Origin of the sequence: Knoellia flava TL1, from assembly GCF_000768675.1 — a bacterium.
Classification (GTDB): Bacteria; Actinomycetota; Actinomycetes; order Actinomycetales; family Dermatophilaceae; genus Knoellia; species Knoellia flava.
In genome coordinates, this window is record NZ_AVPI01000007.1 from 1 (window position 1) to 104,463 (window position 104,463).

The following is a 104,463-nucleotide window of genomic DNA, read 5'->3' on the forward strand; positions in this document are numbered from 1 at the left end:
CGCTGCCGCGGGCGCCGCTGCGGCTGGGTCCGGTGGGGCCGCGCGCTCCGTCCCGCCACCGCGCCGCCCCGACCCGAGGTATGCGGCACCGGAGGCCGAGGGCCTCGGTGAGACCGCGGCATACCCACCGGCGAAGCCGCCGACCAAGCCGCGCCGGACCAACCCGGCGGACCGGCCGTGGCTCGACGTCGACGGAGAGCGCTACCCGCTCATGGGCGCGATCACCGTCCTCGGCCGCGACGACAGCGCCGACATCATCCTCGACGACCCGGGAATCTCGCGTCGGCACAGCGAGATCCGCGTGACCCAGGACGGCCCGCACACCGTGGCGACGATCCGCGACCTCGGGTCGACCAACGGCACCTTCGTCAACGGCGAGCCCGTGACGAGCGAGCACCTCGAGTCCGGCGACCGCATCACGGTGGGTCGCACGTCAGTCACCTACCGGGCCGGGCGCAAGTGAGCGCCGGAAGCCATGAGTGAGCTCACCATCACCGTCATGCGCCTCGGGCTGCTCGTCGCGCTCTGGGCGTTCGTCATCGCCGTCGTCGGCGTCCTGCGCGGCGACCTCTACGGCACCCAGGTGACGCCCCGTCGCGCCGCTGCGCCTCGCGGCAACACCCCCCGGCCGGCCGCTCGGGGGAGCGCCGCGTCCGTGCCCGCCGAGCAGCGCCCGGTCGGCCGCCGCATCAACGCGCGGTCGGCGAGCCGCGACCCCAACCACCTGCGCGTCATGAGCGGCCCGCTCGCCGGCACGAGCCTGCCCCTGCGCGAGGCCGGGATCCTCATCGGCCGCAGCCCCGAGTCGGCGCTCGTCCTCGAGGACGACTTCGCCTCCGGGCGCCACGCCCGCATCTTCAAGGGTCCCGACGGCTGGGTCGTCGAGGACCTCGGCTCGACCAACGGCACCTTCATCGGTCCCCAGCGCCTCACGACCGCCACACCGGTGACGGCCGGCACCGAGATCCGGTTCGGGACGACCGTCGTCGAGCTGCGGAGGTAGCCGTGGCCATCGCGTTCCACTTCGCCGCCCGCTCCGACGTCGGGATGGTGCGGACCAACAACGAGGACAGCGGGTATGCCGGCCCGCACCTCCTCGCGATGGCCGACGGCATGGGCGGCCACGCCGGTGGCGACGTCGCCTCGTCCACCGTCCTCGGCGCCCTCGTCCCGCTGGACGGCGAGTCGTTCTCCGGCGCCGACGCGACCCAGGCCCTGCTGCGCCGGATCACCGCCGCCAACGCCGAGCTCGGTCAGATGGCGCAGGACGACCCCGACCTCGAGGGCATGGGCACGACGCTCATCGCGATCCTGCGGGCGCGTGACAAGCTCGTCCTCGCCCACATCGGCGACTCGCGCGCCTTCGTCGTCCGCGACGGCCAGGTCAGCCAGATCACCAAGGACCACAGCTTCGTCCAGTCGCTCGTCGACGAGGGCAGGATCACCGCCGAGGAGGCGTCGACCCACCCGCAGCGCTCGCTCGTGACGAGGGTCCTCACCGGCGCCGAGGGCGAGGAGCCCGACGTCGTCGTGCGCCGGGCGGTCGTCGGCGAGCGCTACCTCATCTGCTCCGACGGCCTGTCCGACTACGTCGCACGCGACACCATCGACGAGGTCCTCACCACCGAGCGCCGCCCCGGCGAGTGCGCCGAGCGGCTCGTCCAGCTCGCGCTGCGCGCCGGCGCCCCCGACAACGTCACCGTCGTCGTCGGCGACGTCGTCGACCTCACCAAGGGTCCCGTGCCGAGCGACTCGCCCCAGGTCGTCGGTGCCGCCGCGGCCATCCGGCGCCACACCCGGCCGATCCCGGTGACCCCGGCCGAGAAGGCCGCCGCGCTGTCGCAGGAGGCCAGGGGTGCGACCGACGACGACCTCCACCTCGCCGACGAGGGACCCCGCAGCCGCACGGCCACGCTGCTGCGCGGGGTCGGCGCGGCCGTCCTCGCCGTCGTCCTCCTCGTCGGTGGTGGCTATGCCGCCTACGCGTGGACGCAGGCGCAGTTCTACGTCGGCGTCCGCGAGGGCCGCGTCACCGTCTTCAAGGGCGTCGACCAGACGATCGGGCCGATCAGCCTGTCTAGCCCCGAGACGATGAGCGGCATCGTCGTCGAGGACCTGCCCGACTTCTACCGCGGCCAGCTTGCGCGCGGCATCACGATGAACACCCGCTCCGACGCCGCCGCCCTCGTCCGCAACCTCGAGGTGCAGGCCGGGGCGTGCCGCTACGCGAAGTCGCAGGGCCGCGACTGCGCGACCGTCCCGTCGAACTGGACGACCCCGACCCCCACCCCCACCCCGACGCCGACCCTCTCGGGCCCCTCGGCGAGCGTGCCCGGAGCGACCCCGTCGCCCAGCGCCCCCGTCACCGGGTCGCCGGGACCGAGCGTCAGCCCCAACGCATGACCACCGTCTCCGCTCTCTCCTCCCGCAAGGGCCGCAACGTCGAGCTCGGGCTCCTCGTCTTCGCGGTCGCCATCGTCGCGCTCGCCTACATCAACGTCGGGGTCGCCGTCGAGGGCGCCGTGCCGCCGAGCCTCGTCGCCGTCGGCACCGGGTTCCTCGTCATCACCGCCGCGTTCCACATCACGATGCGGCTGCGGGCGCCCTACGCCGACCCGCTCATCCTGCCGATCGCCACGCTCCTCAACGGGCTCGGCCTCGTCATGATCAACCGGCTCGACCTCGCCAACGACCGCAGCCTCGCCGAGGGCATGGCGCTGCGTCAGCTCATGTGGAGCGCCCTCGCCGCCGGACTCGCGATCGCGGCGCTCATCATCCTGCGCGACCACCGCATCCTGCGCCGCTACACCTACCTCGCCGGCGCCATCGGCTTCGGGCTGCTGCTCCTGCCGCTCGTGCCCGGGCTCGGCGTCGAGAACTACGGCTCGCGCATCTGGATCGCCGTCGGGCCGTTCTCGTTCCAGCCCGGTGAGATCGCCAAGATCGTCCTCGCGGTCTTCTTCGCCGGCTACCTCGTGCAGACGCGCGACGCCCTCTCCGTCGCCGGCCGGCGGATCCTCGGGCTCACCCTGCCACGGGCGCGCGACCTCGGCCCGATCCTCGTGGCGTGGATGCTCTCGGTCGGCGTCCTCGTCCTCGAGAAGGACCTCGGCTCCTCGCTGCTCTTCTTCGGGCTCTTCGTGGCGATGCTCTACATCGCCACGGAGCGCACCTCGTGGGTGGCCATCGGCCTGCTGCTCTTCGGCGTCGGCTGCTGGGTCGCCAACCTCCTCTTCAGCCACGTCCAGCGCCGCGTCCTGCTCTGGCTCGACACCTTCAGCCGCGAGGCCCTCGACACCTCCGACCAGCTCGCCCGCGGCCTCATGGGCATGGCCTCCGGCGGCATGCTCGGCACCGGCCTCGGCCGGGGCCGCCCGGAGCTCACCTACTTCGCCGAGAGCGACTTCATCATCCCCAGCTTCGGCGAGGAGATCGGGCTCATCGGCCTCTTCGCGCTGCTCCTGCTCTACGTCCTGCTCGTCGAACGCGGCCTGCGCACCGCGATCGGCGCCCGCGACGGCTTCGGCAAGCTGCTCGCCGCCGGCCTGGCCTTCTCGGTCGCCCTCCAGTGCTTCGTCGTCGTCGGCGGCGTCACGCGGGTCATCCCGCTCACCGGCCTCACGATGCCGTTCCTCTCCCAGGGTGGGTCCTCGCTCCTCGCCAACTGGACCCTCGTCGCGCTGCTCCTGCGCATCAGCGACCACGCCCGCCGCCCCGTCCCCGACCCTGCCGCGCCCAACCCCGTGGCCAGCGAGGAGACGCAGGTGGTGAAGGTGCGATGAACCAGCCGATCCGCCGCCTCTCCTTCGTCGTCGCCCTGCTCTTCGCCTCGCTGCTCGTCTCGACGACCCTCATCCAGTTCGTCTGGGCCAAGGACCTCAACGCCCGGCCCGACAACCGGCGCACGCTGCTCAGCACCTACGCCCGCGAGCGCGGCCAGATCCTCGTCGGCGACACGGCCATCGCGAAGTCGGTCCCGGTCGACGACGAGTACAAGTGGCTGCGCACCTACCCGGGCAAGACGGCATACGCGCACGTCACCGGCTACTACTCCTTCTACGGCGCGGGCGGCGGCCTCGAGCAGGCCGAGAACGGGCTGCTCTCCGGCAGCAGCGACAAGCTCGCGTTCCGCCGGGTCTCGGACTTCTTCACCGGTCGCAAGACCGCCGGCGCGAGCCTCGAGCTCACCATCGACGCCGCGGTGCAGCAGGCGGCGATCAAGGCCCTCGACGGGCGCAAGGGCGCCGCGGTCGCGGTCAACCCGTCGACCGGCGAGATCCTCGCGATGGTGAGCAATCCGACCTACGACCCGTCGCCGCTGTCGTCGCACAACCTCGCGCAGGTCGACGCGGCCTACAAGAAGCTCAACGGCGACCCGGCCAAGCCGCTCGTGAACCGCACCATCGGCGGCGACCTCTACCCGCCGGGGTCGACGTTCAAGATCGTCACGGCCGCCGCAGCGCTCTCGAGCGGCCGCTTCGCGCCCGACACCGTCCTCCCCGGGCCGGCCGAGCTCGACCTGCCGCAGACGACCGTCGGCCTGCCCAACTTCGGCGACCGCTCCTGCGGGCCGGACGACAAGACGACCTTCCTGCACGCCATGGAGATCTCGTGCAACAGCGCGTTCGGCTACCTCGGGCTCGAGCTCGGCGCCGACGCGCTGCGTGACCAGGCGGCGAAGTTCGGTGTGGGCGACCAGCTCTCGGTCCCGATGCGGGTCACGCCGAGCTCGGTCCCGGCCGAGCTCAACCCGCCGCAGCTCGCGCAGTCGGCCGTCGGCCAGTACGACGTGCGCGTCACCCCGCTCCAGGTCGCGATGTTCAGCGCCGGCGTCGCCAACCGCGGCATCGTCATGAAGCCGCACCTCGTGCGGTCGGTGCTCTCGAGCGACCTCAGCGTCATCGAGCGCGCCGAGCCCGAGGAGCTCTCGCAGGCCGTGAGCCCCGAGGTCGCCGCCCAGCTCACCGAGATGATGGAGGCCGTCGTCGAGAGCGGCAGCGGCGAGCCCGCGCAGGTCGACGGCGTCCGCGTCGCCGGCAAGACCGGCACCGCCGAGACCGACCGCGTCTCCCGCGCCCACGCGTGGTTCACCGGCTTCGCACCGGCCAACGACCCCCAGATCGCCGTCGCGGTCGTCGTCGAGAACGGCGGCGACCCCGACAGCGAGGCCCGCGGAGGTGGCGCCGTCGGTGGCCCCATCGCCAAGGCGATGATCGAGGCGGGGCTGAAGAAGTGACGGACGTGACGCGCGAGGAGCCCGTCCTGCTGGGGGGACGTTACGAGGTCGGCGAGCTGATCGGGCGCGGCGGCATGGCCGAGGTCCACCTCGGCCACGACACCCGTCTCGGACGACCCGTCGCGATCAAGATGCTCCGCAGCGACCTCGCCCGCGACCAGTCCTTCATCAAGCGGTTCCGCCGCGAGGCGCAGTCGTCGGCCGGGCTCAACCACTCCTCGATCGTCGCGGTCTACGACTCCGGCGAGGACCACACCATCGAGTCGGGTGGCGCCAGCGTCGCCGTCCCCTACATGGTCATGGAGTACGTCGAGGGCCGCACCCTCCGCGAGGTCCTCAGCTCCGAGGGCAAGCTCAAGACCGAGGAGGCGCTGCGCGTCACCGAGGGGGTCCTCGACGCGCTCGGCTACAGCCACCGCATGGGTATCGTCCACCGCGACATCAAGCCGGCCAACGTCATGATCAGCGACGACGGCTCGGTCAAGGTCATGGACTTCGGCATCGCCCGCGCGATCGCCGACACCGCCGCGACGATGACCCAGACGCAGGCCGTCATCGGCACGGCGCAGTACCTCTCGCCCGAGCAGGCCCAGGGCCAGACCGTCGACGCGCGCTCGGACCTCTACTCCGCCGGCTGCATGCTCTACGAGCTGCTCACCGGCCGACCACCGTTCATCGGCGACAGCCCGGTCGCCATCGCCTACCAGCACGTCGGCGAGCAGCCGATCCCGCCGTCGGCCCTCGAGGACTCCGTGCCCGACGAGCTCGACGCCGTCGTCCTCCACTCGCTCGCCAAGCCGCGCGAGGACCGCTACCAGGACGCCGCCTCGTTCCGCAGCGACCTCCAGCGCGTCCGCCTCGGCCGACCGGTGAGCCGCGAGGCGACCGCGTCGCTCGCCGCCCTCGCCGCCGGTGCCGCGCCGACGCTCGCGAGCGCCGAACCGACCCAGGTGTATGCCGTCCAGACCCGCCCCCCGGAGGCCGCGGCTGCCGCTGCGCCCCCGGTCGGTCCGGTCACCTCGACCTTCCCGGCCGCGGTTTCGCGCGACGAGCGCCCGCGCCACCGCGGGCGCCGGGCGGCGTTCATCACGGTCGCGCTGCTCACGGCCGCAGCGCTGCTCGCGTTCGGGCTCATGCAGTACCGAGCCATGCAGGCCGAGGCCGCCAAGGTCTCCGTGCCACCGGTCGAGGGCAAGCCGGTGCCGACCGCGCTCGCCGACCTGCGCAAGGTCGGGCTCGACGACGTCGTCCAGAGCACCGCGCGCAGCGACAGCGTGCCCGAGGGCTCCGTCGTCTCGCAGACCCCCGAGCCCGGTGTGCGCGTCGACCCGTCGGAGACGACCGTGGCCCTCGTCGTCTCGACCGGGCCGAGCTCGGTGCCCGTCCCCCAGCTGGCGGGCATGACCGTCGCCGAGGCGACCGCGGCGCTCGCGAAGCTCAAGCTCACGGTCGGCAAGACCGAGAAGGTCAACACCTCCGAGCAGCCCAAGGACCGCGTCGTCGGGTCGACACCCAAGGCCAACGAGTCGGTGGAGCCGGGCACCGTCGTCGACCTCAGCGTCGCGACCGGTCTGGTCGCCGTGCCCAAGCTGACGACGATGACCCAGGACGAGGCCTCGGCGGCGCTGCTCGCCATCGGGCTCAAGCCCAGGACGACCTACCGCCAGACGTCGCAGGCGGCCGAGGGCACGGTCATCGCACAGGAGCCCGACGAGGGCGAGCTCATCGCGCTCGGGTCCGAGGTGACGATCCGCGTCGCGCAGAAGCTGCCGCCTCCGCCGCCCACGCCCACCGCCACGCCGACTCCGAGCCCGACGCCGTCGGCGAGCGCCACCCCGACCGGCACGCCGACCCCGTCGATCACCCTCCCCGGCCCCTGACGGGGGCACACGGCATACGGAGGCGTTGGCCACGCCCCCAGCGGAGGGAAGGTTGAGGGTCCGGAGGGAACATTTCCCTCCGGACCTTCAACGTTCCCGCACGGGGAGGAAATGCTGGGACGAACGGGCGGGAGCGTCAACCGGTGACCTGGGCGGCGATGTCGGCGACGTCCGCGCCGTGCACGAGCGGGCTCAGCCCGTGCGACCGCTCGACGGCGCCGTCGTCGCCGCACACCTCGAGCCAGTTGGCGAGGAGTCGGTGCCCACCCTGGGTGAGGACCGACTCGGGGTGGAACTGCACCCCGTGCAGCGGCAGGTCGCGGTGCTGGACCGCCATGATGATGCCGCTGCCCGTCTGGCCCGTGCTCACGAGCGCGTCGGGCAGAGTCGGCGGGTCGATCGTCAGCGAGTGGTAGCGCGTCGCCGTGAACGGCGAGGGCAGCCCGGCGAGCACGCCCTCGCCGGAGTGCTCGACGAGCGAGGTCTTGCCGTGGAGCAGCTCGGGCGCCCGGCCCACCGTGCCGCCGAAGACGACGCCGAGCGCCTGGTGCCCGAGGCACACCCCGAGCATCGGCTGCGAGCGCTCGGCGCACGCCTCGATCATCGCCATCGAGACGCCGGCCTCCTCGGGCGTCCCCGGGCCGGGTGAGACGAGCACCCCGTCGTAGTCGGCGGCGTCGCCCGGTGCGACCGCGTCGTTGCGCACGACGGTGCACTCGGCGCCGAGCTGCTCGAGGTAGCCGACGATCGTGAAGACGAACGAGTCGTAGTTGTCGACGACGAGGATGCGGCGGGCGGTGGTGGTCACGAGGGCTCCGGGGTCGGGAAGGATGGGTATGCCGTGGCACCAGTATCCGCACCGACGGTCGTCTCGTCGTAGGGCAGCCACGATGCGACGAGCGGGAAGAGCCACTCGAAGCACACGAAGACCACGAGCGCGAGGAGCAGGAGGAGCAACAGGACGCGCACGACGACGGGACCCGGCAGCGCGCGCCAGAGTGCGGCATACATCAGGACGCCCCTCTCACGACGGCTCGCTGGACGGCGCGGTCCCGGGCGCGGGCAGGTCGTCGACGAGCGAGATCTGCTCGCGGGTGCGGGTCCGCGTCAGCTCGGCGTGCACGACGTAGCGCTGCTTCGCGCTGAACCTCGGGTGGCAGGAGGTGAGCGTGAGCATCGCCCTGGTCGGCTTCGCGGCACGGTCGCCGGGGACGGGGGCGATGACCTCGGACTCCCAGGGGCGGACGATCGTGTGGCTGCGCACGGCATACACGCTCTCGCCGGCAACGGTCTCGACGATGATCTCGTCACCCGGGCGCAGGCTCGCGATCTCGGCGAGCGGCTTGCCGTAGGTCGTGCGGTGACCGGCGATGGCGAAGTTGCCGACCTCGCCGGGCCCGGCGGTGCCGACGTAGTGGCCGAGGCCGCGGGCGAGCTCCGCGGCCGACGTGCCCTCGACGAGCGGGCGCTCGTAGTCGCTCCCGAAGCGGGGGATGCGCACGACGGCGAACGCGTCACCACCGATCCGGGTGGCGGTCGCGCTGCCCGGGTCGCGCGAGGCGTCGACGAAGTCCTGCTCGAGGCTCGTCACGGTGCGGGCCTGCGCCCGGTCCGAGACGACGTCTGTCCAGAAGAGCTGCCACACGACGAAGAGCAGGACGAGCCCGCCCAGGGTGAGGAGCAGCTCGCCGAGGACCCCGACGGCACGCCTCACCGGTCGTCGTCCACCGTCGCGTAGTCGGGTGTGATCGAGCCGGCGTAGGCGGGGAACTCGAACCGGTCGGAGGAGCGCACCTCGTAGCCGAGGCCGACGGCGCGGACGTACTCCTGGTAGATGAGGACCTCGGGCGACTGCGTGAGCATCTCGCGCATCGACGCCGGGTCGCCGATGGCCCGGATGCGGTAGGGCGGGGAGTAGACCCGGCCCTGGAGGATCAGGGTGTTGCCGACGCAGCGGACCGCGCTCGTCGAGATGATGCGCTGGTCCTGGATCATCATCGCCTCGGCCCCGCCGGCCCAGAGGGCGTTGACGACAGCCTGTACGTCCTGCTGGTGCACGACGATGTCGTCGACCGAGAACCCCTCGGGGAGCTTGTCGACGGGGAGCTTGGAGTCGGTGAGCTGGACCTCGACGCCCGGGCCCTCGACGTCGGTGCGCCCGGCGGCGAAGCCGAGGGCGTCGCCCTCCTTCGTGAGCTGCTCGACCTCGGCGTTGCCTGGGGCGCCACCGAGGGTGAGCTCGTCGACCTCGGCACTGAGCCCTTCGAGCTCCTCGGTCATCCGGGTGTTGTCCTGGGTCTGCTCGCGGATGATGTCGGGCAGGCCGGCGGCGTCCGAGCGCAGGCTGCGTCCCTGCGCCACCGAGCCGCTCGTCGCGAAGAGGATCCCGGCGAGGATCGCGACGACCGGCACGAGCACCGACCACACGGTCAGCTGCCTCGTGCGGAACCTGCGCTCCACCACGCGGTCACCACCTCTCCGATCTGCAGGCCCTACGCTAGGCCACGACACCGCTAGCCAAGGAGAGAGTCCGTGCCAGAGTCCAAGGGCCGCGCCAAGCCCGCCTACACCCCGCCCCGCACGGCGCAGGACAGGAACATCAAGCCGAACCCGCGCTGGTTCGTGCCGGTCATGCTCGGCCTCATGGTCATCGGGCTCATCTGGGTCGTGACCTACTACATCTCCGGCGCCAAGGAGTACCCCGTGCCGCAGATCGGCCGCTGGAACCTCGGCGCGGGCTTCGCGTTCATGATGGCCGGCTTCCTCATGACGACGCGCTGGCGCTGAGCCCCCCCCCCAGCTCCTGCCGAACGGCCCCCGACCCTGTGGTCGGGGGCCGTTCCGTTGCTCCCGTATGCCGTCCCCTCGCCTCGCGCGCGCCGTTCGCCACCGTGTGGACGACCTGTGGACTAACGCCGAGTTGTCCACAGGGGTTATCCCCACTGTGGAGAATGACAGCCGTGTAACTTCCACAGGACTTGTCCCCAGTGTGGAAAATGACACCCGTGTCATCCACAACGCCCACAGGCTGTGGACGAGCGGCGTGCGCCCGACGCAGACGGGACGCAGGCGTCAGAGGAGTGAGCTGGTGACGGCGTACTTGACGACGGTGAGCACGAGCAGCAGCAGGGCGATGGCCCCGAGACCCACCCAGTGGACGCCGAAGCTCGCGGGCCGGGTGCCCGGGCCGTCGGGTCGGCGACCGAGGTAGGCGAACACCGCCGCGCAGGCCGCGCCGACGACGAGCCCGCCGAGGTGGGCCTGCCAGGCGATGCCGGGGACGACGAACCCGAGGACGGCGTTGATGCCGATCGTCGCGACCATCGGGCCCGCGGACCGGCCGAGCCGGCGCTGGAGGACGAGGAAGGCACCGAAGAGCCCGAACACCGCACCCGAGGCGCCCACCGCGGCGGTCTCCCACGAGCCGTAGTCGCCGTTGCGCATGTCGTCGAAGGTCGCGGGGAAGGACAGCAGGAGATACATCACCGAGCCGCCGAACGCGCTGAGCAGGTAGAGCGCGGCGAACCGGGCCCGGCCGAGCATCGGCTCGAGGTACTGGCCCATAACCCAGAGCGCATACATGTTGAAGGCGATGTGCAGGAAGTTCCGCGGCGAGTGCGCGAAGGCGGACGTGAGGAAGCGCCACGGCTCCGTGTCGCCGAGGTAGGGCACGAAGGCGACCTCGTTGGTGAGCCGCGGGTTGGCCATCTGCCCGAGGAAGACGAGGACACAGATGCCGATGATCGTCGTCGTCACGAGCGGCCGCTCGCCGACGCCGGCCATGTCACCGCCGAAGACCGTGCGGCCCTGGCGGACCGACTTCTGCCCCTCGCGCACGCAGTCGACGCACTGGACGCCGACGGCCGCCGGGCGCTGGCACTCGGGGCACACGGGTCGGCCGCACCGCTGGCAGCGCACGTAGGAGACCCGGTCGGGGTGACGCGGGCAGACCGGCACCTCGTCGGGAGTGCCGGTCTGTCCGTATGCCGTCGGCTCGCTCATCGCGGGAATCCTATCGACGCCACCTGAACCCGGGCTGAATGCGGCGAGGAGCGCCGACCGTCGTGGTCGGCGCTCCTCGCGCCTCTTGCCGACTTCTTGCCCCGTTGCGACACGCGTCGGCGGCCGAAGGCCTCTGCCACGTGGCGCAACGGGGCAAGAAGTCGATGTCGAGGGGTCAGCCCTCGACGGTGAAGCTCTCGATGACGACGTCGTCCTTGGGGCGGTCCTGGGCGCCGGTCTGGACGGCGGCGATCTTGTCGACGACGTCGCGGCTCTCCTGGTCGGCGACCTCGCCGAAGATCGTGTGCTTGCCGTTGAGCCACGGGGTGGCGCCGACGGTGATGAAGAACTGGCTGCCGTTGGTGCCCTTGCCCATCCGCTTGCCGGCGTTGGCCATGGCGAGGAGGTAGGGACGGTCGAACGAGAGTTCCGGGTGGATCTCGTCGTCGAAGGCGAAGCCGGGTCCACCGAAGCCCTGGCCGAGCGGGTCGCCGCCCTGGATCATGAAGCCCGGGATGATGCGGTGGAAGATGAGGCCGTCGTAGAACTTGTCGGGGTTGGTGCGACCCGCGTCGTCCTTGTACTCGAGCTCGCCGGTGGCGAGACCGGTGATCGTCTTGACGGTCTTGGGGGCCTGGTCGGCGAAGAGCGTGAGGTTGATCGTGCCGTGGTTCGTCTTGAGGGTTGCCTTCATGCCCCCACTGTATGGGGACCGCGGCGGTGCCCCGAGGGCGCGGTCGGGACGGGGCCGGCATACCGAGGTGCGGTTGGGGGCGACCCCTAGGTGCCGTGACGTGGGTAAACAGTGTTTGATGGAAGGAACCCGATCGTCCACCGATAGGAGAATCTCGTGTTCCGCACGAAGAGCAAGACCGAGCAGGCACGCGACGCCGTCGCGGCCCGGGTCGAGAGCGCTGCCTCCACCGCCTCGGACGCCGGCTCGAGCGCCCAGTCGCACGCGGCCGACCTGCGCGCCCGCGCCGTCGACCTCAAGGACAAGGCGGCGCCTCACGTCGAGCTCGCCCGCGAGACCGCGCGTGACTACGCCGACCAGGCGGGGCCCAAGGTGGCCGACGCCAAGGACACCTTCGTCGAGGAGGTCGTGCCCAAGCTCGCCTCGGCCCTCGCGACCGTCGTCGCCGGCGCCGTCGCGGCCAAGGGTGCAGCGGCCGAGGCCGCCGACCGGGCGCCTGACGCCTACCACGTGCTCAAGGGCGACGCGGTCGTCAAGAAGCAGCGCAAGGGCGGCAAGGGCGCGCTGCTGCTGCTCCTCGCCGCTGGTGCGGCCGCGTTCGCGTGGAAGAAGTCGACCGAGAAGAAGGACCCGTGGGCCAGCGCGGGGGCCTACACCCCGCCGTCGCACGGACGCGACTCGTCCGTGGGTGACAAGGTGACCGACCTCGCCTCCGCCGCCAAGGAGAAGGCCGCCGCGGCCGGCTCGGCCGCGAAGGACAAGGCCGCTGCCGCGGGTGCTGCCGCCAAGGACAAGGTCGACGAGGCCCGCGACAAGGCGTCCGACAAGGCCTCTGACAAGGCCGACGAGGCCAACGCGTCGGACTTCGGTGGCGAGCCGACGACCGAGCAGGCCTCGGAGGGCAACGCGTGGACCGACGCCGGCGACTTCGCCGATGGCTCCGTCCCGTCGACGACCGGCACCTCCGAGGGCGCCGACCTGTCGACCCCCAACCTCGACGAGGGTCGCAACACGAGCAACACCTGACCTTCGGGTCACGAACGCGAGGCGGTATGCCGGGTGCCCACCCGGCATACCGCCTCCGTCTTTGTCGGTACTCGCGGGGTGGATACGGTGAGCGGCATGTCATCGTCGACGTCGCCCCGGCCCGAGCCCCTCGTCGACACCGGCCTGCGGACCGAGCCGGACCGCGCGTGGGTGCGCGAGGCGATCCGCAAGCTGCGTGCCGACGCGACGAGGACCTCGGACACGCACCTCGTCAAGGTGCACCTGCCGGGGTGCGGACGCGTCGACCTCTATCTCAAGGACGAGTCGACCCACCCGACCGGGTCGCTCAAGCACCGGCTCGCCCGCTCGCTCTTCCTCTACGGGCTGTGCAACGGTGTCATCGGCCCACGGACGACGGTCGTCGAGGCCTCCTCGGGGTCGACGGCAGTGAGCGAGGCGCACTTCGCGCGGATGCTCGGCGTGCCCTTCGTCGCGGTCATGGCGTCCTCGACGTCACCGGCGAAGATCGCCCTCATAGAGCGCGAGGGCGGCCGGTGCCACCTCGTCGACGACCCGACGGCGGTCTACGACGAGGCTCGGCGGCTGGCCGACGAGGCCGGCGGGGTCTACCTCGACCAGTTCAGCAACGCCGAGCGAGCGACCGACTGGCGCGGCAACAACAACATCGCCGAGTCGATCTTCGAGCAGATGTCGATGGAGGAGCACCCGGTGCCGACGTGGATCGTCGTCGGCGCGGGGACCGGTGGCACGTCGGCGACGATCGGCCGCTTCGTCCGCTACCAGGCGCTCGACAGCAAGGTCTGCGTCGTCGACCCCGAGCACTCGGCGTTCCTGCCGGCGTGGCAGGGCGACGGCGAGGCGCGGCTCGAGTCGTCGCGGATCGAGGGCATCGGGCGGGCGCGACTCGAGCCGTCGTTCCTCCCGCTCGTCGTCGACCGGATGCTCGGCGTGCCCGACTGCGCCTCGATCGCGGCGATGCGATTCCTGCGCGAGCGCACCGGGATCTCGGCGGGCCCCTCGACCGGCACCAACATCTACGGCGCCCTCCGGCTCGCCGCCGAGATGCAGGCCGCGGGCGAGCGGGGCTCGATCGTCTCGCTCGTCTGCGACCGCGGCGACCGCTACGACGAGACCTACAACTCGGACGCCTGGGTGGCCGAGAAGGGGCACGACCTGCAGCGGTATGCCGGTGTCCTGGCGTCCGCGTGGGACGACGGCGTCTGGCTCGGGTGAGGCGCGAGGACTAGTCGATGTGGGTCGAAGGGACTACACGAAGTTGACCAGTTCGATTTGACCAATCCTCGGTCCGTTCGTGCTGGTCAGCCCTAGGTTTCCGGCAGGGGGCCGCCCCTCCGAGATGACCTTCCTGCCAGGAGCCCAGCCATGAACAGATCCCTACTTCGTCGTGCCTCCGTCGCCGCCGTCGCCGCGCTGACGCTCGCCGCCGGCGCCGCCACCGCGAGCGCCGATGACATCGTCAACAACATCGACGCCACCATCGACCCCGAGGCCGAGGTCATGCCGCTCACCGTCGGCGGCGCCGATGGGACCACCACCCTCCGTGTCGTCACGACGGGCGGCGACGGCAAGCCTGGGTGCAACCTCACCGGGCAGACCGTCCTGACGGTGGCGGTCACCTCGTCCGACCCGACGAAGGCGACGGTCTCGCCGAACAGCGTGAGCTTCGACAGTTGTTCGGCGACGAGGACGATCACCGTGCACCCGGTGGCCGCTGGCAGCAGCACCGTCACGCTGTCGCAGACGGGCAACAACACCGGCGGGACATTCACGTTCGCGCCCGCGACCTTCAGCGTGAATGTCAGCCCGGCCACGCCCACGAACACCGCTCCAAGCGTGGACGTCACCGGCGTGACGAGTGGGACGGCATACGAGTTCGGTTCGGTGCCCACCGCGATGTGCCAGGTGACGGACGCGGAGGACGGCCCGTCCAGCTTCGTGGCCACGCTCAGCGCGGTCACCGGCGGCCCGGCCGCCCGGCTCGGGCAGCAGACGGCCAGCTGCACCTACAAGGACAGGGGCGGCCTCACCGCCGTCTCCTCCGTGACCTACTCGGTCGTCGACACGACGGCCCCGGTCATCTCGCTCGTCAGCCGCCTCCCCAAAGCCAACGACGCCGGGTGGAACAACAGCGACGTCACGGTGACGTGGTCCTGCTCGGACGCCTTCCTCGACGAGACCGCTTCGGTGAGCCAGGCGGTGCGCGCCGAGGGCGAGGGCCAGTCGGCGACGGGCACCTGCACTGACCCGAGCGGCAACAGCGTGAGCAACACCGTCTCCGGGATCAACATCGACAAGACCGCGCCGACGATCGAAGCCACGCTCAGCCCCGACGCCGACTCCTCCACCGGCTGGTGGAACATCGGCTCCGGTGCGCCGACAGTGACCTACGCCTGTGGTGACGCGCTGGCGGGCGTCGCCTCCTGCACCGGCGGCCACACATTCGGTGAGGGTGCCGACCAGGCCCACGAGGGAACGGCGATCGACAAGGCCGGCAACAGTGCGAGGGCCGAAGTCAGCGGCGTGGACGTCGACCTCACTGCTCCGACCATCTCGGCCGCTCTCGGCTCCGCCTCCAGCTTCAACCCGGCTCCGAGCGGCTGGTGGAACAAGACGACTGGCGCGCCCACCGTCACGTACAGCTGCGACGACATCGGGTCCGGCCTGGCCGCCGGCGCCTGCCCCGCGGCGCACACTTTCGCCGACGGCGAGGACCAGAGCCAGAGCGGCACGGTCCATGACAGGGCGGGCAACAGCGCGACTGCCGAGGTGACCAACGTGGACGTCGACGTCACCGCTCCCACGATCTCGGCTGCTCTGGACTCCCCGTCCAGCTCCAGCCCAGGTGCGAGCGGCTGGTGGAACACGACGACCGGCGCCCCGACCGTCACCTACACCTGTAATGACGACACCTCAGGCGTGGTCGACTGCCCCGCGTCACACACCTTCGCCGAGGGAGAGAACCAGGATCACAGCGCCACGGTGTACGACGAGGCCGGCAACAGCGCGAGCAACGGCGTCGCCAACGTGGACGTCGACCTGACCGCGCCGGGTGTCACCTGGGTCGGTGGGCCGGCCGACGGCGCGAGTTACTACTTCGGCTCTGTCCCTGCTGCGGGCACCTGCACGGCCACGGACGCCCTGTCCGGGCCCGTGAACGACTGCTCCATCGCGGGATACCAGACGAGCACCGGGACGAAGGAACTCGTCGCCACCGCCCACGACGTCGCAGGCAACACCACGACGGCACAGCGCAACTACACGGTCCTCGCGTGGACGCTCAAGGGCTTCTACCAGCCGGTCGACATGAACGGCGTCCTCAACACGGTCAAGAACGGTTCGACCGTGCCGCTCAAGTTCGAGGTCTTCTCCGGGTCGACCGAGCTGACCGACACGTCGGTCGTCCAGAGCTTCAAGGTCACGAACATGAGCTGCTCGACCAACGTCGCCACGGATGACATCGAGCTCACCACCTCCGGAAGCACGGTTCTCCGCTACGACGCCACGGGTGGTCAGTTCATCCAGAACTGGCAGACGCCGAAGTCGCCGGGCTCCTGCTACCTCGTGACCATGACCACGCAGGACGGGTCGAAGATCTCGGCGAACTTCAAGCTGAAGTGACCTGACCCGACTCGACGAGGCCCGGAGGAGCGTGCTCCCTCGGGCCTCGTCGTCTGTCCGGCCGATTCCGCGATTTCGTGGGGTCCGGAGGGTCCCCGCCGGCGGCTACGCTTCCCGCGGGGTCACGGGGGGTGACGACGGAGGTCGTCGGGGTCCATGGCGCCACCTTCCGTCCGCACGTCCCCAGGAGTCGTCCGTGTCCTCGACCGTCCTCGTCGCACCGCCACTGTCACGAGGAGGTGGGATGCGCCGGCTCGTGGTTGTGACGCTCACCGCCGTCCTCGGCATCGTGCTGGGCCTCGCCGCAGCCACGCCCGCGCAGGCCGCGTCGGGCTACACCATCACCGGTGTCGTCACCGGTCGCGACGCCAGCGGCGCGCTCGTGCCGCTCGACGACGTCTACCTCTACGCCCAGCCGGTCGACTGGCAGGACGACCGCGACCACTACGGCACGGCCGACGCCTCGGGCCGCTTCACCATCGACGTCACCAAGCCGGGCGACTACACCCTCTATGCCAACTGCCACACGGGCACGGCCTGCGCCGACACCTACGCGGCGCAGTACTACGACCAGTCCCCGGGGTGGGGTGACGCCAAGACCATCGTCGTGAGCACGACGAGCCCCACCGCCACCGCCAACGTCCGGCTGCCGCGCTTCGCCACCGTCAAGGGTCGTGTCACGAGCACCTCCGGCGCGGCCATCCCGGGCATCCGGGTCGAGAGCGTGCCCACGAGCGGTGGCTCCGTGGTCGGCACCACGACCGACGCGACCGGCGCCTACACCCTCACCAAGGTCGTCCCCGGCGAGGTGAGCATCACCGCCCGCGATGCCGACTGGAACATGCACGCCTGGGACGCCGAGTACTGGGACGGCACATCCGTGAGCACGCCCGACTACCCCTCCCCGGACCCGGTCCTGCCCGAGGGACCCACGGTGACGACCGCCAACTTCGAGCTCGCGCCGACGACGGGCTTCTACGGTGAGGCCGTCGACGCGGCCGGCGCTCCGATCCAGGGGGTCCGCTGGGTGACCTACACCCACAACGCCGAGACGGGCCAGTGGGAGACCCCGCAGTACGGCCCGCTCATGACCGACGAGAACGGCAGGTTCTTCTGGCGGACCGATGTCGGTGGCCGCTACAAGCTCTGCTTCGTCGACGACCACTACGGCCCCGAGGCACCCAACCGCGAGACCCGATACGCCTCGCGCTGCTGGGACAACGCCGCGACGAGCGACACCGCGACGATCCTCACGCAGCCGACCTCTCCGGCCCAGCGCACCCTGCGCGTCGTCCTGCCCGTGGCCGGCAAGTCGCTCACCGCGAGCGAGCCGTGGGTCGACGGTGCGTCCCGGGTCGGCTCCACCCTCACCGCCCACGCCAACGCCTGGGGTCCGTCCGGGGTCCAGCTGACCTACCAATGGGGCTGGTACGACACGACGAACCGCTGGGCCTTCGTCCCGGTGGCCGGCGCTACCGGCACGACGTTCGTCCCCACCTCCGACCTCGCCGGCAAGCCGGTCGCCGTCCGCGTGACCGGTTCGCTGTCGGGCTACGTCACGACGACGATGTCGAGCATCGGCTACGAGGTGGGCAAGGGCGTCGCCCTCACCTCGCCCCTTCAGATCTCCGGTAGCGCCGTCGTCGGGCAGACCCTCACCGCGAACCACGGCACTCCCGTCGGTGGCACAGCGATCGACTACGACGGCTACGAGTGGCGTGCCGACGGTGCGTATGCCGGTCAGCAGAAGACGCTGACCCTCACCAACGACATGGTCGGCAAGAAGATCAGCGTCCGCTACTACGTCCGCACCGTCACCGGCAACGACGACACGACCTACGTCGCGAGCGCGGGTCCGGTCACGGCGCAGCTCGGCACGTTGACGGCGCCGACGCCCACGATCACGGGAACCGCCAAGGCGGGCTCGGTGCTCACCGCCGTCCCCGGGGCCTGGGGCCCTGCGCCGGTCACGCTCACCTACCAGTGGAAGCGGGCGGGCGTCGCCATCACCGGCGCCACCGCGAGCACCTACACGCTCACCGGGTCCGACACCGGCAAGACGATCACCGTCACCGTCACTGGCACGAAGTCGGGCTACGCGACGGCCGCGAAGACCTCGGCCGCGACCGCCGCCGTCGCGGCCGGCATGCTCACCGCCCCGACCCCGACGATCAGCGGCACGCGGACGGTCGGCTACACCCTCACCGCCGTCCCCGGCACGTGGGGCCCGGCACCGGTCACCCTCGCCTACCAGTGGTTCCGCTCCGGCGTCGCCATCACCGGCGCGACGGCCAGCACCTACGCGCTGACGTCGACCGACATGGGCAAGACGCTGACCGTGCGCGTCACCGGCAGCAAGACCGGCTACACGAGCGCCGCGAAGACGTCGGCCGCCACGACGACCGTGCTCGGCGCCCTCACCGCCCCGACCCCGACGATCTCGGGGACCCGGACCGTCGGCTACACCCTCACCGCGGTCCCCGGCACGTGGGGTCCGGCACCGGTCACCCTCGCCTACCAGTGGTTCCGCTATGGCGCCGCCATCACCGGCGCGACGGCCAGCACCTACAGGCTGACGTCGACCGACATGGGCAAGACGATGACGGTCCGGGTCACGGGCAGCAAGAGTGGCTACATGAGCGTCGCCAAGACCTCGGGCGCGACCGCGACCGTGCTCGGCGCCCTCACGGCGCCGACCCCGACGGTGAGCGGCACGGTCAAGGCCGGCTACCGGCTCACGGCCACGCCGGGGACGTGGGGACCCTCCCCGGTCACGCTGACGTACCAGTGGAAGCGGGCCGGCGTCGCCATCACCGGTGCCACCGCGAGCTCCTACGTGCTCACCGGGTCCGACACCGGGAAGGCGATCACCGTGACCGTCACCGGGACGAAGACCGGCTACATGACCGTGGCCAGGACGTCGGCCGCGACCGCGGCCGTCGCCGCGGGGACGCTCACCACCGCGACCCCGACGATCAGCGGCACGCGGACCGTCGGCTCGAGGCTCACCGCCGTGCCCGGGACCTGGGGCCCGGCACCGGTCACCCTGAGGTACCAGTGGTACCGATCGGGCGTCGCGATCTCCGGTGCGACGGCCAGCACCTACGTCCTCACGACGACCGACCGCACCAGGACGATGACGGTCCGGGTCACGGGGAGCAAGACCGGCTACACCAGCGTCACGAAGACGTCGGCCGCCACGGCGACGATCACGTGACCGGATCCGGGTGAGGCACCCGGCAACGAGGGAGAGGGCCCGACCGCATGGTCGGGCCCTCTCCGGCTCTCCCGAGAGATGGCGTCCCCGGGATGGCCGCGCCTCGGAGGTGAGGGGACGTCAGCGGCGCGGCGCATGGGCACGCACGGTTTCGGTGAGCCGGTCGACGAGCGGTGAGCGCAGCCGCCACGCCTGCCAGTGCAGCGGCACGTCGACGTGCTCGCGAGCGCCGAGCCGGACCAGGACGCCCGACTCGAGGTCCGCCCGGCACTGGGCCTCCGGCAACGCACCCCACCCGAGCCCGGCGCGCACCGCCTCGGCGAAGCCCTCGGACGACGGCACCCGGGAGGTGGGTGGCTGCGCGTCGGCTCCGATCCCGTGGCGGCGCAGCACTCCTCGCTGCACGTCGTCGTGCTCGTTGAACTGCAGGGCCGGCATCCGTGCCCAGTCGACGCCCCGACCGTGCGAGAACCGCTCCCGCAGGGCCGGTGTCGCGACCGGCAGGTAGCGCATCACCCCGATCCGCTCGACCGAGCAGCCCTGCACCGCAGTGGGACTCGAGGTCACCGCGCCGAGGACGGTGCCCGCCCGGAGCAGCTCGTGGCTGTGCCCCTCGTCCTCGACGTGGAGGTGCAGGACGACGCCCTCCCAGCCGGCCACCTCGCGCAGGACGTCGACGAACCACGTCGCGAGCGAGTCGGCGTTGACGACGACCGAGAGCTCGCGCGTCGTCGCTGCGTCGTCGAGGGCGGCGCGGGCCTCGCGCTCGAGCAAGTCCTGCTGCCGGGCCAGGCGGACGAGCACCTCACCGGCCTCGGTCGCCTCGCAGGGCAGGCCGCGCCGGACCACGACCCGGCCGAGGGAGTGCTCGAGCGCCTTGATCCGCTGGCTCACCGCCGAGGGTGTGACGTGCAGCCGGCGGGCAGCCGCCTCGAACGTCCCCTCGTCGACGACGGCGAGGAGGGCCCGGAGCTGGTCGGTCTGCACCTCTCCAACCTAGATGAAGCCAGACTAAGGAACCCCGTGAATCCTTCGCTGGCCTTCACGGGCGATCACGCCTAGCGTCGGAGGCGATGAACACCACGATCCTCACCGCCGTCCTCAGCGGCCTCGTCTCGGGCCTCTCGCTCATCATCGCCATCGGCGCCCAGAACGCCTTCGTCCTGCGACAGGGAATCGCGCGCGACCGCGTCGGCGTCGTCGTCGCGATCTGCGCGGTCAGCGACCTCCTGCTCATCGTCGCGGGAGTCGCGGGCGTCGGCGCGCTCGTCGACAACCACCCCGGCCTGCTGCGCGTCATCACCGGCGCCGGTGCGGCCTACCTCGTCTGGTTCGGCATCCGCTCCCTGCTGTCCGCGCGCCACCCGCAGGCGCTCACCACCGGGTCGGCGGCCGGCGGGTCCGCGGCACTCACTGCGGTCGCGCTCACGTGGCTCAACCCGCACGTCTACCTCGACACCGTCCTCATGCTCGGCAACCTCAGCGCCTCCCACGGGACGACGGGGCGGTGGTGGTTCGGCGTGGGCGCCGGGGTCGCCAGCCTCCTGTGGTTCCCGACCCTTGGGTATGCCGCGCACCTTGCGTCCCGCTGGCTCGCCCGCCCCCGGGTCTGGCAGGTGATCGAGGTGCTCATCGGGTTCGTCATGTTCGCCCTGGCCGCGATGCTGCTTCGCTCGACCTTCTGACGCAGCCGCCCCGTCTCTGGGAGCGTTGGGGACATGGACTTCGAGGCCAGGGTGTCGACGACCGGTGACACGTCGGTGGGGGAGGCCGCGCCGGTCGTCGTCGAGTTCCGCAACCGCCACACGGGGCAGCACCACGAGCTCGGCCTCGAGGAGATCACCGGCGGGCACGTTCTCCACCTCGCCATCGCCGCCTGCGTCTCGAACGACCTCTTCCGGGAGGGCAAGGCGCGCGGCATCAGGCTGACGACGGTCCGCGTCACCGCGGGTGGCGGGTTCGAAGGGCACCCGTGCCGTTCGACCGGGGTCCACTACGCCGTCGAGCTCGAGGGCGAGGCGACCGAGGCCGACCTCCGGGAGCTCCTCGCGCACGTCGAGGACGTCGCCGAGATCCCGTCCGTCCTGCGCCACGGCGCCACCGTCCGGCTCTCCTCCGCGGTGGTCAGGTCCACCGGGACCACGTCCACCTGACCCACCCGGTCGCACGAGCGGAGCCCGTTCGAGGGGGTTCGGGGCGAACGGCATACGGCGGAGGTTGCGGTTCGGGCCAAAGCGATGACGGGACCGGCGATGGCGGCGCATCATGGAAGGCGTGGGGCCTCGCGCCCGCCGACGGCTCCGCGCTGGAGGTTGTCATGGGACCCACACGAAGGCTCGCGGCCGGAGTGACCACGGCGCTCGCGGCGCTGGCGATCGGCATCATGGCGCCGACACCGGCACAGGCCGATCCGGCCACGCCTGCTGCCTACCCGAGCGCCTCGTCGGCGACGCGCATCTCGGGCTCCTTCTTCGACACGTGCACGGCGCCGTCGCTGACGGCTCTCGCCGCTTGGCGGGGGCGGTCGCCCTACACCGGCGTCAACATCTACTTCGGTGGTCGCAACCGTGGGTGCGCACAGCCGAACCTCACGGCGCCATGGGTGCGCAGCGCTACGGCCGCCGGATGGTCGCTGGTGCCGACCTACTTCGGCGACCAGCCCTTCTGCGTCTTCGGTTCCAAGCCCTACCGCTACGCGGCGAGCGGCGCGGCCGCACGAGGGGCGGCGGACGGCGCGGACGCCGTGGCGAAGGCTCGGTCCCTCGGCCTCCTGCCCGGCAGTGCGCTCTATGCCGACGTCGAGCACTACGACCGGGCGGCCGCGGGGTGCACGACGGCGGTGCGGACCTATGTGTCCGAGTGGACGCGCGCCCTGCACAGGGCGGGGTTCCTCGCGGGGATCTACGCCCACCAGGACTCCGGTGTGCGCGACCTCGCCGCGTCCTACCTCTCGACGACCCTCGCGCGCCCCGACGCGATCTGGATGGCGCGGTGGGACAACGTCGCGACGACGACGAACTGGCCCACGGCCGGCAACACGCTCTGGGCCGAGTGGCAGCGCGCGAAGCAGTACCGCGGTGACCACCTTGAGACGTGGGGCGGCGTGACGATGAACGTCGACAGCGACATCATCCGCGGCCCCGTTGCGACGGTGCTCCGTCCCTATCGGGTCACGAGCTCGGGCGTCCTCAACGTGAGAAGCGGACCGTCGAGCGCCTATCCGGTCATCGGGACGCTGGCGCCCGGATCCGTCGTCTCGCTCATCTGCCAGGCGCGGGGGCAGACGGTGGGCACGACGTCGGTGTGGGACCGGATCAGCAACGGCGGCTTCGTGTCGGACCGCTATGTGTCCACACCCTCGAGCACGACGTTCAGCGCGCCCCTTCAGCGCTGCTCGTCCCCGGGCCAGGTCACCATCTCGACCCCGGTCAACACCCGCTCCGGACCCGGGACCTCGTATGCCGTCAGCGGCTCGCTCCAGGGAGGTGCGCTCGCCTGGGTCGCCTGCCAGAAGGCAGGCACCCTCGTGGGGTCGACCCGTGTGTGGAACCAGCTCGTCGACGGGAGGTGGATGAGCGACTACTACGTGTCGAACGCATCGAACACGACCTACAGCTCGCCGGTGCCGCGGTGTCCATGACGGTGGAGAGGGCCGGGGTGGCATCCTCGCTCCATGGCCATCGACCCGAGCGCGCTGTCCGACGAGGCCTTCGACTTCCTCACGGAGCGGCACCTCGCGACGCTCACGACGCTGCGCCGTGACGGTTCACCGCACGTCGTCCCCGTGGGGTTCACGTGGGACGCGGTCGCCGGCGTCGTCCGGGTCATCACGAGCGGCCCGTCGCAGAAGGCCCGCAACGCCGCCCGCGGTGGCCGGGCCGTGGTCTGCCAGGTGGAGGGCCGTCGCTGGCTCGCCCTCGAGGGACCCTCGCGCGTGCTCACCGACGCGGCCGCCGTCGCCGATGCCGTGGAGAGGTATGCCGTCCGCTACCGGCAGCCGCGCGTCAACCCCGAGCGCGTCGTCGTCGAGATCGCGGTCGACCGGGTCCTCGGCAACGTCTGACCGGCCCCGGTCGGGCAGCGCGACATGGCCCGGTCGGAGGGGTTTGGGCCACGCGGCACCGGGAAGGAGGTGCGCGAGGAGATGCCCATGAACCACAGCACATCGCACCTGCAGCCCGACGGCACGACGTTTCCCCCGGTGACACCGGACCCGCCCCCGCCCCCGGGCTGGGTCGACCCGCTCGCGCCCCTCGAGGGCGAGGCCGAGGTAGCGGTGGACACCGCCGAGGACGACACGTCCACGTCCGGTGGTGAGCATCGAGCGGGACCGGGGGCGTGACCCGTGCGCATCGCGATCCTCTCGACCTACCCGCCCCGCCACTGCGGACTCGCCACCTTCACGACCGACCTGCGCCGCGCCATGCTCGAGGCCGACTCCTCGGCGGAGGTGCTCGTCGTGCCGGTCCTCGACGACGACGCGTCGCCCTCCACCGGTGGTGAGGTCCTCTTCACCCTGCGCCAGCACGCACGGGGCGACTACGCCGCGGCCGCCCGCCGCCTCGACGAGAGCGCGGTCGACGTGGTCCTCGTCGAGCACGAGTTCGGCATCTTCGGCGGCGAGAGTGGCAGCCACCTCGTGGACCTCCTCGACCACCTCGCCGTTCCCCATGTCGTCACCCTCCACACGCTCCTCCTCGACCCGAGCCCGAGCCAGCGCGAGGTCCTCCAGCGGGTCGTCGCCCGCGCTTCACAGGTCACCGTCTTCACGGCGCTCGCCCGCGACCAGCTCGTGCGCAGCGGGCTGGTCGAGTGGAACCGGGTGGCGGTGCTGACCCACGGCGCCCCCGAGCCGCTCCGGCCCTCGCCGGCCGGTCGCCGCGACACCCCCGGCCCGGGACCCGGACTGCCCGAGCTGGCACCCCACAGCGGTCGTCGGGTCCTCTCGACGTTCGGCCTGCTGTCGCCGAGCAAGGGGCTCGACGTCGCCGTCCGCGGCCTCCGGACCGTCGTCGACGCCCACCCCGACGTGCTCTACGTCATCGCCGGCCGGACCCACCCGGAGGTCGTCCGGCGCGAGGGGGAGCGGCACCGCGAGGACCTGCGACACCTCGTCTCGGAGCTCCGCCTCGAGGACCACGTGCTCTTCGTCGACCGCTACCTCGCCGACGACGAGATCCGCTCCCTCCTTGACCGCACCGAGGTCTTCATCACGCCCTACCGCCACGAGGAGCAGGTGGTGTCGGGGGTGCTCACCTTCGCCCTCGTCGCGGGCTGCCCCGTGGTGTCGACGCCCTACTTCTATGCCACCGAGCTGCTCTCCGACGGTGCCGGGAGGCTCGTCGGCTTCGACGACCACGAGGCCATGGGACAGGCCGTGGCCGACCTGCTCGCGGACCGGAACGCGCTCGCGGAGGCCGAGCGGACGGCATACCGGACCGGCAGCCAGCTCACGTGGCCTGAGGTCGGCCGCGAGACGCTCAAGGTGCTCGCGGCAGCCACCTCGCCTGCGCGCGAGCCGGTTCCGGCGCCACCACTCACGCACCTCGAGCGCCTCGTCGACGAGGGCGGCATCGTGCAGCACGCCGTCGGCACCGAGCCGGACCGCTCGACCGGCTACTGCGTCGACGACGTGGCGCGTCTCGCGATCGTCGCCGACGGTCTCGTCCGACGTGGACACGATGACGCCGACACGCTGTCGCGAACCGTGGCGCGCAGCCTCGGCTTCCTCGCTGACGCCCGGGACGCGACGCCGGGCAGCCTGCACAACTTCGCCGACGCCGACGGCCGGTGGCTGGACGAGCCGCACACGGGCGACCACGTCGGGCGTGCCGTGTGGGCGCTCGGGTCGGTCGGGTCCGGCCGCGGCGAGACCGCCGCGCGGAGCAGGGAGCTGCTGGGCGAGCTCGTCGCCTCCGGACTCGAGCCCCTGCATCCGCGAACCGCCGCGTATGCCGTCCTCGGGCTCAGCGCGCTGCCTCGCCACCACCTCGGCGACAGTGCTCGTCGCCTGCTCCGACGGCTCTCGGACGACCTCGCGGACCTCCTGCGCACCACCGCCACCGAGGACTGGACGTGGTTCGAGGACACGCTGACCTATGACAACGCCAGGCTGCCCCAGGCGCTGGTGTGTGCCGGGTCGGCGCAGCGCGACGCGGAGCAGCTGAGGCTCGGACTCGCCGCGCTGGAGTGGTATGCCGGCCAGTGCGCGGTGGACTCCGGAGTCGTCGTCACCGTCGGGAACCGTTGGCGCAGGCGTGGATCCGCACCGGCGGACCTCCCGACCCTCGCTCGCAGCAAGGCGTGGGACGAGGGAGACGAGCAGCCGCTGGAGGCCGCGGCCCTCGTCGAGGCCTGCGTCGCCGCCTACCGGGCGACCGGCTCGCCGGTCCACGCCCGCCAAGCCCGCCGTGCCTTCGCGTGGTTCCACGGCCGCAACCGCTGGGGGCAGGTGCTCGTCGACGCGGTCGACGGCGGCTGCCATGACGGTGTCGGACCCCACGGTCTCAACCCCAACATGGGAGCGGAGTCGACGCTCGCGCACCTCCAGGCCTGGCTCGCGCTCGACTCCGTGGACCTCCTGCCGACCGGCTCGGGATGAGGGTCGCGCTCCTCGGCCCGGTCGCCTGGCGCACACCGCCAGAGCACTACGGCCCCTGGGAGCAGGTGGTCGGTGTGCTCGCCGACGGGCTGGTCGAGGCCGGCGACGACGTCACGCTCTTCGCCACAGGGGACTCGCTCACCCGAGCGGTCCTCGACGCCGTCGTCCCCCACGGCTACGCCGAGGACCCGGACCTCGACGGGCGGGTCTGGGAGGCCCTGCACGTCGCCCACGTCCTCGAGCGCTCGGGCGAGTTCGACGTCGTGCACAACCACCTCGACTGGCTGCCGCTCGCCTTCTCGCACGCCTTCGCCGCGCCAATGGTGACGACGATCCACGGGTTCTCGGCGTCCGGCATCCTGCCCGCCTACCGACGCGCGCGGTCCGCCTACGTCTCGATCTCCGATGCCGACAGGGCTCCCGGGCTCGACTACCTCGCCACCGTCCACCACGGCGTCGACGTCGCCCTGCTGCCTGCCGGACCCGGGGGTGACGGCCTCGTCTCCTTCGGCCGGATCCATCCCGACAAGGGGACCGCCGAGGCCATCGCGATCGCCCGGCGCACCGGCCGCCGGCTCGTGATCTGCGGGATCGTCCACGACCGGGACTACTTCGAGACCGAGGTCGCTCCACACGTCGACGACGAGCAGGTCGTCTTCCTCGGACCGGTCGGCCCGGCCGAGAGGGCGCGGGTGCTCGGCGAGGCAGCGGTGCTGCTGCACCCGGTCGCCTTCGACGAGCCGTTCGGCCTGTCGGTCGTCGAGTCCATGGTCTGCGGCACACCGGTCGTCGCGTTCCGCCGGGGCTCGATGCCGGAGGTCGTCGACGAGGGGGTGACGGGGTGCCTCGTCTCGACGGTGGACGAAGCCGTCAGGGCCGTGGACCGTGCTGCCCGCCTGGACCGCAGCGGGTGCCGCGAGCGCGCGGTCGCCCGATTCGGTGCGGCGCGGATGGTGCGGGACTACCGTGAGGTCTATGCCCGCGTCGTGGCATCCGGGTGAGCAGAGGATCTTCCGCAGGGCAGTGGGCAACCCGCTGCTCACGGCAGCGGACTGGCCCTATCCGGTCAACGCGGTGTTCAACCCGGCCGCCGCCTTCGTCGACGGCCAGACGGTCCTCGTATGCCGGGTCGAGGACTTCGAGGGTCACAGCCACCTCAGCGTGGCCCGCTCCGACGACGGGCTCAGCGGCTGGGTCATCGACCCCGAGCCGCTGGTCCACCCCTCGCACGAGCACCCGGCCGAGGCGTGGGGGGTCGAGGACCCGCGGGTGACCCGGGTCGACGAGCTCGGCTGCTGGGTGCTGGCCTACACGGCATACGGGCCGACGGGGCCGGCGGTGGCGCTGGCGACGACGGAGGACTTCCGCACGGTCGAGCGAATCGGCGTCGTCTGCCCGCCCGAGGACAAGAATGCCGCCCTCCTGCCACGACGCGTCGGCGACCACTTCGTGCTGTTCCACCGGCCGCGCACGGTGCTCGGCAACCACGCCGACGTGTGGATGTCGCGGTCGACCGACCTGCACGGGTGGCTCGCGCCGGAGCCGGTCTTCCAGGCGCGGGCAGGCATGTGGGACAGCGCTCGCATCGGCATGGGGCCGCCGCCGATCGAGACCCCGCACGGGTGGCTCGTCGCCTACCACGGGGTGCGCGACACCGTCGCCGGGCAGCTCTACCGGGTCGGGCTGGCGCTGCTCGACCTCGAGGACCCGCGGCACGTGCTGCGACGTGCGCCGGAGTGGTTCCTCGGGCCGGTCGCACCCTACGAGCTGCAGGGCGACGTGCCCGGGGTCGTCTTCCCGTGCGGGTGGCTGCACGACGTGCACACCGACACGCTGCGGCTCTACTACGGCGGCGCCGACTCCGTCGTCGCCATGGCGGAGTCGACGCTCGCCGAGGTCCTGGACGTGCTCTCCCGCTGCGAGTGAGCAGAGCCCGGCCCCCGATGGTCGAGGCGCCAGGTGACCCGGTCCGTGGAGGTGGGCGGACGGCATACCCCGCTTGTGCGGGGAGCAGTCAGACCGACGCCGGTGCGGTCGAGGTGAACCAGCCCGACGGGCCGAGCTCGGCGCCCATGCGCGGGACGTACTGGTCGAAGTAGATGCGAGCGATGAGCTCGCGGCGGCTGCGGACGTCGGCCTTGTCGAAGACCGACTTGAGGTGGTCCTGCACGGTGTAGGTCGACACGTGCATCGTCGAGGCGATCTCCTTGGTGTCGACACCCTGGAGGACGAGCTGGGTGACGTCGCGCTCGCGCTGGGTGAGGTCGAAGGCGGCGACGACGAGCGGGACGATCTCGGGCGGGCGAGCCTCCTCGACGGTGACGACGACGTCGCCGCTCGAGCCGTCGGCGCTGAGCAGCGGGGTGGCGTGCAGGACGAGCCACATGCCGCTGCGGGCACGGACCCGGCTGCGCGGCGGGACCGTCGTCTCGCCTCGTGCGTAGCGCCGGGCGGCGGCGACGAGTGAGCTGATGATCGCGGTCCAGCGGGCGTTGTGGGTGGGGCTCTCGAGCTCGCGCAGCCGTTCCTCGGCGCCCATGCTCGTCTGCCGGATCTCGTCGTCGGCGCCGATGATGAGCACGGTCGGCCCGGTGGACGGGCCCGGTGGCGCCGTGGCGGTGCGGGCGAGCAGCCCGGTGCGCATCCCGGCGGCGAAGACCGCGGAGAGCGACCCGGCGAAGGCGACCTCGTCGAGCTCGAAGGGCCGGCTGTCGGGCTCGCGGAAGAGCGCCGCTCCACCCCAGACCTGTCCGCCGTCGCGGAAGAGGACGCGCAGCTCGTCGCCATAGCCGAAGTGCGGCTTCATGAAGCTGCTCATCCGGTGCGAGCGCTCGGGGTCGCCGTGGGTCGCGTGGACACCGGCGGCGGCGAGGCCGGTGCGCGACATCTCGAGGAAGGCGGTCTCCTCGACATTGCCGTACTCGATCGAGCCCCACTCGTGGTCGTGCTCGTCGCGGCCCTGGAGGTCGCCGAACTTGCGCGTGCTCGTGAGCAGCTCGGTGCTCGGGTCGACGGTCGCGAGGCAGGCGCCCACGTGCGGGACGGCGCGCTGCAGCGACTGCACCGCCTCGGCGAGGAAGGTGTCGATGTCGAGGCCGGCGCGCGCGACGACCTCGACGTCCCTGCGCACCCGCTCAGCAGTCAGGGCGCGGGTCATGTTCACAGGGTGACGAGCGCGGCGCCGGCGCACCATCCCACAAAAGTGGGATGCCGGCACCCCCACGACAGGGGGGCGCGAAGTCCCCGGTCGTGAGGGATGGCGGGTGATGGAGGGTCGGCGGGACCTTTGACGGCATGACGAGCACCGAGGTCCGCCCCACCACCACCCCTTCATCGGGTCGGACACCTATAGGTGTCCGAGGCGGCGCCGGTGGTGTGGTCGGGGACGCCCCCGGGCACGACGTCACGGTCGGCGTCGGCGCCGCCCGGGTGCACGTGGCGCCCACGACTGTCCTGCCGCTCGGCGCGCACGGCCCCCTCGACGACCGGGGCCGGCTCGTGCATGCCGAGGACCCGGCGGCCCAGCTCGCCCTGGCCCTCGCCGGAGTGGAGGCGACGGTCACCGCGGCCGGTCTGCACCCGCACGACCTCGCCCAGCTGCGGGTCAGCGCCACCGACCTGCCCGCGGTGCTCTCGGTGCTCGACACGCTCACCGACCGGCTGGCCGAGGTCGGGGCGACCCCTGCCCTCAGCGTCGTCGGCGTCACGGCGCTGCCGGTCGACGGGATGCTCATCGCCCTCGACGGCCTCGCCCTCGGCACGCCCTCCGGCTCCACGTCCCCGGCCCGAGGTATCTGAGCGGCGTCTTCGCGCTCCTCAGTCCCGGCGCCACCACCACACCCCCACACCGTCACGCGCCCCACCCGGAACGCGTGTGCCCCCACCAGAGAAGGACACCACCATGACCGTCGAGACCACCCTCGACCCCCGGCCCGCCTCGCCCGCCGAGTCGCTGCGCGACCTCTGCGGTGGAGCGGTCCACCTCGCCGGCGACCCCGGCTACGACACCGCCCGTATGCCGTGGAACGTCGCCGTCGACCAGCGGCCCGCCGCCGTGGCCTTCCCCCGCAACGCGCAGGACGTCGTCGACCTCGTGCGAGCCGCCGCAGCCGCGGGGCTGCGCGTCGCCGCGCAGGCGACCGGCCACGGTGCCGGCCCGCTCGCCGACCAGCCGCTGCACGACGTCGTCCTCATCCGCACGAACGGCATGTCCGCCGTGTCGGTCGACCCCGACGCACGCACCGCCCGGGTCGAGGGCGGCGCGCTGTGGCAGGACGTCGTCGAGGCAGCGGCACCTCACGGGCTCGCCGCGATGCACGGCTCCTCGCCCGACGTCGCCGTGAGCGGCTACACCCTCGGCGGCGGCCTCAGCTGGTATGCCCGCAAGCTCGGCCTCGCCACCAACCAGGTGACCGCCGTCGAGATCGTCACCGCCGACGGCTCGCTCGTCCGGGCCACCGAGCACTCGCACCGCTCGCTCTTCTGGGCGCTGCGCGGCGGCGGCGGCAACTTTGGGGTCGTCACGGCGATCGAGTTCCGCCTCCACCCGATCCCCGACGTCTACGCCGGGATGCTGCTCTGGGACCGCGAGCGCGCGCCCGAGGTCGTGCGGGCCTGGGCGGAGTGGACGCGCACCGCGCCGGACGAGGTGACGACGTCGCTGCGGGTCCTCAGCTTCCCGCCGCTGCCGGAGCTGCCGCCCTTCCTCAGCGGTCGCCAGCTCGTCGTCATCGACGGTGCCGTGCTCAGCGAGGACGCCTCTGCCGAGGCGTTGCTCGCGCCCTTGCGCGCGCTGGCTCCGGAGATGGACACGTTCGCGCGGGTCCCGTCGGCGTCGCTCACCCGGCTGCACATGGACCCCGAGGGCCCGACCCCCGGTGTCGCTGCGACGACGGTGCTCGAGGCCCTGCCGGAGGAGGCGATCGAGACGTTCCTCGGCGAGGTCGGGCCGGGGTCGACGACGTCGCTCCTCGCGGCCGAGCTGCGCCAGCTCGGTGGTGCCCTGGCCCGACGCGACCCCGACGGCGGTGCGTTGTCGCACCTCGAGGGCGCGTTCGCCGGGTTCTTTGTCGCCATCGCGGCGACCCCCGAGATGGCCGAGCAGGGTCGGGCGGACGGTCAGGCGCTCGTCGAGGCCCTGCGGCCCTGGGCCAACGGACGGTCCGTCCTCAACTTCGCCGAGAACGAGACCGACGCGAGCACGGCATACGACAGGGGTTCGTGGGAGCGGCTGCGCGCGGTGCGCGCGGCCGTCGACCCGGACGGGCTCTTCGCCGCGAACCACCCCGTGCCGCAGGAGCGCCGCCCGGCCTGAGCCCCGGTGCGGAAGGGGCCGGTCCTCACGAAGGCGCTCAGGGGTCGCCTTCGTGAGGGCCGTGCCGTCCAGGTCGTTCGGTGACGCCGGGCTCAGACGCGACCGCGCAGGATGCGCCTGAAGTAGACCTGCGGCAGCGCGTAGCGGTCGACCGCCCAGGTCAGCCGTCGCGGTCGCACCAGGTCGGGCACGGGAATGGTCGGCGCGGGCCGGCCCTCGCGGTCGACCTCCACGAGCAGCAGCTGGTGGCGGGCGACCGTGATCGGCATGACGGTGTAGCCGTCGTAGTGCTGGAGCCGGTCGCCGTCCGTCGCGAGGATGTTGGGTGAGAGCACCGCGACCTGCTTGCGCAGGGCACCACCCGAGGGCTTGATCCCGAGGTCGGCGACGTCGCCCAAGGACCACACCGCGCCGTGCCGCCGGTGACGCAGGGTCTGCGGGTCGACGTCGACAAGGCCGGCCTCGGTGCTGCCGGCCAGGTCACTCTCCGCGACCCACTGCGGGGCGCGATAGCTGGGGATGACGTGGGCGTAGGCGAGGTCGTCGAGCACCACCGTGCTGCTGCCGGACCTCACGGTCACCTGGCGCTCGCCGACCGCCGTGACGCGCGCGTCGCGCAGCACCCGCACGCCGTATGCCGTGAGCGCATCCTCGAGGACCGCGTCCCCCTCCGCGACACCGATCGGGGTGGGCCCGGGCAGGACGAGGTGCACGTCGAGGTCCTGGAGCACGCCGGCCCGCTGCCAGTGGTCGCAGGCCATGAAGAGCGGCTTGAGCGCCGTCGCGGCACACGGCGCCGGCTCAGGAGGCATCGAGAACACGACCCGCCCGCTCGTGAGGTCCCGCAGCGCGGGCCACACCTTCGGGGCGCTCTCGACGAGGAAGGTCGACCCGGCCCAGCCCGCGGCATACGCCTCCCGCAGACCGGGGGTGGCTGCCCAGTCCTCCTCGAGGCCGGTGGCGACGACGAGCGTGGTGCACGTGATCGTGCGGCCACCACGGGTGATGACGCTCGGGGCCGCGGGATCGCAGGAGACGACCCGGTCCCTGATCCAGGTCGCGTCCTTCGGCATCACCGTGGCGGCGGGCCGCTCGAGGTCGGCCATCGTGGCCTCACCGCCGCCGACGTAGTTGAGCATCGGGCGGTAGCGGTGCACCGACTCCGACTCGACGATCGCGACGTCGTCCGCGCCGTCGCGCAGCAAGCGTGCGGCCAGCGAGATCCCCGCGTTGCCGCCACCGACGATCAACACCTTGTGATGGTCCATCCGGTCCTCCGTCGGTTGCGGGCTCGACTCCGACCGTAGTTGGCGAAGGGCAGGCCCGACGCGGCGGCGCTGGTCGAGTCGCGGTCGGGACGGCACGGTCCTCACGAAGGCGGGACAGGAGTCGCCTTCGTGAGGACCGTGCCGTCCCGGGACATCGTCGGGACATCTCGACGATGTGTCCGGGACGGCCGGCGCACGAGGTTGGAGCCATGACAACGACCCAGCTCCTCAGCACCTCGTCCGCCGAGACCGCCGCCGTGCAGGTCTCCCGTCCGGGCCGCGGCCGCCGTGCCGCCGTCGGCCTCACCGCGCTGCTCGCCTGCGCACTCCCCACCTCCTTCGCCGTCTCGATCACCGGCATGCTCGTCACCGGTGCCGAGGCCGACCACCGCTTCCACCAGCTCACCGGGCAGGGGCTGCTCCTCGCGGCCCTCTGGTTCGGCGGTCTCGTGCCGCTCATCCGGGCCGGGTGGCGCGGAGTGCGGCCGACGGCGACGGCGGGCTACCTGCACCTCGCGTTCGTCGGGTCCGGCCTCGTCGCGGCCGCGGTCTCGGCCGGTGGCGGGGCGCGCTCGCTCCTGGCCATCGTCGCCGGGACGGGTGCCCTGCTGTGGGCGGCGCTGCCCCTTCGGCCCCGGCTGCGGGCGCGGGTCTCGCTCGACCCGGTCCTCACGCCGCTCGCCCTCGCGGTGGCCGCCCTCCTCGTCCCGTTTGCCGTGGACCAGCTCCAGCTGCAGCTCGCCACGACGACCGGCTACCACGCGGAGAACCCGCACCTCTTCGACATGGCCTGGGTGGCCGTCGTGCTCACGGTGCTCGCCCTGGCTGGTGCGGTCGTGCCGACGGTTCGCGGCCTGTTCGTCTGGGTGGGCGGTGGGTGCGCCCTCATCGGCGGCGCCGGGCTCTTGCTCGGGGAGTCCTGGGTCTTCTCGTCCGCGGCTCTGGTCCTCGGCCTCGCGGCGCTCGTCGCTCCCCGACTCGGACTCTCCCGAAACCGGGCCTGAGCAGGGACGACGGTGCCTACACTTCGGCGCATGACAGCGCCTGTCGCCACCCCGCGACCGCTCTGGCGGCGCGGGGTGGATGGCGTCCCGGCGGCGGCCCTCTCGTGGTCCGTGGTCGTGCCGGCGCTCGCCGTAGTCGCGTCTGTGGCGTCGGCGGTCATCGTGCTCTCCGGGGACGTGTGGTCCTTGTCGCCCGCTCCTCAGGTGTTGGTGGATGCCGCGGTGGGAGTGGGGTTCTCGGTGCTCGCGGCGGTGATTACGCTGGCCGAGGTGCCTCCCGGCGTGCGGGTGCTCGCGCGCGTCATGCTCGTCAGCGGTGTGGCGGCGGGGTTGGCGGGGCTGTCCACCGCGCTGGCGCTCGTCCTGCCAGCGTCGGTGTGGGCGACGCCGGTTCTCGTGCAGCTGCAGGGGTGGCTCTGGGTGCCGGGGTTCTTCCCGCTGCTCACCCTCGTGCCGCTGCTCTATCCGGACGGCCTGCTCGCCGGTCGGTTCTGGAGGGTCTCGGCGTGGGCAGCGGTCGTGGGAATCGTCCTGCTCACGGTGGGCGTCGGGCTCTATCCAGAGCCGTTCGCCGGCCGGGTGCCGGTCGACAAGCCGGTGACCTCGGAGACGGTGGCTCGGGTGCTCACCGTGCCGGGGGCGGCTCTGGTCGCTCCTTCGCTGGTTGCCGGGCTGGTGGCGCTGGGGCTGCGGCTGGTCCGCTCTCGCGGCGTCGCGCGGCAGCAAGTGGGGGTTCTGCTCGTGCCGGCTGGTCTGTTGCTGCTCGTGACGCTGGCGCAGGGGGCGATCCCCGCGCCGTGGAACGTGCTCGCCCAGATGGTCGCCGTCTTGTTGCTGCCCCTCGCCATCGGGGTGGCGGTGACGCGGCACGGCCTCTACGACACCGACCTCGCGGTGCGCCGCGGGCTGCTCGGGGCGAGCCTCGCGGTCTGCCTCGCCGGTCTTTTCGTGACGGTGCTCGCGGTGCTGCGCGGGCTGCTGGGGTCCGACTCGGCGGTGAGCGCGGCGGTCGCCGCGGGAGCGGCCGGGCTCGTGCTCCAGCCCCTGGCGAAGCGGCTCTCGGCCGGCATCGACCGCCTCTACTACGGCGACCGCGCCGACCCGTATGCCGTCCTCTCCCGTCTCGGTGAGGACCTCGCGGCCGCCGGTCTCGACGTGGCCGAGATCCCCTCCGTCGTATGCCGTTCCGTCGTCTCCTCGCTCCGGCTCGGCGGGGCGTCGGTGGTGCTGGATGTCGAGGGCGACTCGCGCGAGGTCGCGCACGCGGGCGGGGTGGTGGGCGGGGACTCTGCGCGGGTGGCGACGTTCGACCTGCGGCACCGGGGAGAGGTGGTGGGTCGTCTGTCGGTCGCGCCGCGGTCGGGTGAGCGGGTCGTCGGGACGCGCGATGCGGAGATCCTGCGTCGGGTGGCCGACCAGGTGGCGCCGGCGCTCGCCGCGCTCCAGCTGCACCAGGAGCTCCAGCGCAGCCGCGAGTCGCTCGTCAACGCGCGCGAGGAGGAGCGGCGGCGGCTGCGCCGCGAGCTCCACGACGGGTTGGGGGCGACGCTGGCGGGCGTCCGGCTACAGGTGGAGTCGGCACACCGGCTCGTCGAACAGCCCACTGCTGCGGGGCTGCTCGACACCACCGAGGCCGGGTTGGCGCAGGCCGTGGCGGAGGTGCGCCACATCTGCGAAGGACTGCGGCCTCCGGGTGTCGACGACCTCGGGCTGGGTCGCGCGATCGAGCTGGCGGCGGACCGGGTGCGTGCGCCGAGACTCGAGGTGTCGGTGGTGACCGTCGACCTCCCGGAGGTCGGTCCGGCAGCCGAGGCTGCGGCATACCGGATCGTCACGGAAGCCTTGGCGAATGTCGTGCGGCACAGCGGTGCCCGGCACGTGACGGTGCGTCTGTCAGGTGGGGGTCGTATGGAAGGTGCGGGGCGCGGACTGGAGGTGACCGTGGAGGACGACGGCGACGGCATACGGGATGGAGCGGTGGCCGGGGTCGGGCTGGCATCGATGCGTCGGCGGGCGGAGGAGCTCGGTGGGACGTTCGCCGTGGGAGTCGGTGCTGTCGGGCGCGGGACGTGCGTGCGCGCGGTGCTGCCGGTGACGGGGGTGGGGTCGTGACGACGTTGCTGCTCGTGGACGACCACCCGCTCTTCCTCGACGGGGTGCGGGCGGCACTGGCCGGGGAGGACGACATCGAGGTGGTCGGGGAGGCGCACGACGTGGCGTCCGCGGTGGCCCTGGCGGGTTCGTTGCGACCCGACGTCGTGCTCATGGACCTCAACCTGCCGGACGGGTCCGGGGTCGACGCGACGCGCGAAGTCGTGGCGACGTCACCGGGGACGCGGGTGCTCGTCATCACCATGTCGGCCGACGACGAGGCTGTCGTCGCGGCGATGCGGTCGGGTGCGCGCGGGTTCTTCGTCAAGGGCGGTGGGCGCGACGACCTGCTGTCAGCGGTGCGGACGGTGGCGTCGGGTGGCGCGGTGTTCAGCCCGGCGGTGGCGGATCGGTTGGGGTCGTGGTTCTCGGGTGTGGCGGGGCAGTCGGGGCGGGAGGCCTTCCCGCAGCTCACCGAGCGGGAGCGCGAGGTGCTCGACCTCGTGGCGCGGGGGTACGACAACCGGCGGATCGCGAAGGCGCTGTTCCTCTCGGACAAGACAGTGCGCAACCACCTGTCGATCGTCCTCACCAAGCTCGGCGCCCGAGACCGGGCCGAAGCCGTCGAACGCGCTCGGAGGGCTGGCATGGGAGCGATGGAGTAGGAGTGCGGGACTAGGCGTTCGGGACCATGCGCGGATGAACCTTCGGGTTCGCCAGTTCGCCCGTCTCGAGGCAGCGCTCGTCGCAACACTGGTTAGGTGCGCCCGGGCTCGTCCAGGCAGCCCGTCTGTCCCGGGACGCGAGAGGACTGACCATGAACCGACGCGCTCGACTCCTCGCCCTCGCCGCCTCCCTGCCGCTCACGATCGGAGGGGCCCTGGCCACCGCCGGACCCGCCTCGGCCGACACGCTCGCGTGCGGATCGGTGATCACGACCAGCACGGTGCTCACGCACGACCTCGTGTGCGATGGCACCAGCGACGGGCTCATCGTCGCCGCTGACGGTGTCGTGCTCGACCTCAACGGATTCACCGTGAGTGGACCGGGCGCCTATGCGACTCCGTTCGCGGGTGTGCGGGTTACCCAGCGTCTGAGAGTGACGATCACGAGAGGCACCGTCACGGGCTGGCAGTCGGGTGTCGTGCTCAACGAGGCGTGGGACGGCCGCGTCTCGAAGGTGACGGCCGCGTCGAACGACCAGGGAGTCAACCTGGCCGGTGGTGGACGGCACGTCATCGAGAAGAACACGTCGTCGCTCAACGGCCGCGATGCCATTCGGCTCGGCCTGTCGACCGGCAGCCTCGTTACGCAGAACACGGTCTCGGACAACACCTTCGGGATCATGGTCGCCGACTTCTCGAGCAACAACACCGTCTCGCGCAACGTCGTGACGGGGACGCGGTCGGTTGGCGTCAGCGCATTCGGGGGTGCGGTCGCGACGACGTTCTCGCAGAACCAGGTCAGCGGCAGCTGGGACGACGGCATCCGCACGTCCGCCGACTCGTCGGGTTCGGTGATCAGCCAGAACACGACCACGTCCAATGGTGGCGACGGCATCGAGGCCTCGAATGCCACGGTGACGAGGAACCTGGCGACGTCGAACGGTCAGTACGGGATTCGTGGTCTGGCTGGGGTCGCCGACGGCGGCGGCAACAAGGCAGCAGGCAACGGTGAGGCGGCCCAGTGTCTGGGAGTCACCTGCGGGGCTCCCTGAGCCAGTGCTCCGGAAGCGTGTCGGCTGGAGGCCTGCACCCTCGAGTGCAGGCCTCCAGCCGTTGTGATGACCTTGCGTGGAAGGGCTCGGAAAAATGTCCGGGACTCGATGTCGAAGACGCGAGGGGCCGTTCGACGTACGTGCACGAAGCACCACACCGTCACAGCAGAGGAGAGATCGCAATGCCGCGCTTCATGGGATTCGTGAGGATGGAAGAAGGCATCGGGATGCCGCCGCAGTCGCTGTTCGAGGCGATGGACAGCTACATCGGCGAGCGAGCCGCGTCGGGGGTCTTCCTCGACGGAGGCGGCCTCTACGGCACCGAGGACGCCGTCAACTTCGTCGTCCGCAAGGGCGAGTTGAGCCGCGTCGACGGGCCCTACGCCGAGGCAAAGGAGGTCGTCGGTGGCTGGTCGCTCCTGGAGTACCCGAGCGTCGAGGACGCCGTGGCCGACCAGCAGAAGTTCGCCGAGCTGCACGCCGAGCACTGGCCGGAGGTCACCGTCGTGGCGACCCTGCGCCAGATCTCTGAGGGCCCGGACGCGGCCGCCGACTGAGCCTCGGTGTCTAGGCTGTCCGTGTGCCGGCAGACACCACGGACGGTCTCAACGAGGCCATCGTCGCGACGTGGCGGGCCGAGTCGGCCCGCCTCGTCGGGGCCCTCACCCGGATGACCCGGGACCTCGATCTCGCGGAGGACCTGGCGCAGGACGCCTTGGTTGCCGCTCTGGAGCAGTGGGCTTCGGGTGGTGTCCCCGAGAACCCGGGGGCGTGGCTCATGGCCGTGGCGAAGCGGCGGGGAATCGACCACTTCCGGCGCGCCGACACCATGCGTCGCAAGACGGCCGAGCTCGAACACGCTCTCGGTGGAGAGGAGGCGGCGGTGCCCGACCTTGACGACCAGGTGGACTCGATCGAGGACGACGTCCTTCGCCTCATCTTCCTGTCCTGCCACCCGGCGCTGACGCCGGAGTCGCGGGCGGCGCTGACGCTGCGACTCGTCGGCGGGCTCACCACGGCGGAGATCGCGCGCGGCTTCATGGTCAGCGATTCGTCGATGGGGCAGCGCATCTCGCGGGCGAAGAGGACGCTGGTCACGGCCGGGGTGGAGCTCGAGCTGCCGACGGGTTCTGAGCGGACCGCGCGTCTCGACGACGTCATGGCGGTGATCTACCTGATCTTCAACGAGGGTTACTCCGCCACCTCCGGGGCGGACTGGATGCGGCCCGAACTCGCTCACGAGGGGATGCGGCTCGCCCGGATGCTCACTGCCCTGGCACCGGGCGAGGTGGAGGTGCTCGGACTCCAGGCGTTGGTGGAGATCCAGGGCTCGCGGCTGGGTGCGCGGGTGGATGAGGACGGGGCGCCGGTACTGCTGGAGGCGCAGGACCGAGGTCGCTGGGATGGGTTGCTCATCCGTCGAGGGCTGGGGGCGTTGGCTCAGGCCGAGGCGCTCGCGGCACGTGGTGTGCCCGTCGGGAAATACTTCCTCCAGGCCTCGATCGCCGCCGAACATGCCCGTGCCGCAAGGGCCGAGGACACGAACTGGCGCCGGATCGCGGCGCTCTACGACGTGGTGGCCGAGGCGGCGCCAGGTGCCGTCGTCGAGGTGAACCGGGCCGTCGCGCACGGGCGGGCGTTTGGACCGGACGCTGGACTGGCCGTGCTCGCTGCGGTGGACGAGGGCGCTCTGGGTCGGTCGCCACTGGTTCCGAGTGTGCGCGGTGAGTTCCTCGAACGGGGCGGGCTGCACGCCGAGGCCGCCGAAGCGTTCGCTGCGGCCGCCGCGCTCACCGACAACCAAAGCGAACGTGCAGTCCTCACCCGCCGCGCCGGCGACAACTTGGTGTCAGCTGCTCAGGACTCGAGCGGCGGGATGGGCTCGGCCGCTCGTAGATGAGCAGCAGGTTGCCCGTCGAGCTGGCCACGGCGCTCGCACGCCGGCAAGGCTTGGGGGTTGCAGTCGAATGGCACTGCGCCGGACCGTTACGTGCGACGAAGGAGCACGGCGACGGCCCTGTTGATCACGTCGAGACCCTCCCGAGTGACGGTGGAGCCGCCACCGCTGACAGTGCCTCGACTGTCGCAGTCCGCTGTCCAGGAGAGACCCGCTCTAGCGGCAAGCGCCTCGCCGATCTCGGGCATGGACCCACGAGGCACACCGCATTGGCGGGCTGCCTCCTCAAAGACGTGAGAAGGAAGGCTGCTGCCGACGCCGACCCTCACAGTCGGAATCCCAAGCTGTCGGCACAGGCGGTCCAACTGGTCCTGCTTGACCTGGCCGCCATGCAGGGCGGTGCCGCGTCCACCACCGAAAGCACCCTCGTCGTGGCCCCGGCACGTAGAGCACCAGTCGGGGTTCATCCCGTGTCGACACTCGTCACTCATGTGCTCAAATCTAGCTCGCCCGCAGAGGGATGGCAGCGCTCCTCGCAAGCGTCGTAGGTTGGGGTGATGGCGGAGCGGTGGGTCAGCACCCGCGCCGGGTCTCATCTGGCCGGGCGGCGGAAGGAGAGCACCGCGCCTGAGGTGCTTCTGCGCAAGGCGGTACATGCCGCTGGAGGGCGGTTTCGCCTCCATCCCCGCATCGCCAAAGGGTGTACACCGGACTTCGTCCTTCCTCGACGCAACGTCGCCGTCTTCGTGGATGGGTGCTTCTGGCACGGGTGTCCGGAGCACGGGCGGAAGACGCCGTGGTCTGGTCCGAACGCGGAGCTCTGGGCAGAGAAGATGCGTCGGAACGCGGAGCGGGACGAGCGAGCCTCCCGGTTGGCGCGTGAGTGTGGCTGGACTGTGTTGAGGATCTGGGAGTGCGAGGTTCGTGACGACCCTCTAGGTGTCGCGCGCCGGGTACTCGAACCGACTGTCAGAGCCAAGTGATGGGCTGAGTCCACGATTCTGCCCATCGCCGACGGTCTTCATGATCAGGCCTGGCATCTCTCGAAGGACCAGCATGACGACACAGGAGTGGCTTCAGCCTGCACTGAAACTCAACTCGCACAGTCAAACTCGGCAAGAATCCCACTTAGCTGATAAGCTAGCTAACATGACGTCGGCGCAAGGTTCCTCGAAGACGAACGCCGGCCCTGCCGCGTTCAGGTTCGTCGACCTCTTTGCCGGCATCGGTGGCTTCCACGCCATGCTGTCGCACGCTGGTGGAGAGTGTGTCTACGTCTCGGAGATCGACCGTGAGGCACGTCAGACCTACCTGCGGAACTGGGTGGAGCCCCTTCCGGAAACGCGTTGGCCCCTGGTGAATACGGACATCACCTCCGCCACCCCGGAGGACGGACCCGTTGAGGTCCCGGATCATGATGTCTTGGCGGCCGGCTTTCCCTGCCAGCCCTTCTCGAAGTCGGGCTACCAGCGCGGGATGGACGAGGCGCGGGGAACGCTGTTCTGGAACATCGCGCGCATCCTCGAGGAACGACGGCCGTCCGTCGTGCTGCTGGAGAATGTGCGCAACCTCGCCGGCCCTCGTCATCGGCACGAGTGGGACGTCATTATCCAGACCCTGCGTGAGCTGGGGTACCGGGTCTCAGCGACGCCATCGGTCTTCTCACCACACTTCCTGCCACCGTCCATGGGTGGCACGCCTCAGGTGCGCGACCGGGTCTTCATCCTTGGGACGTATGTCGGGATGGAGCGGGCCATGACTGAGGTCGACGTCGCTCCGACGGTGGTCCGAGGCCCCGTGAACGGCTGGAACGTCCATGACTGGGACGTCGAGTGGGTTCTCGACAAGGACGACTCCATCCTGAACCTGAGCAAGTACATGCTCACCTCCGACGAGACTCACTGGATCAACGTCTGGGATGACCTCGTCCAGCGCATGTGGGCGGCCCACGGCGTTCGCCTCCCCGGGTTTCCGCTGTGGGCCGACGCGTGGATCCCCGAACGCGCCTTGGACCCGGTCGAGCTCGAGGCGCTGCCTAAGTGGAAGTCCGACATCCTCATCAAGAACGCCCGGTTCTTCGACGACCACCGGGACGTCATCAAGGCATGGAAGAAGGCCAACCCGTCCTTCTCCAGCTTCCCGGACTCTCGCCGAAAGCTCGAGTGGCAGGCGCAGGACACCGCGTCCCTGTGGGACACAGTGATGCACCTTCGGCCCTCCGGGCTTCGGGCGAAGGCACCCACCTACCTGCCCGCACTCGTCGCCATCACTCAGACGTCCATCGTGGGACGACGCCGCAGGCGCCTGACGCCTCACGAGGCGGCGCGGCTCCAAGGCTTCGGCAGCGACTTCACGTTCGGCGGTCAGCGGGACCAAGCGTCGTACAAGCAGGTTGGCAACGGAGTGGCTGTCGGCGCGGCATGGCACGTTCTTCGCACACACGTAGCCCAAAATGCCGCCGACCTCCCGAGTGCGTTGGTGAACAGCGTGTTGGGGGCACCCCTCAACCCGATGAAGAGTGTCCTTTCCTCGGCAGCGACTGAGGCTGAAAACCAAGTGCGCCAGACTCGAGCTGAGGATCTGGCCGGATAAAGGCGGCCTCGTCGCCACCGTTCTGCGACGGCGAGGGCGGAGTACTTATGGCTTCCAGTAGCCTCCGGTGCACCAGGCGCCAAGGGAGGTCATCGCTATGGGTTCGGTCGCCGTCGACCAGCTACGTTCAGACGGAAGCGTCTTCGTGGCGTCGGCGTGGCCTAGCACTTCCACGGACACATCTGAAGCCCGACGAAAACATCATGAAAACAATGTTGCGGAATCGTTCATTCTCAAAGTTGCTCTTGCTTCGAATACTCCTTGAGAACATTGGCTTACCATAGGCCCGCGTTCTCCAACGGAGTCGTCTCCCAAGGCCCGACCCAATTGAATCGCGATCCGGACTGACCGCCTACATAAAAGTTCGCATTGAGGGCTGTCTCTGCGGCGCCAATGAGCTGAGCAGCCTTGGCGGGATCGTCCTTGACCTTCACCCAATGGGGGTTTGCTGCAAACGCCTTGTCGCTCGGCGTCGAACCGCCGTAGTAAATCTGTGCGCTGCCGCTCAGCGGCAATATCTTCCAATCCTCGAGGCCCTCGAGGCCGCCCCGCACGCAGTCGCGCCAGCCAGTGAGTTCGGTGAGCCACCGAAGGGTGTTCTGCAGCCCTTCGCGGGTGACGCTCGCCAGATTCCACTTATCGTTCAGCCGCCGCGCCTCGCCGCTCGCCTGCCGCTCTCGCTCGAGGCGGTGCACTGCATCCAGGAAGTCGTGCGGACGCATGGTGTCGACCAGCCGGAACACTTGTTCAGTCAGGCTGCCGGGGCCAACTGCGCCTGCCATCACAGGCCACCATATCCGAGCATTGTTCGCATATTTCGCATATGTGCTAACGCCTCCATCGCAGTTGGCAACGAGCCACGGCAAGTATGTCCGGTCAAAGAACTTCGGCGCGTTGTTGGTCACCTCGAGCATTGCCAAGAGGATCTGTGCCGTTCCAAAGGGGTACTTGTAGGCGGCAGAGTCTGCCTTCGTGGCGTCCTCGTAGCCGGCCTGCGTCTTGGCCCATAGGGAAGGAACGGCCATGAGCCGCTCACTTGCGGCCTGATCGATAAGTTGATCCCACTCTTTGAGGGCAGTAAGCACTTCGGGTACCTGCAGTTTGCGCTGACCCCACTGCACAATGTGATTGCTTACGTTGTCGTGCTGCACCGAGAAGAGGTCCACACCGAAGAGGTCGTCAGGAACAACTGACGCTAGCGATGGGTGAACCAGCCATTGGGCCGAGGCCACAGAGAAGGCGACGACCTCGTAGTTTGGGGCGACCGAGCCGAGCATTGCAGCAGAAACCAGCCCGTCTATGTCGGCACTGACCATCATCGGCCGAGACTGGGACAACATGGATGCCAAAGCGCCGGAAGCAGACGTCGGGTCACTGTTAAGCTCGCGACCGAGCGCCTCAATTGCGATGCGCCGGCGAGCCTGGGCGGTTGAGTGAGCGTCGGCCATTTCTGCAGGCTACAAGGCCATGAGTGTCAGTTCCTCCACCCCACCGGCAGATCGGCGAGTACGGCGGTGCCACGCTGACACTCAGGCGTGGACGTTTGGCTGCGCGATTGGGACCAAGAGTGCTCTGGCTAAGGCCGTCGCAGGTCAGTGGGTGGCCAAACTTGGTGCGCTGGCGCTGGTGTCGGCGGCGGCGTTACCGCATCTTCTGAACGGGCCTAGAACGAGGGGCGCTGACCTACAGAATGGCGGGGCCACTCACTGTGGTGGAGCCAAGGGGACTCGAACCCCTAACCCCCTGCTTGCAAAATCCCCGAACCGGCTCCACGAGAGGGCGATTGAGCACGCGGTTGGTCAAAGTGGGGTACGCGATGACGCCGGTTTCGTGAGGCACTGCAGTACTTCGCTGGGGTACGGACCTGAGGGCCTCCCGGTCTCAACCTCAGGACGCCGCGGATCGGCTGTGACCCCTGGGTCAGCAGTAGGCATTCAATGCCTGCGTCTCAGCTGCTACCGCCCATGAGCCCTGTCAAGGCCGAAGGCGTGAGCCAGGGCCGTCCCCGGTGGATCATGCGGTGGCAGTTGGAGCACAGGAGGGCGAGGTCGTCGAGCCGGGTCAGGATCGGTCCCGATGCGTGCAAAGGGAGCACGTGATGGACCTCGATGTAGCCCTCCCCTCGCTCGCCATACCGGGCCGCGAAGTCGAAACCGCAGACTTCGCAAGCGATCGGTAGACCCTTGGCTGTGACCGCGGCCAGCTTGGCGGCGCGCAACATTGGGTTCCGCTCACGACGGAGGTGGGTCACGGCAAGTGCCCTGCCCTCGTGCGCGGTAAGTTCGTCCAGATCACTGTCATCGGCTGGCGCAGCGTCGGGCGGGGCGATGATTTGGTCGCGTATTGCCGCTGCGAGAGCCGCCATCGGGACGGGCTCGCTGATGAACGCCGCGAGCACTTCGGCGTCATGGGGCCCGCCCCTGGTCGGCTTGCCGGTGTAGTTCGGGTGTTGGGTGGCGATGTCGAATGTCTTGCGCTGCACGCTGCTCTTGCTGCGGAAGTTGTCCGGCCGACCCTCGATGGGGTGGATCGGCGCGGCCCTGAGGAGCTCCGACAACTGGACGACCTTGGGGCTGGTCACCCGCAGGCCCTGCCATGCGTTTTGTGCAACGAGACTGGCTGCAAGGACGACCTCGTCGTAAGTCCAGTCGAATCTCGCCACACGAAGATCTTGACCGACGCGGACAGGAACCGGCGAGGGGCTCGCCGGTCACGGGTCCACGCTCCGCGAAAAGCTCAGACGGGTCCGTCCGCCCGCCGCCCCACGGCCACTGCTGAAGTCTGAACCGAAGGGAACACACGGGCAACCAGCGATGAACGTGATGTGTGGGGGCCAGGGGGTTGGGCTCCTCTGCTAGAGGTACGGCCTGAGGGCGTCGGCCCGCGCGGGATGCCGCAGCTTCTCCATCACCTTCTTCTCGACCTGCCGGATCCGTTCGCGGGTGACTCCGTAGACCTCACCAATGGCGTCCAGTGTCATCGGGGTTCCGTTGGTCAACCCGAATCTCATGCTGATGACCCCGGCTTCGCGCTCGGACAGAGTGTCGAGCACGGCATGGATCTGCTCGCGCTTCAGGTCCTCGAGCAGGATGTCGTACGCGCTGGGCTGACGGTCGGGCAGGTCCAACAGGTCGCCCAGGCTGGTGCCGCCGTCCCCGATCTGCTCGTCGAGGGAGCGGATGCTCGACCTGAGGATCAGGCATTCGATGACGTCCTTGGGCCTCAGGTCGCACGCCCTCGCGAGGTCGGCGACCCTCGGCGGGGTGCCCTCGGCCGACAGCAGCTCCCGGGTGTGCCACACCTTGTGGATGCGGTCGTGCATGTGGACCGGCACGCGGATCAGCCGACCCTCGTTGGCGATGGCCCGTGTCACGGCCTGACGGAGCCACCACGTCGCGTACGTGGAAAACTTGTTGCCGGTGTGCGGGTCGAACAGCTCTACGGCCCGCACGAGCCCGACCATGGCGCACTGCGCGAGCTCCTCGAGTTCCAGCCCCTGACCCGTGTACTTCTGCGCCACCGACCATGCGAGACGTGTGTTGTGCAGGTACAGGGTCTCCGCAGCCCGGCGCCGCTCGCCGGTGAAGCACGCCATCGCCCCGCCCTCCAGCTGTTCGGTGGAGCCGTCCTGGATGATCAGACCCAGCCCAACCTCCTCCTGAGCGGTCAGCAGGACGTTGTCGAGCCGGCGCCGGTGGCGATCGCGCTCCATGACACGCCTGGCCGCGGCCAGCGCGTGCTCCTCGCTCGCGCCAGACTCCGCGGGGTCCTGGCCCGAGAGGTGATCATCGACCGGGACGGCGCTCTCCGCGGGCCGGTGGGACGACTCTGGCGGGCCACCCCGGACGATGATCCCGGCGTCGCGCAGGGCCGACGTCAGCTCACGCCGGACGCCGTCGTCTGCGTTCGCCGCGTCGAGCGCAACCTGCACGCGGTCCCATCCCACGGCGTTGTCCTCGATGTACGGCCCGAGAGCCTGGATCGCGCTGCGGAGGGCGTGGTCGGACGCACGATCGACGCGCCGGCGAGATGGACCGGGATGGGTGATCGGCGTGTGCGTCATGGTGCTCTGAGCGTATTGCGCCGATCCGACAGACGTGACGGAACGGAGGACGGCCGAGGGTGACGCATGGAAGGCTGTCAATGGGCGCCTCGGGGTGACGGACGGGCGCAGTTGGTGTACCTGACGATGGGATGACTGGTGGACGAAGCGGCGCCTCTGTGGCAGCGCTGTGAGCGGGCGTGGGCCGAGTGGCTGGGCGCCAACGAGTACGCGGTTTTCAACGCAGCCGGGGCGGTGGGGAACGCCCCCGGCACCTCCGCACCGATGATCCGGGCAGATGGGCGCCTGCTCCGCGCACCCGACATCCACACGACCAAGCAGCAGGTCACCGAGTACTGGGAGGTCAAGAGCCGCTCGCGTTCGGACGTCGACGAACTGACGGGTGAACGCGAGCACTGGATGGAGCTCGCCGTATTCAGGGACTATGTCGCGGTGGCACGGGTGACCGGGGCACGGGTGTGGGTCGTGCTCTTCGAGGCACCGACGGCCATTGCTGAGGGTCGATGGCTCCGCATCGAGGTGCGCGACCTTCGGGACTCGGGCCGCCGGGGCCGCAAGCTCGGCCGTGACGGCACCGACGTCGAGGCGTGGATCTGGCCGGTCGGCGCCATGACCGTGATCCATGGACCGGCGGTCGGCGACACCGCGGACGCTCCGCTGCTGCCGGAGGACGGCGGAGCCACGCCCATCCCGGACGCGGAGTACGACCTCGTCGCCCGGCGGGGACGACGGCGCCGCGCAGTCGTAGAACCAGACCCTGCCGTCCCCGTGTCGATCGCGGAGTCGGTGATCGACCAAGACCCGGTTGTCGGGTTGGACTTCCTGCGGCGTCGCCTCGGGGTGCCTGCCCTGCCGGCCTATTCCGTCCTCGCGCTGGCGCCCGACCCCGCGCGCATCGAGGACCTGCTGGCCCTGCTCGACTACGGGATCCGCGTCTTCGTGGTGTCCGAGGAACCCCTCGAGTGGTCCATGGACCCGCAGTCGCTCCGTGCCTTCGTCGCGAGCCGCCTGCTGGAGTGGGCCCAGGTCGGGGAGTCGGTAGGTCCTCCGCTGTGGGTGGTCGACGGGCAGATCCCGCCTGCCGCCCAGGCGAGGGTCTCGCGGGCGCTTGACCTGGCCGACGCGTCAGGCGGGATGAACGCCAGGCAGTACCGGGTCGTCCACGCGGACCCGGACAGCGACGTGATGATCGTTGCGGGGGCCGGCACGGGCAAGACGGAGACCATGGCCGAGCGGATCGTGTTCCTTCTCGCCACGTACGCCCTCGGGTCCACCCCGGAGGGGACCCCGCCGCGGCACATGCGTGCCGACCAGATCGCCTTGGTGACCTTCACCAGGGACGCCGCGTCGGAGATGAGGGGGCGAATCGCCAGGACCCTCATGCTGCGACAGCGTCTGTCGAGCCGCTGCGCGCTCCCGGTTCTCGCGTGGCTCATGCAGCTGAGCGGCGCCGACATCTCCACGATCCACTCCTTTGCCAAACGGACCGTCTCGCGCTCGGGCGGGGCGTTGGGAGTCAGCCCCGGCTTCCGCGTGTCACGTCTGACGATGACGTGGCGGGCGCTCGTCGACCGCGCCCTCTCGCCGGTGCTGGAGGACCTCTACCGCAGGTTCGGTGATGAGGTGCCAGCGGCGTACGAGTGGGAGCGGCATCTCCAAGAGGTGTGGGAGTCCCTTGCCAACAACGGTGTGGACCTCCTCGACTTCGCGGGGACCGGCTCGGGACCGGTTGTCGCGTGGGGCGACTCGCCTGGCGGCGAGCTGTCACGGGAGGTGGTTTCGGCGACACAGCTCGTGCTGACACAGGTCGCCGAGCGGTTCCGAGTCGAGTGCCTTGCCCAGCAGGCGACCCCGATGGACCAGCTGGTGTCCCTTGCCATTTCCGGGCTGAACGCCTCCCGCTCCTCGCCTAAGCACATCCGCTACCTGTTCGTCGACGAGTTCCAGGACACCGACGCGCGGCAGATGGAGCTGCTCCTGACGGTCCGCGAGCGCCTGGGCGCGCGGCTGTTCGTAGTGGGCGACCCCAAGCAGGGGGTGTACCGCTTCCGCGGCGCAGCTGGCGACGCCTTCACCCAGTTCCGCGACCTGTGGACGGCCAGGGGTCTGGAGCCGTTCCAGCCCCCGTTCCTGCTGACTCGTAACTTCCGTTCCGGCCAGGCGTTGCTCAACTCGCTTCACCCCTACTTCACGGCGTGGGGGGGCAGGCGCCTGCTCGAGTACTCGGCGCAGGACAGGCTGCTCCCGAGGGCGGCGGTCGTTGACCGCAGCGAGCCAGCTGCCCTGACGCCGGTCAGATGGGGCCATGAGTCGGATCTGGCCGCCTCGCAGGCGCTCGCGTGGCGCGCGGACGACGAGGGCGCGACGATCGGGATCCTCTGCCGGCAGAACTGGCAGGCGCTCCAGGTGCAGAGGGCGATCAGGGAGCTGGGCGGCTCGTGCGAGATCCGCATCGGGGGTGACTTCTTCCGCTCCCCCGCCGTGCGGGAGCTACGGGTCCTGCTCGAGGCCGTGGCGTCCCCGTCTGACGATGCGGCTCTTCTGGAGCTCGTGGAGACGAGGTGGGCGGCTGGCATCCTCACGGGCGAGGCACCTGTGGGTCTGACTGGCCAGTGGGGTGAGGGCCCCATCGAAACGATGGCCTGGTCGGCGAGGCTGGCCGCACTCAACGACGGTGAATCGATCGTCAGAGCAGACCTAGAGGGGCTCCGGCAGCGGGTGATCGCCCTAGCGGGGCAGCTCGACAGCATGCCCACCTTGGCATGGGTGGTCGAGTGCAACCGCGCCTTCGGACCCGCCACGTGCTCGCGCCCCGAGGCCGACGACGACGTGGAGCGGGCGCGCTACCTGCGCTGCTTCGACCAGCTCGTCACCCGGATGGACGCGCAGTTCGCGAATGCACCGGCGAGCCTCGAGTCGGTGCTTTTCTGGCTGCGCCTGCAGGTTGCCACGAACTTCACCGAAGACGAGGACGCCGAGGCGGAGGCGACTCCCGGGCGGACCATCGCCCTCACTGTTCACAAGGCCAAGGGCGCCGAATTCGACTACGTGCTGGTGCCGTGGACGACGACGCCGTTTAGACGTAGGAAGTATGTGAACCGGGCAACCGTCCTGCGTGAGGACGGCATGCCGCGCCTGGCCTGGGAGTGGAAGCCATTCAGGGGTGAGTTCACCAATGTGGCGACCGCAGACGCAGGACTCTGGCAGCGCGACGACTCGGAGACCGCACAGGAGGAGACCCGCTTGCTGTACGTGGCGATGACGAGGGCGAAGAGGCGGCTCACGGTCTTCGTGCCCGAGCGCCTGCCACAGACCACCGACAACTGGGCGGGCCTTCTCGCGGCGGGCGGTGCCTGAGGTGGGGAGTTGGCAGGCGGTTGCGCTCGACTCGGTCAGGAAGGGCGCCGTCGAGGATGCCGTAGTTGCTCGCGGCGGCCGCTGGGACGCCGCGAGCCACGTGACCGCGACGACGTCACTGGCTCGCGCCCTGCGGGAGTCGCAGGGTCACGCGCGTCCGGTCGCCACGCTGGTGGACCTGCTCGTGATGCCCGGTCTGCCGGGCGAGATGAGGCTGGGCCTCGAGGGTTTCTCCCCGGCACCGACGGACACGTCCGACGCCGAGGTGGTCGCGGCCCACGAGGAGTCGATCAGGGCCTGGCAGCGGAGGGCGTCGGGCCGACGGCTTCGGACGGGCATCGAGTTTGACCAGGTACTGCGCGAGACCGTGCGCGAGACCGCTGCGGGCACCCCTGCCGCGCGGGCGCTGGTGAGCGGCCGCCGCGAGTTCGCCCGCAGCGTCCACTCCTTGGTCATGTCGGGCTTCCGCCCGTCGGACTTCGAAGCGACGGACGAGGTCGGACGCCTGGCAGTCGAGACATGGGCTCGCGCCGAGCAGAGGATCCCGGCGCTCGCGAGCCCGAGGGATGACCTGTGGATCGACGGCGGCCTCGGCGGCGCGGCGCCGTCCGGGCGCGCCGCCGACGTCACCCAGCGACTGCTGCGGGCGCTTGACGTGGCCCTGGGATCCGCTCAGGGGAGCCGGTTGGTCGTCCACCACGGCTTCTACTTCTTCACTCCGCCCCAGTGGGCCCTGTTCCGCCTGTTGCGAGAGCTGCCGGGCGTGGACCAGCTGTTCGTCGTCCACGACGACGGTCAGAACCCGGCGTTCGAGACCTGGCGCCGCTTCTTCGACCCCGCGTGGGGCATGCCTGTCCCGACGCTGGAGCGTACGGGGGCTCCGGTTTCGGCGTACGCCGCGGCGTTTCGGGACGCCCTCGCTGGCACCCGGGTGGACCCCGACCAGATGAACAGACTGACGGTGCTGGACTGCCGCAGCCCCGCTGAGCTGGTTCGCGCTTGGGCGATGGAGGACGAAAGGTCCACCGCCGGGGGCACCCCCGGCGTGCGTCGGTACGCCGCCGACGCCGCCACGGTGGAGCGCTATGCCGCCCGTCTCGGTCGGGGGCAGGGCTCGGCGGCGAACCTGGCACAGCTGCCGATCGGTGCCTTTCTGCTCGGTATGCACGACTGCATCGTCGCGGAACCCGGTGCCCGCCCCACGGTGAGGCTGTCCGCCGCCGCCGTCGCGGACGTGCTGGGCAGTGGCTTCCTCGAGGTCCCGGGCGACGGCAAGGAACGGCTGGGGAAGAGGGAGTTGCTCGGTGCCTTCCGTCGTGGGCAGGAGTTCTTCGCCGGCTGCCGCGAGGGCCATCAGTGGGCGCAGCGCGCGGAGCTGCTCAGGTCGGCCGTGAGCGGTGTCGTGGCACGGCACGGCGGGGCGTCCGCGGGCGAGTCCGATGTGGCCCGGGTGGCCGGCGCAGCCGGCAACCCCCTCCGTTTGGCGCCTTGGGCCGACCTGCGGCCAGAGGAGGCCGAAGAGGTCGCGGACGCGATCGCGGCGATCGTCCGGTTCGCGGAGTCGCTGGTCGTGGCCGAGGAGATGGCGCTGGGCAAGCATCTGGAGTTCATCCGCAAGACGCTTCGCCACGGCCTCGCGAACGTGGACGACGACGTCCGGGCGGAGCTCGAGGCGAAGGTGTCGGGCTTCTCAGCAGAGATGGATTCGGTGCTGGACGTCGAGGGTCTGGTCGACATCGTGACGATGCTGCTGGGGCGCTCGGCCGATTTCGACGTCCTTGGCGAAGCGGAGGATGTCGCGGGACCGGTGTCCGAGCTGCGCGCCCTCGACGAAATCGGCTTGTCGGGGATCGACCGCCCCGTCCACGTGGCCAACCTGTCGGACGCGGCCTTTCCGGCGACCCGCTCCGTGGACCTTTGGCCGTTCCGACTGGAGGACCACCGCGTGGACCCCGACAGCCCCGTAGCAGTGGGGGCTGAGCTCTTGGGGCTGCGAGAGGAGACGTCCGCACTTAGCGATCTGTACCTGATGTGGCTTGTCCTCGACGCCTGCGGCCCCGAGCATGGCCTGACCATCAGCTGGATCTCGGAGGTCGACGGCGAACACCGGAACCTTTCACCTCTGGCGGCGCTCCTCCTAGTCCCGGAGGGGGTTGAGGACGAGGTCAAGGCCCGCGCCGGTGGGCTGCAGCCGACAACCGTGACGGGCGCGAACGACTTCGCCGCCCTGCGCACGCTCCCGGTGCCCCTTGCGGGCGGCGCCGAGTTGCGGGCCTCCGCGAAGGCGAAACTGCACCGCCACGCCACTGCCTCAGCCCAACTGTGTCCCAGACGGTTTGCCCTTCAGTGGCTGGTGGGTCCTACGTCCGCGTACGGACCCGCCTACCTGCAGGAGGCGGCGTATGGGAACGTCCAGAACGCGCTCGTCCGGCTGGGGATGGATAACGCCTTCTCGGCGATTGACGCCGTGAACACCGTGTGGCGGCACCTCACGCCCGGTCAGCGTGCGAGCAGCTCCCTCAAGGCGCGTGTGACCCAGAGGCGCGCGTCCGCCGACCCTGCGTGGGTCTTCACGCTGAAGGGGAGGAAGAACGGAACCGACGCCTTCTCCCGTGCGTACGCGGCGGCCCGCGGACCCGGTCCCACGAAGGTCGACCTCGGCGAGGGGGCACATACGTCGTTGCCCGAAGGAGTGGCCGACGCCGAGGTGTGCAAGTTCTGTCCGGTCCAGGGCCGATGTCTCGGGTGGACGTCCCGGCCCACCTGACGCCGACCGCAGTCATGGATCGGCCCGGGAGGCCCGTCTCTCCAACGTCGAGGTCGAGAAGACCGCGGGAGGACGGATGGACCAGCGCGTCTCGTGGGCCGCGAGAACGACGGCTACTGGCACGGCCCTGAGCCAGTCGATCTGTCCGAGATGCTGACGACCCTAGCTGGGGCACTTGAGGCGAGTCACTCTGCGTGACCCTTCCGTCCGGCCGTGCTGGGACCGGGAAGGGTGCAAGGGGCGCGCGTGGCCGAAGGGCACTGGTGGGCTCGAATGGATACGGTCGTCTCATGCCTCGTGAGTACGGCCAAGAGTTCCCCGAGCGTCCACTGATGTCGACGCTTTCCGACCTACTCGGGATCGCGCACTTCTGACCTGTCCTGACCTTTCCGGACACCGATCTTGAGGGGATGATCCTCTCGGGAAGGAGTCAGGATGCCTGCACCGAAGTCGCCGGAGTTCCGGCAGCGTGCTGTGGAGTTGACCCGTTTGCGGGAGAAGCCGATCGCGGCGATCGCGAGGGATCTGTCGATCAGTGAGTCGTGTCTGCGTCGGTGGATGGACTTGGCCGACGTCGAGGAAGGGCACAAGGAGGGCCTGACCAAGGACGAGCGCGCCGAGCTGGTTCGGCTACGACGCGAGACTCGGGTCCAGGCGATGGAGATCGAGATCCTCAAGCGCGCCAGCGCTTACTTTGCCCGGGAGAACGTCCTCCCAAAAGAGGGTTCCGGCTCGTCCACCAGGTCGCCGGCGACGGGTTCCCCGTCGCGGTGACGTGCCGGGTGCTGAGGGTGTCCACGTCGGGCTACTACGAGTGGTGCACTCGTGGCCCAAGCGCCCGCGACGTCGAGGACGCCTACCTGCTCGATGCGATCGTCGCGATCCACGCCGATGCTCGAGGCACGTACGGGGTGCGGCGGGTCCACGCCGAGCTCACCCTGGGTCAGGCCCGCCGGTGTGGCCGGCAGCGGGTGGAGCGGTTGATGCGGCTGCACGGATTGCAGGGGGTGCACCGGCGCCGCTGGCGGCACGCGCAGCGGTCCGAGGCCGTCTTCGAGGACCGGGTCCAGCGCAGGTTCACCGCTAACTCACCGGACCGGTTGTGGGTCACCGACATCACTCAGCACCGCACCGGCGGGGGCTGGGTGTACTGCGCTGCCGTGATCGACGTGTACTCCCGCCGCTGCGTCGGCTGGTCCATCGCCGATCATCTGCGCACCGAGCTGGTCGTCGACGCCTTGGACATGGCCCGCTGGCAGCGCAAACCGGTCGGCACCACCGTCCACAGCGACCGCGGGAGCCAGTACACGTCTTGGCTGTTCGGGCAGCGGATGCGTCAGGCCGGGCTGATGGGGTCGATGGGCAAGGTCGCCTGCGCCTACGACAACGCCCTCATGGAGTCCTTCTTCGGCTCGATGCAGATCGAGCTCCTCGACCGCAGGAGCTGGAACACCCGGGCCGAGCTCACCGCGGCGATCTTCGAATGGATCGAGGCCTGGTACAACCCTCGCCGCCGGCACTCCGCCCTGGCCTACCGGTCCCCGGTCGCGTTCGAAGCTCTTCACAAGAGCGCCACCCCGGCGGCATGATCACCACACCAGAACCGTCCGGGAAAGTCAGGACAGGTCACGGCGACATGTGGGCCGACTGCGGCCTGGTCTTCACGACCCGGCTCGGCGATCCGGTCGACCCACGCAACTTCCACCGCGACTTCAAATTGCGAGCAGCGAAGGCCGGCGTGCCGATCGTCCCGATTCACTCGACTCGGCGGACCTGCGCCAGCCTCCTCGTTGCCCTCGACGTTCACCCGCGCGTCGCGATGGCCGTCCTCCGGCACAGTCGCATTGCTCTCACGATGGGGGTCTACTCCCAGGTGTCAACGCAGTCGACTCGCGACGCATTGCGCCAACTGGGGGCCACCTCACAACTAGCTAACTCGAGCTCGCTCCACAAGAGGTCGCACCCGTTCGCAAAGCGTCCTCAACTCCTCAACGAGCCGAGAATCAGCATCGCCGGCGAACTGAAGGACGGCTTCGGCACGCCCCAGGGCGGCTTGCGCACGTTCGTAGAGGACCTGGTCATCCTGCTCTTGACCAGCGCCCAGCTCGTCAGCCGCGCGCCCAAATGCGAGCACGTCATGTCGTGAACGACGAGCCAGACCTTCGAACTGCTCGACCATCGCCTTGGCTCGCTTGTAGTCACGATCGGCAAGCCGTCGGCATGTCTCCGAGCAGTAGTCCTTCTTCCGGCCGCGTCCCGCGGTCTGACGGAACTCCTTGCGACACATGGGTCGAGCGCAGAAGTCTGGCAGGTCGAAGCCCTCTGACATCGAGGTGCTCTCCGACCCAAGGCTTGTCACTCGCAGAGCAGCCTCATCCATGCGTCCTCCATAAGTCGCGCGAAAAACCAACGCTGATGCCTCCATTTTCAGCTGCATCCGATCAAATCTCGATGCCGACACGCGTAGTGGTTCGTATGTAATTCGCGCGATAATCGTGCAGAAGCGCCTTGCAGGTGGCGCGCAAGCTACGCGCTGACGGCGTGTCGACCCGATCACGTCGGTGGCGTCTGGTCCCATAGAGGGGACGCGAGGTTGCGTCAGAGAAAAGATCGAGCGCCCGGTCTTGGAGGACCGGGCGCTCGGGCACGCGGATGGTGATCCACATGCGGGTTGTGTCTCTGCATCAGATCACCTCCTCGTGCCACTGACAAGTAGGCGCGAGGAGGAGGTGAAACCAGATGGCCCGGAACAGCAAGCAGACGAGCGCGAAGGCGGCGACAGCCGCCAGCCGGACGCTCGCGAGCAAGGCGGCATCTAAGGCTGCGAAGTCAGCCGCCGCATCCGCGCTGTCACAGACCCCCAAGCGGAGTCGGTGACGGTCTGGCCCGGGGCCTCTGGGCCCCGGGCCATCCTCACTAATTGATGCAGAGAAGGAGGGCCTCATGGCCATTCGCTTTACCCATATCCACCTCAGCGGTGGAACCCAGCACCAGCACATCACCCATCTGTGGTGGGTGAACCCCGGCACGGGAGCAACGGGTGACAACACTCGTGCGGCACTCGTCGCGTGGATCGAGCAGGGCAACGCAGCCTTCGTCGGAACGGGAGCTGACCGCGTTCAGGTCGGTGTTGTTGACCCGCCGTCTGGCCCCAAGTACCTGCGAACGTATGCCGATCGCCAGTGGACCAACAACCTCTTGGCGTTGCCGCGTAAGTAGGGCACTGAGGTGGCAGCCTCCCACCGCGGAACGGGCACCTACGGACTGCAGTACTTATCTGGGGTATCCACAGGGTCAGAGGCCCTGACCGACGAGCGGAAAGGGCCTCTGACCTGCGGTGGAGCCAAGGGGACTCGAACCCCTAACCCCCTGCTTGCAAAGCAGGTGCGCTACCAATTGCGCCATGGCCCCTCGGCGGCGATGCGCACCGCCGGGTGTTTCAGTTCTTGGAGACCTGCGGGCTCGTGCCCGAGTCGGTCGCCTCGGCCCACAGGCGCTGGTCGGCACCCTGGGCGTCGAGCTTCTTCTTGACCACGCCCGCCGTCAGGGCGGTCAGGACGACGAAGAGGACCTTCTTCACGGTGCACCACCTGGCGGGTCGGGGATCGAATGGTGGGCCTAAGAGGACTTGAACCTCTGGCCTCTTCCTTATCAGGGAAGCGCTCTAACCGTCTGAGCTATAGGCCCGTCGCCGATCCGGCGGCGCCACCGCAGGGGCGGCGCGAGAGACGAGGTTACCTCACCCTCCGGTCGCCCACCAAAACGGTATGCCGGCCGCTCTCGGGAGCGGCCGGCATACGGTCTGGTGGGGGTCGACTTCACCCCGGAAGGTCGCACTTCGGAGGGCAACGGTTCCCGCCTGAAGTGCGACGAACCCACTTCAGGCGGGAAAGTCGGGGCGGTGAGGTCAGTCGTCGGTGAGGGTGAGCTGGAGGCCGCCGACGAGGCTGCTCGACACGTTGTAGAGGAACGCAGCGAGCGTGGCGAGCGCCGTCATGAGGATGACGTCGATGACGCCCACGACGATCGCCAGCGAGACGACGCGGCCGAAGCCGAGGAAGTCCATGATGTCGAAGGTGTTCTCGCCGTCCTGGATGATCTGGCCGACGAGGCCGTTGACCTGGTCGAAGACGCCCATGCCGGCGAGGATCATCCACAGCACGGCGACCATGACGACGCCGGCGATGCCGAGGGCCACCGAGAGCAGGAACGACATCTTCATCGCCGACCACGGGTCGACCCGCGAGACGGTGAGGCGAACGCGCCGACCGCTGCTGCGCGCCGGCGCCTGCTGGGCCGCGGGAGCCGAGGGCCGCGAGGCGGCCGCCGACGAGGACGTGTCGGACGGGCGGCTCATCGAGCGCGTGGGCTCGGCCGAGGAGGAACCCGACACCGATCGCATCGAGGTCCCGGCCTGGTCTGCCGTGCTCACTGGTCGCCTCCCTCGCCCGACGCCTCGGAGTCAGCGTCGTCGTTGTCCACCGACGGTACGCCATCGGTCACCGCAGGGTCATCCTCCGAGGTGGCGGGCTGAGACGTGTCGTCCGCAGCCTCGTCCGAGGCACCCGCAGACCTTCCGTCAGTAGCCTCGTCGGGCGCCACTGCAGCGGCCTCCTCCGGGCTCAGCGGCTCGCCGTCGACGGGGGAGACACCCTCGGCGTCGGCCTCGGCGACCTCCTCCTCGACGACCTTCTCGGCGTTGCGGGCGACACCGACGATGGCGTCGTTCTTGCCCGGCTTGGCGAACCAGACACCGGCAGTGTTGCGGCCGGTGAGCCGGACCTCGTCGACCCGCGAGCGGACGATGTTGCCGCGCTCGAAGACGACCATGACCTCGTCGTCCTCGGAGACGGTGAGGGCGCCGACGAGGTCGCCACCCTTCTCGGTCTGCTTGGCGACGGCAACACCGAGGATGGCGCGGCCCTTGACGTTCCACTGCGACGCCTTGGAGCGCTTGGCCAGGCCTGACTCGAAGACGACGAAGACGTCGGGGTCCGTGCCCTCCTCGATGACCGACATCGACAGCAGCGAGTCGTCACCGCGGAACTTCATGCCCGTGACACCGGACGTCGAGCGACCCATCGGGCGCAGCGTCGCGTCGTCGGCGTGGAAGCGCACCGACTGGCCCTTGCGCGAGACGAGGAGCAGGTCGTCCATCGACGACGTCAGACCGGCGCCGACGAGCTCGTCGCCGTCACGCAGGTTGACCGCGATGAGGCCACCCGAGCGCGGCGAGTCGTACTGCGAGAGCGGCGTCTTCTTGACGAGGCCGTTGCGCGTCGCGAGGACGAGGTGGGGCGACTGCTCGTAGTCGCGCAGCGCGAGCACCTGCGCGATGTGCTCGTCGGGCTGGAACGCCATGATGTTGGCGACGTGCTGGCCCTTGCTGTCGCGGCCGGCGTCGGGCAGCTCGTAGGCCTTGGCGCGGTAGACGCGGCCGAGGTTGGTGAAGAAGAGCAGCCAGTGGTGCGACGTCGTCGTGAAGAAGTGCGCCACGACGTCCTCGCCGCGCAGCTGCGCACCCTTGACGCCCTTGCCGCCGCGCTTCTGCGAGCGGTAGGCGTCGACCTTGGTGCGCTTGGCGTAGCCGCCACGGGTGATCGTGACGACGACGTCCTCCTCGGGGATGAGGTCCTCCATCGACATGTCGCCGTCGAAGCCGTGGATGTGCGTGCGGCGCTCGTCGCCGTACTTCTCCACGATCCCGGCGAGCTCCTCGGACACGATCGTCCGCTGCCGCTCGGGCTTGGCGAGGATGTCCTGGTAGTCCTCGATCTCACGCTGGATCGCGTCGTGCTCGTCGATGATCTTCTGGCGCTCCAGCGCCGCGAGGCGACGCAGCTGGAGCTCGAGGATCGCCCGGGCCTGGATCTCGTCGATCTCGAGGAGCTCCATGAGCCCGTCACGCGCGGCCTCCGCGGTCGAGGACCGGCGGATGAGCGCGATGACCTCGTCGAGCAGGTCAAGGGCCTTGAGCAGGCCGCGCAGGATGTGGATCCGGTCCTCGGCCTCCTTGAGGAGGTACGCCGTCCGCCTCTGGATGACGTCGATCTGGTGGTCGACCCAGTGCCGGATGAAGGCGTCGATCGGCAGCGTGCGGGGCACCCCGTCGACGAGCGCGAGCATGTTGGCGCCGAAGTTCGTCTGGAGCTGGGTGTGCTTGTAGAGGTTGTTGAGCACGACCTTGGCGACGGCGTCGCGCTTGAGCACGATGACGAGGCGCTGGCCGGTGCGACCCGACGTCTCGTCGCGGATGTCGGCGATGCCCTGGAGGCGGCCCTCCTTGACGTGCTCGGCGATCTTCTGCGCGAGCGAGTCGGGGTTGACCTGGTAGGGCAGCTCGGTGATGACGAGGCACTGCCGGTTCTGGATCTCCTCGACCTCGACGACCGCTCGCATGATGACCGAGCCGCGGCCCGTTCGGTAGGCGTCCTCGATGCCCTTGCGGCCCATGATGAGCGCGCCGGTGGGGAAGTCCGGTCCGGTGATCCGCGCCATGACGGCCTCGAGGGCCTCCTCGCGCGAGGCGCCGGGGTTCTCGAGCACCCACTGCGCGGCGTTCGCGACCTCGCGCAGGTTGTGCGGCGGGATCTGCGTGGCCATGCCGACCGCGATGCCGGACGAGCCGTTGACGAGCAGGTTGGGGAAGCGCGCCGGCAGGACCTGCGGTTCCATCGTCTTGCCGTCGTAGTTGGGGCCGAAGTCGACGGTCCTCTTGTCGATGTCGCGGACGAGCTCCATCGACAGCGGCGCCATGCGGCATTCGGTGTACCGCGGCGCGGCGGCCGGGTCGTCGCCCGGGCTGCCGAAGTTGCCCTGGCCCTGGACCAGCGGGTAGCGCAGCGACCAGTCCTGCACCAGCCGCACGAGGGCGTCGTAGATCGCGCCGTCACCGTGCGGGTGGTACTGACCCATGACGTCGCCGACGACACGGCTGCACTTGTTGAAGCCGCGGTCGGGCCGGTATCCACCGTCGTACATCGCGTAGATGACCCGCCGGTGCACCGGCTTGAGACCGTCCCGCACATCCGGCAGCGCCCGACTGACGATGACCGACATCGCGTACTCGATGTAGGACCGCTGCATCTCGGTGTTGAGGTCGACCTCCTCCACCCGGTCGGTCTCACCGGGGGAGCGGTCGTGCATCACCGCTCCCTGGTCACCGGTGTCCTCGGTGTCCACGTCGTTGTCCGTCGTGCCATCGATGTCGTCAGCCATCAGTTCCCTTGTCTCTCAATACAGTTCGCAAACGGCGATGTATGCCGTGAAAGTCGGTTCGCCGGCCTGAGCGCCTCTTGCGTCCGGCAAGATGACGGCATAGCCACCACAGTTGCGGACGCAAGGCGAGTTGGGAGGTGAGGTGCCTCCGCGACCCAGCTGACCGGCATACGCATCAGATGTCGAGGAAGCGCACGTCGCGAGCGTTGCGTTGGATGAACGACCTCCGCGACTCCACGTCCTCGCCCATGAGCACGGAGAAGATCTCGTCCGCCGCAGCAGCGTCGTCGAGCGTCACCTGGAGCAGGACCCGGTTGTCGGGGTCCATCGTGGTCTCCCACAGCTCCTGGTAGTCCATCTCGCCGAGACCCTTGTAGCGCTGGATGCCGTTGTCCTTGGGCATGCGGCGGCCCTTGCTCTGCCCCTCGGCGACGAGCGCGTCGCGCTCACGGTCGGTGAAGGCGAACTCGTGCGGGGCGTTGCTCCACTTGATGCGGTAGAGCGGGGGCTGGGCGAGATAGACGTAGCCGGCCTCGATGAGCGGCTTCATGAACCGGAAGAGCAGCGTGAGCAGCAGCGTGCGGATGTGCATGCCGTCGACGTCGGCGTCGGCCATGATGACGATCTTGTGGTAGCGGGCCTTCTCGATGTCGAAGTCCTCGCCGATGCCGGTGCCGAACGCCGAGATGAGCGCCTGCACCTCCTGGTTGGCGAGCGCCTTGTCGAGGCGGGCGCGCTCGACGTTGAGGATCTTGCCGCGGATCGGGAGGATCGCCTGCGTGTGCGGGTTGCGGCCGCGCACGGCCGAGCCGCCGGCGGAGTCGCCCTCGACGATGAAGACCTCGGAGACGGCCGGGTCCTTGGCCTGGCAATCGCGCAGCTTGCCGGGGAGGCCACCGGACTCGAGGACGCGCTTGCGGGTCGCCTCCCGGGCCTTGCGCGCGGCCATACGGGCGGTCGCGGCCTGGATCGCCTTGCGGACGATCTCCTTGCCCTCGGCGGGGTGGCGCTCGAGCCAGTCACCGAACGAGTCGGTCATGGCGCGCTGGACGAAGCCCTTGACCTCGGAGTTGCCGAGCTTGGTCTTGGTCTGGCCCTCGAACTGCGGCTCGCCGAGCTTGACGCTGATGACGGCGGTGAGGCCCTCGCGGACGTCGTCGCCGGTGAGGTTCTCGTCCTTGTCCTTGAGCTGGTTCTGCTTGCGCGCGAAGTCGTTGACGAGCTTGGTCATCGCCGCACGGAAGCCCTCCTCGTGGGTGCCGCCCTCGTGGGTGTTGATCGTGTTGGCATAGGTGTGGACGGACTCGCTGTAGGCGCTGGTCCACTGCATGGCGAGCTCGAGGCTGAGCGCGCGCTCCTCGTCCTCGACCTCGATGCTGATGATCTCGGGGTGGACGGGGTCGGACTTCTTGCTCGACACGAGGTGGGTGACGTAGTCGACGATGCCGTTGTCGTAGCGGTAGGAGACGGCGCGCTTGCGCTCGTCGTTGCCCTCCACCTCGGCCGCGTCGGACTCGTCGGTGCTCTCGTGGACGCGCTCGTCGACGAGGTTGATCGTCAGGCCCTTGTTGAGGAAGGCCATCTGCTGGAAGCGGGCCCGGATCGTCTCGTAGTCGTAGGTCGTCGTCTCGAAGATGTTGGGGTCGGCCCAGAACGTGATCGTCGTGCCGGTCTCGTCGGTCGCCTCCTGCTTCTCGAGCGGCTCGACGCGCTCGCCGTCCTGGAACGTCATCCGCCAGACGTGGCCGAGCTGCTTGATCTCGGCCTCTAGCCGGGTCGAGAGCGCGTTGACGACGGAGGAGCCGACGCCGTGGAGCCCACCGGAGACCTTGTAGCCGCCGCCACCGAACTTGCCGCCGGCGTGGAGCTGGGTGAGGACGAGCTCGACGGTCGACATGCCGTAGGCCTCGTTCATGCCCGTCGGGATGCCACGGCCGTTGTCAGTGACGCGCACGCCGCCGTCCTCGAGGAGGGTGACGTCGATGGTGTCGGCGTAGCCGGCGAGCCGCTCGTCCACGGCGTTGTCGACGATCTCCCAGACGAGATGGTGCAGACCGCGCTCACCGGTGGACCCGATGTACATGCCGGGCCGCTTGCGCACCGCCTCCAGACCCTCGAGCACCTGGATCGCGGAGGCGTCGTATGCCGTGTCCGCGTCGACCGCGGACGAGGACCGTGCCGTCGTGGTCGCCTCTGCCGGGGCCTGTGCCTGGGCCGGGGTGATGGGGTCCGGCGTCTCGATGCTGTTGTCCTCGGGCGTGCTGGGCACGGTGCTCCTTCAGCTGGTGCGGCTCATGCGACGCGCCCGGGGCGGGTGACCCGGCCCTGGGCGCGACGTTCACCGTCCAGTTTACCTGTCAGGTCCGACTCTGCACACCGCTGGAGGCCCGGGAAGGCGGTTTTCTCGACGTACGAGGCATGTTTTCGACCCGGCATACGGCCCCCACCCCTCTGAGCCGCCCTGAGCGCGTTTTTCGCGTGCCGGTCGGGGGCTTCGGGCGGCGGGTCCCACCCTCTGCGTGGGCACGTCGCACTTCACACCGGAGCCGTTCCCACCGGAGGCGCGAGGAACCCACTTCGGACGGCGGGACCCACGCTCTGCGTGGGCAAGGCGGCGACGCGGGGAAGGGGCGTCAGCGGCCGGTGGTGAAGAAGGTCCAGGTACCGTCCTCGGCGATGCCGACGCGGTAGCCGGTGTAGCCACCGTCGTCCTGGCGCATCTTCGTGGCCTGGCTCCTGGTGAGGAGGCCCGCCGCGACGACCTTGTCCCACTCGGCGTCGTTCTGGGCATACTGCTCGGAGAAGACCCGCGGCTGGATCGTGCCGTCGAAGGACTCGGTCGGGGGCATCGACAGGACGATGGCGAGCGCCACGTAGCTCGACCCGGCCTTGCTCGTGAAGACCGAGGCCGGAGGCTGGTCGCCGGCGAGCCCGGTGGAGTCGGCGCGAGCGAGCGAGACGAGGGTCGCGGAGTCGCACGCCCGTGCGGCGGTCGAGATCTTCCTGGCCTTGGCAGCCGCGGCGGTCGACATGCCGGTGACGTCGGCCGCGCGCACCTTGGCCGCGGCGCACGCGGGGGTGCGCGTCGGGGTCGGTGTGGGCCTCGCAGCCGTCGGCGTGACCGACGGTGAGGGGGTCGGGGTGGCCGACGGCGTCTCGGTGACGGTGGGGGTCGGGCTCGGCGTCTCGCTCGGGATCTCCGACGACGACTCTGAGACGCTCGGGCTCGGCGACGTCGAGGGGGCGGCCGTGGGCTCGTCGTCGGAGCAGGCCGAGAGCGCGAGCGTGGCCAGCAGCAACGGAGCGAGCACGCGCGGAAGCCGGCGGGTGGACAGGACGAGACCCCGGGACGTCATGCGGTCACTGTAACGGGAGTGACTGATGTGACTCAGTGCGACAAGCCGTGGTTCACACCCCCCGACTTCTTGCCCGGATGCGACAGCCGAGCGTGGCGCAGTTGGGCAAGAAGTCGGGCGTTGGGGTGGTGGTGAGCTATGGCTGGGCGGCGAGCGTGCGCTCGACGACGGCGCGGACGTCGTCGGGGATCGGGACCGAGTGGCGGCCGGCGCGGTCGATGTAGACCTGCGCCCACAGCCCGTGCGCGGCGATGTCGTCGCTGCCGTCGGCGAAGAGCCCGAACGCGAAGGTCACGCTCTTGGTGCCGACTCGCTCGACCCGCACGCCCACGTCGACCGGGTGTGGGTAGGCCAGCTCGGCGTAGAACCGGCACGACGACTCAGCGACCACTCCCAAGGTCGACGTCGTCGTCTCGTCGGTGCCGGTCTCGCGGATGAGCCAGGCGTTGAGCACCGAGTCGAAGAGCTCGTAGTAGACGGCGTTGTTGAGGTGGCCGTACATGTCGTTGTCGGCCCAGCGCGTGGTCACCCGCTGCATCTCCGGGAAGTCGGCACGGGTCAGCGAGCGCGGGTCGACGGTCATGCGCCGAGCGTAGTTGCGCCGGTCTTGAGACCGGACGTGCCGGCATACGTGGCGACTTATTGCCCAGATGGGACAGCTCGCTGGCGCTCGCCGTCCCATCTGGGCAATAAGTCGGGGTTGCGGGTCAGGCGTCGGCGCCGGGAAGCACCGAGCCGTCGGGCCAGGTCTTCTCGATGTAGGCCTTGACCTCGGGCGAGTGGAGCAGCTCGTCGAGCTTCTTGAGAGCCGCGTTGGACTCGTCCTTCTTCTGGACGGCGAGGAAGTTGGCGTAGGGGTTGTCCTTGGCCTCCTCGACGAGGATCGCGTCCTTGGTCGGCGAGAGGTTGGCCTCGATCGCGTAGTTGCCGTTGATGACGGCGACGTCGAGGTCGTCGAGCGAGCGGACGAGCTGCGCCGGGTCGGTCTCCTTGAACTGGAGCTTCTTCGGGTTGGCGTCGATGTCGTAGATCGTCGCGTTCGTCGCGTCCTTGCCGGCCTTGAGCGTGATGACGCCGGCCTTGGCGAGCAGCTCGAGCGCGCGGCCCTGGTTGGACGGGTCGTTGTTGATGCCGACCTGCGCGCCGGTCCCGAGCTCGGAGACGTCCTTGACCTTCTTGGAGTAGAGCGCGAACGGCTCGATGTGGACGCCGCCGTAGTGCGCGAAGTCGTAGCCGCGGTCCTTGACCTGCGCCTCGTAGTAGGGGAGGTGCTGGAAGTAGTTCGCGTCGAGGGTGCCCTCGGCGAGCTGGACGTTGGGCTGGACGTAGTCGTCGAAGCTCTTGATCTCGAGGTCGAGCCCGGCCTCCTTGGCGAGGTTCGCGTCGACGAACTCGAGGATCTTGGCGTGCGGCGTCGGCGAGGCGCCGACGACGAGCTTCGTCACGCCGTTGCCGTCGGCCTCGGGACCGCTGGAGTCGCCACCGCCCGCACCACAGGCCGTGAGGCTCATGGCGGCGAGCACGGACACTCCGGCGACGAGACCTCGGCGGGGGAACGGGGACATGGCTTCTTTCCTTTCGTATGCCGGCCGGTCGGGCCGACGTGGGTATGCCGGCCTCGTGGCCGACACGTGTCGTGCCGGGAGGTGCCCGGCAGGTCAGGTGGGCCGACGACGGTGTCGGGGGCGGACGGCACACGGCCGCCCGGAAGGTGGGGTCAGCGGTGGTCGACGGCGCGGGCGAGGCGGTCGCCCGCGACCTGGACGACCTGGACGACGACCACGAGGAGCACGACGGCGGCGATCATGACGTCGGTCTGGAAGCGGTTGTAGCCGTAGGACATCGCCGTGGCACCGAGCCCGCCGCCGCCGACGGCGCCCGCCATGGCGGAGTAGCCGATGAGGGCGATGACGGTCGTCGTGAGCCCCGCGACGATGCCGGGGAGGGCCTCGGGCAGGAGCACCTTGCGAGTGACCTCCCAGCGGGTGGCGCCCATCATCGTGGCGGCCTCGACCTTGCCGGCGGACACCTCACGCAGCGAGGTCTCGACGAGCCGCGCGAAGAACGGCACGGCGCCGACGGTGAGCGGCACGATCATCGCTCGCCAGCCGACGGTCGTGCCGGCGATGAAGCGGGTGATCGGGATGATCGCGATCATGAGGATGAGGAAGGGCAGGGAGCGGCCGACGTTGACGACCGCGCCGAGGACGCGGTGAAGCGTCGGCTGCGGGGCGATGCCCCCGGGCGCGGACTGGTGGAGCAGCACGCCGACGACGATCCCGAGGGCGGCGGTGATCGCCGCCGAGCCCAGCGTCATGGCGAGCGTCTCCCAGAGCGCGGTCGGCAGGCCCTCACGGATGACGGGGTTGTCGAGCCAGGTGGGGTCGGTCTCGAACCTCATGCCGCCACCTCCGGGTGGAGACGGGCGTGGTCGAGCACGTCACGGGCACGGTCGACGAGTGCGGCGTCGGCGAGCTCGACGAGCAGTCGCCCCACGCGTCGGCCGGCGACCGTCTCGACGGTGGCCGCGGCGACGTCGGCCTCGATGCCCTCGTGGCGCAGCAGCGAGATGATGCCGTCGATCGAGCCGACCGGGGAGTCGGGGTGACCGAGGGCGACCTGGAGGCGGGCGAGGCCGTCGGGCGCGGGCTCGACGAGCGGGATGAGCTCGCGGTGCAGGCGGGTCGTCGGGTCGGCGATGACCTCGCCGAGCCGGCCCTGCTCGAGGACGGCGCCGTCGCCGAGGAGGGTGACGGCGTCGCAGACCTCGCGCACGACCGAGGGCTCGTGGGTGATGACGACGACGGTGATGCCCAGGCGGTCGCGCAGCTCCTTGAGCAGGGCGAGGATCTGGCCGGTGGTGGCCGCGTCGAGGGCCGAGGTCGGCTCGTCGCAGAGGAGGATCTCGGGCCGGGCCGCGAGGGCCCGGGCGATGCCGACGCGCTGCTGCTGACCGCCCGAGAGCTGGCCGGGGTGGTTGCCCGCCCGGTCGGTGAGGCCGACGAGCTCGAGCAGCTCGGTGACGCGGGCGTCGCGCTCGGCCTTGTCCCAGCCGGCGATCTCGAGCGGGAGCGCGATGTTGTCAGCCGCGGTGCGCGAGTCGAGGAGGTTCGCGTGCTGGTAGACGACGCCGAACCGACGGCGGGCGGCGCGCAGGTCGGCCCCGCGCAGGGTGGTGATGTCCTCGCCCGCGACGACGACCTGGCCCGACGTCGGCTGCTCGAGCCCGGTGAGGCAGCGGATGAGCGTCGACTTGCCGGCGCCGGAGCGACCCACGATGCCGTGGATCTCGCTGCGCGGGACGACGAGCGAGACCGCGTCGAGGGCGGTCACCGTCGTGCCGCGGGAGTCGAAGACCTTGGTGAGGTCGTGGACGGAGAGCGCCGGGGCGGTGGGGCGGGGTGTGCCCTCCGGGCCGGCCGGGAAATCAGATGAAGCGTCAACCACCCGACAATAAGTATGCGTTATCCATTGGATAAGCAAATCGGCGGTGACGATGTCTCACGACCTGAGCCTCGTTCCACGTTTCCGCCCGGAGTGGCACCAGCGCGCTCGGGGGACGGTTGGGCGGTTCAGTGCACGGAACCCACGTCGGGCGGCAAAGGTGTGGCGGTGGGGTCGGGCTGGGTGGGCGAGTGGGTGAGGGCGGTCTCGCCGCTGAGAAGGCTGGGGACGATCCCCGGCGCGATCGAGGCGAGGACCTCGGTGCCGACGGGGTAGCGGACCGAGTGCGGCTGCCACGACCGGATGGTCCGGCCCGAGGCGAGGCGGACCGTGTGGAGGATGAACGGCCCTTGGTACTCGACGCGGTCCACGACGGCGGCGGCGCCGGTGACGCCGGGGCCGGGCAGCCGGAGGCTCACCTCGTGCGGGCGGACGACGACCTCGGCGTCGGCGACGTCCTTGCGGATCGTCACGAGCCCGAGCTCGCAGGCCAGCCCGGAGTCGGTGACCGACGTCGGCAGGAAGTCGGCGTCGCCCATGAAGGACGCGACGAACCGGCTCACGGGCCGCTCGAAGACCTCGACGGGACGCCCCCACTGCTCGACGACACCGGCCCGCATGACGCCGACGTGGTCGCCGATCGAGAGGGCCTCGGTCTGGTCGTGGGTCACGAGGATCGCCGTCGTGCCGGTGGCGTGCAGCGCCTCCACAGTGTCGGCCCGGACCCGTGCCCGCAGCGACTCGTCGAGCGAGGAGAACGGCTCGTCGAGGAGGACGACCTCGGGGCGGGGCGCCAGCGCACGGGCGAGGGCGACGCGCTGCTGCTCGCCGCCGGAGAGCTCGTGGGGGTAGCGGTCGACGACGTGGGCGAGGTGCACGAGCTCGAGGACCTCACGCACCCGGGCGTCCTGCTCGGACCGGGAGCGCCCGTCGAGGCCGAACCGGATGTTGTCGGCGACGGTGAGGTGCGGGAAGAGCGCGTGCTCCTGGAAGACCAGGCCGATGCGCCGGCGCTCCGGAGGCACCCACTCCGGACCGGCGACGACGCGGTCGCCGACCGTGACGCTGCCGGCGTCGGGACGCTCGAGCCCGGCGACGAGCCGCAGCAGCGTCGACTTGCCGCACCCGGACGGGCCGATGAGGGCGACGATCTCGCCGCGCTGGACGGTCAGGTCGAGGTCGCTCACGGCGAGGGTGTCGCCGTAGGACTTCGAGACGCCGCGCAGCGTCACCGCGCTGGCCGTCGCCGTGCCCGAGGTCGCCGGGCGGACCGTCGCCGCGCCGGTCACGACGTCACCTGCCGGTGCGGCTCGGCCAGGCGCACCTGCCGGACGAGGAAGAAGACCGGCACGATCGCGAGCGCGACGATGAGCAGGGCGGGCAGGGCGGCCTGCTCCCAGAAGTTCTCGTTGGCGAGCTCGTAGACCCACACCGACACGGTGGTGAAGCCGAAGGGTCGAAGGAGCAGCACGAGGGGCAACTCTTTCACGGCGTCGACGGCGACGAGCACGAGCGCCACCGCGATGCCCGAGCGCGACAGCGGCAGGTGGACCCGGCGCAGCACCCGCATCGGTGAGGCGCCGAGCGAGAATGCCGAGTTCGTCACCGACGGCGAGATCGTCGTGAAGCTGGCGTCGACCGCCTGGTAGGCCGGGGCGAGGAACCGCACGACATAGCTCGCGAGCAGCCCGATGACGGAGCCGGTGACGACGAGCCCCGTGCCGCCCGGGACGCCGAGCGCCTCGAGCGAGCGGTCGAGGGCCGCGAAGGAGACGAGGACGCCGATACCGATGACGGCGCCCGGCACGGCATACCCGAAGGTCGTGAGCTGCGCGGCACCCCGGGCGAGACGACCGCCGGTCATCCGGACGCCGTGGGTGAGGAGGAGCGCGAGGGTGACGCAGGCGAGCGCGGCGAGCGCGGCCATGACGGCGCTGTTGGCGAGGTTGGTCGCGAAGCGGCCGGTCGAGAGCGACGACGAGTCGGCGAGGGTCGCCGTCACCGCCCACCACACGAGGCGGAGGACGGGGAGGACGAAGCCGACCGCGAGCACCGACGCCGCCGCGGCGAAAGCCCACCAACGACCGGCGCCGGTGAGCCGGGTCGGCGCAGCGGGAGGGCGGTGCGAGCCGCGCGCGTCATAGCGGGCGCCGCCGCGCAGCAGCCGCTCGCCGGTGAGGACCATGACGGCGAAGGCGAGGACGAGCACCGAGAGCTGCGCGGCCGAGGCGAAGTCGAAGGTGCCCTTCCACGTGAGGTAGACGCCGACCGAGACGGTGCGCACCCCGAAGTACTGCACGGTCGCGAAGTCGGTGAGCGTCTCCATCATGACGACGGCGAGGCCACCCGCGAGCGCCGGCCGCGCCAGCGGGAGGAGCACCTGCCGGAACGCCCGCCACGGCGTCGCACCGAGCATGCGCGCGGCGTCCCACGTCACCTGCCCCTGGCCGCGGAACGCCGCGCGGGCGAGGAGGTAGACGTAGGGATAGAGGGTGAGCGAGAGGACGACGGGCGCGCCCATCCAGCCCGAGAGCAGCTCGACGACGCCCGAGCCGCCGAAGACCGACCGCGACGCACGCGCCGGCCCGCCCGCGGGACCGAACGTCGAGAGGAAGAGGAAGCCGAGGACGTAGGCCGGCATCGCCAGCGGCAGCACGAGCATCCACGAGAAGAGCCGTCGCCCCGGGAAGTCGTACGCCGTGACGAGCCAGGCGAGACCGACGCCCAGGACCGATGTCCCGAGTCCCACGAGGGCGAGCAGGGCGACCGTCGTGAGGACCATCTCGAGGAGGTCAGACGGCAGGGCGAGGTCGCCCGCGCTCGCGACCGCCTGGACGAGGACGGAGACGACGGGGACCGAGACGAGCAGTGCGATGACGACGACGAGCGCCGACCACGCGGGTCGCCCGGAGCCCGGGAGCCGGGCCGCGCGGGAGCGGCGACCACTCCCGGCGACCGGGCGGTCGGTCTCCACCTCGGCGCTCACGCTGTCATCATCCCAAGGGGTACGTCGCGGTCACGCGCGACCGGTCACTTGTAGCCGGCCTCGGCGAGGAGCTTGACGGCCTCGGCGTTCTGCGAGCCGTAGGCCTCGGCCGAGATCGGCATCCTCTTGAACTCACCGAACCCGGCGATGAGCGGCTCGGGCTCCACGGACTCGTTCACGGGGTACTCGTGGTTGCCGTCGACGAACGAGCTCTGGCCTTTGGTCGCGAGCCACTCGATGAGCTGCTGCGCCTGCGCGGCGTTGTCGGAGGTCTTGACGACGCCGGCGCCCGAGATGTTGACGTGCGTGCCGGCGCCCTGCTGCGAGGCCCAGAACGGCTTGACCTTGAGGTCGGCCTTCTTCTTGAGCTCGCGGGCGAGGTAGTAGTGGTTCGTGATGCCGACGTCGCACGTGCCGGCGTCGATGGCCTTGAGCAGCTCGACGTCGTTGGACTTGATGTCGACGTCGTTGGCGACCCAGCCCTTGACCGTCGCGAGCGTCTTCTCGCGGCCGTCGAGGTCGATGAGGCTCGCGACGAGGCTCTGCGTGTAGGCCGAGGTGGCGTCGCGCATGCAGAGGCGACCCTTCCACTTCGGGTCGGTGAGACCGGCATACGTGTTCGTCGCGTCGAAGTCGGTCGGCTTGACCTTGTCGGGGTTGTACATCGTCGTGCGGGCGCGCATCGCGAGGCCGAACCACTGGTTGCCGCTGTCCCGCAGGTCGGCCGGGACGGCGTCGGTGAGCGCCTGCGACTCGACCGGCTTGAGGACGCCCTGCTCGGCGGCGTTCCACAGGTTGCCGGCGTCGACGGTCATGAAGACGTCGGCCTCGCCGTCGGCGCCCTCGGCCTTGATCCGCTGGAGGAGCTCGGCGTCGCTGCCCGAGATGAACTCGACGCTGATGCCGGTCTCGTCCTGGAACTCCTTGAACGCGCCCTCGAGGTCGTAGTGCCGCGCCGAGTAGATCTGGAGGTCGGCGTTGCTGCCGCCGATCCCGAGGACGCCGCAGCCGGACAGCGGCAGGACGGTGGCGGTGGCGACGAGGCCGGCGACGGTGGCGCGGCGCGTGCGGGGAGAGGGCACGAGGGGACTCCTGGGAGCGGGAACGCTGACGCTGCATTCTGGCGGAGTTAGGTAAGCCTGTCCAAATCCCCCTATCATCGTCGGCCATGACGACCCCGGTGCTTCCCCGGCGCCGCGTCGCCCTTGCCGGGCGGCTGCGGTCCTTCGGCGACGCCGTCGCGCTGCGGTGGGCGGGCCCGTCCGGGATGCAGGCGATGTCGTATGCCGTCCTCGCCGGTCGCGTCGACGAGCGCGCCTCTGCGCTCGGGCCGGATCCCCGGCTCGTGCTCCTCGAGGCCTCCAACGACGTCGAGTCCGTCGTCACCTTGCTCTCGGCGCTGGCCGGCGGTCACCCCGTCATCCTCACGGCACCCGGCGAGGGAGGGCTCGTCGACGCCTGGGACCCCGACGTCGTCGCGCGCGGCCCGCTCCTCGAGGCGCGCCGCCCCGGCAGTGCCCACGACCTGCACCCCGACCTCGCTCTCCTGCTCTCGACCTCGGGCAGCACCGGCTCGCCCAAGCTCGTCCGGCTCAGTGCCGCCAACATCGACTGCAACGCGGCCCAGATCGTCGACGCGCTCGGCCTGCGCGACGACGACGTCGCCGCGACGACCCTGCCGCTGCAGTACTGCTACGGGCTCTCGGTCCTGCTCAGCCACCTGTCCATCGGCGCGGGGGTGCTGCTCACCGACCTCTCCGTCGTCGACGCCTGCTTCTGGGAGGCGTTCGGCGAGGCCGGCGGGTCGACGCTCGCGGGCGTCCCCTACACCTTCGACCTCCTCGACGCCGTGGGCTTCGCGTCGATGTCGGTGCCGCGGCTGCGGCTGCTCACCCAGGCCGGCGGCCGCATGGACCCGGCCGCGGTGCGGCGCTGGGCCGCGCTCGGCGCCGAGCGGGGGTTCGACCTGCTCGTCATGTACGGGCAGACCGAGGCGACCGCCCGGATGGCAACTCTCCCAGCGCATCTCGCGGCCGAGAACCCGTCGAGCATCGGCGTCGCGGTGCGCGGCGGACGGTTCTCGCTCGCACCCGTCGAGGGCGCCGCGGTCGGCGTCGGCGAGCTCGTCTACGAAGGCGGCAACGTCATGATGGGCTACGCCACGACGCCCGGCGACCTCGCCCGCGGCGCCGAGGTGGGCCCGCTCCACACCGGCGACCTCGCGCGCTTCACCGCGGACGGGCTCGTCGAGATCGTGGGTCGTCGCAGCCGCTTCGCCAAGGTATGCGGGCTGCGGATCGACCTCGACCGGGTCGAGAGCGACCTCGGCGAGGGGGGCTGGCCGGCATACGTCATGGACGGCGGCGACCGGCTCCTCGTCGCGGTTGTCGGTCCCGAGGGCGGCGACCTCGCGGCCCTGCGCCGCGAGGTGAGCGAGCGGTATGCCGTCCCGCGCGCCGCCGTCGTCGTGACCGCGGTCGACGAGGTGCCGCGCACGCCGTCGGGCAAGGTCGACCGCCCTGGTCTGGCCACGCTCGTCGACGCCTTCGGCGAGGGCACCTGCCCCACCCCAGCGCGACTTATTGCCCCGGTGGGACACGTCTCGCCGGCCGAAGGCCTGCTTGGCGTGTCCCACCGGGGCAATAGGTCGGGGGACGAGGAGGAGGTGCGGGCGCTCTATGCCGAGCTGCTCGACCGGCCCGACGCCACGCTCGACGACTCTTTCGTCACCCTGCGCGGCGACTCGCTCTCCTACGTCGAGGCGTCGGTGCGGCTCGAGGGCCTGCTCGGCGCACTGCCGGAGTCGTGGCACGTCCTGCCCGTGCGCGAGCTGGCGCGGACCGAGACCCCGGCGAGCGGCCTTGCCGAGGACGGCGCGGCCCAGTCGTCGCGCGTGGCCCGCTGGCTGCGCTGGCGCTCGCTCGAGACCTCCGTCGTCCTGCGTGCCGTGGCCATCGCCGTCATCGTCCTCACCCACGCCGGTGTGCTGGACGTGCGCGGAGGGGCGCACGTCCTTCTCGCCGTCGCGGGTTTCGCCTTCGCCCGGTTCCAGCTCTCCGGCGGGCGGCGGTCCGAGCGCCTCGCCCACGTGGCCGAGTCGGTGACCCGCATCGCGCTGCCGAGTGCGGTGTGGCTCGGCGTGCTCACCCTCGTCGACGAGCGCTACTCGTGGTGGAACCCGGTGCTGCTCACCTCGGTCGGCGGCAGCAACGTCCACCCGCAGTGGCGCTACTGGTTCGTCGAGGCCGTCGTCCACATCCTCGTCGGCGTCACGGTGCTGCTCGCGGTGCCGGCCCTCGACCGGCTCGAGCGCACCCGGCCCTTCGTCGTGCCGATGGCCGTGGCCGTCGTCGCCCTCGTCTTCCGCTACGGCCTCGTCCCGGTCGGTGACCACCACGTCAACGGCCGCCCGGCCGTCGTCCTGTGGCTCTTCGCCCTCGGGTGGGCCATGGCCCGCGCGGAGGTGAGGTGGCAGCGGTGGCTGCTCACGGCATACGTGCTCACTGTCGTCCCGGGCTTCTTCGGTGACCTCGAGCGCAACGCGGTGCTGGGCGCAGGGCTGCTCGTGCTCCTGTGGGTGCGCTCGGTCCGGGTGCCGGCGTTCGTCGTGCCCGTGCTGCTGCCGGTGGCGTCGGCCTCGCTCTTCATCTACCTCGTCCAGTGGGAGGTCATGGGACGCGTCGGCTACTCGCTGCTCGGCGCGGCCGTCGCCACGCTCACCGGCTGGATCGCGTGGCGCGGGTCGAGCCCGATCGTCGAGCCGGTGGCGCGGTGGGTCGGGGCGCGGATGGCCGCCCTCGTGCCGTCGCGCGCCCACGCCGGCGACCGGGTGCTCAGCTGAGGATGTCCTGGCGCCGGAAGCGGCGGTAGCCGAGCGCGACGAAGAGCACGGCATACAGGACGGCCCACAGCACCCCATGGCGCAGGTCGGTCCAGTCGACCGGGCCGGAGACGAGCAGGTCGAGCCACGCTCGTGAGTAGTGCCCGGGCAGCGCCTTGCGCCAGTCGCCGAGGGCGTCGATCGAGTCGAGGATGCCGGCGACGATGAGCAGCATGAGCGCGCCGCCGACCGCGGCGAGCGGCGTCTGGCTGCGCACCCCGATCCAGAACGCGAAGGCGCCGATGGGCGCGACCATGACGAGGACGTAGCCAACCGCGACTGCCATGCGCGGCAGCCACTCGCCCCACGGGAGCTCGCCGCCGCCGAGGATCGTGAACGGCTCGGGCCCGTAGGCGATCGTGCCGACGGCGAGGGCCCAGAGCGGCAGCACGACGACGAGGGCCGCCGTCGACACGAAGCCGATGACGAGCTTGCTCGTGAGCAGCCGGGCACGCGTCACGGGCGCGGTGAGGAGGTAGCGCAGCGACGACCACGACGCCTCGGCCGGCACGGGGTCGCCGGCGAAGAGGGCGGCGACGATGAAGAGCAGCAGCTCGGCCGAGACGAGGAAGGCGAAGGTCGTGAAGTTCGGGCCACCGCTCGTCGCGAGGTCGACGAGCCGGACGCCGGGGTCACCGGGCCGGCCGGGGTCGTCGTCGAGCGAGAACGCCGCGACGAAGACGAGTGGCAGGACGAGGACGATGCCGACGACCCACAGCGTGCGGCGGCGTCCGAGCTGGCGGCGCAGCTCGGAGCGCCAGGACAGCGGCCGGCTCATCGGGCCCGCACCTGTCGCAGCCGCTCGACGACCGAGGTCTCGGAGGTCTCCTCGTCGTCCGGGCGGACCTGCGAGGCGGCGATCACTCCGAGGAAGACCTCCTCGAGGTGGCGCCGGCTGCCGACGCCGACGACCTCGGCGCCCGACGCGACGAGGTCGCGCACGACCTCCTCGCGCGGGCGCTCGGCGACCACGGTGAGCATCGGCTTGGACGGGTCGTCGATCACCTCGATCGACCGTATGCCGTCCGCCCCCGCGAGTGCCGCGCGCGCCGGGGCGAGGGAGGCGACCGAGGCGAGCTCGAAGACGGTCGTGTCGTCGCTGGAGAGCAGGTCGGCGACGGGACCGGTCGTGACGACCCGGCCGGCGTGCATGACGACGACGTGGGTGCAGGTCATCTCGACCTCCGCGAGCAGGTGGCTGGACACGACGACGGTGCGGCCGGACTCGGCATAGGAGCGCAGGATCGGTCGCATGGCCGCGATCTGGGGCGGGTCGAGTCCGTTGGTCGGCTCGTCGAGGAAGAGCACCTCGGGTTTGCCGAGCATGGCCTGAGCGATGCCGAGGCGCTGCTTCATGCCGTGGCTGTAGGTGCGGACCGGGCGGTCGAGGGCGCCGCCGAGGGCGGCGACCGAGAGCGCGTCGGCCATCTCGGCCTCCTCCGCCGGGCGTCCGGTGGCGGCCCAGTAGGCCTCGAGGTTCTGCCTGCCGGTGAGGTGTGGGAGGAAGCCCGGTCCCTCGACGAGCGCACCGACCCGGCCGAGGACGTCGGACCCGGGGTGGACCGGGCGTCCGAGGACGTGGACCGAGCCGGAGTCGGGCGTGATGAGGCCGAGCATCATCCGCATCGACGTGGTCTTGCCGGCGCCGTTGGGTCCGAGGAGCCCGACGACCTGGCCCTTCTCGGCCCGCCACGAGACGTCGTCGACGGCCTTGTGGCCGTCGGCATAGGTCTTCGTGAGGTTCTCGACGACGAGCGGCACGTCGGCCCAGTCGTCGCGCACGACCTCGCGCAGCCGGCGCCGGCGTCGCAGCAATGCGGAGACGGTGATCGCGGCGAGGAGGGCGGCGATGCCACCGGCCAGGGCGAGGGACTCGGTGTCGCGCTCGGTCGTCGCCGGGAGGAGCGTGCCCTCCGCCGTCGGGACGCTGAGGCTCGCGTCGGTGAGCTCGACCCGGTCCGCCCGGGCCTCGCGCGGCACGGTGAAGGAGCTGTCGGTCGAGGTGACGAGTACCCGCCAGCGGCTGCCGGCCGCCATCGACCACACGGAGGCGGGCAGCTCGACGGTGACGTCGGTCGGTCGGCCCGGTGTCGTCGCGACCCGGACCGGGGCGGTGAGCGCCCGGGGCTGGACGGCCTCGGACCCCTCGACCCGCCAGAGGGAGACGAAGAGGGTCGCCTCCGAGCCGGTGGAGGTGACGCCGAGGCGCAGTGTCGGGGCGCCGACCACGGTGAGGTTGCGCGACAACGGGACGCTCTCGAACGCCGCGGACATGCCGGGGAGGGCGGCGAGGCGGTAGGTCGGCAGCTCGAACGCACCGGCGCCGGGCAGGGACGTCATCGAGCTGGGCTGCCCGCCGGGCGGGGTGAGCAGGACCCCCGGCTCAGCCGGTCGACGCAGGGTCACGCCGGTCGGTGCGGAGCGCAGCCCGGGGTATCGGTCGAGCGTCGCCACGGGTGCCGTGTCGCTGCGGCGTGGCACCGGCAGCGAGAAGGTGAAGGCGGGGACGGGCAGCGGCGTCGTGCGCGTGCCCTCGAGGTAGGTGCGGATCCAGGTCCGCGCCGCCTCCTCGTCGAGGCCCGGGTTGGACGAGGCTCCGTCGTGACCGCCGTCGGTCCACCGCACGGCGTGCCGGGTGCCGGCCTGCGCGAGGCCCGCCGCGTTGGCGTCGGCCTGGTCGAGCCCGAAGAGGGTGTCGGACTCTCCCTGCACGAGGAGGGTCGGCGCCGTGACGCGGCCGATCGTCGAGCGAGGGCTGTTGCGGCGCAGGGTCGCGGTGAGCTCGGCGCTCGGGCGACCGGTCTCGGCGGCGGACTGGAGCTGGCGGCAGAGCGTGAGGTCGAAGCGGCCGCAGAGCAGCTGGCTCGGTGCCGTCGGCCCGTCCGTGCCCTGTGCCGGTGCGCTCGGAGCGGCCGGGCTCGGGGGAGATGGGCTCGGAGCAGCCGTGCTCACCGAGGGCTGGGACCGGGACGCGCCCGCAAGCCCCGAGGCGCCGCCGTCGAGCCCGCCGAGCGCCGACGAGAAGAACCGGGCGCCCCAGAGCTGCTTGTAGGGACCCGGTTCGGTGCTGCCGGCCGCCGCCTGCGGGAAGAGCGACTCCGACAGGTCGTTCCACGTGATGGCGGCGACCGTGGCATCGACCCGGGGGTCGTCCCCGGCGAGCATGAGCGCGAAGGCACCACCGTAGGAACCGCCCGCGACCGCGACGCGCGGGTCACCGGCGCCGTCCTGCCTGACCTCGGGTCGTGTGGCGAGCAGGTCGAGCAGCGCCGCGCCGTCGGCGATCTCGTGGTCCGGGGAGTTGAGGTGGATCCGTCCACCGGACCGCCCGAAGCCGCGGGCGGTGAAGGCGAGGACGACATGTCCGTCGGCCGCGTAGTCGCGGGCCTCGCGGTCGACGCTCTCCTTGCTGCCTCCGAAGCCGTGGGCGAGGAGGACGGCGGGCTTCGGGTCGTCACCGCCGGGGAGGTAGAGACGGGTGTCGAGCCGCACTGCCGTGCCATCCGGCTCGGGGCCCACGTCGACGAGCTGGTCGGTGGTCCGCACCCGGCTGTCGCTCTCGGCCGACGCGGGCGCTGCCGCGGCAACGGTGGACAGGACCACGACGACGGCAGCCAGCGACGGGACCAGTCGGGCCAGCCGGGCCGGGCGGAGAGGGACGGGCCGCTGCATGGCTCATCCTCTCCCGACGGGTCTCTGGCGCCGTGGCGTAGCGGCGCTCACCGGACGAACGGTTCACGACCCCCGGTGGTTCCGCGCCCGCGGAGCCAGCGGCTCCGCCCCCCGCAGCGACCGCCACCCACGCTGCCCCGGAACCGGTCGGGCCGGCCGTCCCGGGTGTTCGCGTCAGGCCTCGAGGGTGCGGTCGAAGAGCTCGCGGACCCCCTCGGGCAGCGCCGGCTCGGGGATCGTCACGTCGACGGGCGGCACGTCACAACTGACCCCGTAGCGGAACGCGTCGGGGATCATCCGCCCCTGGGCGAGCGCCATGAGGGTCGGGCTCGCGAGCAGCGTGCGCCACGCCGTCGCGTCGTCGTCGGGCAGCTCGTCTAGGCGCACGGTCCGCTCGCGCACCTGCCCGGCGAACCCGCCCGTCCGGCGCACCTGGACCAGCCCCGGCTCGCCACCCGCCGGAACGGGCGAAGGCTCCGGCTCGGGTGAGGGAGTCGGTGCAGGCGCAGGCGCGGGCTCTCGCTCGGACCCACCCCCGGCGGCACCGCCCGTCTCGTTCGTGACCCCCACCTGGGCCCATGCGTCCCGCACGGCGCGAGCCTCCTCCGAGTCCTCACCGTGAGCGGCGACGGCAGCCGCCTCGGTGAGTGCGGCGAAGGTCGCGAAGTCGCAGTCCGCCTTGATGTCACCGGTGATGACGGCATACCAGATCGCACCGGCACGCTCCCACGCATTGCCGCCGAGCGTGGTCGCGACGAGGTGGAAGGCGCGGTTGGGGATGCCGGAGTTGATGTGGACGCCGCCGTTGTCGTCGTCGGTGTCGACGAAGTCGCGCATGTGGCCCGGCTGAGGGTCCTTGCCCAGCCGCGGGTCGTCGTAGGCGGTGCCCGGCTCCTTCATCGAGCGCAGCGCGACGCCCTTGACGTCCGGGCCGAGCAGCTCGGCGCCGATGAGCCAGTCGGACTCCTCGGCGCTCTGGCCGAGCGCGCGCTGCTTGACGAGGATCCCGAAGACGTCGGAGACGTGCTCGTTAAGGGCGCCGGCCTGGTCCTGGTAGACGAGGCCGGACGTGTACTGCGTGACGCCGTGGGCCAGCTCGTGCCCGATGACGTCGAGGCTGCGGGTGAAGCCGAGGAGCACGACGCCGTCCCCGTCACCGAAGACCATCTGCGAGCCGTCCCAGAAGGCGTTGTCGTAGTTCGTGCCGTAGTGGACCGTCGCGACGAGCCCGAGCCCCCTGTCGTCGAGGCTGTTGCGGCCGTATGCCGCGTTCCACAGGTCCCACGTCGCCCCGAGCCCGTCATATGCCTCGTTGACGGCTGTGTCGTCGGTCGCCGGCTCGCCCTCGGCGCGCACCTTCTCGCCGGGAAGCGTCGTGCCGCCACCGGCGTCGTGGACGACGCGGTTGGGGGCCTCGGTCGTCGCGCGGTTGGCACGGCGGCTCACCCGCGCGCCGTCGGGACGGAGCGAGTGCTCGCGGGCGTGCTCCTCGTAGCGGAGCTGGTCGAGGCGCAAGGTCTCGCGAGCGCGCTCCTCGAGGTGCGGCTCACCCGAGCTCGCCAGTGCCTGGAGGAGGTAGGGCGGCACGATCCCGCAGCGTACGGCCGGACGGGGGTCGGTCGGGTGCGAGGTCTCGTGCGTCGTCGTCATGTCCCCATCCTGTGTCAGGGGTCCGACAGCCGCACGCCGAGCGCCCACCGCAGTCTGGGCCCGGCTCAGCCGTAGGTGTCGCGCGGGCCGCGGCCGTCCTGGACGCGACGCGCCCCGCGTGACCACGACGGCGCGCTCGGGCCGACGACCCGGATCTCGCTCACCGTCCCCTCGCCGACCTCGCGGGCGAGCGAGCCCATGAGGGTGTTGGACATGAGGCGCAGGTTCGTCGCCCACGCGGTCGAGTCGGCACGCACGGTGAGCACCGAGTCGACGAACTCGACGGGCTGGCAGTGCTGCGCGACCTCGGCGCCGACGATCGAGGGCCAGCGGCCGAGCACCGAGCCGACGGCGACGTCGACCTTCCAGCCGCGCTCGCTGACGAACGCGTCGAGCTCGTCGCCGAGCATCTGCGGGTCGCGGCCACCGCGCCGCCCCTCGCCGCCGCCGCCGACGACGTCCTTGAAGCGCCGCTTCGGCTTGACCCCGGGCCGCAGCCCGCGCGCCCGGGCCGCGGCGCGCGCCCTCGCGAGGGCGTCGGCCGGTGCCGAGAGGAAGGCGTCGTCGGTTTCACGTGAAACCTCCCCGCCGAAGGATGCTCCGGCCGGAACCGCACCTCCACCCGAGTTCGCCTGTCCCGCAACGGGACCCACGTCGTCACTCACGCGCGGTCACCTCACCCAGCGAGACGGCATACGTGCGTCCGCGGAGCCCGCCGGGCACGTCCGCCTCGACGGCCGCGGTGATGAGGACCTGCTCGCAGTCGGCGACCATCGCGGCGAGCCGCTCGCGCCGGCCCGCGTCGAGCTCGGCGAAGACGTCGTCGAGGATGAGGACCGGGTCGTCGCCGAGGTCGTGCCGCAGGAGGTGGTATGCCGCGAGCTTGAGTCCCAGCGCGAAGCTCCAGCTCTCGCCGTGGCTGGCGTAGCCCTTGGCCGGCAGCTCGCCGAGGGTGAGGACGACGTCGTCGCGGTGCGGGCCGACGAGGGTGACGCCGCGCTCGATCTCCTGGGCACGGACCTCGGCGAAGGACTCGAGCAGCTCGGCGTGCAGCTCCTCGAGCTCGGGCACCTCGCCCTCGGCGATCCGTGCGGCCATCGCCTCGCGCAGCGAGGAGCGGTAGGAGACCCGCGCGTCCGACTGCCCGGCGCTCACCTCGTCGTAGGCCTTGCCGAGCAGGGGACCGAGGTCGCGAAGCAGCCGCAGCCGGGCATAGAGCAGGGGAGCGGCGACCTGCGCGAGCTGCGTGTTCCACACGTCGAGGGTGTGCAGGGCACTCTCGCGCTCCGACGCGGTGTCGAGGCCCTCGACGGGACGTCGCTGCTTGCCGCGGCCACGCAGGACCGGCGCCGCCGACTTGAGCAGGGCGTTGCGCTGCTTGAGGATCCGGTCGTAGTCGCCCCGGGCGCCGGCCCAGCGCGGCTGGCGCGCGACGAGGAGGTCGTCGAGGAAGCGCCGACGCTCCGACGGGTCGCCCTTGACGAGCGCGAGGTCCTCCGGCGCGAAGAGCACCGTCCGCACCTGGCCGAGGACGTCGCGGGTGCGGGTGAGCGGCGACTTGTTGAGCCGGGCGCGGTTGGCCCGGCCCTGGTTGATCTCGAGCTCGACCATCGACTCGCGGCCCTCGCGCATGACGGCGCCGCGGATGACCGCCTGGGCCGCGCCGAACCGGACGAGCGGTGCATCGCTCGCCACGCGGTGCGACGACAGCGAGGCGAGGTAGCCGATCGCCTCGACGAGGTTGGTCTTGCCCTGCCCGTTGAGCCCGACGAAGGTCGTCACGCCGGGCTCGAGCGGGAGCTCGGCGCTCGGATAGCTCCGGAAGTCGCCGACGGTGAGGTGCCGGACGAACACCGGACCCGCTCAGGCCTTCTTGGAGGCGCGCTTCCGCGTCGACGCGGTGCCCGAGGTCGGGCCGCCGGGCGCGCCGGTCGCGCCCGATCCGGACGACGGGCCTGCCGCGGCGGCCTTGCGACCCTTGGACGCGGCCTTGGCGGCGCTCTTGGTCGGCTTCTCCTTGGCGGCGGCCTTGGCCTTGGCGGTCTCGGGCGCCTTGGGCCCCGCGGCCGCCTCCGAGCGGAGCTGCTCGCCCTCGGCGGTCGTCATGACCTGGTGGCCGCCGAACTGACCGCGCAGCGCCGCGACGGCCTGCATCGTCGGCGAGGACTGCTGGCGCGAGGCGAAGCGGGCGAAGAGCGAGGCCGAGATGACCGGCATGGGGACGGCGTTGGCGATGCCCTCCTCGACGGTCCAGCGGCCCTCACCCGAGTCGGCGGTGTAGTCGGAGACGTCGTCGAGCCCGGGGTTCTCCTCGAGCGCCTTGACCATGAGGTCGAGCAGCCAGGAGCGGACGACGGTGCCGCGGCTCCACGCCTTGAACGAGCCGGGGACGTCCTTGACGATGTCCTTCTTGGCGAGCAGCTCGTAGCCCTCGGCGTAGGCGTGCATGAGGCCGTACTCGATGCCGTTGTGGACCATCTTGACGTAGTGCCCGGCGCCGATGTCGCCGGCGTGGACGAAGCCCTCGTCGCGCGGCCCCTCGGGACGCAGCGCGTCGAAGATCGGCATCGCCTTGGCGACGTTGGCCTTGGTGCCGCCGACCATGAGGCCGTAGCCGTTCTCGAGGCCCCAGATGCCACCGGACACACCGCAGTCGAGGTAGCCGATGCCCTTGGCCTTGAGCAGCTTCTCGTTCTCGATGTCGTCGGTGAAGCGGCTGTTGCCGCCGTCGATGACGAGGTCGCCCTTGTCGAGCAGCTCACCGAGCTTGGCGACGGTCTCGCGGGTGGGGTCGCCGTGGGGGACCATGACCCAGACCGTGCGCGGGGCCTCGAGCTTCTTGACCATCGCCGCGAGCGACCGGACGTCCGACACGTCGGGGTTGCGGTCGTAGCCCACGACCTCGTGGCCCGCGCGACGGATGCGCTCGCGCATGTTGCCGCCCATCTTGCCCAGGCCGATGAGTCCGAGTTGCATTGCCAACCCCTTCAGGTGGGAGACGGTCGAGTGTTCGTCAGGCTACGCCCGCTCAGCTCGCGAAGCGCACCGGCATGATGACGTAGCGGTAGCTCGTGTCCGCCTCGCCGTCGGCCTCGGCCTGTCCGCTGAGGACGGCGGGGCGCGAGGGCTGGGTGAACGAGAGCCGGCTGAAGTCGGTGCCCACGGCGCCGAGGCCGTCGAGCAGGAAGCCCGGGTTGAAGGCGACCTCGATGTCGGGACCGGTGAGCGTGGCCTCGACGGCCTCGCTCGCCTGGGCGTCCTCGCCGGTGCCGGCCTCGATCGCGACCTGGCCCTCGGTGAAGCGCAGGCGGACCGGGGTGTTGCGCTCGGCGACGAGGGCGACGCGCTTGACGGCCTCGACGAGCTCGGCGGTGTTGATGACGGCCTCGGTCTCGGACGTCGACGGGAAGATCGAGCTCACCTTGGGGTACTCGCCGTCGAGCAGGCGGGTCGTCGTGCGGCGCGAGCCGGCCTCGAAGCCGACGAGCCCGTCGCCACCGGCGGCCGAGCCGAGCGCGACGTCGATGGAGCCGCTGGCCCCGAGCGACCGGGCCGTGTCGGCGAGGGTGCGCGCCGGGACGAGCACGACGTGGCTCGCGGCGCTGTCGGCGGGGTTCCACGTGAGCTCGCGCATCGCGAGGCGGTAGCGGTCGGTCGCGAGGAGCGTCATCTTGTCGCCCTCGATCTCGACGCGCACGCCGGTGAGGATCGGCAGGGTGTCGCCGCGGTCGGCCGCGACCGACACCTGGCTCACGGCCTGGGTGAAGACGTGACCGTCGATCGACCCGCTGGGCTCGGGCGAGGCCGGGAGGGTCGGGTAGTCGTCCGAGGGCATCTGGAGCAGGCTGAACCGGCTCGAGCCACACGTCACCTGGACCTTGGAGCCCTGCACCTCGACGTCGACCGGCTTGTTCGGCAGGTTGCGCGAGATGTCCGCGAGGAGGCGGCCGAGGACGAGCACGGTCCCGGGCTCGCTCACCTCGGCGGGCACGGTGAGCCGGGCGGACACCTCGTAGTCGAACGCCGAGAGCGTCACGGTGCCCTCGTCACTGGCCTCGAGGAGGATGCCGGCGAGCACCGGGACCGGCGGCCGCGCCGGAAGTCCGCGGGCTACCCAGGTGACCGCCTCGGCCAGGACCTCACGCTCGACGCGGAACTTCACGGCATACCGACCTCACTGTGGGGGTGCCTCGCGGCGCCCGACGGACAACGACAAGAAGTCCGCGCACGTCGGGGAGCCCGGGCGCGCGGGAACCACGACATTAGTGCACGAACGAGCGCACGGTCACCCGTGCCGGGAATTGTCATTTCGCGGGCTCGGGTCGTAGGGGTCCACAAGCAGGTTCTCGGGGCTGGACAGGAGATTGAGGGATCTCGTCAGGGTTGTAGGAGGTGTGGATCCTGTGGACAGACCTCCGTTTGCGCAGGTCAGCGGCTCATGGCGGCCGTGGATGACCCGTGGACGCCGTGTGGAAGTCGGCCGGTCGCCTGTGCACGCCCCGTATGCCGTCCGCCCCCGTCCACGGCCGCGTCACCTGTCGTCCACCTCGCTGCGGCGGTTGTCCACAGTTGTCCACAGGTCTTGGGGATGGCCGGGCTCGTGCCGCCGTCCCCAGCACCATCCACAGGCATGGTTGTCCACAGAGTTGTGCACAGGCAGTGGATGGCGCGTGCTCGCATCCCTGTGGACGGTGAAAGATGACGAAAAGGTGAAGCCCGACCCACAGCTGTGGATCGGGCTGTGGACAGAGGCCGTCCTGTGGGCGGACGGGTCAGCGGGACTGCTGCTTGATCCGGTTCGTCAGCTCGGTGACCTGGTTGTAGATCGCCCGGCGCTCGGCCATGAGCTGGCGGATCTTCTTGTCCGCGTGCATGACGGTCGTGTGGTCACGCCCGCCGAACTGCTGGCCGATCTTGGGGAGCGAGAGGTCGGTGAGCTCGCGGCAGAGGTACATCGCGATCTGGCGAGCGGTGACGAGCACGCGCGAGCGGGACTGGCCCTGGAGGTCCTCGAGCGTGAGCCCGAAGTAGGCGGCCGTCTGCGCCATGATCGTCGCGCTCGTGATCTGGTTCGAGCTGTCGTGCGGGATGAGGTCCTTGAGCACGATCTCGGCGAGCGAGATGTCGACCGGCTGCCGGTTGAGGCTGGCGAAGGCCGTGACACGGATGAGCGCGCCCTCGAGCTCGCGGATGTTCGTCGTGATCCGCGAGGCGATGAACTCGAGGACGTCGTCGGGGACGCTGAGCCGCTCCTGGGCCGCCTTCTTGCGCAGGATCGCGATCCGGGTCTCGAGGTCGGGCGGCTGGACGTCGGTCATGAGCCCCCACTCGAACCGGCTGCGCATCCGCTCCTCGAAGCCGCTGAGCAGCTTCGGGGGCAGGTCGCTCGTGATGACGACCTGCTTGTTGGCGTTGTGGAGGGTGTTGAACGTGTGGAAGAACTCCTCCTGGGTCTGGACCTTGCCTTGGAGGAACTGGATGTCGTCGATGAGGAGCACGTCGACGTCGCGGTAGCGGCGCTGGAAGTTCGCCGCCTTGTCGTCGCGGATGCTGTTGATGAAGTCGTTGGTGAACTCCTCGGAGTTCACGTAGCGCACCTTGACGTGCGGGAAGAGGTTGCGGGCGTAGTGCCCGATGGCGTGGAGCAGGTGGGTCTTGCCCAGCCCTGACTCGCCGTAGATGAAGAGCGGGTTGTAGGCCTTGGCCGGCGTCTCCGCCACGGCGAGCGCGGCCGCGTTGGCGAAGCGGTTGCTCGCGCCGATGACGAAGGTGTCGAAGGTGTACTTCGGGTTGAGCCGGGTCAGCTCGACCTGCTCGGGGACGGCGGCGCCGGGGCGCGGTCGCAGGGCACCGGGCGAGCGGGTCTGCGTCGTGGCCGTGTCGGGCCGTGACCCGTGGTCCTCGTCGTCGGCGAGGGCGATGCCGTCGAGCTCGGCGCGCCGCTCGGCCCGGCGACCGTCGGCGTCACCGGCCGTGGGACCCCCGGGGAGAGCAACCGTGGGGGCACCGTGGTCCGACGGTGCGCCGTTCGCGAGACCGTTGAGGTGGTCGACCCCCGGTGCGGGGACCGGTTCGTGCGTCGCGAGCGGTGCGCCGTGGTCGGGGTCCGTGACTGCGTGGGCCGGCGGGTCCTGGACGGGGATGTCACCCAGGCTCTGGTCCACCGTGACGGCCAGCCGCACCGTGTGGCCGAGCTGTTGGCTGAGGGTGTCCGTCACCCGGTCGCGCAGCCGGGTCTCGACGATGTCCTTGGTGAAGTCGTTGGGCACCGCGATGAGCACCGTGTCGTCGAGGAGGCCGACGAGCTTGGCCAGCGAGAGGAAGGCGCGCTGCTGGACGGGGATCCCGTCGGAGTCGAGCGCGTCGAGCGTCGTGCGCCAGATCTGGTCCATCCCCGCGTCCGGCACCTGACCACACAACCTTTCGACGTTCCTCGTGCGCGTGTCCACAGAGTTGTCCACAGACTGTGGGTATGCGGGGTGACGCTAACAAGGGGTGAACCCCGCGGCAACCCGTCGCGGCGCGGTCTCGCCGTCGATGCGGGCGAGAGGCGGCGTGTCGGACACCGATGAGGCACGCGAGGTGGGAACCTAGTCGGTTCGACGTGAGACTGTCAGCGGTTTCGGTGAGTTTGACCCGGGGAGACGCTCTCCCGTACCGTTGACAAGCCTGTTGTGGCGGCCGTCGACGCCTGCCCGCAGCCCCGAACCAGCACCACCCTGACAGCCCCAGATCCTGCGTGTCCCACGCGTGGGTCGTCTCGTGAAGAGAGATGTGACGTGAGCAAGCGTACGTTCCAGCCCAACAACCGCCGCCGGGCCAAGACCCACGGCTTCCGCCTGCGCATGCGGACCCGTGCCGGCCGCGCCATCCTGGCTGCCCGTCGCCGCAAGGGTCGCGCCGAGCTCTCGGCCTGAGGCTTCGGTGCTGCCGGCGCCGAACCGACTGCGGACGCGGTCGGACTTCGCGTCGGCGATCCGCGCCCCCGGTGCGACGCGAGCGGGATCGAGGATCCTCGTGGTGCACGCCAACGTGACCGACTCTCGTGCGGGACTCCCGCCGCGGGTCGGTTTCGTCGTGTCCAGGGCCGTGGGCAACGCCGTGGTCCGCAACCGGACCAAGCGCCGGCTGCGCGCCATCGTCGCGAGCCGGCTGGACGGCATACCGACTGGTTGTGACATCGTCGTGCGCGCCCAGCCGGCGGCCGCCACAGCGACGTTCGCCCAGCTCTCTGATGCGCTGATTCCGTTGTTGCACAAGGCAATTGGCCGACTGGAGGTCGCCGGATGACGCTGGGTCAGGTCGCCGCCAAGCCGCTCGTGTGGCTCGTGCGCGCCTACCAGCTCGTCCTGTCGCCGCTGACCCCACCCAGCTGCCGCTACTACCCCTCCTGCTCCGCGTATGCCGTGACCGCCCTGAGCCGGCACGGCCTGTTCCGGGGAACCTGGCTGGCTGCTCGCCGGTTGGGCAGGTGTCACCCCTGGTCGCCCGGCGGGGTCGACCATGTCCCGCCGCTGCCGGGACAGCCGGATGACGGCGAGCTCGTCGCGCGCCACATCCCCCACGAGACCACCACCTGACCCACGCCCCGCGTGGGCCCATCCCCGGCGACGACGCCGGACCGACTGAAGGACAGCATGGGAGACTTCTTCAACAGCCTGCTCTACCCGATCGAGCTTCTCGTCGCGTGGATCATGTACGGCTTCCACCAGGCGTTCACGACCCTGGGACTCGACCCGGCGTCCGGCCTCGCCTGGGGCCTGTCGATCATCGGCCTCGTCATCGTCATGCGCGCCGCGATGATCCCGCTGTTCGTCAAGCAGATCAACGCCTCGCGGAAGATGCAGCTCATCCAGCCCGAGCTGCAGAAGATCCAGAAGAAGTACAAGGGCAAGACCGATCCCGAGTCGCGCCAGGCGATGACGCAGGAGACGATGGCGCTCTATCGCCAGGAGGGGACGAACCCCTTCTCCTCGTGCCTGCCGATCCTCGTGCAGTCACCCTTCTTCTTCGGTCTCTTCCGCGTCCTCAACGGTCTCGACGAGATCGGTGCCGGCACGAAGGAGAAGATCGGCCCGATCACCCAGTCGGTGGCCTCCCAGGCCGAGCAGGCCACGCTCTTCGGCGCCCAGCTCTCCGACACCTTCCTCGGTGCGAACAACACGGCGACCTACGTCGTGACGATCGTGCTCATCATCCTCATGTCGGCGACGACGTTCACGACGCAGCGCCAGCTCATGACGAAGAACATGCCGGCGTCGGCGCTCGACAACCCGTTCGCCAAGCAGCAGAAGCTCATCATGTACGTCATGCCGATCGTCTTTGCGGTCTCCGGCATCAACTTCCCGATCGGCGTCCTGCTCTACTGGTTCACGACGAACGTCTGGTCGATGACCCAGCAGTTCTACGTCATCCGCAAGATGCCGGCCCCCGGCTCGGCGGCCGAGAAGGCCCTCCACGAGCGTCTCGCCAAGCGCGGCAAGCCGATCCCGGGCGAGGCCGAGCGCAAGGCGGCCGAGGAGGCTGCGGCGGCCGAGGCTGCGGCGAAGGTCGGGCAGCGCACCCAGCCCAAGGGCAAGAAGCGCGCTAAGAAGAAGGGCGGTCAGGGCACCGTCACGCCCAAGCCCTCGCAGCAGGACAACTGAACCATTTCTGCCGCATCAGGTCCCTGACCTGCGACGATGCGGCCCCGGACCGGTCGACGCCGTCGTCGACCGCCATGAGAGGAACACCCCATGAGTGACGTCACCGACCAGGCCGTCGAGACCGACGAGGCCGACGAGAGCCAGGCTCCCGAGGCGACCGACACCGTCGACACGCCGGCGGCGGAGCCGGCCGCAGCCGCTCCCGCCGACCTCGAGAAGGAGGGGGAGGTCGCCGCCGACTTCCTCGAGAGCCTGCTCGACATCTGCGACCTCGACGGAGACATCGACGTCGACATCGATGGCGACCGTGCCGCTGTCGCCATCGTCGACTCCGAGGAGGGGCGCGTCCCCCGCCGTCTCGTCGGTGATAACGGCAAGGTGCTCGATGCCCTCCAGGAGCTGACCCGGCTCGCGGTCCAGTCCGCGACCGGACACCGCAGCCGTCTCATGCTCGACGTCGCCGGGCACCGGTCGGGTCGTCGCGCCGAGCTCGTCGAGATCGCCCGCGGGGCCATCGCCTCGGTCAAGGAGACCGGTGAGAACTGCTCGCTCGAGCCGATGACCGCCTTCGAGCGCAAGGTCGTGCACGACGAGGTCCTCGCCGCCGGCCTCTCCTCCGAGTCCGAGGGCGTGGAGCCGCGACGCCACGTCGTCGTCCTGCCCGCGTGAACGACGTTTCACGTGAAACGGTGACGGACGAGGAGTTCGACACCACCCCGCCAGCCGCACCTTCGGGTGCGGCTGCGGTGTTCGGGGACCGTATGCCGTCCGCCATCCGCTTCGTCGAGATCCTCGCCGACACGGGCGTGAGTCACGGCCTCATCGGCCCTCGCGAGGTGCCTCGGCTGTGGGAGCGCCACGTCCTCAACTGCGCCGTCATCGAGGACGCCTTCCCGCAGGACGCGAGGCTCATCGATGTCGGCTCGGGCGCCGGCCTCCCCGGCGTGGCTCTCGCCATCGCCCGCCCCGACCTCGACGTGCACCTCGTCGAGCCGATGCAACGGCGGACCGAGTGGCTCACCGCGACAGTGACCGACCTGGGGCTCGACAACGTCACCGTGCACCGCGGACGGGCCGAGGAGCTCGTCGGCGTCGTCAGCGCTCCGTGGGTGACCGCCCGCGCCGTGGCGCGGACGGCCAAGCTCGCCCGGTGGTGCGTCCCACTCCTCGACGGCCGCGGCACCGTCGTCGCGATGAAGGGACGCTCGGCCCAGGAAGAGCTCGACGCGGACCGTCGGGACCTCACGAAGCTCGGGCTCGTCGAGGCCGTCATCTCGGAGCACGGCGGGTCGGTCCTCGAGGAGCCGACGCTCACGCTGGACCTCTCGTTCGAACCGAAGGTGCGCAGGGCCGGATCATCCCGGAAGGGCTCACGCAAGCGCTGAACGCCGACTGTCTGCCGAGGCCCCGGTTCCCCTGAGGGAGCCGGGGCCTCGTCGCGTGAAGAGGGCTTCGAAGGTTCGGCGGGCGGTTCGTCGTTCTGCGATGGGCCCGGTCCTGGCGACGGGGGGATCGCGGACGCACGCATCGTGTTCCTCCGGCCAGGGTGGCTGGACGGACAGAGAGCGAGGCCTATCCGCGCCGCAGCCCCTGGGCCTCGCTCGAAGGGCAATTCGCACGCCAGGCGCAGACTGCGCCGCTCCCGACAGAGATCGGCACGCTCGGAAGGAACCGACCCTTGCCCGAAGAGGTCAGTGCGCTCCCTGGGAGCGTTGGCTTGGGCTCGAGGCCGAGACGTCACCCGTGTGGACGTGTTTCACGTGAAACACGTCAACGGCGGCACACCGAGCCTCAGTCCTTGACTGGGTGAGACAACACACGCACCACAGGGCAGAGCCGACGGCGACGCCCAGGTGCCGGCACAATCGGAGCCGGCGGCAGGGGACCGGCTGGGGCCGCCTGCTCTTCTCGCGTGGCTGTTGTCTCGGCGCGAACAGAGACCCCAGCGATGACGACCCAGCACCGGATGTGTGCATTCGCCCGTGGCGTCGGCCCCCGGTCGCCTCACCGTCGGATCCGCGGTGCGCCGACATGGACCTTGAGGTACGTGCCTGTCTCGGGGGCCTGGATGATGACCCACCCTCGGCGCGGGCCCCCAGATGACTGCGAAGGTGGGCACGTCCGCGGACGTCACGACAGGTGCCCTCATGCAGCCCGAACTGAAGGGACGTGCTCTCCGCATCACCCAGTCAGGGGCGAACTCGGCGGCCACACCGGCGCTGGACACAGTCGCGTACTGGGCAGCGGATCTGTCCATGGGCCGTGGCAGTCACACCACCCAAGCACCACACTTCCTGAGTGTGTCCCGGTGTGCGAAAGGGGTCACGGAGCTCTGTCCGCTCCCAACGAGTCATGCTGGGACCCTGTCGACCTCGGCGATGTTTCACGTGAAACATTGCGCCTTTAGCGCAATCTCACGACGGCGCGCGGGTCGGTTTGGCGTGTCGAGGGACGACGGGGTTGGATTGGCTGTTCCCGACCAACGACCGTGAGGTGGATCCCGACGATGGCAGTCGAGACCGAACGCCGTGTGACCCCAGGGCTGGGCTTCCCGGCGCTCCCCGGCTCCGAGACGACCCCGCTGGGGTGGCCGGGTGACGATGGCGTGGACCGCGGTGTTTCACGTGAAACGCCGAGGGCGTCTGGGGAGAGCGACCCCGAGCAGAGCGATGGCGACGGGAACGCCACGCCATCTGGCGCGCACGACGTGCCTGCGACGGCGCCCGTCAACGAGCAGGCCGACATACCGGCTCCCGCCGACACGCACCTCGTCACCGACGGGACCGCGACGGAGGACGTTTCACGTGAAACGGGGGAGCGGGACGGCACAGAGGCAGAGACGAGCGAGTCCCAGAAGGCTCAGGAGGCGCTGGCCAACGTCAACCGTGAGGCCTACGAGGACGTCGCCGACCTGCCCGCCGTCGGGGACGACACGCCACTGGCCATGGCCGTCGCCGAGGACGCCCGCAAGCGGATCACCCTCTCGGGTCGTGAGCTGCCCCGTCCTGCCGAGACCCGCGTGCTCACGGTCGCGAACCAGAAGGGTGGCGTCGGCAAGACGACGACGACCGTGAACGTCGCCGCGGCACTGGCCCAGGCGGGCGCGAAGGTGCTCGTCATCGACCTCGACCCGCAGGGCAACGCGAGCACGGCGCTGGGGATCGAGCACCACTCCGAGGTCGCGAGCATCTACGACGTCCTCGTCGACGGTGACCCGCTGGCCAAGGTCGTCCAGCAGTGCCCCGACGTGCCGAACCTCCTCTGCGCCCCGGCGACGATCGACCTGGCCGGCGCCGAGATCGAGCTCGTCTCGCTCGTCGCACGCGAGACGCGGCTCCAGAAGGCCGTGACGGCATACAGGGCTGAGCTTGCTGAGCGCGGCGAGAGCCTCGACTACGTCTTCGTCGACTGCCCGCCCAGTCTCGGGCTGCTCACGGTCAACGCCTTCGTCGCTGCGAGCGAGGTCTTCATCCCGATCCAGTGCGAGTACTACGCGCTCGAGGGTCTGTCACAGCTGCTCCGCAACATCGAGCTCATCCGGGACCACCTCAACCCGGCGCTCCACGTGTCGACGATCCTCCTCACGATGTACGACGGCCGCACCCGCCTGTCGGCGCAGGTCGCCGAGGAGGTTCGCAACCACTTCCCGGACCAGACCCTGCGGGCGACGGTGCCGCGGTCGGTGCGCATCTCCGAGGCGCCGAGCCATGGACAGACCGTCATGACCTACGACCCCAACAGCAGCGGCGCCCTCTCCTACCTCGAGGCCGCCTCCGAGATGGCCGCGCAGAACGCCGCCGAGAACAGCGAGGACCGTTCATGAGTGACAAGCGACGTGCCCTGGGCCGCGGCCTCGGAGCCCTCATCCCGCCGGGTGGAGGTGGCAGCACGACCCGACCCACGGACGTCTTCTTCAAGGAGCGCCCGGACGCACCCGCGGCCGGATCGGTGGCCACCGAGGAGCGCCCCACGGACGGTGCTGCCCCTGTCGACACCCACACCCAGGGTGCTCCGACGCCGGCCGACCTGCCGGCATCGTCGCAGGTCAGCGCCCCGAACGGCTCGACGACCGGCACCACCGAGGAAGCGTCGCCCTCGATGGCGACCCCGACCGACGAGCCCGACCTCGTCGCCGTCCCGGGTGCCCAGTTCGCCGAGGTGCCGCTCGACTCGATCCGCCCGAACCCGCGCCAGCCGCGCACCGTCTTCGACGAGGACGACCTCGCCGAGCTCGTCCACAGCATCCGGGAGATCGGGGTGCTCCAGCCGGTCGTCGTGCGACGCATCCCCGCGGACGCCACCGACGTCCCCGAGGGCGTCGAGTTCGAGCTCATCATGGGCGAGCGTCGCTGGCGGGCGAGCCGCGAGGCCGGCAAGGACTCCGTCCCGGCCATCATCAAGGCCACCGAGGACGACGACCTCCTGCGTGACGCGCTCCTCGAGAATCTCCACCGCAGCCAGCTCAACGCGCTCGAGGAGGCGGCGGCCTACCAGCAGCTCCTTGACGACTTCGGCTGCACCCAGGAGGAGCTCGCCGGTCGCATCGGCCGGTCACGCCCGCAGATCAGCAACACGCTGCGCCTGCTCAAGCTGCCCCCGATGGTGGCCCGTCGCGTCGCCGCCGGTGTCCTCTCCGCCGGGCACGCCCGCGCACTCCTTGGAGTCGGGGACGGCGCGGCCATGGAGCGGCTGGCCCAGCGGATCGTCGCCGAGGGACTGTCGGTGCGGTCGGTCGAGGAGATCGTCGCGCTCGGCGTCGAGGACGAGAAGCCGACCAAGCGCCGTCCGCGCGCGGGTGGTCGCCACCCACAGCTCGACGACATCGCCGCAGACCTGTCCGACCGGCTCGAGACGCGGGTCGGGATCGCCCTCGGCAAGAACCGCGGCAAGGTGACGATCGACTTCGCCTCCGTCGAGGACCTCAACCGGATCCTCGACGCGATGAACCTCCGCGGGGCACGCTGACGAGGGCCGAACAAGAGCGAATTCCGTTGTGCCACAGCGGGATTGAGTGACAACGACGAAGCCCCGGTCCAACAGGACCGGGGCCTCGTCGTCGTGGCCGACGGATCAGGCCAGGAAGGGCTCGAGCTCGCGCAGCAGAGCCGGCTTCGGCTTGGCGCCGACGATCGTCTTGACGATCTCGCCGTCCTTGTAGACGTGCATCGTCGGGATCGAGGTGATGCCGAGCTTGCCGGTGATCGCCGGGTTCTCGTCGGTGTTGAGCTTCACGACGTCGAGCTTGTCGGAGTGGTCACGCGCGATCTCCTCGAGGACGGGAGCGATCGCCTTGCACGGGCCACACCAAGGGGCCCAGAAGTCGACGAGGGTGACCTTGGAGTTCTTGACGACGTCGGCGTCGAACGAGGCGTCGTCGGTGGTGCGGGTGGCTCCCATGTGGGGGTCCTTCCTGGGGTCGGTGATGAGGAGTGGTCGGGGACGCGCGGATGCGCGGGTGGTCAGGGCGCGACGACGGCGGCGACGCGGGCCGCCTCCTGGGCGGGGGCGTGGTCCTGCTCGACCGCCGCGAGGAAGCGCTCGGCGTCGAGGGCGGCCGCACAGCCGGACCCGGCCGCCGTGATGGCCTGACGGTAGGTGTGGTCGACGAGGTCACCGCAGGCGAAGACGCCGGGCAGGTTGGTGCGCGTCGACCGGCCCTCGACGAGGACATAACCCTCGGTGTCGAGGTTGACGACGCCCTTGACGAGCTCGTTGCGCGGGTCGTGCCCGATGGCGATGAACAGGCCCGTGACGTCGAGGTCGCTCTCGACACCCGTGACCGTGTCGCGCAGCGTGACACCGGTGAGCTTGTCGCCACCGTTGACGGCGACGACCTCGCTGTTCCAGGCGAACCGGATCTTGTCGTTGGTGAGGGCGCGCTCGGCCATGATCTTCGAGGCGCGCAGCTCGTCGCGGCGGTGCACGATCGTCACCGAGCGGGCGAACTTCGTGAGGAAGGTGGCCTCCTCGACGGCGGAGTCGCCACCACCGACGACGGCGATGTCCTGGTCGCGGAAGAAGAAGCCGTCACACGTCGCACACCACGAGACGCCGTGGCCGGAGAGACGCTTCTCGTCGGGAAGCCCGAGCTCGCGGTAGGCCGAGCCCATCGCGAGGATGACCGAGCGGGCACGCCACGTGCGGCCCTCACCGTCGACGACCGACTTGATGTCGCCGTCGAGCGAGACCGAGGTGACGTCGTCGGTGACGAGCTCGGCGCCGAAGCGCTCGGCCTGGGCCCGCATCTGATCCATGAGGTCGGGTCCCATGATGCCGTCGCGGAAGCCGGGGAAGTTCTCGACCTCGGTCGTGTTCATGAGCGCGCCACCGGCGGTGACGGCGCCCTCGAAGAGGACCGGGTGGAGGTTGGCCCTGGCGGCGTAGACCGCCGCGGTGTAGCCGGCGGGGCCGGAGCCGATAATGATGACGTTGCGCACGTCCTGGCCGTCAGTCGTGTCGGCGGGGGAACTCACGAACACCGTCCCTTGTGTCTGTCATGGGGAACCACCGCTACATGCGGTGGTCAGGTGCAACCGATCCTAGGCGCTCGGGATTCCCGACACACCGCCCGACCCGCGGTCAGGGCAGCTCGACCGGACCCGCGAGGAGCGACGGGTTGCCGATCGAGCAGTCGCGACCGACCGCGTATGCCGTCCGCCCACCGCCGTGGGTCACGACGACGACCGCTGCCGGCTCGTCGTCGAACGGGGCGAGGTCGACGCGGGCGCCCGTCTCCTCGGGCAGGCCGAGGGCCACGAGGCACGACCGCACGCCGATCTCGGTGCCGATCGGGCCGATTCCGGGCGACTCCGCGGCGAGCGGTCCGGTTGGTGTCGACCCGGTGGTGGACGACACCTGCGCGGCGAACGAGGCGGTCGTGTAGCGACGCCCGGACATCGTGACGACGACCGGGCCGGGCACCGTCTGTCGCATCACGGGCGCGGTCTGGAGTGACTCGGGGGTGGTCGAGCCGCTGTCGGACCCGGCGGCACCCTCATCGGCCCGGCCACCCACCGAGCTGTCGGCCGAGGTCGACGCGTTGTCGCTGCTCGTGGCGAGGAGGCCGAGCTGGCCCGACGCCACCGCACCCCCACCGAGGAGGACGGCGGCGGCCACCGCGAGACGTGGGCCCGTGCGCGCCCACCACGATGGTCGGTCCGAGTCGGTGCCCGTCCGCGTTCCACGTGAAACGGCCGGTGCGGCAGCGTCCGCAGCGGGGACCGCATGAGCGGCGGGGAGCTCGGCGAGGGAGGACCGGATCCGGGCCACAAGGTCGTCGGGCATCGGTCCCGGGTCGGGGAGGCCGCGGAGCAGCTCCCGCATGCCCGTGGGGTCGGACTCGTCGTCGTGCAGGCTCACGCGCGCCTCCTCTCCTGGGTGGGGGACATCGACCCGCCGACGTCGCGGGCCGTCCGGGGCATGGTGGCCTCTCCCGGGTAGGACGTCATGCGCGCTCCCGAGGTTCCCGGCGTCCGTCGGCGAGGCCGCTGTCGGCGAGCAGAGCGGCGAGGGCCTCACGGCCCCGGGCGCACCGCGACTTCACCGTCCCGACCGCGACCTCGAGGACCTCCGCAGCCTCGGCGACCGGCATACCGTGCATGTCGACGAGGACGAGGGCGAGCCGCTGGTGCTCCGGGAGGGCAGCGAGGGCCGCGCGCACGTCGAGACCGGTCTCGGCCTCGCCGTGCCGGTCGTGCCGGTCGACGACGTCGATGTCGGCGACGTCCCCGGCGCGGCGGAGCACGTCGCGCTCACGCCGGAGCCTGTCGAGGCAGGCGTTGACGACGATGCGGTGCAACCAGGTCGAGACGGCGGCGTCGCCCCGGTAGGACGCTGCCCGGCGGAAGGCGTTGACGAAGCCGTCCTGCACGCAGTCGGCGGCCAGCTCGCGGTCGTTCGTCGTGCGGACGGCCACCGCCCACAGCCGGTCGCGGTGCCGGCGGAAGATCTCACCGAAGGCGTCGGGGTCGCCCTCGAGGTGCCGGGCCATGAGGGCGCGGTCCGAGGCGTCCTCGAGGCCGTCCATCTCAGTTCTTGACCTCGACCTAGCCGAGCACCGCGCGGTAGCGGCCGTTGTCGTCCTGGGTGAGCTTCGTGAACCACACGATGACGTACTGGCCCGCCGTGCCCTGCTTGACCGGGAACGTCACCGACCCGTCGGCCGAGCTCTTCTGGCCCACCCTCGTGGCGCCGCTCAGTGTCCTGTCGCCGGCGACGTAGACCTCGACGTCGGCGGTGTTGCCGAGCGTGAGGGTGATGCTGCGGGCCGCGACGTTGGGGCCGAGGTCGACGATGACGCCAACGCCCTGCTTGAGCCCACCGAGCGCGGCCGAGCCGTAGCCCTCCGACTGCCAGGCCGTCTCGGGGTTGCCGTCGAAGACGCGGGGGGCGCGCGTGCCGTTCTCCCGCCCGTCGCCCTGAGGGTCGAACCCGTCCGCGGCGAGGATCTGGAGCTTCTCGCCACCGGCGCTGGGGGAGGCGCCCGCGGAGGGAGTGCCGCTCGCCTGGGCGGAGGTGCTCGGGCTCCTGGCGGGGACGCCGCCGAAGTCGAGGTCGGTGTTGGACCCGATCTTCATCACGCCGATGATGCCCACGATGAGCGCGAGGACGAGGAAGCCCGCGACGATGCCGAGAGCGAGCTTGGACTCGTCCTTGGTGAGCGGCTCGGCCGGGACGAGCGGTGCGGGCGGCTCGAGCGAGATGTCGACACCGGTGCCGGGACGGACCCGCTCTCCGTCGGCCGTGAGGCCGGGTGCGTTCGGAGCGGTGATGCGCTCGCGGAACCCACGGCGCTCGGCGACCTTCTCGGTGGCTCGCTCGCTCACCTGGCGACCGAACGTGCCGACCCGCGACCCCGCCCGGCTCATGGCGCCGGCCACGGCCGCACCAGCACCCGCCATCGCAGCACCCGCGGCGGCTGCTGCCGCGGCGGCCGGTGTCGGGCCCGGGTCCCGCTCGTCGTCGCGGTCCTCAGCGCCCTCGGCGCGCTCGCGTCGCGCCGGGGCCGGGACGACGGGCAGCACGGCGGTGCTGTCGGCCCCGCTCGAGGAACCGGAGCCCGGCTCGTCGCTGGTCCGGGGCTGGAACGTGGGAGCCGCGGAGGACCGGTCGGGAACCGCGATCGCCTCGGTCGCGGGCGTGCCCACGGCGCTGCGGTCGATGACCCGCGTGGGGGAGTCGTCGTCGAAGACCTCGATCTCGTGCGTGGGCTCGTCGTCGGCCTCCACGGCCCCGTGGCCGTCCCGCTCCCGGTCGGCGGCATCCGGGACCGGCCCGGCACCGGCCGCCGCTCTCGGCGTCTCCGGCTCCGGCCTGCCCGCTGCCGCGGGCTCCAGGGCGGGAGGGGCGACCGGTGCGGCCGGTGCCACCGGTGCGACCGTGCTGGCCGCGGTGAGCGAGGCGGGCACTCGCGGGTCGACTGCACCCGTCGTCGCGATCGTCGAGCGGCCGGCGACCTGGCGCGAGGGCCACGGAGCGATCTGACGCGCGAAGTCACCCGGCGAGGTCGGTCCCTGGTCGTCACCGAGCGTGAGCCGGCAGAGCGCGTCGAGGTCGCGGGGCACGCCGGCGGCGATCTCCGAGGGTGCGGCGACCCCGCCGAGGACGCGGGGGGCGGACCCGAGCGACGTCTCACCGTCACCGGGCCACAGACCGGTGAGGCCGGCATACGCGAGGGAGACGACACCGATGGCGTCGCGTCGGGAGGCGTCCTCGGACTCGACGTCGTCGAGCTCGACGATGGCGGCACTCGTGGCGACGCCGCGGAGGCGGACCTCCCCGTCGGTCGTGCGCAGGACGTCCTCGGGCCGCAGGTCGAGGTGGTGCAGCCCGCGCTGGCGGGCGGACTCGAGAGCGGTGGCGACCTCGCCGACGATCCGGCGGACCTCGTCGGCGGGGATGCCGCCCTCGTGGACGAGCTGGGCCAAGGACCGGGAGTCGGCCACGTCGCTCTCGACGACCCAGGCCACTCCGCGCTCGCGGCCGACGTCGAGGACGCGGTGCAGCGTGGGCGTGTCGAGACTCGCGGCTCGGCGGCCGGCGTCGAGGACGGCACTCGCGCGGTGGTCGGAGTCGGGCAGGCACAGCACGACGACCGAGCGCCCCAGCGTGGTGTCGTCGGCGGTCCATCGCTCACACCCGTGGCGCTGCTCGATCCTGCGCTGGGTGGTGTACCGCCCGTCGAGGGTGGTTCCGGGTCCGACGCCCTCCAACGGGTGCCCCTTCCGCTCGGGTAGTGGCGACCATCCTAGGCGGGCCACCGCTCCGGTCCCGGTTCAGTCTCCGGCGAGCCGCTGCCAGGCCAGACGCGCGATCCGGCGCTCGTTGGGGAAGGTGAGGTGGCGGTGCGCGTCGCGCAGCGGGAACCACGCGACGTCGATCGCCTCGTGGTCCGGGTCGTTCTCGATCGTGAGGTCGCCACCGACCGCCTCGAGGAGGTAGTGGTGGACGTACTTGTGGATCCGGCGCTCGCCGACCGCGAACCAGTAGTCGATGGTCCCCAGCTCGATGAGGACGTTGCCCTGTATGCCGGTCTCCTCGGCGACCTCGCGGGCGGCGGTCTGCGGGAGGGTCTCGGCACCCTCGATGTGTCCCTTGGGCAGGCACCACTCGACGCGGCCGGCCCGGTTGCGCCGGGCGATGACCGCGATGACCGCCTCGCCGTCCTGGACGTCGACGACGACGCCGCCGGCGGAGCGCTCCTCGACCGCGGGGAGCCGCCGGAAGACCCGGGGCGGCTCGGCTGCGGCGTGACTCATCTGGTCACTCTAACCACGACGGTCCCGACGCCACCTCGCGTGCGGACGGCGGCGGCCGTCACGGTCGGGGCGCGACACACCGGGTGCCGACCACCCCGGTCGTATGCTCGCGCCGTGCCACTGGACCTCGACGGCGACCTCTTCGACATCGCCACGTCGCTGGCCGGCCTCCTCGGGGCGCCGGTGACGATCGAGGACCGTGACACCATCGTCATCGCGTTCTCCGGAGGCGACCAGGACGTCGACGAGGCCAGGATCAGCACGATCCTCGGCCGCCAGGTGCCGCTGAGGTACCGCGAGGCCATCGCCGCCACGGGGGTCTTCGACCGGCTGCGGACCTCCGACGAGGTCATCACCGTCGACCTGCCGGCCGAGGAGATGGTGGCGCGCGCCGTCGTCGCGGTGCGGGACGAGGGGGTGCTCGTCGGCTCGATCTGGGCCGCCATCCCGGGCGGTCCCAGCCCGGCCCAGGTCGCCACGCTCGTCGAGGCCGCCCCGCTCGTGGCCCGTCGGCTGCGTGCGGAGCAGGCGCTCGCCGACCGCGGGCGACGTGAGCGCACCCACCTCGTCACGACGTTGCTCGCGGGTGGTGACGCCGCCGACGAGGTCGCCGCCGACCACACGATGACCGGGAGGTGGGTGGCGGTCTCGATCCGAGGACCCGAGGCGGCGCGCCGTGCCCTGGGCCCGCTCACCCTGCACCTGTCGGCCGTGGCTCCGACGGCGCTGTGCGCGGGCATCGACCGCGGGATCCTCGGGGTCCTGCCCGCGGACCCGGCCCGCCGGATCCTCGACGACTTCCTGCGTCGTTTCGGTGGCGGGGACCAGCTCGTCGTGGGTCTGGGCGCCCCCACGGAGGCCGGCAACCTGGCCGAGTCCCGGATCGTCGCCGACCAGGTCGCGGAGGCGCTCGCACGCCGCGGGCGCACCGGTGAGGTCGCCGCCCTCGAGGACGTCTTCGCCGACGTCCTCGTCGACCGGCTCGACGGGTTCCTCAAGCGACACGGCGGCTCGGGCCCACTCGCCCGCCTGCGCGAGCACGACCGCCTCCACGAGAGCGGGCTCGTCGACGCCGTGCGGGCCTTCCTGGACGCCGGCGAGGTGAGTGCAGCCGCCACCGCCCTCACCGTGCACCCCAACACCGTGCGCAACCGGCTGCGCAAGGCGCGCGAGGCGTGCGGCGTGGACGTCGCGGACCCCGCGACCCGCCTCGCCCTCATGGTCGACCTGCGCTCCCGGCGCTAGTCGACCGCCGCACGGGACCGGGGGCCCTTGGCCGATCGCACAACGGTCGCCTCGCAACCGTGGCCTTTCGGGCACAGACGCCGGTGCCGGACCGGACCAGACTTCGGAGGCATGGCACAGCAACCCCAGCACGTGGTCGTCGTCGGCGCCGGCATGGTGGGTCTCTCCACCGCCTGGTACCTCCAGGAGCAGGGCGTCACCGTCACGGTGCTCGACTCCGAGGGAGTCGCCGCCGGCTCGTCGTGGGGCAACGCCGGCTGGCTCGCACCCGCGCTGACCCTGCCGCTCCCCGAGCCCGCGATCCTCAAGCAGGGCATCCTCGCGACGCTCAGGCCGGACTCACCGGTCTACGTGCCCGTCCGGGCCGACCGGCGCCTCGTCCAGTTCCTTGCCGGCTTCGCACGCCACTGCACCCCCGGCCACTGGAACAAGGCCATCGAGGTCTTCAACCTCGCCAACGCCGGCGCCCTGTCGGCCTTCGACGCGCTCACCGAGCACGAGGGCACCGGTCGCGTGGAGGAGCCCACGCTCGACGCCGAGCCGTTCCTCGCCGGGTTCGTCAGCGAGGCCGACCGGTCGGTCCTCGTCGAGGAGTTCCGCCACGTCGCCGCGACCGGCGGACTCACCGACTTCGAGCTGCTCGACCGGGACGCGCTGCATACCCTGGCGCCGTCGCTCGGCGACGCCGTGACGCACGGGGTCCGTCTCCACGGCCAGCGCTACCTCAACCCCGGCCGGTTCGTCCACGCGCTCGCGGACGCCGTCGTGGCCCGCGGTGGTGAGATCGCCACGGGGCAGCGCGTCGCGGACGTCACGCAGCGGGGCACCGAGGTCCGCGTCACCCTCGCGAACGGGGAGTCGGTCGTCGCCGACTCCGTCGTCCTCGCGAACGGCAGCTGGGTCGGGGGACTCGCGCGGGCACACGGCATACGCAAGGTCGTCCAGGCGGGGCGCGGCTACAGCTTCACCGTGCACCCCGACCAGGTGCCGACCGGACCGGTCTACTTCCCGACGCAGCGGGTGGCCTGCACGCCGCTCGGCAAGCCCGAGGAGGGCCTGCGAGTCGCTGGGATGATGGAGTTCCGCCGCCCCGACGACCCGCTCGACCCGCGCCGGGTCAAGGCCATCGTCGACGCCGCCACACCCATGTTCAAGGGTGTCGACTGGTCGCAGCGGCACGACGAGTGGGTCGGCTCGCGCCCGTGCACCACGGACGGCCTGCCGCTCGTCGGCGCCAGCCGCTCGGACCGCGTCTTCGTCGCGGGAGGCCACGGCATGTGGGGCGTCGCGCTCGGTCCGCTCACGGGGAGGCTCCTCGCTGGTGCGATGACCGGCACGTCGAGCGCCGACGACCGGGCCCTGCTCACCGCGTTCGACCCGCTGCGTCCCTAGGCGTCGATCCGCGGCCGGACCGGCCGTGTGCTCGCGACACCTATCCTTGGTCGTCGTGTCGTCCTCTCCGCCTCCCGCCGCGCTCATGAAGCAGGCCGTCTCCCGGCTCGCTCCCGTGCTGCCCCTGCTCACCGACATCGGGGAGCGGTTCACCGCAGCGGGGCACGAGCTGGCCCTCGTCGGCGGCCCGGTGCGAGATGCGTTCCTCGGGCGGACGCCGCCCGACCTCGACTTCACGACGAGCGCCTCGCCCGACGAGACCGAGGCAATCCTGCGCGCGTGGGGCTCGTCGACGTGGGACGTGGGCCGGGAGTTCGGCACCATCGGCGCGGTCCGCCGCGAGGGCGGGTCCGAGACGACGGTCGAGGTGACGACCTACCGCGCCGACGCCTACGACGGGGTGACCCGCAAGCCCGTCGTCGCGTTCGGGGAGTCGCTCGAGGAGGACCTCGTCCGCCGCGACTTCACCGTCAACGCGATGGCCCTGCGACTGCCGAGCCTCGAGTTCGTCGACCCCCACGGCGGCCTGGCGGACCTCGGCACCAGGCAGCTGCGCACGCCCTCGGCACCCGAGGTGAGCTTCGGCGACGACCCGCTGCGGATGATGCGCGCCGTGCGCTTCGTCGCGCAGCTCGGGCTCGCACCCGCGCCCGAGGTCCTGACGGCGATGCGCGCCATGGCGTCCACGATCGAGATCGTCTCGGCCGAGCGGGTGCGGGACGAGCTCGTCAAGCTGCTCCTCGCGCCGGCGCCCCGCCCCGGCCTCGAGCTGCTGGCCGAGAGCGGCCTCGCGGCCCACGTCCTGCCCGAGCTGCCCGCACTCAAGCTCGAGGTCGACGAGCACCACCGCCACAAGGACGTCTACGTCCACTCGCTCATCGTGCTCGACCAGGCCATCGCCCTCGAGGGCCCGGCCGACGGACCACCCGACTCGGTGCCCGGCCCCGACCTCTGGCTGCGGCTCGCCGCACTGCTCCACGACATCGGCAAGCCCGCCACGCGCCGGTTCGAGCCGGGTGGCGGCGTGAGCTTCCACCACCACGAGGTCGTCGGCGCCAAGCTCACCGCGAAGCGGCTCAGAGCCCTGCGGTTCGACAAGGAGACGGTCAAGGCCGTCGCCCGGCTCGTCGAGCTGCACCTGCGCTTCCACGGCTACGGCGACGGGCAGTGGACCGACTCGGCCGTGCGCCGCTACGTCACCGACGCCGGCCCGCTCCTCCAGCGGCTGCACCGCCTCACCCGCGCGGACTGCACGACCCGCAACGTCCGCAAGGCCCAGCGGCTCTCGCGCACCTACGACGAGCTCGAGGCCCGCATCGAGGAGCTCATGGCCGCCGAGGAGCTCGCCGCGGTCCGACCCGAGCTCGACGGCAACGAGATCGCCGAGGTCCTCGGCATCCGCCCGGGCCCGGTGCTCGGCCGCGCCTACAAGCACCTCCTCGCCGTCCGGCTCGACGAGGGCCCCATCGGGCGGGAGGCCGCCACCGAGCGGCTCCGCTCCTGGTGGGCCGAGCAGCCGGAGTCCGACCCCTCCTGACCAGCAGCGACGGGGAGTCCTCCCCATCGTGCCGACCGCGCCGACCCGGCTAGGCTGGTTCGGCTCCTGCAGCGCACCCGCGAGGGTGCCGTTTCCCGTCCCCATGGAGGTGGCCCGATGCCCACGGTGGGCCATCCCAGCGCCCTCAGCCCGGCCTATCCGCGCATCGAGCTCACGCTGCCCGACGACTGGACCGTCGAGCCCGGCGGCGACGCGCTCCTGCGTGCCGTCCACGGCAGGGGAGGCGACCTCGCTCCGGAGCTCACGGCATACGTCCACACGTCGCGCGAGGCGAGCACCGACGACCTCGTCGACGACCTCGCGGCCCAGGCCGGCGAGCACGACGAGGGCGAGGCGGACGAGACCTTCGTCGTCGACCTCGAGGGCCGAGAGTGGACCGGGCTCAACGTGTCGTGGATCGAGGACGGCGAGCCGGTCTACCTCGTGCACCTCGTCACCGCGGTCGAGGCGGGCGAGGTCGTGCAGCTCGTGCGGGTCACCGGCCGCATCGCCGGGCCCGACTCCGAGCAGGACTACGAGACCGTCCAGTCGATCCTCGAGACGGCGGTCGTCGACCCGATGGGCGGCGGCGCGTGAGCGGCCGGCACTACGCCTCGCTCACCGGACCCGACGTCCGGATCCGCTCCGGCGCGGCCACGCACGTGGGCCGGGTCCGCAACCACAACGAGGACGCGCTCATCGCCGAGGGACTCGTCTACGCCATCGCCGACGGGATGGGCGGGCACGCCGCGGGAGAGGTCGCGAGCGGCATCGCGGTCCGGCTCCTCGGTGAGCTCAACACCCGCACGCACGTGCGCTCCGAGGACGTCGTCGCCCTCCTGCGCCGCGTCAACGGCAACATCCTCGAGTCGGCCGCCCGCAACCCCGAGCAGACCGGCATGGGCACGACGGTCGCCGGGCTCACCGTCGTGGACGCCGGGGGCGCCGACCACTGGATCGTCTTCAACGTCGGTGACTCGCGCGTCTACCGCTTCCTCGGCAACCGGATGAGCCTCGTGACCCAGGACCACTCCGAGGTCCGCGAGATGGTCGACGCCGGCATCATCACGGCCGAGGAGGCGCTGCGCCACCCGCTCCGCAACATCATCACCCGCTCCCTCGGCACCGACCCGGGGCCCAACGCGGACGTCTGGGTCTTCCCCCCGCACCCGGGCGAGCGCTTCGTCCTGTGCAGCGACGGCCTGTCCAACGAGGTCGACGACCGGACGATCATGGTGGCCCTGCAGAAGTACGACGACCCGCAGGAGGTCGCGGACTCCCTGTGCCGGGCCGCCCTCGACAACGGTGGACGTGACAACATCAGTGTCGTCGTCGTCGCCTTCGACTCGGACGAGGATGACAACGACGAGGCCGACACCGCGCCGCGTCACACCCTGATGCCGACCTGAGGACGAACACCGTGAGCAGCACCGAGGTCACGACCCGGACCCCCGCGGGCTGGGTCTCTCTGTCCGCGGGTGAGCGCCACCTCCTCGTGCAGGGATCCGCGGCCTTCGCCGACGACCTGCGCGGCCCGCTCGGGGCCGGTGTCGCCGAGGTGCTCGAGGCCCTCTCGCGCGACGGCCTGCGCGCCCTCCCCGACTTCGCGCTCGTCGACTCCTCGGGTGAGCAGGCGCGCGTCGTCGTGCGCGGCGCGGCGGTCGTGCGCGCCGACGGTGACGACGTCACCGCAGAGGCCCGTATGCCGTGGCGCGACCTCGACGTCGCGGCCTCCGCTCTCGAGCTGGCCGGCCCCGGTGGCCGGGGCGGGTGGAAGAAGCCGCGCCGGCTCGGTCGTCCGGTCGTGGCCGCCGCGGCGCCGGAGGCCGCTGCCGGTCCGGAGGCCGCTGTCGATCCGGAGCCCGCTGCCGAGCCTGAGCCGACTCCCGAATCGGACGTTGCCCCCGAACAGGAGCCGACTCCAGAGCCAGAGCCGGCGCCCGCACCGACGCTCGAGGCGGAGCCGGACGGGCAGCCGGACGCCAGGTCGGTGTCCGAACCCGAGCTCGTGCCTGACCCCGAGCCGCAGGCCCCTCCCGTGCCGCCGGCCGACCTCACCCTGCCGCCGTCGGAGGAGTACGCCGGCGCCGCCCCCGCCGAACGGGTGGTCCCCGAGCCCGCACCGCAGCCGGAGAAGAAGGTCCTCATCGACAGCGTGCCGTGGCGCACCCTGCCCGAGGGCGACCGGTCCTCCGAGCCCGCCGCCGCGCAGCCTGCCCCACCCGCGGACGTCCCAGCGCCCCCGCCACCCGGCCAGCAGGTCCCCGACGCCGCCGACGGCCCGACCGGACCGGACAACTGGGGCCTCACCGGCCCGTCCCCCATGGCCGCCGG

86 protein-coding genes, 2 tRNA genes and 2 pseudogenes are annotated in these 104,463 nt (G+C 71.0%); 50 read left to right on the top strand and 40 right to left on the bottom strand.

What is annotated here, in order from left to right; genetic code table 11:
• From N798_RS03530 to pknB, 6 genes are all read left to right on the top strand, one after another.
• A partial coding sequence (locus N798_RS03530) for an FHA domain-containing protein (RefSeq protein WP_232222666.1) occupies nt 1-463 on the top strand: 463 nt, incomplete at its 5' end.
• Nucleotides 464-475: 12 nt separating this feature from the next.
• Complete coding sequence (locus tag N798_RS03535) at nt 476-1,003, top strand: FHA domain-containing protein FhaB/FipA (protein WP_035946335.1); 528 nt, start codon at nt 476-478, stop codon at nt 1,001-1,003.
• 2 nt (nt 1,004-1,005) lie between these two features.
• Entirely contained in the window at nt 1,006-2,403 is a 1,398-nt protein-coding gene (locus N798_RS03540) for a PP2C family protein-serine/threonine phosphatase (protein ID WP_035946337.1), read from the top strand.
• Entirely contained in the window at nt 2,400-3,782 is a 1,383-nt protein-coding gene (locus N798_RS03545; protein WP_035946338.1) for an FtsW/RodA/SpoVE family cell cycle protein, read from the top strand. Before N798_RS03540 ends, N798_RS03545 begins: the two co-directional genes overlap by 4 nt.
• Nucleotides 3,779-5,236: a peptidoglycan D,D-transpeptidase FtsI family protein gene (locus N798_RS03550; RefSeq protein ID WP_035946339.1), complete on the top strand. Its 1,458-nt coding sequence runs from the start codon at nt 3,779-3,781 to the stop codon at nt 5,234-5,236. Before N798_RS03545 ends, N798_RS03550 begins: the two co-directional genes overlap by 4 nt.
• A 5-nt stretch (nt 5,237-5,241) precedes the next feature.
• The gene (gene pknB / locus N798_RS03555) at nt 5,242-7,116 is read left to right on the top strand and encodes a Stk1 family PASTA domain-containing Ser/Thr kinase (RefSeq protein WP_035946419.1); all 1,875 of its coding nucleotides are present in this window, start codon (nt 5,242-5,244) and stop codon (nt 7,114-7,116) included.
• Between the two features lie 136 nt (nt 7,117-7,252).
• On the opposite strand, the gene N798_RS03560 is transcribed toward pknB, so the two are convergent.
• Genes N798_RS03560 through N798_RS03575 form a run of 4 tightly spaced genes read right to left on the bottom strand, consistent with a single transcriptional unit; the run spans nt 7,253 to nt 9,579 of the window.
• Entirely contained in the window at nt 7,253-7,924 is a 672-nt protein-coding gene (locus N798_RS03560) for an aminodeoxychorismate/anthranilate synthase component II (RefSeq protein ID WP_035946340.1), read from the bottom strand.
• Complete coding sequence (locus N798_RS03565; protein WP_035946341.1) at nt 7,921-8,127, bottom strand: hypothetical protein; 207 nt, start codon at nt 8,125-8,127, stop codon at nt 7,921-7,923. The genes N798_RS03560 and N798_RS03565 overlap by 4 nt, the downstream gene beginning before the upstream one ends.
• A 13-nt stretch (nt 8,128-8,140) precedes the next feature.
• Nucleotides 8,141-8,830: a class E sortase gene (locus N798_RS03570; protein ID WP_052116869.1), complete on the bottom strand. Its 690-nt coding sequence runs from the start codon at nt 8,828-8,830 to the stop codon at nt 8,141-8,143.
• Nucleotides 8,827-9,579 carry a DUF881 domain-containing protein gene (locus N798_RS03575; protein WP_052116870.1) on the bottom strand — a complete coding sequence of 251 codons (753 nt, stop codon included), beginning with the start codon at nt 9,577-9,579 and terminating at the stop codon, nt 8,827-8,829. Before N798_RS03575 ends, N798_RS03570 begins: the two co-directional genes overlap by 4 nt.
• A 69-nt stretch (nt 9,580-9,648) precedes the next feature.
• Between N798_RS03575 and N798_RS03580 the strand changes: the two genes are divergently transcribed.
• Nucleotides 9,649-9,903 carry a cell division protein CrgA gene (locus N798_RS03580; protein ID WP_035946344.1) on the top strand — a complete coding sequence of 85 codons (255 nt, stop codon included), beginning with the start codon at nt 9,649-9,651 and terminating at the stop codon, nt 9,901-9,903.
• Nucleotides 9,904-10,188: 285 nt separating this feature from the next.
• On the opposite strand, the gene N798_RS03585 is transcribed toward N798_RS03580, so the two are convergent.
• Together N798_RS03585 and N798_RS03590 are read right to left on the bottom strand one after the other, a co-directional pair.
• Nucleotides 10,189-11,118, bottom strand: a complete 930-nt coding sequence (locus tag N798_RS03585) for a rhomboid family intramembrane serine protease (protein ID WP_035946345.1) — start codon at nt 11,116-11,118, stop codon at nt 10,189-10,191.
• Between the two features lie 175 nt (nt 11,119-11,293).
• A complete protein-coding gene (locus N798_RS03590; RefSeq protein ID WP_035946347.1) occupies nt 11,294-11,812 on the bottom strand; it encodes a peptidylprolyl isomerase in 519 nt (172 codons plus the stop codon).
• 156 nt (nt 11,813-11,968) lie between these two features.
• On the opposite strand from N798_RS03590, the gene N798_RS03595 reads away from it, so the two are divergent.
• The 4 genes from N798_RS03595 to N798_RS17190 all read left to right on the top strand — a co-directional run bounded on the left by N798_RS03595 (nt 11,969) and on the right by N798_RS17190 (nt 19,676).
• Nucleotides 11,969-12,838: a hypothetical protein gene (locus N798_RS03595; protein ID WP_035946348.1), complete on the top strand. Its 870-nt coding sequence runs from the start codon at nt 11,969-11,971 to the stop codon at nt 12,836-12,838.
• 96 nt (nt 12,839-12,934) lie between these two features.
• Nucleotides 12,935-14,053, top strand: a complete 1,119-nt coding sequence (locus N798_RS03600) for a PLP-dependent cysteine synthase family protein (protein WP_198030703.1) — start codon at nt 12,935-12,937, stop codon at nt 14,051-14,053.
• Nucleotides 14,054-14,203: 150 nt separating this feature from the next.
• Nucleotides 14,204-16,459, top strand: a complete 2,256-nt coding sequence (locus N798_RS03605; RefSeq protein ID WP_035946350.1) for a PxKF domain-containing protein — start codon at nt 14,204-14,206, stop codon at nt 16,457-16,459.
• Nucleotides 16,460-16,655: 196 nt separating this feature from the next.
• Nucleotides 16,656-19,676: a carboxypeptidase regulatory-like domain-containing protein gene (locus tag N798_RS17190; RefSeq protein ID WP_156971595.1), complete on the top strand. Its 3,021-nt coding sequence runs from the start codon at nt 16,656-16,658 to the stop codon at nt 19,674-19,676.
• A 120-nt stretch (nt 19,677-19,796) separates the two neighbouring features.
• Here the strand turns inward: N798_RS17190 and N798_RS03615 are convergent, their stop codons facing one another.
• Nucleotides 19,797-20,663: a LysR family transcriptional regulator ArgP gene (locus tag N798_RS03615; RefSeq protein WP_035946351.1), complete on the bottom strand. Its 867-nt coding sequence runs from the start codon at nt 20,661-20,663 to the stop codon at nt 19,797-19,799.
• An 86-nt stretch (nt 20,664-20,749) separates the two neighbouring features.
• Here N798_RS03615 and N798_RS03620 point away from each other — a divergent pair, with 86 nt between their 5' ends.
• From N798_RS03620 to N798_RS03655, 8 genes are all read left to right on the top strand, one after another.
• Nucleotides 20,750-21,361, top strand: a complete 612-nt coding sequence (locus N798_RS03620; RefSeq protein ID WP_035946352.1) for a LysE/ArgO family amino acid transporter — start codon at nt 20,750-20,752, stop codon at nt 21,359-21,361.
• Between the two features lie 33 nt (nt 21,362-21,394).
• Nucleotides 21,395-21,829: an OsmC family protein gene (locus tag N798_RS03625; RefSeq protein WP_052116872.1), complete on the top strand. Its 435-nt coding sequence runs from the start codon at nt 21,395-21,397 to the stop codon at nt 21,827-21,829.
• Between the two features lie 164 nt (nt 21,830-21,993).
• Nucleotides 21,994-23,316 carry a glycoside hydrolase domain-containing protein gene (locus N798_RS03630; RefSeq protein ID WP_052116873.1) on the top strand — a complete coding sequence of 441 codons (1,323 nt, stop codon included), beginning with the start codon at nt 21,994-21,996 and terminating at the stop codon, nt 23,314-23,316.
• A 33-nt stretch (nt 23,317-23,349) separates the two neighbouring features.
• A complete protein-coding gene (locus tag N798_RS03635; RefSeq protein WP_035946355.1) occupies nt 23,350-23,739 on the top strand; it encodes a TIGR03618 family F420-dependent PPOX class oxidoreductase in 390 nt (129 codons plus the stop codon).
• 87 nt (nt 23,740-23,826) lie between these two features.
• Nucleotides 23,827-24,018, top strand: a complete 192-nt coding sequence (locus tag N798_RS03640) for a hypothetical protein (RefSeq protein ID WP_156971596.1) — start codon at nt 23,827-23,829, stop codon at nt 24,016-24,018.
• A gap of 3 nt (nt 24,019-24,021) precedes the next feature.
• Nucleotides 24,022-26,277 (top strand): glycosyltransferase, encoded by a 2,256-nt coding sequence (locus N798_RS03645; RefSeq protein WP_035946357.1) that lies wholly within the window; start codon nt 24,022-24,024, stop codon nt 26,275-26,277.
• On the top strand, nt 26,274-27,278 hold the full coding sequence (locus tag N798_RS03650; protein WP_035946358.1) for a glycosyltransferase family 4 protein: 1,005 nt from the start codon (nt 26,274-26,276) through the stop codon (nt 27,276-27,278). The genes N798_RS03645 and N798_RS03650 overlap by 4 nt, the downstream gene beginning before the upstream one ends.
• Nucleotides 27,253-28,203, top strand: a complete 951-nt coding sequence (locus tag N798_RS03655) for a glycoside hydrolase family 130 protein (protein WP_035946359.1) — start codon at nt 27,253-27,255, stop codon at nt 28,201-28,203. The genes N798_RS03650 and N798_RS03655 overlap by 26 nt, the downstream gene beginning before the upstream one ends.
• 88 nt (nt 28,204-28,291) lie before the next feature.
• Here the strand turns inward: N798_RS03655 and N798_RS03660 are convergent, their stop codons facing one another.
• Entirely contained in the window at nt 28,292-29,434 is a 1,143-nt protein-coding gene (locus N798_RS03660) for a helix-turn-helix transcriptional regulator (RefSeq protein WP_035946361.1), read from the bottom strand.
• Between the two features lie 218 nt (nt 29,435-29,652).
• Between N798_RS03660 and N798_RS03665 the strand changes: the two genes are divergently transcribed.
• Together N798_RS03665 and N798_RS03670 are read left to right on the top strand one after the other, a co-directional pair.
• The gene (locus N798_RS03665) at nt 29,653-30,075 is read left to right on the top strand and encodes a Rid family hydrolase (RefSeq protein ID WP_052116874.1); all 423 of its coding nucleotides are present in this window, start codon (nt 29,653-29,655) and stop codon (nt 30,073-30,075) included.
• Nucleotides 30,076-30,178: 103 nt separating this feature from the next.
• Nucleotides 30,179-31,591: an FAD-binding oxidoreductase gene (locus N798_RS03670; protein ID WP_035946363.1), complete on the top strand. Its 1,413-nt coding sequence runs from the start codon at nt 30,179-30,181 to the stop codon at nt 31,589-31,591.
• Nucleotides 31,592-31,683: 92 nt separating this feature from the next.
• Here the strand turns inward: N798_RS03670 and N798_RS03675 are convergent, their stop codons facing one another.
• Nucleotides 31,684-32,859: an FAD-dependent oxidoreductase gene (locus N798_RS03675; RefSeq protein ID WP_035946365.1), complete on the bottom strand. Its 1,176-nt coding sequence runs from the start codon at nt 32,857-32,859 to the stop codon at nt 31,684-31,686.
• Nucleotides 32,860-33,068: 209 nt separating this feature from the next.
• On the opposite strand from N798_RS03675, the gene N798_RS03680 reads away from it, so the two are divergent.
• From N798_RS03680 to N798_RS03710, 8 genes are all read left to right on the top strand, one after another.
• Entirely contained in the window at nt 33,069-33,863 is a 795-nt protein-coding gene (locus N798_RS03680) for a hypothetical protein (protein ID WP_035946367.1), read from the top strand.
• A 30-nt stretch (nt 33,864-33,893) separates the two neighbouring features.
• Nucleotides 33,894-35,975: a sensor histidine kinase gene (locus tag N798_RS17195; RefSeq protein ID WP_156971597.1), complete on the top strand. Its 2,082-nt coding sequence runs from the start codon at nt 33,894-33,896 to the stop codon at nt 35,973-35,975.
• A complete protein-coding gene (locus N798_RS03690) occupies nt 35,972-36,619 on the top strand; it encodes a response regulator (RefSeq protein ID WP_156971598.1) in 648 nt (215 codons plus the stop codon). Before N798_RS17195 ends, N798_RS03690 begins: the two co-directional genes overlap by 4 nt.
• Before the next feature lie 152 nt (nt 36,620-36,771).
• Entirely contained in the window at nt 36,772-37,671 is a 900-nt protein-coding gene (locus N798_RS03695; RefSeq protein ID WP_035946368.1) for a right-handed parallel beta-helix repeat-containing protein, read from the top strand.
• A 209-nt stretch (nt 37,672-37,880) separates the two neighbouring features.
• Complete coding sequence (locus N798_RS03700; protein WP_229708858.1) at nt 37,881-38,228, top strand: YciI family protein; 348 nt, start codon at nt 37,881-37,883, stop codon at nt 38,226-38,228.
• 23 nt (nt 38,229-38,251) lie between these two features.
• Nucleotides 38,252-39,571 (top strand): RNA polymerase sigma factor, encoded by a 1,320-nt coding sequence (locus tag N798_RS03705; protein ID WP_052116876.1) that lies wholly within the window; start codon nt 38,252-38,254, stop codon nt 39,569-39,571.
• Nucleotides 39,572-40,125: 554 nt separating this feature from the next.
• On the top strand, nt 40,126-40,551 hold the full coding sequence (locus tag N798_RS18960) for a very short patch repair endonuclease (protein WP_084100069.1): 426 nt from the start codon (nt 40,126-40,128) through the stop codon (nt 40,549-40,551).
• A 166-nt stretch (nt 40,552-40,717) separates the two neighbouring features.
• Complete coding sequence (locus tag N798_RS03710; protein ID WP_052116877.1) at nt 40,718-42,160, top strand: DNA cytosine methyltransferase; 1,443 nt, start codon at nt 40,718-40,720, stop codon at nt 42,158-42,160.
• 275 nt (nt 42,161-42,435) lie between these two features.
• On the opposite strand, the gene N798_RS03715 is transcribed toward N798_RS03710, so the two are convergent.
• The 3 genes from N798_RS03715 to N798_RS17200 all read right to left on the bottom strand — a co-directional run bounded on the left by N798_RS03715 (nt 42,436) and on the right by N798_RS17200 (nt 46,223).
• Complete coding sequence (locus tag N798_RS03715) at nt 42,436-43,608, bottom strand: hypothetical protein (protein ID WP_156971599.1); 1,173 nt, start codon at nt 43,606-43,608, stop codon at nt 42,436-42,438.
• Nucleotides 43,609-44,108: 500 nt separating this feature from the next.
• Nucleotides 44,109-44,822, bottom strand: coding sequence for an HNH endonuclease (locus tag N798_RS03720; protein WP_052116878.1), 714 nt, complete (start codon nt 44,820-44,822; stop codon nt 44,109-44,111).
• A 192-nt stretch (nt 44,823-45,014) separates the two neighbouring features.
• Nucleotides 45,015-46,223 (bottom strand): sigma-70 family RNA polymerase sigma factor, encoded by a 1,209-nt coding sequence (locus N798_RS17200; protein ID WP_052116879.1) that lies wholly within the window; start codon nt 46,221-46,223, stop codon nt 45,015-45,017.
• Between the two features lie 138 nt (nt 46,224-46,361).
• On the opposite strand from N798_RS17200, the gene N798_RS03730 reads away from it, so the two are divergent.
• The 6 genes and pseudogenes from N798_RS03730 to N798_RS17690 all read left to right on the top strand — a co-directional run bounded on the left by N798_RS03730 (nt 46,362) and on the right by N798_RS17690 (nt 55,566).
• Nucleotides 46,362-49,580, top strand: coding sequence for a UvrD-helicase domain-containing protein (locus N798_RS03730; RefSeq protein WP_035946372.1), 3,219 nt, complete (start codon nt 46,362-46,364; stop codon nt 49,578-49,580).
• Between the two features lie 100 nt (nt 49,581-49,680).
• Nucleotides 49,681-52,347 (top strand): hypothetical protein, encoded by a 2,667-nt coding sequence (locus N798_RS03735; protein WP_156971602.1) that lies wholly within the window; start codon nt 49,681-49,683, stop codon nt 52,345-52,347.
• Nucleotides 52,348-52,782: 435 nt separating this feature from the next.
• Nucleotides 52,783-52,980: pseudogene (locus tag N798_RS18620) on the top strand (transposase); the annotation flags it as partial.
• On the top strand, nt 52,902-53,936 hold the full coding sequence (locus N798_RS03745; protein ID WP_229708862.1) for an IS3 family transposase: 1,035 nt from the start codon (nt 52,902-52,904) through the stop codon (nt 53,934-53,936). The pseudogene N798_RS18620 and the gene N798_RS03745, both read left to right, overlap by 79 nt.
• Nucleotides 53,933-54,493 (top strand): site-specific integrase, encoded by a 561-nt coding sequence (locus N798_RS03750; protein WP_156971603.1) that lies wholly within the window; start codon nt 53,933-53,935, stop codon nt 54,491-54,493. The genes N798_RS03745 and N798_RS03750 overlap by 4 nt, the downstream gene beginning before the upstream one ends.
• Before the next feature lie 797 nt (nt 54,494-55,290).
• Nucleotides 55,291-55,566, top strand: a complete 276-nt coding sequence (locus N798_RS17690; RefSeq protein WP_084100073.1) for a DUF3892 domain-containing protein — start codon at nt 55,291-55,293, stop codon at nt 55,564-55,566.
• A 119-nt stretch (nt 55,567-55,685) separates the two neighbouring features.
• Here N798_RS17690 and N798_RS03760 read toward each other — a convergent pair.
• The 14 genes from N798_RS03760 to N798_RS03825 form a co-directional block, all read right to left on the bottom strand.
• Nucleotides 55,686-55,758 (bottom strand) — tRNA-Ala (locus tag N798_RS03760).
• A gap of 28 nt (nt 55,759-55,786) precedes the next feature.
• Nucleotides 55,787-55,927: a DLW-39 family protein gene (locus N798_RS18010; protein ID WP_156971604.1), complete on the bottom strand. Its 141-nt coding sequence runs from the start codon at nt 55,925-55,927 to the stop codon at nt 55,787-55,789.
• 30 nt (nt 55,928-55,957) lie between these two features.
• Nucleotides 55,958-56,034, bottom strand: a tRNA-Ile gene (locus N798_RS03765).
• A gap of 220 nt (nt 56,035-56,254) precedes the next feature.
• Nucleotides 56,255-56,779, bottom strand: a complete 525-nt coding sequence (locus N798_RS03770) for a DUF3566 domain-containing protein (protein WP_035946379.1) — start codon at nt 56,777-56,779, stop codon at nt 56,255-56,257.
• Entirely contained in the window at nt 56,776-59,565 is a 2,790-nt protein-coding gene (gene gyrA, locus N798_RS03775) for a DNA gyrase subunit A (protein ID WP_035946380.1), read from the bottom strand. Before gyrA ends, N798_RS03770 begins: the two co-directional genes overlap by 4 nt.
• Before the next feature lie 175 nt (nt 59,566-59,740).
• Entirely contained in the window at nt 59,741-61,834 is a 2,094-nt protein-coding gene (gene gyrB / locus N798_RS03780; RefSeq protein WP_156971605.1) for a DNA topoisomerase (ATP-hydrolyzing) subunit B, read from the bottom strand.
• 364 nt (nt 61,835-62,198) lie between these two features.
• On the bottom strand, nt 62,199-62,921 hold the full coding sequence (locus tag N798_RS18015) for a hypothetical protein (protein ID WP_156971606.1): 723 nt from the start codon (nt 62,919-62,921) through the stop codon (nt 62,199-62,201).
• A 136-nt stretch (nt 62,922-63,057) separates the two neighbouring features.
• Nucleotides 63,058-63,504, bottom strand: coding sequence for an acyl-CoA thioesterase (locus N798_RS03795; RefSeq protein WP_188450486.1), 447 nt, complete (start codon nt 63,502-63,504; stop codon nt 63,058-63,060).
• Nucleotides 63,505-63,628: 124 nt separating this feature from the next.
• Nucleotides 63,629-64,486 carry a MetQ/NlpA family ABC transporter substrate-binding protein gene (locus N798_RS03800; RefSeq protein ID WP_052116883.1) on the bottom strand — a complete coding sequence of 286 codons (858 nt, stop codon included), beginning with the start codon at nt 64,484-64,486 and terminating at the stop codon, nt 63,629-63,631.
• A 152-nt stretch (nt 64,487-64,638) separates the two neighbouring features.
• On the bottom strand, nt 64,639-65,322 hold the full coding sequence (locus tag N798_RS03805; RefSeq protein ID WP_035946384.1) for a methionine ABC transporter permease: 684 nt from the start codon (nt 65,320-65,322) through the stop codon (nt 64,639-64,641).
• Nucleotides 65,319-66,368 (bottom strand): methionine ABC transporter ATP-binding protein, encoded by a 1,050-nt coding sequence (locus N798_RS03810; RefSeq protein ID WP_052116884.1) that lies wholly within the window; start codon nt 66,366-66,368, stop codon nt 65,319-65,321. Before N798_RS03810 ends, N798_RS03805 begins: the two co-directional genes overlap by 4 nt.
• Before the next feature lie 125 nt (nt 66,369-66,493).
• Nucleotides 66,494-67,654, bottom strand: coding sequence for an ABC transporter ATP-binding protein (locus tag N798_RS03815; protein WP_084100075.1), 1,161 nt, complete (start codon nt 67,652-67,654; stop codon nt 66,494-66,496).
• Complete coding sequence (locus tag N798_RS03820; RefSeq protein ID WP_052116885.1) at nt 67,651-69,351, bottom strand: ABC transporter permease; 1,701 nt, start codon at nt 69,349-69,351, stop codon at nt 67,651-67,653. The genes N798_RS03815 and N798_RS03820 overlap by 4 nt, the downstream gene beginning before the upstream one ends.
• A 44-nt stretch (nt 69,352-69,395) precedes the next feature.
• The gene (locus N798_RS03825; RefSeq protein WP_052116886.1) at nt 69,396-70,433 is read right to left on the bottom strand and encodes an extracellular solute-binding protein; all 1,038 of its coding nucleotides are present in this window, start codon (nt 70,431-70,433) and stop codon (nt 69,396-69,398) included.
• A gap of 86 nt (nt 70,434-70,519) precedes the next feature.
• Between N798_RS03825 and N798_RS03830 the strand changes: the two genes are divergently transcribed.
• Nucleotides 70,520-73,192, top strand: a complete 2,673-nt coding sequence (locus N798_RS03830; RefSeq protein ID WP_052116887.1) for an AMP-binding protein — start codon at nt 70,520-70,522, stop codon at nt 73,190-73,192.
• Here the strand turns inward: N798_RS03830 and N798_RS03835 are convergent.
• The 8 genes from N798_RS03835 to dnaA form a co-directional block, all read right to left on the bottom strand.
• On the bottom strand, nt 73,185-74,009 hold the full coding sequence (locus tag N798_RS03835) for an ABC transporter permease (RefSeq protein ID WP_035946386.1): 825 nt from the start codon (nt 74,007-74,009) through the stop codon (nt 73,185-73,187). The genes N798_RS03830 and N798_RS03835 overlap by 8 nt on opposite strands.
• Complete coding sequence (locus tag N798_RS03840) at nt 74,006-76,903, bottom strand: alpha/beta fold hydrolase (RefSeq protein WP_035946388.1); 2,898 nt, start codon at nt 76,901-76,903, stop codon at nt 74,006-74,008. The genes N798_RS03835 and N798_RS03840 overlap by 4 nt, the downstream gene beginning before the upstream one ends.
• Nucleotides 76,904-77,077: 174 nt before the next feature.
• Complete coding sequence (locus tag N798_RS03845) at nt 77,078-78,553, bottom strand: protealysin inhibitor emfourin (protein WP_035946389.1); 1,476 nt, start codon at nt 78,551-78,553, stop codon at nt 77,078-77,080.
• Nucleotides 78,554-78,618: 65 nt separating this feature from the next.
• Complete coding sequence (locus tag N798_RS03850) at nt 78,619-79,218, bottom strand: DciA family protein (protein WP_035946390.1); 600 nt, start codon at nt 79,216-79,218, stop codon at nt 78,619-78,621.
• Nucleotides 79,211-80,407 (bottom strand): DNA replication/repair protein RecF, encoded by a 1,197-nt coding sequence (recF, locus tag N798_RS03855; protein WP_035946391.1) that lies wholly within the window; start codon nt 80,405-80,407, stop codon nt 79,211-79,213. The genes N798_RS03850 and recF overlap by 8 nt, the downstream gene beginning before the upstream one ends.
• Nucleotides 80,408-80,416: 9 nt before the next feature.
• On the bottom strand, nt 80,417-81,529 hold the full coding sequence (gene gnd / locus N798_RS03860) for a phosphogluconate dehydrogenase (NAD(+)-dependent, decarboxylating) (protein WP_035946393.1): 1,113 nt from the start codon (nt 81,527-81,529) through the stop codon (nt 80,417-80,419).
• Nucleotides 81,530-81,581: 52 nt separating this feature from the next.
• A complete protein-coding gene (gene dnaN, locus N798_RS03865; protein ID WP_035946394.1) occupies nt 81,582-82,715 on the bottom strand; it encodes a DNA polymerase III subunit beta in 1,134 nt (377 codons plus the stop codon).
• Between the two features lie 610 nt (nt 82,716-83,325).
• Complete coding sequence (dnaA, locus tag N798_RS03870) at nt 83,326-84,945, bottom strand: chromosomal replication initiator protein DnaA (RefSeq protein ID WP_035946395.1); 1,620 nt, start codon at nt 84,943-84,945, stop codon at nt 83,326-83,328.
• Between the two features lie 387 nt (nt 84,946-85,332).
• On the opposite strand from dnaA, the gene rpmH reads away from it, so the two are divergent.
• The 8 genes from rpmH (at nt 85,333) to N798_RS03910 (ending at nt 92,163) form a co-directional block, all read left to right on the top strand.
• Complete coding sequence (rpmH, locus tag N798_RS03875; protein ID WP_010849920.1) at nt 85,333-85,470, top strand: 50S ribosomal protein L34; 138 nt, start codon at nt 85,333-85,335, stop codon at nt 85,468-85,470.
• Nucleotides 85,471-85,477: 7 nt separating this feature from the next.
• Nucleotides 85,478-85,843, top strand: a complete 366-nt coding sequence (gene rnpA, locus N798_RS03880; RefSeq protein ID WP_035946396.1) for a ribonuclease P protein component — start codon at nt 85,478-85,480, stop codon at nt 85,841-85,843.
• A complete protein-coding gene (gene yidD / locus N798_RS03885) occupies nt 85,840-86,133 on the top strand; it encodes a membrane protein insertion efficiency factor YidD (protein ID WP_035946397.1) in 294 nt (97 codons plus the stop codon). The genes rnpA and yidD overlap by 4 nt, the downstream gene beginning before the upstream one ends.
• A 57-nt stretch (nt 86,134-86,190) precedes the next feature.
• The gene (gene yidC, locus N798_RS03890; RefSeq protein ID WP_035946399.1) at nt 86,191-87,198 is read left to right on the top strand and encodes a membrane protein insertase YidC; all 1,008 of its coding nucleotides are present in this window, start codon (nt 86,191-86,193) and stop codon (nt 87,196-87,198) included.
• A 90-nt stretch (nt 87,199-87,288) separates the two neighbouring features.
• Entirely contained in the window at nt 87,289-87,867 is a 579-nt protein-coding gene (locus N798_RS03895; protein ID WP_035946400.1) for a Jag family protein, read from the top strand.
• Nucleotides 87,868-87,887: 20 nt separating this feature from the next.
• Nucleotides 87,888-88,583 carry a 16S rRNA (guanine(527)-N(7))-methyltransferase RsmG gene (rsmG, locus tag N798_RS03900; protein WP_035946401.1) on the top strand — a complete coding sequence of 232 codons (696 nt, stop codon included), beginning with the start codon at nt 87,888-87,890 and terminating at the stop codon, nt 88,581-88,583.
• A gap of 1,526 nt (nt 88,584-90,109) precedes the next feature.
• Nucleotides 90,110-91,021: a ParA family protein gene (locus N798_RS03905; protein ID WP_035946442.1), complete on the top strand. Its 912-nt coding sequence runs from the start codon at nt 90,110-90,112 to the stop codon at nt 91,019-91,021.
• On the top strand, nt 91,018-92,163 hold the full coding sequence (locus tag N798_RS03910) for a ParB/RepB/Spo0J family partition protein (protein WP_035946402.1): 1,146 nt from the start codon (nt 91,018-91,020) through the stop codon (nt 92,161-92,163). Before N798_RS03905 ends, N798_RS03910 begins: the two co-directional genes overlap by 4 nt.
• A 105-nt stretch (nt 92,164-92,268) precedes the next feature.
• Here the strand turns inward: N798_RS03910 and trxA are convergent, their stop codons facing one another.
• The 6 genes from trxA to N798_RS03940 form a co-directional block, all read right to left on the bottom strand.
• Nucleotides 92,269-92,595 (bottom strand): thioredoxin, encoded by a 327-nt coding sequence (trxA, locus tag N798_RS03915; RefSeq protein ID WP_035946403.1) that lies wholly within the window; start codon nt 92,593-92,595, stop codon nt 92,269-92,271.
• Between the two features lie 62 nt (nt 92,596-92,657).
• On the bottom strand, nt 92,658-93,677 hold the full coding sequence (gene trxB / locus N798_RS03920) for a thioredoxin-disulfide reductase (protein WP_052116888.1): 1,020 nt from the start codon (nt 93,675-93,677) through the stop codon (nt 92,658-92,660).
• Between the two features lie 100 nt (nt 93,678-93,777).
• A complete protein-coding gene (locus tag N798_RS03925; RefSeq protein WP_035946404.1) occupies nt 93,778-94,557 on the bottom strand; it encodes a hypothetical protein in 780 nt (259 codons plus the stop codon).
• Between the two features lie 85 nt (nt 94,558-94,642).
• Nucleotides 94,643-95,224, bottom strand: a complete 582-nt coding sequence (gene sigM, locus N798_RS03930) for an RNA polymerase sigma factor SigM (RefSeq protein WP_035946405.1) — start codon at nt 95,222-95,224, stop codon at nt 94,643-94,645.
• 19 nt (nt 95,225-95,243) lie between these two features.
• Nucleotides 95,244-97,409 carry a hypothetical protein gene (locus tag N798_RS03935; RefSeq protein ID WP_035946407.1) on the bottom strand — a complete coding sequence of 722 codons (2,166 nt, stop codon included), beginning with the start codon at nt 97,407-97,409 and terminating at the stop codon, nt 95,244-95,246.
• Between the two features lie 63 nt (nt 97,410-97,472).
• Nucleotides 97,473-97,955: an NUDIX hydrolase gene (locus N798_RS03940; RefSeq protein ID WP_035946409.1), complete on the bottom strand. Its 483-nt coding sequence runs from the start codon at nt 97,953-97,955 to the stop codon at nt 97,473-97,475.
• Between the two features lie 114 nt (nt 97,956-98,069).
• Here N798_RS03940 and N798_RS03945 point away from each other — a divergent pair, with 114 nt between their 5' ends.
• The 6 genes and pseudogenes from N798_RS03945 to N798_RS03970 form a co-directional block, all read left to right on the top strand.
• Nucleotides 98,070-99,200 (top strand): PucR family transcriptional regulator, encoded by a 1,131-nt coding sequence (locus N798_RS03945; protein ID WP_052116889.1) that lies wholly within the window; start codon nt 98,070-98,072, stop codon nt 99,198-99,200.
• Between the two features lie 111 nt (nt 99,201-99,311).
• Complete coding sequence (locus N798_RS03950; RefSeq protein WP_035946410.1) at nt 99,312-100,592, top strand: NAD(P)/FAD-dependent oxidoreductase; 1,281 nt, start codon at nt 99,312-99,314, stop codon at nt 100,590-100,592.
• 85 nt (nt 100,593-100,677) lie between these two features.
• The gene (locus tag N798_RS03955) at nt 100,678-102,129 is read left to right on the top strand and encodes a CCA tRNA nucleotidyltransferase (RefSeq protein WP_035946411.1); all 1,452 of its coding nucleotides are present in this window, start codon (nt 100,678-100,680) and stop codon (nt 102,127-102,129) included.
• A 117-nt stretch (nt 102,130-102,246) separates the two neighbouring features.
• Nucleotides 102,247-102,726 (top strand): hypothetical protein, encoded by a 480-nt coding sequence (locus tag N798_RS03960; protein WP_035946412.1) that lies wholly within the window; start codon nt 102,247-102,249, stop codon nt 102,724-102,726.
• Nucleotides 102,723-103,538, top strand: coding sequence for a PP2C family protein-serine/threonine phosphatase (locus N798_RS03965; protein WP_035946414.1), 816 nt, complete (start codon nt 102,723-102,725; stop codon nt 103,536-103,538). The genes N798_RS03960 and N798_RS03965 overlap by 4 nt, the downstream gene beginning before the upstream one ends.
• 11 nt (nt 103,539-103,549) lie before the next feature.
• Nucleotides 103,550-104,463 (top strand): annotated as a pseudogene (locus tag N798_RS03970) (hypothetical protein); the annotation flags it as partial.

Coding starts and splice junctions, on each gene's coding strand:
- N798_RS03535 (WP_035946335.1), top strand. CDS start 476: ATGAGTGAGCTCACCATCACCGTCATGCGCCTCGGGCTGCTCGTCGCG.
- N798_RS03545 (WP_035946338.1), top strand. CDS start 2,400: ATGACCACCGTCTCCGCTCTCTCCTCCCGCAAGGGCCGCAACGTCGAG.
- N798_RS03550 (WP_035946339.1), top strand. CDS start 3,779: ATGAACCAGCCGATCCGCCGCCTCTCCTTCGTCGTCGCCCTGCTCTTC.
- N798_RS03565 (WP_035946341.1), bottom strand. CDS start 8,127: ATGTATGCCGCACTCTGGCGCGCGCTGCCGGGTCCCGTCGTCGTGCGC.
- N798_RS03585 (WP_035946345.1), bottom strand. CDS start 11,118: ATGAGCGAGCCGACGGCATACGGACAGACCGGCACTCCCGACGAGGTG.
- N798_RS03590 (WP_035946347.1), bottom strand. CDS start 11,812: ATGAAGGCAACCCTCAAGACGAACCACGGCACGATCAACCTCACGCTC.
- N798_RS03600 (WP_198030703.1), top strand. CDS start 12,935: ATGTCATCGTCGACGTCGCCCCGGCCCGAGCCCCTCGTCGACACCGGC.
- N798_RS03605 (WP_035946350.1), top strand. CDS start 14,204: ATGAACAGATCCCTACTTCGTCGTGCCTCCGTCGCCGCCGTCGCCGCG.
- N798_RS03620 (WP_035946352.1), top strand. CDS start 20,750: ATGAACACCACGATCCTCACCGCCGTCCTCAGCGGCCTCGTCTCGGGC.
- N798_RS03625 (WP_052116872.1), top strand. CDS start 21,395: ATGGACTTCGAGGCCAGGGTGTCGACGACCGGTGACACGTCGGTGGGG.
- N798_RS03630 (WP_052116873.1), top strand. CDS start 21,994: ATGGGACCCACACGAAGGCTCGCGGCCGGAGTGACCACGGCGCTCGCG.
- N798_RS03635 (WP_035946355.1), top strand. CDS start 23,350: ATGGCCATCGACCCGAGCGCGCTGTCCGACGAGGCCTTCGACTTCCTC.
- N798_RS03640 (WP_156971596.1), top strand. CDS start 23,827: ATGAACCACAGCACATCGCACCTGCAGCCCGACGGCACGACGTTTCCC.
- N798_RS03650 (WP_035946358.1), top strand. CDS start 26,274: ATGAGGGTCGCGCTCCTCGGCCCGGTCGCCTGGCGCACACCGCCAGAG.
- N798_RS03655 (WP_035946359.1), top strand. CDS start 27,253: ATGCCCGCGTCGTGGCATCCGGGTGAGCAGAGGATCTTCCGCAGGGCA.
- N798_RS03660 (WP_035946361.1), bottom strand. CDS start 29,434: ATGACCCGCGCCCTGACTGCTGAGCGGGTGCGCAGGGACGTCGAGGTC.
- N798_RS03670 (WP_035946363.1), top strand. CDS start 30,179: ATGACCGTCGAGACCACCCTCGACCCCCGGCCCGCCTCGCCCGCCGAG.
- N798_RS03675 (WP_035946365.1), bottom strand. CDS start 32,859: ATGGACCATCACAAGGTGTTGATCGTCGGTGGCGGCAACGCGGGGATC.
- N798_RS03680 (WP_035946367.1), top strand. CDS start 33,069: ATGACAACGACCCAGCTCCTCAGCACCTCGTCCGCCGAGACCGCCGCC.
- N798_RS17195 (WP_156971597.1), top strand. CDS start 33,894: ATGACAGCGCCTGTCGCCACCCCGCGACCGCTCTGGCGGCGCGGGGTG.
- N798_RS03695 (WP_035946368.1), top strand. CDS start 36,772: ATGAACCGACGCGCTCGACTCCTCGCCCTCGCCGCCTCCCTGCCGCTC.
- N798_RS03700 (WP_229708858.1), top strand. CDS start 37,881: ATGGAAGAAGGCATCGGGATGCCGCCGCAGTCGCTGTTCGAGGCGATG.
- N798_RS18960 (WP_084100069.1), top strand. CDS start 40,126: ATGGCGGAGCGGTGGGTCAGCACCCGCGCCGGGTCTCATCTGGCCGGG.
- N798_RS03710 (WP_052116877.1), top strand. CDS start 40,718: ATGACGTCGGCGCAAGGTTCCTCGAAGACGAACGCCGGCCCTGCCGCG.
- N798_RS03715 (WP_156971599.1), bottom strand. CDS start 43,608: ATGGCCGACGCTCACTCAACCGCCCAGGCTCGCCGGCGCATCGCAATT.
- N798_RS17200 (WP_052116879.1), bottom strand. CDS start 46,223: ATGACGCACACGCCGATCACCCATCCCGGTCCATCTCGCCGGCGCGTC.
- N798_RS03750 (WP_156971603.1), top strand. CDS start 53,933: ATGATCACCACACCAGAACCGTCCGGGAAAGTCAGGACAGGTCACGGC.
- N798_RS17690 (WP_084100073.1), top strand. CDS start 55,291: ATGGCCATTCGCTTTACCCATATCCACCTCAGCGGTGGAACCCAGCAC.
- gyrA (WP_035946380.1), bottom strand. CDS start 59,565: ATGGCTGACGACATCGATGGCACGACGGACAACGACGTGGACACCGAG.
- N798_RS18015 (WP_156971606.1), bottom strand. CDS start 62,921: ATGACGTCCCGGGGTCTCGTCCTGTCCACCCGCCGGCTTCCGCGCGTG.
- N798_RS03795 (WP_188450486.1), bottom strand. CDS start 63,504: ATGACCGTCGACCCGCGCTCGCTGACCCGTGCCGACTTCCCGGAGATG.
- N798_RS03800 (WP_052116883.1), bottom strand. CDS start 64,486: ATGTCCCCGTTCCCCCGCCGAGGTCTCGTCGCCGGAGTGTCCGTGCTC.
- N798_RS03805 (WP_035946384.1), bottom strand. CDS start 65,322: ATGAGGTTCGAGACCGACCCCACCTGGCTCGACAACCCCGTCATCCGT.
- N798_RS03830 (WP_052116887.1), top strand. CDS start 70,520: ATGACGACCCCGGTGCTTCCCCGGCGCCGCGTCGCCCTTGCCGGGCGG.
- N798_RS03835 (WP_035946386.1), bottom strand. CDS start 74,009: ATGAGCCGGCCGCTGTCCTGGCGCTCCGAGCTGCGCCGCCAGCTCGGA.
- N798_RS03840 (WP_035946388.1), bottom strand. CDS start 76,903: ATGCAGCGGCCCGTCCCTCTCCGCCCGGCCCGGCTGGCCCGACTGGTC.
- N798_RS03845 (WP_035946389.1), bottom strand. CDS start 78,553: ATGACGACGACGCACGAGACCTCGCACCCGACCGACCCCCGTCCGGCC.
- gnd (WP_035946393.1), bottom strand. CDS start 81,529: ATGCAACTCGGACTCATCGGCCTGGGCAAGATGGGCGGCAACATGCGC.
- dnaA (WP_035946395.1), bottom strand. CDS start 84,945: ATGGACCAGATCTGGCGCACGACGCTCGACGCGCTCGACTCCGACGGG.
- yidD (WP_035946397.1), top strand. CDS start 85,840: ATGACGCTGGGTCAGGTCGCCGCCAAGCCGCTCGTGTGGCTCGTGCGC.
- yidC (WP_035946399.1), top strand. CDS start 86,191: ATGGGAGACTTCTTCAACAGCCTGCTCTACCCGATCGAGCTTCTCGTC.
- N798_RS03895 (WP_035946400.1), top strand. CDS start 87,289: ATGAGTGACGTCACCGACCAGGCCGTCGAGACCGACGAGGCCGACGAG.
- N798_RS03910 (WP_035946402.1), top strand. CDS start 91,018: ATGAGTGACAAGCGACGTGCCCTGGGCCGCGGCCTCGGAGCCCTCATC.
- trxA (WP_035946403.1), bottom strand. CDS start 92,595: ATGGGAGCCACCCGCACCACCGACGACGCCTCGTTCGACGCCGACGTC.
- sigM (WP_035946405.1), bottom strand. CDS start 95,224: ATGGACGGCCTCGAGGACGCCTCGGACCGCGCCCTCATGGCCCGGCAC.
- N798_RS03940 (WP_035946409.1), bottom strand. CDS start 97,955: ATGAGTCACGCCGCAGCCGAGCCGCCCCGGGTCTTCCGGCGGCTCCCC.
- N798_RS03950 (WP_035946410.1), top strand. CDS start 99,312: ATGGCACAGCAACCCCAGCACGTGGTCGTCGTCGGCGCCGGCATGGTG.
- N798_RS03955 (WP_035946411.1), top strand. CDS start 100,678: ATGAAGCAGGCCGTCTCCCGGCTCGCTCCCGTGCTGCCCCTGCTCACC.
- N798_RS03960 (WP_035946412.1), top strand. CDS start 102,247: ATGCCCACGGTGGGCCATCCCAGCGCCCTCAGCCCGGCCTATCCGCGC.